Source organism: Metabacillus lacus (genome assembly GCF_009674805.1).
Lineage (GTDB): Bacteria > Bacillota > Bacilli > Bacillales > Bacillaceae > Metabacillus_C > Metabacillus_C lacus.
Genome location: NZ_WKKI01000005.1, coordinates 57,672 through 147,908, shown reverse-complemented (window position 1 = coordinate 147,908; position 90,237 = coordinate 57,672). Strand labels below are relative to the sequence as shown.

84 protein-coding genes, 1 pseudogene and 1 riboswitch (1 of these 86 cut by a window edge) are annotated in these 90,237 nt (G+C 41.6%); of the genes and pseudogenes, 61 read left to right on the top strand and 24 right to left on the bottom strand.

The window, feature by feature from the left end; translation table 11 throughout:
- Positions 1-295: 295 nt before the first annotated feature.
- Together GJU40_RS05280 and GJU40_RS05275 are read left to right on the top strand one after the other, a co-directional pair.
- A complete protein-coding gene (locus GJU40_RS05280) occupies positions 296-1,468 on the top strand; it encodes a hypothetical protein (protein WP_154306698.1) in 1,173 nt (390 codons plus the stop codon).
- 280 nt (positions 1,469-1,748) lie between these two features.
- Positions 1,749-2,351 carry a class D sortase gene (locus GJU40_RS05275; protein ID WP_154306697.1) on the top strand — a complete coding sequence of 201 codons (603 nt, stop codon included), beginning with the start codon at positions 1,749-1,751 and terminating at the stop codon, positions 2,349-2,351.
- A 27-nt stretch (positions 2,352-2,378) separates the two neighbouring features.
- On the opposite strand, the gene GJU40_RS05270 is transcribed toward GJU40_RS05275, so the two are convergent.
- Positions 2,379-3,284 (bottom strand): RluA family pseudouridine synthase, encoded by a 906-nt coding sequence (locus tag GJU40_RS05270; protein WP_154306696.1) that lies wholly within the window; start codon positions 3,282-3,284, stop codon positions 2,379-2,381.
- Positions 3,285-3,407: 123 nt separating this feature from the next.
- On the opposite strand from GJU40_RS05270, the gene GJU40_RS05265 reads away from it, so the two are divergent.
- Positions 3,408-3,809, top strand: coding sequence for a DUF5365 family protein (locus GJU40_RS05265; RefSeq protein ID WP_154306695.1), 402 nt, complete (start codon positions 3,408-3,410; stop codon positions 3,807-3,809).
- 100 nt (positions 3,810-3,909) lie between these two features.
- Here the strand turns inward: GJU40_RS05265 and GJU40_RS05260 are convergent, their stop codons facing one another.
- Together GJU40_RS05260 and GJU40_RS05255 are read right to left on the bottom strand one after the other, a co-directional pair.
- Entirely contained in the window at positions 3,910-4,377 is a 468-nt protein-coding gene (locus GJU40_RS05260; protein WP_154306694.1) for a thioredoxin family protein, read from the bottom strand.
- Between the two features lies 1 nt (position 4,378).
- On the bottom strand, positions 4,379-4,819 hold the full coding sequence (locus tag GJU40_RS05255) for a disulfide oxidoreductase (RefSeq protein WP_154306693.1): 441 nt from the start codon (positions 4,817-4,819) through the stop codon (positions 4,379-4,381).
- 202 nt (positions 4,820-5,021) lie between these two features.
- On the opposite strand from GJU40_RS05255, the gene GJU40_RS05250 reads away from it, so the two are divergent.
- The 8 genes from GJU40_RS05250 to GJU40_RS05215 all read left to right on the top strand — a co-directional run bounded on the left by GJU40_RS05250 (position 5,022) and on the right by GJU40_RS05215 (position 16,819).
- Positions 5,022-6,023, top strand: a complete 1,002-nt coding sequence (locus GJU40_RS05250) for a LacI family DNA-binding transcriptional regulator (RefSeq protein WP_154306692.1) — start codon at positions 5,022-5,024, stop codon at positions 6,021-6,023.
- A 14-nt stretch (positions 6,024-6,037) separates the two neighbouring features.
- On the top strand, positions 6,038-7,726 hold the full coding sequence (locus tag GJU40_RS05245) for a glycoside hydrolase family 13 protein (protein WP_154306691.1): 1,689 nt from the start codon (positions 6,038-6,040) through the stop codon (positions 7,724-7,726).
- Between the two features lie 733 nt (positions 7,727-8,459).
- A complete protein-coding gene (locus tag GJU40_RS05240) occupies positions 8,460-9,125 on the top strand; it encodes an HAD family hydrolase (protein WP_343031410.1) in 666 nt (221 codons plus the stop codon).
- Between the two features lie 57 nt (positions 9,126-9,182).
- Positions 9,183-10,721: a GNAT family N-acetyltransferase gene (locus GJU40_RS05235; RefSeq protein ID WP_343031409.1), complete on the top strand. Its 1,539-nt coding sequence runs from the start codon at positions 9,183-9,185 to the stop codon at positions 10,719-10,721.
- Between the two features lie 111 nt (positions 10,722-10,832).
- On the top strand, positions 10,833-11,411 hold the full coding sequence (locus GJU40_RS05230; RefSeq protein ID WP_154306690.1) for a glycerol-3-phosphate responsive antiterminator: 579 nt from the start codon (positions 10,833-10,835) through the stop codon (positions 11,409-11,411).
- Between the two features lie 153 nt (positions 11,412-11,564).
- Positions 11,565-13,055, top strand: coding sequence for a glycerol kinase GlpK (gene glpK, locus GJU40_RS05225; RefSeq protein WP_154306689.1), 1,491 nt, complete (start codon positions 11,565-11,567; stop codon positions 13,053-13,055).
- Between the two features lie 206 nt (positions 13,056-13,261).
- Positions 13,262-14,932, top strand: a complete 1,671-nt coding sequence (locus GJU40_RS05220; RefSeq protein WP_154306688.1) for a glycerol-3-phosphate dehydrogenase/oxidase — start codon at positions 13,262-13,264, stop codon at positions 14,930-14,932.
- Between the two features lie 150 nt (positions 14,933-15,082).
- A complete protein-coding gene (locus tag GJU40_RS05215) occupies positions 15,083-16,819 on the top strand; it encodes a phospho-sugar mutase (protein ID WP_154306687.1) in 1,737 nt (578 codons plus the stop codon).
- Positions 16,820-17,061: 242 nt separating this feature from the next.
- On the opposite strand, the gene GJU40_RS05210 is transcribed toward GJU40_RS05215, so the two are convergent.
- Both GJU40_RS05210 and GJU40_RS05205 read right to left on the bottom strand, forming a co-directional pair.
- Positions 17,062-17,301: a YhdB family protein gene (locus tag GJU40_RS05210; RefSeq protein ID WP_154306686.1), complete on the bottom strand. Its 240-nt coding sequence runs from the start codon at positions 17,299-17,301 to the stop codon at positions 17,062-17,064.
- 221 nt (positions 17,302-17,522) lie between these two features.
- A complete protein-coding gene (locus tag GJU40_RS05205) occupies positions 17,523-17,972 on the bottom strand; it encodes an RrF2 family transcriptional regulator (RefSeq protein ID WP_154306685.1) in 450 nt (149 codons plus the stop codon).
- A gap of 179 nt (positions 17,973-18,151) precedes the next feature.
- Between GJU40_RS05205 and GJU40_RS05200 the strand changes: the two genes are divergently transcribed.
- Both GJU40_RS05200 and GJU40_RS05195 read left to right on the top strand, forming a co-directional pair.
- Positions 18,152-19,564, top strand: a complete 1,413-nt coding sequence (locus GJU40_RS05200; protein WP_343031408.1) for a SpoVR family protein — start codon at positions 18,152-18,154, stop codon at positions 19,562-19,564.
- A 62-nt stretch (positions 19,565-19,626) separates the two neighbouring features.
- Entirely contained in the window at positions 19,627-20,280 is a 654-nt protein-coding gene (locus GJU40_RS05195) for a DUF6944 family repetitive protein (RefSeq protein ID WP_154306684.1), read from the top strand.
- Here GJU40_RS05195 and GJU40_RS05190 read toward each other — a convergent pair.
- Positions 20,255-20,890 (bottom strand): FMN-dependent NADH-azoreductase, encoded by a 636-nt coding sequence (locus tag GJU40_RS05190; RefSeq protein ID WP_154306683.1) that lies wholly within the window; start codon positions 20,888-20,890, stop codon positions 20,255-20,257. The genes GJU40_RS05195 and GJU40_RS05190 overlap by 26 nt on opposite strands.
- Positions 20,891-20,983: 93 nt before the next feature.
- Positions 20,984-21,706: a ZIP family metal transporter gene (locus tag GJU40_RS05185; RefSeq protein ID WP_154306682.1), complete on the bottom strand. Its 723-nt coding sequence runs from the start codon at positions 21,704-21,706 to the stop codon at positions 20,984-20,986.
- Positions 21,707-21,882: 176 nt separating this feature from the next.
- Between GJU40_RS05185 and GJU40_RS05180 the strand changes: the two genes are divergently transcribed.
- The 4 genes and pseudogenes from GJU40_RS05180 (at position 21,883) to GJU40_RS05170 (ending at position 26,484) form a co-directional block, all read left to right on the top strand.
- Positions 21,883-22,887, top strand: coding sequence for a LacI family DNA-binding transcriptional regulator (locus GJU40_RS05180; RefSeq protein ID WP_154306681.1), 1,005 nt, complete (start codon positions 21,883-21,885; stop codon positions 22,885-22,887).
- A gap of 18 nt (positions 22,888-22,905) precedes the next feature.
- The gene (locus GJU40_RS05175) at positions 22,906-25,134 is read left to right on the top strand and encodes an alpha-galactosidase (protein ID WP_154306680.1); all 2,229 of its coding nucleotides are present in this window, start codon (positions 22,906-22,908) and stop codon (positions 25,132-25,134) included.
- Between the two features lie 510 nt (positions 25,135-25,644).
- A pseudogene (locus GJU40_RS21485) lies at positions 25,645-25,841 on the top strand (hypothetical protein); the annotation flags it as partial.
- Between the two features lie 115 nt (positions 25,842-25,956).
- Positions 25,957-26,484, top strand: a complete 528-nt coding sequence (locus GJU40_RS05170) for a hypothetical protein (protein ID WP_154306679.1) — start codon at positions 25,957-25,959, stop codon at positions 26,482-26,484.
- A 410-nt stretch (positions 26,485-26,894) separates the two neighbouring features.
- Here the strand turns inward: GJU40_RS05170 and GJU40_RS05165 are convergent, their stop codons facing one another.
- Together GJU40_RS05165 and GJU40_RS05160 are read right to left on the bottom strand one after the other, a co-directional pair.
- Positions 26,895-27,647: an STAS domain-containing protein gene (locus GJU40_RS05165; protein ID WP_154306678.1), complete on the bottom strand. Its 753-nt coding sequence runs from the start codon at positions 27,645-27,647 to the stop codon at positions 26,895-26,897.
- A complete protein-coding gene (locus GJU40_RS05160; RefSeq protein WP_154306677.1) occupies positions 27,634-28,314 on the bottom strand; it encodes a cobalamin B12-binding domain-containing protein in 681 nt (226 codons plus the stop codon). Before GJU40_RS05160 ends, GJU40_RS05165 begins: the two co-directional genes overlap by 14 nt.
- Positions 28,315-28,534: 220 nt before the next feature.
- Between GJU40_RS05160 and GJU40_RS05155 the strand changes: the two genes are divergently transcribed.
- From GJU40_RS05155 to GJU40_RS05140, 4 genes are read left to right on the top strand one after another with little or no spacing between them, the layout of a single operon-like run.
- A complete protein-coding gene (locus tag GJU40_RS05155; protein ID WP_154306676.1) occupies positions 28,535-29,221 on the top strand; it encodes a cobalamin B12-binding domain-containing protein in 687 nt (228 codons plus the stop codon).
- Positions 29,199-30,320: an ATP-binding protein gene (locus GJU40_RS05150; protein ID WP_154306675.1), complete on the top strand. Its 1,122-nt coding sequence runs from the start codon at positions 29,199-29,201 to the stop codon at positions 30,318-30,320. The genes GJU40_RS05155 and GJU40_RS05150 overlap by 23 nt, the downstream gene beginning before the upstream one ends.
- Positions 30,321-30,330: 10 nt before the next feature.
- Positions 30,331-30,636, top strand: coding sequence for an antibiotic biosynthesis monooxygenase family protein (locus GJU40_RS05145; RefSeq protein ID WP_154306674.1), 306 nt, complete (start codon positions 30,331-30,333; stop codon positions 30,634-30,636).
- Complete coding sequence (locus GJU40_RS05140; RefSeq protein WP_154306673.1) at positions 30,633-30,992, top strand: globin family protein; 360 nt, start codon at positions 30,633-30,635, stop codon at positions 30,990-30,992. Before GJU40_RS05145 ends, GJU40_RS05140 begins: the two co-directional genes overlap by 4 nt.
- A 6-nt stretch (positions 30,993-30,998) precedes the next feature.
- Here the strand turns inward: GJU40_RS05140 and GJU40_RS05135 are convergent, their stop codons facing one another.
- The gene (locus GJU40_RS05135) at positions 30,999-31,850 is read right to left on the bottom strand and encodes a YihY/virulence factor BrkB family protein (protein ID WP_246188273.1); all 852 of its coding nucleotides are present in this window, start codon (positions 31,848-31,850) and stop codon (positions 30,999-31,001) included.
- A 108-nt stretch (positions 31,851-31,958) separates the two neighbouring features.
- Positions 31,959-33,500 carry an FAD-dependent oxidoreductase gene (locus GJU40_RS05130; RefSeq protein ID WP_246188272.1) on the bottom strand — a complete coding sequence of 514 codons (1,542 nt, stop codon included), beginning with the start codon at positions 33,498-33,500 and terminating at the stop codon, positions 31,959-31,961.
- Between the two features lie 214 nt (positions 33,501-33,714).
- Between GJU40_RS05130 and GJU40_RS05125 the strand changes: the two genes are divergently transcribed.
- The 6 genes from GJU40_RS05125 (at position 33,715) to GJU40_RS05095 (ending at position 39,124) form a co-directional block, all read left to right on the top strand.
- Positions 33,715-34,275, top strand: a complete 561-nt coding sequence (locus tag GJU40_RS05125) for a copper resistance protein CopC (RefSeq protein WP_154306672.1) — start codon at positions 33,715-33,717, stop codon at positions 34,273-34,275.
- Between the two features lies 1 nt (position 34,276).
- Positions 34,277-35,353, top strand: coding sequence for a copper resistance D family protein (locus GJU40_RS05120; protein ID WP_154306671.1), 1,077 nt, complete (start codon positions 34,277-34,279; stop codon positions 35,351-35,353).
- 220 nt (positions 35,354-35,573) lie between these two features.
- Complete coding sequence (uptA, locus tag GJU40_RS05115) at positions 35,574-36,155, top strand: undecaprenyl phosphate transporter UptA (RefSeq protein WP_154306670.1); 582 nt, start codon at positions 35,574-35,576, stop codon at positions 36,153-36,155.
- A gap of 609 nt (positions 36,156-36,764) precedes the next feature.
- Entirely contained in the window at positions 36,765-37,370 is a 606-nt protein-coding gene (locus tag GJU40_RS05105) for a hypothetical protein (protein WP_154306668.1), read from the top strand.
- Between the two features lie 449 nt (positions 37,371-37,819).
- Positions 37,820-38,104 (top strand): DUF3219 family protein, encoded by a 285-nt coding sequence (locus GJU40_RS05100; protein ID WP_154306667.1) that lies wholly within the window; start codon positions 37,820-37,822, stop codon positions 38,102-38,104.
- An 18-nt stretch (positions 38,105-38,122) separates the two neighbouring features.
- Entirely contained in the window at positions 38,123-39,124 is a 1,002-nt protein-coding gene (locus tag GJU40_RS05095; protein WP_154306666.1) for an LLM class flavin-dependent oxidoreductase, read from the top strand.
- 326 nt (positions 39,125-39,450) lie between these two features.
- On the opposite strand, the gene GJU40_RS05090 is transcribed toward GJU40_RS05095, so the two are convergent.
- Positions 39,451-40,527: a GntR family transcriptional regulator gene (locus GJU40_RS05090; protein ID WP_343031412.1), complete on the bottom strand. Its 1,077-nt coding sequence runs from the start codon at positions 40,525-40,527 to the stop codon at positions 39,451-39,453.
- A gap of 351 nt (positions 40,528-40,878) precedes the next feature.
- On the opposite strand from GJU40_RS05090, the gene GJU40_RS05085 reads away from it, so the two are divergent.
- The 22 genes from GJU40_RS05085 (at position 40,879) to GJU40_RS04990 (ending at position 64,632) form a co-directional block, all read left to right on the top strand.
- Complete coding sequence (locus GJU40_RS05085) at positions 40,879-42,501, top strand: xylulokinase (protein WP_343031407.1); 1,623 nt, start codon at positions 40,879-40,881, stop codon at positions 42,499-42,501.
- A 1-nt stretch (position 42,502) separates the two neighbouring features.
- Positions 42,503-43,195 carry an L-ribulose-5-phosphate 4-epimerase gene (locus GJU40_RS05080; protein WP_154306665.1) on the top strand — a complete coding sequence of 231 codons (693 nt, stop codon included), beginning with the start codon at positions 42,503-42,505 and terminating at the stop codon, positions 43,193-43,195.
- 39 nt (positions 43,196-43,234) lie between these two features.
- Positions 43,235-44,656, top strand: a complete 1,422-nt coding sequence (gene araA, locus GJU40_RS05075) for an L-arabinose isomerase (protein ID WP_154306664.1) — start codon at positions 43,235-43,237, stop codon at positions 44,654-44,656.
- A gap of 475 nt (positions 44,657-45,131) precedes the next feature.
- Positions 45,132-46,232: a GntR family transcriptional regulator gene (locus GJU40_RS05070; protein ID WP_154306708.1), complete on the top strand. Its 1,101-nt coding sequence runs from the start codon at positions 45,132-45,134 to the stop codon at positions 46,230-46,232.
- 726 nt (positions 46,233-46,958) lie between these two features.
- Entirely contained in the window at positions 46,959-48,311 is a 1,353-nt protein-coding gene (locus tag GJU40_RS05065; protein ID WP_154306663.1) for an ABC transporter substrate-binding protein, read from the top strand.
- A gap of 62 nt (positions 48,312-48,373) precedes the next feature.
- Positions 48,374-49,318, top strand: coding sequence for a carbohydrate ABC transporter permease (locus GJU40_RS05060; RefSeq protein WP_154306662.1), 945 nt, complete (start codon positions 48,374-48,376; stop codon positions 49,316-49,318).
- 1 nt (position 49,319) lies between these two features.
- Complete coding sequence (locus GJU40_RS05055) at positions 49,320-50,156, top strand: carbohydrate ABC transporter permease (RefSeq protein WP_154306661.1); 837 nt, start codon at positions 49,320-49,322, stop codon at positions 50,154-50,156.
- A gap of 33 nt (positions 50,157-50,189) precedes the next feature.
- Positions 50,190-50,819: a YesL family protein gene (locus tag GJU40_RS05050; RefSeq protein WP_154306660.1), complete on the top strand. Its 630-nt coding sequence runs from the start codon at positions 50,190-50,192 to the stop codon at positions 50,817-50,819.
- 3 nt (positions 50,820-50,822) lie between these two features.
- Entirely contained in the window at positions 50,823-52,343 is a 1,521-nt protein-coding gene (arfA, locus tag GJU40_RS05045) for an arabinosylfuranosidase ArfA (protein ID WP_154306707.1), read from the top strand.
- A 181-nt stretch (positions 52,344-52,524) separates the two neighbouring features.
- A complete protein-coding gene (locus GJU40_RS05040) occupies positions 52,525-52,896 on the top strand; it encodes an ArsR/SmtB family transcription factor (RefSeq protein ID WP_154306659.1) in 372 nt (123 codons plus the stop codon).
- Positions 52,886-55,009 carry a heavy metal translocating P-type ATPase gene (locus GJU40_RS05035; RefSeq protein ID WP_343031406.1) on the top strand — a complete coding sequence of 708 codons (2,124 nt, stop codon included), beginning with the start codon at positions 52,886-52,888 and terminating at the stop codon, positions 55,007-55,009. Before GJU40_RS05040 ends, GJU40_RS05035 begins: the two co-directional genes overlap by 11 nt.
- A gap of 120 nt (positions 55,010-55,129) precedes the next feature.
- Positions 55,130-55,372, top strand: a complete 243-nt coding sequence (locus GJU40_RS05030; RefSeq protein WP_154306657.1) for a hypothetical protein — start codon at positions 55,130-55,132, stop codon at positions 55,370-55,372.
- Between the two features lie 133 nt (positions 55,373-55,505).
- Positions 55,506-56,831 carry an FAD-dependent oxidoreductase gene (locus GJU40_RS05025; RefSeq protein WP_154306656.1) on the top strand — a complete coding sequence of 442 codons (1,326 nt, stop codon included), beginning with the start codon at positions 55,506-55,508 and terminating at the stop codon, positions 56,829-56,831.
- Positions 56,824-57,813: an SAM-dependent methyltransferase gene (locus tag GJU40_RS05020; protein ID WP_154306655.1), complete on the top strand. Its 990-nt coding sequence runs from the start codon at positions 56,824-56,826 to the stop codon at positions 57,811-57,813. The genes GJU40_RS05025 and GJU40_RS05020 overlap by 8 nt, the downstream gene beginning before the upstream one ends.
- Before the next feature lie 235 nt (positions 57,814-58,048).
- On the top strand, positions 58,049-58,156 hold the full coding sequence (locus tag GJU40_RS20685; protein ID WP_170289333.1) for a YhdX family protein: 108 nt from the start codon (positions 58,049-58,051) through the stop codon (positions 58,154-58,156).
- Between the two features lie 654 nt (positions 58,157-58,810).
- On the top strand, positions 58,811-59,905 hold the full coding sequence (locus GJU40_RS05015; protein WP_154306654.1) for a mechanosensitive ion channel family protein: 1,095 nt from the start codon (positions 58,811-58,813) through the stop codon (positions 59,903-59,905).
- 189 nt (positions 59,906-60,094) lie between these two features.
- Positions 60,095-61,333 (top strand): MFS transporter, encoded by a 1,239-nt coding sequence (locus GJU40_RS05010; RefSeq protein WP_154306653.1) that lies wholly within the window; start codon positions 60,095-60,097, stop codon positions 61,331-61,333.
- 27 nt (positions 61,334-61,360) lie between these two features.
- A complete protein-coding gene (locus GJU40_RS05005; RefSeq protein ID WP_154306652.1) occupies positions 61,361-62,107 on the top strand; it encodes an NAD-dependent protein deacylase in 747 nt (248 codons plus the stop codon).
- Positions 62,108-62,442: 335 nt separating this feature from the next.
- A complete protein-coding gene (locus GJU40_RS05000; protein WP_154306651.1) occupies positions 62,443-63,027 on the top strand; it encodes a histidine phosphatase family protein in 585 nt (194 codons plus the stop codon).
- 109 nt (positions 63,028-63,136) lie between these two features.
- Entirely contained in the window at positions 63,137-63,262 is a 126-nt protein-coding gene (locus tag GJU40_RS21190; RefSeq protein WP_281350664.1) for a hypothetical protein, read from the top strand.
- A 54-nt stretch (positions 63,263-63,316) separates the two neighbouring features.
- On the top strand, positions 63,317-63,958 hold the full coding sequence (locus GJU40_RS04995; RefSeq protein WP_246188271.1) for a DUF2268 domain-containing putative Zn-dependent protease: 642 nt from the start codon (positions 63,317-63,319) through the stop codon (positions 63,956-63,958).
- Positions 63,959-64,077: 119 nt separating this feature from the next.
- A complete protein-coding gene (locus GJU40_RS04990; RefSeq protein ID WP_154306650.1) occupies positions 64,078-64,632 on the top strand; it encodes a GNAT family N-acetyltransferase in 555 nt (184 codons plus the stop codon).
- Between the two features lie 207 nt (positions 64,633-64,839).
- Here the strand turns inward: GJU40_RS04990 and GJU40_RS04985 are convergent, their stop codons facing one another.
- The gene (locus tag GJU40_RS04985; RefSeq protein WP_154306649.1) at positions 64,840-65,886 is read right to left on the bottom strand and encodes a ribonucleotide-diphosphate reductase subunit beta; all 1,047 of its coding nucleotides are present in this window, start codon (positions 65,884-65,886) and stop codon (positions 64,840-64,842) included.
- A 14-nt stretch (positions 65,887-65,900) separates the two neighbouring features.
- The gene (locus GJU40_RS04980; RefSeq protein WP_425481198.1) at positions 65,901-68,153 is read right to left on the bottom strand and encodes a ribonucleoside-diphosphate reductase subunit alpha; all 2,253 of its coding nucleotides are present in this window, start codon (positions 68,151-68,153) and stop codon (positions 65,901-65,903) included.
- A gap of 129 nt (positions 68,154-68,282) precedes the next feature.
- Positions 68,283-68,457, bottom strand: a riboswitch (cobalamin riboswitch).
- A 267-nt stretch (positions 68,458-68,724) separates the two neighbouring features.
- On the opposite strand from GJU40_RS04980, the gene dat reads away from it, so the two are divergent.
- Complete coding sequence (gene dat, locus GJU40_RS04975) at positions 68,725-69,579, top strand: D-amino-acid transaminase (RefSeq protein WP_154306647.1); 855 nt, start codon at positions 68,725-68,727, stop codon at positions 69,577-69,579.
- A gap of 302 nt (positions 69,580-69,881) precedes the next feature.
- Entirely contained in the window at positions 69,882-70,031 is a 150-nt protein-coding gene (locus GJU40_RS20680) for a hypothetical protein (RefSeq protein WP_170289332.1), read from the top strand.
- Positions 70,032-70,392: 361 nt separating this feature from the next.
- Here the strand turns inward: GJU40_RS20680 and nhaC are convergent, their stop codons facing one another.
- From nhaC to GJU40_RS04960, 3 genes are all read right to left on the bottom strand, one after another.
- Positions 70,393-71,814: a Na+/H+ antiporter NhaC gene (gene nhaC, locus GJU40_RS04970; RefSeq protein ID WP_154306646.1), complete on the bottom strand. Its 1,422-nt coding sequence runs from the start codon at positions 71,812-71,814 to the stop codon at positions 70,393-70,395.
- A gap of 297 nt (positions 71,815-72,111) precedes the next feature.
- Entirely contained in the window at positions 72,112-73,416 is a 1,305-nt protein-coding gene (locus tag GJU40_RS04965; RefSeq protein ID WP_154306645.1) for a globin-coupled sensor protein, read from the bottom strand.
- A gap of 155 nt (positions 73,417-73,571) precedes the next feature.
- The gene (locus tag GJU40_RS04960; RefSeq protein ID WP_154306644.1) at positions 73,572-74,108 is read right to left on the bottom strand and encodes a universal stress protein; all 537 of its coding nucleotides are present in this window, start codon (positions 74,106-74,108) and stop codon (positions 73,572-73,574) included.
- 152 nt (positions 74,109-74,260) lie between these two features.
- Here GJU40_RS04960 and GJU40_RS04955 point away from each other — a divergent pair, with 152 nt between their 5' ends.
- Positions 74,261-76,660 (top strand): transglycosylase domain-containing protein, encoded by a 2,400-nt coding sequence (locus tag GJU40_RS04955; protein ID WP_154306643.1) that lies wholly within the window; start codon positions 74,261-74,263, stop codon positions 76,658-76,660.
- A gap of 355 nt (positions 76,661-77,015) precedes the next feature.
- On the opposite strand, the gene GJU40_RS04950 is transcribed toward GJU40_RS04955, so the two are convergent.
- On the bottom strand, positions 77,016-77,339 hold the full coding sequence (locus GJU40_RS04950; RefSeq protein WP_154306642.1) for a hypothetical protein: 324 nt from the start codon (positions 77,337-77,339) through the stop codon (positions 77,016-77,018).
- 243 nt (positions 77,340-77,582) lie between these two features.
- On the opposite strand from GJU40_RS04950, the gene GJU40_RS04945 reads away from it, so the two are divergent.
- From GJU40_RS04945 to GJU40_RS04915, 7 genes are all read left to right on the top strand, one after another.
- Positions 77,583-77,789 carry a hypothetical protein gene (locus GJU40_RS04945; RefSeq protein ID WP_154306641.1) on the top strand — a complete coding sequence of 69 codons (207 nt, stop codon included), beginning with the start codon at positions 77,583-77,585 and terminating at the stop codon, positions 77,787-77,789.
- Positions 77,770-78,096 (top strand): YbjQ family protein, encoded by a 327-nt coding sequence (locus tag GJU40_RS04940; protein ID WP_154306640.1) that lies wholly within the window; start codon positions 77,770-77,772, stop codon positions 78,094-78,096. The genes GJU40_RS04945 and GJU40_RS04940 overlap by 20 nt, the downstream gene beginning before the upstream one ends.
- A gap of 423 nt (positions 78,097-78,519) precedes the next feature.
- Positions 78,520-80,277, top strand: a complete 1,758-nt coding sequence (gene bmrC, locus GJU40_RS04935) for a multidrug ABC transporter ATP-binding protein BmrC (protein ID WP_154306639.1) — start codon at positions 78,520-78,522, stop codon at positions 80,275-80,277.
- Positions 80,274-82,301 carry an ABC transporter ATP-binding protein gene (locus tag GJU40_RS04930; RefSeq protein WP_154306638.1) on the top strand — a complete coding sequence of 676 codons (2,028 nt, stop codon included), beginning with the start codon at positions 80,274-80,276 and terminating at the stop codon, positions 82,299-82,301. The genes bmrC and GJU40_RS04930 overlap by 4 nt, the downstream gene beginning before the upstream one ends.
- Positions 82,302-83,189: 888 nt before the next feature.
- Positions 83,190-84,047 carry an amino acid ABC transporter substrate-binding protein gene (locus tag GJU40_RS04925; protein WP_154306637.1) on the top strand — a complete coding sequence of 286 codons (858 nt, stop codon included), beginning with the start codon at positions 83,190-83,192 and terminating at the stop codon, positions 84,045-84,047.
- Entirely contained in the window at positions 84,034-84,735 is a 702-nt protein-coding gene (locus tag GJU40_RS04920; protein WP_154306706.1) for an amino acid ABC transporter permease, read from the top strand. The genes GJU40_RS04925 and GJU40_RS04920 overlap by 14 nt, the downstream gene beginning before the upstream one ends.
- 15 nt (positions 84,736-84,750) lie before the next feature.
- Positions 84,751-85,488, top strand: coding sequence for an amino acid ABC transporter ATP-binding protein (locus tag GJU40_RS04915; protein WP_154306636.1), 738 nt, complete (start codon positions 84,751-84,753; stop codon positions 85,486-85,488).
- 254 nt (positions 85,489-85,742) lie between these two features.
- On the opposite strand, the gene GJU40_RS04910 is transcribed toward GJU40_RS04915, so the two are convergent.
- On the bottom strand, positions 85,743-85,919 hold the full coding sequence (locus tag GJU40_RS04910; protein WP_154306635.1) for a hypothetical protein: 177 nt from the start codon (positions 85,917-85,919) through the stop codon (positions 85,743-85,745).
- Between the two features lie 148 nt (positions 85,920-86,067).
- On the opposite strand from GJU40_RS04910, the gene GJU40_RS04905 reads away from it, so the two are divergent.
- The gene (locus tag GJU40_RS04905) at positions 86,068-86,301 is read left to right on the top strand and encodes a YozQ family protein (RefSeq protein WP_154306634.1); all 234 of its coding nucleotides are present in this window, start codon (positions 86,068-86,070) and stop codon (positions 86,299-86,301) included.
- 1 nt (position 86,302) lies between these two features.
- Here the strand turns inward: GJU40_RS04905 and GJU40_RS04900 are convergent, their stop codons facing one another.
- From GJU40_RS04900 to GJU40_RS04890, 3 genes are all read right to left on the bottom strand, one after another.
- The gene (locus tag GJU40_RS04900) at positions 86,303-87,487 is read right to left on the bottom strand and encodes a DHH family phosphoesterase (protein WP_154306705.1); all 1,185 of its coding nucleotides are present in this window, start codon (positions 87,485-87,487) and stop codon (positions 86,303-86,305) included.
- Positions 87,488-87,580: 93 nt separating this feature from the next.
- Positions 87,581-87,739 carry a hypothetical protein gene (locus GJU40_RS04895; protein ID WP_154306633.1) on the bottom strand — a complete coding sequence of 53 codons (159 nt, stop codon included), beginning with the start codon at positions 87,737-87,739 and terminating at the stop codon, positions 87,581-87,583.
- A gap of 244 nt (positions 87,740-87,983) precedes the next feature.
- On the bottom strand, positions 87,984-88,202 hold the full coding sequence (locus GJU40_RS04890) for an alpha/beta-type small acid-soluble spore protein (RefSeq protein WP_154306632.1): 219 nt from the start codon (positions 88,200-88,202) through the stop codon (positions 87,984-87,986).
- 254 nt (positions 88,203-88,456) lie between these two features.
- Between GJU40_RS04890 and GJU40_RS04885 the strand changes: the two genes are divergently transcribed.
- Positions 88,457-88,711 (top strand): hypothetical protein, encoded by a 255-nt coding sequence (locus tag GJU40_RS04885; protein WP_425481197.1) that lies wholly within the window; start codon positions 88,457-88,459, stop codon positions 88,709-88,711.
- Between the two features lie 54 nt (positions 88,712-88,765).
- Here GJU40_RS04885 and GJU40_RS04880 read toward each other — a convergent pair whose 3' ends face one another.
- Both GJU40_RS04880 and GJU40_RS04875 read right to left on the bottom strand, forming a co-directional pair.
- Positions 88,766-89,878 (bottom strand): ABC transporter ATP-binding protein, encoded by a 1,113-nt coding sequence (locus GJU40_RS04880; protein ID WP_154306631.1) that lies wholly within the window; start codon positions 89,876-89,878, stop codon positions 88,766-88,768.
- Between the two features lie 134 nt (positions 89,879-90,012).
- Positions 90,013-90,237: the end of a helix-turn-helix domain-containing protein gene (locus GJU40_RS04875; protein WP_170289331.1), read on the bottom strand. Its footprint extends 681 nt past the window's final position; the window shows 225 of its 906 coding nt (coding positions 682-906); its start codon lies off the right edge, out of view — the gene reads right to left on this strand; its stop codon occupies positions 90,013-90,015.

Here is a 90,237-nt window from a genome sequence, read left to right as displayed (position 1 = left end):
TAAGGCTTCTAACCGTCGGTGCAACGGGATAGCCTAATCCATAACTAGCGGTTACGCTGGTGTTCTTAGGAATCCCCCACTTCAAACAGCTCGCAAGAGCAGTTAAGTGGCGGGTAGTTCAAGTGGGTTTTAAGTTATATTTATCCAGAAACGTATTGAAATGAAAAATTTATTTGGATATATTTACAAATAGTTAACGTTAACTGAACTACTTAATGATTGTTATCAAGAATTTTAGGAGGGAAAATCACTTCCTGGAAAAATCTAAAACAACCTGAAATAGGCTGGAGAATATATGAAAAAAAGATACCTCATACTGGCATTAGTACTGATCATATTCATTGCATCAATATATGCCCTGCTATCAAGAAATACAGAAACCATACTTGTTGACGGAATTGAAAAATTTGAACCACTCAAGAATTCTAATCATTATCTCTTATATTATCCTGCTGATAAAAGAGTGTCTCAAGAAAATACGATTGTAAAAGAAGTCACCGCCGATGGGAAAGTTGTCCGAGAATATGAAATAAGAGATCAATATTTCAGAAGAATGAGCGCTCATCAAAAGCCAAATCATTCCAACAGCCTGTATATTTCTCTGTTCGGTGAAGCAACCATAGATAATTATTATTACACATATGACATTTCAAAGAAAAAATTTCAAAGAGTGAAGCTGGATTATTTTGATTATGAAGTGGGCGTTGATCATATTATGCATTATGGAGACAGTGTACTTTTGCAAACTCTCGTTTCCCATAAAACTGGAGAACAGAATGTGAATGCTGAAACCAATGAATTTAATGTATCAATATCAAACTTCTCAACTCAAAATAGCTTTGAAACAGAATATGGACATGCCCCAAAATGGGCACCCCTGCTACAATTTAACGGTAAAATCATTTATGGGACAAGCGGGCAGGTGGATGAAGAAGATATATATGTAAACTCAGGAATTGGTGTCATTGACCTGGAAAACCAGAAAGCGGAATATATGAATATAAATAAGAATGCTGATATGTATCCATTATATTCTACAGAAGAATATGCCTATGTACTTGGCGAGTCCGGGGAAGTTATTTCTTATAATACTGACTTTGATTACGAGGTACAAAAGCCGTTTCAGGGAATGAGTAAAGACGACATCTTTTTTAATGAAGAAAGTAGTCAATTACTTTTAAATTCAATAACAGCTTTGTATCAGGTGTATAGCCAAAAAAAGGGAAGTATCATTGGTCTTTTAACCTATGAGCCTGCTTTAACATTTCAACCTCTTCAGAAAGAATATCTGGATCCCGATAGCAGTTACAGATTCCTGTATCAGGATCAGGAAAATGGAGAAATATATATCATTTCTTCGTCAGAAAGAGAGGAGAAATTATTAGTTATTGATAATACCTCTTTTTCTTTAAAAGCAGACATACCTGTAACAAACAGTCACTTATTAGACTTTGTCGCGAAAAATTAAAACAAACGGTTAAAGGGGAAATCAGCACTGATTTCCTTTTTAATTTATGAAGAATATTCTATCCCCTACAAGCTCATTTTGCAGTTTTGCATAGTAGAACAAAAAGCTCCTGTTTGTTCTATTATCTAGTATTTTCCGCCAAACAAAACAGACCTGTTTGTTATACTATCTCGCGTTTTTTCCATGATAGTAGAACAAAACCCTGCGAAGAAAGTATCCGGCTGCCTCTTCCATTTTGTGTATAATGAGAGAATATACTTCTTTTAAGGATGTTGTACAAATGAAGAGATTATCCAGGTTTCTGATTATCTTAGGTGCTGCTTTGCTGGTGTATGGAGGCTGGAATATCTATTCAGCTCAGATTGGGGAAAATGAATCTTTACAGGCTGCCAAGGTAGCAATTGTTGAAAAAAAACACTTGGAGAGTGCGTCTGAATCTGAGGCCAAAGTGACTATTGAAGGGAAAAAACGGTTCAATCCGCCGGCCGGAGAGGCTGTTGGCATTCTGGCAATTGAAAGACTGGGAGCCAGGCTGCCAATTATAGAGGGTACGGATCCCGATGAGCTAGAGAGAGGAGTGGGGCATTTTACAGGAAGCTACTATCCGGATGAGAGTGGGCAGATTGTGCTATCAGGACATAGAGACACTGTTTTCAGAAGAGCAGGTGAATTAGAGAGAGGCGATGTGCTGGAACTGCTGCTGCCAACGGGCCAATTCATGTACAAGATTATTGAGACAAAAATCGTGGATGCAGATGACAGGTCGGTTCTTACCCTTCAAAATGAAAAGGAGGAGCTGATTCTGACGACCTGTTATCCCTTCAGGCTAGTCGGAAATGCTCCCCAGCGGTACATTATTTATGCCGAAAGGCTCCAGAAATGAACGGCATCAGCAGAGTGGTAGTTCTGCTTACAACTCGGCGTCTTTAAGAAAAAAGTGAAAGTCCAAAGGTACAGGAGCATATATGCTGATATGTTCTTTGGTGATTGGATGCAGCATCTCGACGCTGGCAGAATGAAGGGCCTGCCTTTCTATCAGTCTTTTTGAGCCGCCGTACAGTGTGTCGCCTATAATGGGATGGCCGAGCGCCGCCATATGGACCCTGATTTGATGAGTACGTCCTGTTTCCAATTGCAGTTGAAGTGCCGAGACATCGATTTCACTGTTATATTGCAGCACTTTGTAGTTCGTCACTGCTGATTGCCCTCCCTCAGAAACTCTTCTTCTGACAGGGTGATGGCGGTCTCTTCCAATTGGATAGGAAACTCTTCCCTTTCTATTGCTTAGTTTGCCGGTAACACCGGCTAGATACATCCGCTTGATTTCTTTTTTTTGCATCATCTGATCGAGCAGTACTTGAGAAAAGCTGTTTTTGGCAAACACAATGGCTCCTGAGGTATCTTTGTCCAGACGGTGTACATGTCTGACCTTTGTCTCCAGCCCGTTCATCTGGTAGTAAGCTGCAATCATATTAGCAAGAGTCCCAGTTTGGTTTTCCTCGTTGGGATGTGTGTCCAAACCAGCGGGCTTATTGGCGATCAGCAGGTGTTCGTCTTCAAAGAGAATCTCTGCCTCTCCATACTCTGGAAGAACGCCGTAATCTTCCTTTCGAAAAATATGAAGCAGCAGCCTGTCACCCTTTTGAATGGTTTTATTGTTGTCTGTCACAACGTCATTCAGCATCACGCCGCCTTTGTTTTGGAGCTCCTGTATAAAACGCTTGGAAACTCCGTAAGCTTCCATTATGTACTGATAAAGCCAGGATTCCTCCTGTATGTTAATGGGGATTTCCACCCATTCTCCTTTTTTACGCATAGTTCAGCCTCCTTTCAATAGTATAGGGGATGAAAGCAGTGAGATACAAGGAAACACTTACCTCTCCTTTCACGACAAGCTCTATGTTATGCTAGCCTCACAGAAGATAAAAGGGTGAGTGTGTTGAAAATTATAATAGCATCTACCGAAGAACAAGAACGGTACATAGAAGAGCTCGTGAACACAATGTATAACAAAGTGTTTCCAATGTATTTTTCTGAAGAGCTGATAGCAAAACTTGAGGAGCTAAGCGTCCTCAGGCCCAGCGGCTCTGACAGTTATCTCAACAGCACGCTGGATCAGGCGTTTAAAATCATGTCCAGCCTTCAGACATTAATATGTGTTCTGGAACACTCAAACAGTATAGAAGAAAATGAATATAAGAAGATGTTCGAAAAAAACAAGCAGACGCTTGAGGAATTCGGCTATTCTTTTCCTTTGAAAATGGAGCACTTCCTCGAAGAAGCCGTAAGCGAAGAAGAACTGCATCATTACGGAAAGCCTGCCAACAAGTGGTTGATTTGATAAGAAGCTGACAAAGAGGTGTTCAAGAGCAAGAACTTTAAATAGTGAAGAAAAAAAGACCGAAAAGGCCCTCTGGCTCTCTTCGGTCTTTTGCTATTTCCTATTCTTTATATGCTGTAAAAGCCTGCTGAAAAGCAGCTTCTTCCTGATAGCCTTCCAGCCTGTTTACCTCTTCACCGTCTTTAAAGAAGATAAGGGTGGGCGTTCCCGTAATCTTGTAATCTTCCCATCCTTGTTCAAATTCCAATACATTGTATTGCTGTATTTCAACTCCTGCTTCATCAGCAGCAGGCATTAATACGGGCGTGGTTTTTTTGCAGTGTTCACACAGCGGGCTGAAAAAGTACACTGCTGTATCAGCGCCATCTTGCAATTGCTCATTCAGTTGATCTGGAGTCACGATATTCTGGTAGTTCGGGTCGTTTAACTGATCTACAGTTGCAGGATTAAGCTTGTCTTTTTCATAAGGATTATCTTTTGATCTCTCTGCTTGCTGATAATTGTTAACAAAGGCAAGTCCTGCAAAAAGCAGAAGGACAATACCAGCAAAAATCATGATTTTTTTCAAATCAGTTCCCTTCTTTCTTTGTTGTTCTTATAATCAATACGCTCATGATAAAAACAATCGCAAATCCAGCAAGAGCAAGCAGGGGTATCGTAATGAAACCAAGCCAGTTCAGGTAGTCTCCCGTACACGGAACGATGCCGCAGGAAACTGAACGCTCTGCCAGGAAAGGCAGTTTTTGAATTCCATAATGGTACATGGAGATGAGCCCGCCAACAGCAGACAGGGCAAGTGAATAAACTGCCGCCTTCTCGTCCTTTTTAAAAATCGCTATGCCTAAAAGGATTACTAAGGGATACATGAATATCCTCTGATACCAGCATAAATCGCAGGGGATGTAGCCGAGCACTTCGGATAAATAGAGGCTGCCGATGGTAGAAATAAACGAAGCTGCCCAGGCAATAAACATATAGTTTTCTACTTTCTTCTGTTTGCTAGCTTTCATGAGGTCTCCTTTTAATAGATATGATGACTACATAGAAATTATATTATTACTGCGAAAATAAGTAAATGAAGAAGGGTGGGAGGGAGGAAAAAGAAAAATTGATCAGTGTGGAATGATTCCCTGCAGTTCTATTTGACAACGCTTACTTCTTCTCGATAAAATAGGAGGAAACGTAAACGTTTACGTAAAAGGATGGAAATCAATGAAGCCAACGATTAAAGATATTGCCGGCATGACAGGTGTGTCTGTTGCGACCGTTTCAAGAATATTGAATGATCAGCGAGGTTATTCTGAGGAAACCAAGGAGAGAGTCGAAAAGGCGATTAAGGAGCTGGGATACAAACCAAATGCAGTTGCCAGGAATCTCGTGAACAGGAAATCTCATACTATTGGTGTTCTAATCCCAAAACTCTCAACCAGCTTTTCCGCAAAGCTGCTGCAGGGAATTGAAGCTGCTGCCCATCAGCGCCAGTACAGCGTGTTGATATGCAATACAGATTCCAATGGGGAAAGAACCATGGATTATATTCAGCTTTTAAATGAAAAGCAGGTAGACGGGGTTATTTTTGCAAGCGAGCTTTTTACAAGGGAGTACTGCAGGGAGCTTCTGTCATCCGGAATTCCAGCGGTTGTTGTTTCTTCTGTTTCAGTACATCCTGAAGTTCCTTACATAAAAATCAATGATGAAGAGGCAGCGTATGCAGCAGCAGCTTATTTAATTGAAAAAGGCCATCAGAACATTGGCATGATTTCAGGAACAAAGCATGATCCTGTTGCTGGCATGCCCCGCCTGCGGGGATTTCAAAGGGCCTTAAAAGACTATCGCCTGCAATTTGAGAATTCTCAGCTGGTGTTTGGGGATTTCAGCTACAGCAGCGGGTACAGGGCAATAGAGCAGCTGCTTGAAAAAAATCCTTATATCACGGGAGTTTTTGCTGCGAGTGATGAAATGGCGCTCGGGGTCATTTCCTATTGCTATGAAAAGGGAATTCGGATTCCCGATCACTTATCAGTCGTCGGCTTTGATGATACAGAAATCGCCCAAATGAGTACCCCGCCTCTGACAACGGTGCATCAGCCGATTGAAAAAATGGGTTCAGCAGCGTTTGCAAAACTGGCAAGCTTGATGAACGGGGAAGAAGCAGAAAGCAGTTACCTGCCTTTTCAGATCATAGAAAGAGGATCTGCAAAGAGGCTGTCTTAGGAGGAGAATGTGCAATGAATAAGAAGTGGTGGAAAGAGTCAGTAGTATATCAAATTTACCCGCGCAGTTTTCAGGATTCTAATGGAGATGGAATCGGGGACATCAGAGGCATCATCTCGCGGCTGGACTATTTAAAGGAATTGGGCATAGATGTTGTCTGGCTGTCGCCGGTTTATGAGTCTCCCAACGATGACAATGGCTATGATATCAGTAATTACGAGGCCATTATGGATGAATTCGGAACAATGGAAGACTGGGAGGAAATGCTCCAGGAAATGCATAACCGCGGCATCAAGCTGATGATGGATCTTGTTGTAAATCATACATCGGACGAGCATGCCTGGTTTGTTGAGTCACGAAAATCAAAAGACAATCCTTATCGTGATTATTACGTGTGGAGACCCGCGAAGGACGGGAAAGAACCAAACAACTGGGAATCTGCATTCAGCGGCTCCACTTGGGAATATGATGAGGAGACGGAAGAATATTTCCTGCATATCTTTTCAAAAAAACAGCCTGATCTTAACTGGGAAAATCCCAAGGTCAGGAAAGAAGTCTATCAAATGATGAAGTTTTGGCTTGATAAAGGCATAGACGGCTTCAGAATGGACGTAATCAACTTTATTTCAAAAGTGGACGGCCTGCCGGATGCAGAGAATCCTGAGGGTAAAAGATATGTGTCGGGACATGATTATTTCATGAACGGCCCAAGAATTCATGAGTATCTTCAGGAAATGCATCAGGAGGTGCTTTCCCAATATGACATTATTACGGTGGGAGAAATGCCTGGTGTCACTCCTGATCAAGGAATTCTCTATACCGATGAAGACCGCAAAGAGTTGAACATGGTTTTTCAGTTCGAACACATGGACCTTGACACTCAGCCGGGACTCAACAAATGGCATCTCAAGCCGCTGTATTTGCCGGACTTAAAAGACACAATGACAAAATGGCAAAAGGGCATGGAAGGCAAAGGATGGAACAGTCTTTACTGGAACAACCATGACCAGCCCCGCATCGTTTCCAGATTTGGCGACGACGGCGAATACCGTGTGAGATCGGCCAAAATGCTGGCTGCATGCCTGCATATGATGCAGGGTACACCCTACATATACCAAGGTGAAGAAATCGGCATGACCAATGTCAGATTTAAAGATATTTCCGATTACAAAGACATTGAAACTTTGAACATGTACAATGAAAAAACAGCTGATGCTGAAGCAGAACCGGAGAAAATCATGCACTCCATCTATACAAAAGGCAGGGACAATGCAAGAACGCCTGTGCAATGGGACAACAGTGAGCATGCCGGCTTTACAACCGGCACCCCGTGGATTGCAGTCAATCCGAATTACACAAACATTAATGCCCAACAAGCGCTGCACGATCAGGATTCTGTATTTCACTTTTACAGGAAGCTGATTCAGCTCCGAAAAGAAAACGACATTATTGTTTACGGCACATACGACCTGCTGCTTAGGGACCATGAACAGATATTTGCTTACACCAGAACACTCGGTAACGAAACACTGCTTGTCATCACTAACTTTTCAAGTGAAACGCCTGTTTTCAAACTTCCTGAACAAATTGCTTACCGCAGCAAGGAAATACTAATTTCAAACTATAATGCGGACCCGGAAGAGAACATGGAATACTTCACAATGAAGCCGTGGGAAGCCAGGGTGTACAGATTATTTTCATAAAATGAAAAAATGCAGACAGCTCCTCATAGAGGGGGAGGTCTGCATTTTTTTGTTATAGGTAGTGTGATGGGCAGGGTATAAATAAGAGGGTGGTTTTGTTCTAGTTGGTGATCTTATAACAAAGTAGTGGGTCTTGAAATAGTATCTTCGCATTTCTGCAAGATACTATAACAAAGAGGGCGCTTTTGTTCTACTATCTTTGAGATACTATAACAAAGTAGGTGGTTTTGTTATAGTATCTTCGCATTTCCGCAAGATACTATAACAAAGATGGCGCTTTTGTTCTACTATGCGGAAAAACCTACAACAAACACCCACCCACCCTCAACCCAAAAATCCTCGCCCCGCCCCCAACAAAACAAATATAGGCAAAAAAACTGCCATTTACATATATAATTTTGTATGATAAAAGGGCAGTCAATTCGTTCTTGTGCTGAGCTTTTCTCTTTCGCAGGAGAGTTTGCCCCGACGGAATGCAGCAGTTGACGCAGGAGCTTTCATCAAGTCGAATATACTTTGTCAGCCTTTGCCTGCCCAGTTTGTTCCTCCGCCATGATCAGCTTGGGACTGGCACAGTGTGTAATAAAATTTTTATAGTTAGTGAAAGCCAAGTGTCTTAGAATAGATATTTACCCAGGGAGCTGTGGGGTACATAGAGTTTGTTAGCTGTTCTGATGACAAAGATCAGTTTTTCCACATGCAGAATTTCAAATAGAGAAAGTGAGGGTTTACTGTGATTGAAGCAGTGATTTTTGATTTTGACGGGTTGATTTTAGATACAGAGACACATGAATATGAGGCATTGCAGGAGATATTCAGGGAGCATGGTTCTGAGCTGCCGATGTCGGTATGGGGCAATGTGATTGGAACAGCTTCGGGTTTTAAACCGTTTGAATATCTTCAAGATGAGATTAAAAGGGAGCTGGATCATGAATTGCTTACGAAACGGCACAGAGAACTTGTTTCCGGCCGTTTGGAAAAAGAAATAGCAAGGCCGGGGGTGCTGGAATACTTAGAGGCAGCAAAGCAGCTTGGTTTGAAAATCGGTTTGGCCTCCAGCTCACATTATGCCTGGGTATCAGGCCATTTGAAAAACATCGGATTGTTTGATTATTTTGAATGCATCAAAACTGCCGATGATGTGGAGACGGTTAAACCCGATCCGGCTCTGTATATAGAAGCGGCAAAGTGTCTCGGGGTTGATCCGGCAAATTGTCTGGCATTTGAGGATTCAGTGAACGGATCTCTCGCAGCGAAGCGTGCAGGTATGAGCTGCGTCATTGTTCCCAACACAGTCACAAGAGAACTGGCATTTGAGGATTTTGACCATCGGCTTGAATCCATGGCTGAATTGGAGCTGGCTCTTTTAATTGAAGAGCTGCATACCAAAAGAAAATAAGAATAGAAATCATGAAAGCGGGTAATTGATAAGGTATTCGCAAAGGAGTGGAAGTTTGTGTCAGATATGCTTGATTTAAAGAAATTTGAAAAGAAAATGATTATCAGAACGATTGAGGAAAGTGACATAGATGATATTATTGCGCTGCAAAGGGTCTGCTTTCCCGGTATGGATCCTTGGAAGCGCGAGCACTTGGAAAGCCATTTGGAGCATTTTCCTGAAGGACAGTTTTGTGCAGAGCTGGAAGGGGAAATCATCGGGTCATGCTCAAGCCTGCTAGTGAATTTTGATGAATATGACGACCGCCACACATGGGATGATATTACAGACAATGGCTATATTACCAATCATAATCCGAATGGACTCAATCTGTATGGCATAGAGGTAATGGTTCATCCCGAGTACAGGAGAATGAAAATCGGCCACCGATTGTATGAAGCCCGAAAAGAACTGGCCCGTATTCTCAATGTAAAGAGCATCATTATCGGGGGGCGCATCCCGAATTATCATAAGCATGCACAGGAAATGTCGCCGAGGGAATATGTGGAGCAGGTGATCCATCACAAAATTTATGATCCTGTTCTCTCATTTCAGTGGCTGAATGGCTTTATTCCGATGCGTGTAAATCCTAATTATCTACCAGATGATAAGGCGTCGAATCAGTATGCGACATTAATGGAATGGAACAATGTGGATTATCAGCCTAATCCCCGCATGTATTATAAAACGGCGCTGCCGGTCAGAATTTGCGTTGTACAGTACATGATGAAGCAGATCAGTTCTTTTGAAGAATTTGCTACCCAGGTTGAATATTATACAGACGTTGCCTCTGATGCAGGGTCGGATTTTGCTGTGTTTCCGGAAATTTTCACAACTCAGCTGATGTCATTTTTGAATGAGAGATCACCGAGCCGTGCAGTTCAAAGAATTGCAGAGTTTACAGAGCAGTATATCAATCTGTTTACCGAACTTGCTGTGAAATATAATGTGAACATTATCGGCGGATCTCATTTCGTTGAAGAAGATGAGAAAATTTTTAACATTGCCTACCTCTTCAGAAGAGATGGCACGATTGAGAAGCAGTATAAAATTCATATCACACCGAATGAGCGAAAATGGTGGGGCATCAGCCGCGGCGATGAAGTGAAGGTGTTTGATACTGACTGCGGAAAAATTGCCATTCAAATCTGCTATGACATTGAATTCCCTGAGCTTGCCAGGATTGCTACAGAAAAGGGAGCTAAAATTATCTTTACACCTTTCTGTACAGAAGACAGGCAGGGATATTTGCGTGTACGCTACTGCGCCCAGGCCCGTGCGGTTGAGAATCAGGTTTACACGGTTATTGCCGGAACTGTCGGAAACCTTCCTGAAACGGAAAATATGGATATTCAGTATGCTCAGTCTGCTATTTTTGCACCATCTGATTTTGAATTCGCCAGAGATGGCATCGTTGGAGAGTGCAACGCAAATATAGAAATGGTCATTATCGGAGATGTAGACTTGGAAATCCTTAGAAGGCAGCGCCAATCAGGAACAGTCAGGCAGCTGAAGGACCGCCGGAAAGATCTTTATTCTATTTTGTATAAAAAATAAAAACCATCCTTGATGCCCATGACATTTGTTATGGGCTCTTTCTGCGGAAGATATTTTTTGATACACTTGGCTCTATAATAGTACTAACCATAACATTAGGAGTGTGGAATATTGAGTTTTCATCAGCAAAAAATTCTCCCGGCTATCCGAAATATGAAACAGTTTGATCATTTTTTAAGAAGCAGCTATACATACGGAGTCCTGCTTGAAACACAGCTTGCGCAGCTGCGCAGCCTGGTGAGGGAGGCAGGCAAACACGAAAAAAAGCTCTTGATTCACGTTGATTTGATACAGGGATTAAAGCATGATGAGTATGCTGCTGAGTATCTCTGTCAGGAAATCAGGCCTGCCGGGTTGATTTCAACAAGAAGCAACGTGATTATCAAGGCAAAGAAGAAAAAGCTGTATGCCATACAACGGATGTTTCTTTTGGATAACAGTGCGTTTGAAAAAAGCCTGGAGCTGATTGAACGGCATAAGCCGGATTATATTGAAGTGCTTCCGGGTATAGCACCGGGGCTCGTCAAATTGGTCAAAGAAAGAACGAATATCCCGGTTTTTGCAGGGGGATTCATCACGACTGCAACAGAAGTAAAGCAGGCTCTGGAGGCTGGCGCAGCAGCTGTAACAACATCGGATACCAAACTTTGGAAGGAGTTTGAGCAGCCTGATGCAACAGGTTCAGGTTGACAACGCTTTCCCCCATCCTTACTATAGAAGTAAGTTCATTTTGTGACGGAGACGGGAGATCCACAGCACTCAATGCCTGAGTTTCAGGCAGGGTTTGTTGTGGATTTTTATTTTAATCCGTTTCATCCGGTACAGCCAGGGAGGTTTACATCTATGGAAAGATTCATTTTAGCACTGGATCAGGGGACTACAAGCTCCAGAGCAATTTTGTTTAATAAAGAAGGTAAGATTGTTCACTCCGCTCAAAAGGAGTTCACGCAATATTTCCCGCAGCCTGGCTGGGTAGAGCATAATGCAAATGAAATCTGGGGCTCTATTCTGGCTGTTATTGCTGCCTGCTTGTCTGAATCCGGCATTTCTGCAAAACAAATTCAGGGAATTGGCATTACTAATCAGCGTGAAACAACTGTTGTATGGGAAAAGGAAACCGGCATGCCCATTTGCAACGCAGTTGTGTGGCAGTCAAGGCAGACTGCCGATATTTGCAATGAGTTAAGGGATGCAGGGCACGAAACGCTTTTTCGAGAAAAAACAGGTCTGTTAATTGACCCTTATTTTTCAGGGACAAAGATTAAGTGGATATTGGATTCTGTTGAGGGAGCAAGAGACAGAGCTGAAAAGGGCGAGCTTTTGTTTGGCACAATCGATACCTGGCTCATATATAAGCTATCCGGCGGAAAGGCGCATGTAACTGATTACTCAAATGCATCACGTACGCTCCTGTACAATATTCATGAATTAAAGTGGGATCCTGAGCTGCTAGGAATTCTGGATATTCCTGCTGCAATGCTTCCGGAAGTTAAACCCTCTTCCGAAGTGTACGCCCATACGGCAAGCTACCACTTCTTCGGAGAGGAAATTCCGATTGCAGGCGCTGCAGGTGATCAGCAGGCTGCCCTGTTTGGACAAGCTTGCTTTGAAGAAGGTTTGGCAAAGAATACGTATGGCACAGGCTGTTTTATGTTGATGAATACAGGAGAAAAGGCAATTCGGTCAGAGCATGGCCTGCTGACGACAATTGCCTGGGGTATTAATGGAAAAGTGGAGTATGCACTGGAAGGAAGTATTTTCGTTGCAGGATCTGCCATTCAATGGCTTCGTGACGGCCTGAGGCTGTTTGGGGATGCTGCAGAAAGCGAGAGCTATGCTGCACGCATTCAATCCTCAGAGGGTGTCTATGTTGTGCCTGCATTTGTAGGGCTGGGAACACCTTATTGGGACAGTGACGTCCGCGGGGCAGTTTTCGGGCTGACAAGAGGAACAGAAAAAGAACATTTAATCAGAGCTACACTGGAGTCGCTTGCCTATCAGACGAAGGATGTGCTGGGCGCAATGGAAGCTGATTCGAGCTTAAAGCTGAAAACACTCCGAGTGGACGGCGGTGCTGTTAAGAATAACTTTTTAATGAAATTTCAAAGCGACCTGCTTGGCGTGCCCGTAGAGCGTCCGGAAGTAAATGAAACAACTGCGCTGGGGGCTGCTTACCTGGCAGGCCTGGCAACAGGATACTGGGAAAATATCGAAGAAGTTTCAGAGCAATGGCACTTAGACAGAAAGTTCGAAGCGGACATGGATGAAAAGGAAGCAGAGAACTTGTACAGCGGCTGGAAAAAAGCGGTGAAAGCGGCTATCGCTTTTAAATAACCGAAATTCATGATATAATATAATCAAGTTAATATACTGGTTTGAGAAAATGGAGAGACCACAGCACTACAGTATGGAGTAGATATCCTGCTATAGTTTGTTGTGGTCTCTTTTTGTCTATATAAAAAAGAAAAGGGCAGCACTTGACGCCGCTGGCGGCTTGCGTTTTTCTTGCTTAACCGGACATTACAGGGAGGGAAACAAGAATGGCTAACAATAAATTTTCCAGCTTAAACAGAGAACAAACTCTTAAAGATATGGCGAATGAAACCTTTGATGTACTTGTAATTGGAGGAGGCATTACCGGGGCGGGCATAGCGCTTGATGCCGCATCCAGAGGAATGAAGGTCGGCGTTGTTGAAATGCAGGATTTTGCAGCGGGGACTTCAAGCAGATCAACAAAGCTGGTTCATGGCGGATTGCGCTATCTAAAGCAATTCGAAGTAAAAATGGTTGCCGAAGTAGGAAAGGAAAGAGCGGTAGTGTATGAAAACGGACCGCATGTGACAACACCTGAGTGGATGCTGCTGCCGATGCATAAGGGCGGCACTTTTGGTAAGTTTTCCACTTCAATCGGCTTGCAGGTCTACGATCTTCTTGCTAATGTAAAGCGCAATGAAAGAAGAAAAATGCTCTCTGCAGAAGAAACATTGAAAAGAGAGCCGCTGGTAAAAAAAGACGGGCTGGTTGGCGGAGGCTATTATGTGGAATATCGGACGGATGATGCCCGTCTAACGATTGAGGTCATGAAAAAAGCAGTTGAGCATGGCGCTGTTCCCGTCAATTATGCCAAAGCGGATGGCTTTGTTTACGATGCAGGAGGAAAGGTAACCGGAGTGAAAGTGCTGGACCTCATCAACAATGGAACCTACGAGATTTCTGCAAACAAAGTGATCAATGCAACAGGGCCGTGGGTGGACGGTTTGAGGGAAAAGGACTCCAGCAAAAAAGGCAAGCACCTTCAGCTGACAAAAGGAATTCACCTTGTGTTTGATCAGTCGAAATTTCCATTAAGGCAGGCAATCTATTTTGATACGCCTGACAAGAGAATGGTATTTGCCATACCGCGCGAAGGAAAAACCTATGTAGGAACGACTGATACAGTCTATAAACAGGATCAGGCAAATCCAAGAATGACTGAAAGCGACCGTGAGTATGTGGTGAATGCGATACAATATATGTTTCCAGATTTGAATATCACCGAGAATGATGTTGAATCAAGCTGGGCAGGCCTGCGTCCCTTGATTCACGAAGAAGGGAAAGGACCTTCTGAAATATCCCGTAAGGACGAAATCTGGGAGTCTCAATCAGGGCTGATTACCATTGCTGGAGGAAAGCTGACCGGCTACCGTAAAATGGCTGAGCAGATTGTAAACCTGATTGCAAGAAAACTAAAAGAGGAAACCGGAAAAGATACAGGACCCTGCATCACAAAGAATATGCCGATTTCCGGTGGAGATGTAGGAGGTTCTGCTGGATTTGGATCCTTTGTAGAGAAAAAGGTTGAGCAAGGTATAAAGCAAGGGCTTTCCCGCGAGGATGCAGCATTTTTGGCAAGCAGGTACGGATCTAATGCAGACTTGCTTTTCCAGCGTGCAGCCGACCTAAAGCAGGAAAGTGAAAAGCATGGGCTTCCGATAGCTGTGCTTGCAGAACTGGATTATAGCATGACGGAAGAAATGACATCTACAGCAGCAGACTTTTTTATTAGAAGAACCGGAGCAGTCTACTTTAATATAGACTGGGCAAGAAAATGGAAAAAACCTGCTGTGAATTATATGGCATCAAAGCTGAATTGGAGTGAGAGTTTTAAGCAAGAACAGCTGGAAAGGTTAGAACTGTCTATTAAAGAAGCAGCCGAGCCCATTTCTTCATGATACTGGTGCATGGATTATAAGAAAAACAGCTGAATGATAAAATGGGGTTTTGCTCTTATAGGCAAAACCCTATTCTCTTGGTAAAATAAGAAGGAAATTCTACATAAAAATAGAAAAGATTACACATAGTCACAATTTAGGAGGGAAAGCATGGTCTGGGAACAAAATTATGAGCGCTGGAAAAAGAAAACAGATTTACATACAGAACTACTGGAGCAGCTGGCTGCTGCAGAAGTGAATGATAAGCTGCTTGAGGACTCTTTTTATAAAAACCTTGAGTTTGGCACCGGTGGAATGAGGGGTGAGATCGGTCCTGGAACAAACCGCATGAACATCTATACTGTCCGCAAAGCATCTGAAGGGCTTGCACTATACATTGAAGGATTTGGAGAGGAAGCAAAGAAAAGGGGTGTGGCCATTGCCTATGATTCACGCCATAAATCTCCCGAATTTGCAATGGAAGCTGCTAAAACGCTTGCTTCTCACGGCATCCAGACATATGTATTTGAAGAATTAAGGCCGACACCTGAGCTGTCTTTTGCAGTGCGCAGACTGAATGCCTTTTCGGGCATCGTTGTAACGGCCAGTCATAATCCGCCTGAATACAACGGATATAAAGTATATGGAGAAGATGGGGGACAGCTGCCGCCTGCTGCTGCAGATGAAGTCATTGCAAAGGTGAATGGCATTCCTGATGAACTTCTGGTAGAGGTGAGAGACGAGGAAGAGCTGAAGGCCCAAGGGCTGATCAAAATGATCGGGGAAGAAATTGATCAGGAATATACGGAAAAGCTGGTAAGCATTTCAGTTAACCCTGACCTGGCCGCTGAGTCTGATTTGAAAATTGTCTTTACGCCGCTGCATGGAACGGCAAACAAACCTGTTCGAAAAGGCCTGAAAGCACTGGGCTTTAAAAACGTGACTGTTGTGGCTGAACAGGAGCTTCCTGATCCGGATTTTTCAACAGTCGCTTCACCGAATCCTGAAGAGCACGCTGCGTTCGAGCTTGCCATCAGGGAAGGTAAAAAAATTGACGCTGATCTCTTGATTGCTACAGATCCTGACGCTGACCGGCTAGGTATTGCTGTGAAGGATGAGCAGGGTGAATATGTTGTGCTGACAGGCAACCAGACCGGCGCACTTCTGCTCCAATATCTTCTTTCAGAAAAGAAAAGCAAAGGCATTCTTCCGGAAAACGGAGTGGTTCTTAAGACAATTGTTACTTCTGAAATCGGACGTGCCATTGCTTCTGCTTATCATCTTGAAACCATTGATACACTGACTGGTTTTAAATTTATTGGTGAGAAAATCAAGGAATATGAGCAAACAGGGCAATACTCGTTTCAATTCGGATATGAAGAAAGCTATGGCTATTTGATTGGTGACTTTGCTAGGGATAAGGACGCTGTGCAAGCCGCACTTTTATCTGCCGAAGTTGCAGCATATTACAAAAAGCAGGGGAAAACGCTGTATCAAGGCCTGCTGGAGGTTTTTGAAACATACGGCTATTATAAAGAAGGCTTGAAATCGCTCACATTAAAAGGAAAAGAAGGAGCAGAGCAAATTGAGGAAATTTTGTCTCAGTTCCGAAGCACTCCTCCTAAGGAAATCGCTGGACAAGCTGTTACTGTGATTGAGGATTACCGTGAAAGCGAAAGAACAATCGTTGCAGAAGGCAAAAATGAAAGCATTGACCTGCCAAAGTCCAATGTTTTGAAATACTACCTTGAGGACGGCTCATGGTTCTGCCTGAGACCTTCGGGAACTGAGCCGAAAGTGAAGTTTTACTTTGCAATCCAAGGATCATCCCTTGAAGAAAGCAAGGCAAAGCTTGAGCACCTAACGGCAGCGGTTATGGAAGAAGTAAATGCAATTATCATGACGTAAGAGGGACAGGGGGACACTGTCCCTCTTTGCTGTTAATATCTGCTTTCACCTGAAAGCTGAATCCCAGCTTAGAAAAAACAGCAATAAAAATTCTGATTTCTGGAATATTAGTACTAAGTACAGCACTTCATAAAATACAGCTGCTCTTTACCAGCTATTCTGCCCCTGCAAAGAGAAATAATGAAGATATCTATGTAACAAAGGCCAAAGTGGCCCCGTTTTTAACCGAGTCAGCATGTTTATCAAGTGAAACTTTCCAGTTCCTGTCCTGATGAATCAGCCGCGTGATCAATGTATCTTAAAAGGGAATACAGGCTGTTTTCAATAATTGTATAATCATGTTCGAAGTTATATGCATGCAGAAACTGCTCAATTTTTTTGGATAAAAAATCATCTTTTGTACGCACCATCAAAATCAGAAGGTTATCCCACTGTGAACGATGCGTATAATATAAAGCTTTATCATAATCAACATTGTCCATTGCACTTCCTCCTTTAAGGAGCTATCTTTATTTTGGTCATCTGCGTGCTTTTTTTTTCTGTGCAAAACTTGGACATCCTGTATTAGCAGCGGTGGTATCTTCTGCCCTGTATAAGAAAGGACACGTACTGCATTATATGAAGAGGGCATTTTTTGATGCAAAATAAAAACACAGAGAGAAGGGTGCTCTCTGTGCTTGTGCAGAAGCAGCCTGACATACTGCTACAGCTGCGGCCTGTTAACTTGAAAAAGCATTTGGAGGGTTTCTTTGTTTTTTACAAGATCCTTCAGGGTGTATTGATCAAGAACATTCAGATAGGCAGCCAGTGCCTGATGAAAAACATGCTTTAGTCCGCAAGCAGGTGTGACAATGCAGGAGTTCCGCTCAGCATCAAAGCACTCAACCAGGTTAAAGTCATCCTCTGTCTTTCTGACAACTGCTCCAATGTTAATATCCGAAGGGGCTTTTTTTAAACGTATTCCGCCATTTCTGCCTCTGATTGTCTCGATTAACTCCATTTTCCCCAAATCATATGTAACTTTCATTAAGTGATTTTTTGAAATATTGTAGGCGTCGGCAATTTCCTTAATGTTAGCCAGCTGACTTTGCTCTTTTAGTGCCAGATATAACAGCACACGAAGAGAATAATCTGTATAATTCGTTAATCTCATTAGACATAACCTCACTATAATCCAATTTTACCATAGTAAACCCGGGATAAAATGTTCATTTTGGAAAATGTGTCAGTATATTCATTTTTGGGCGTGCAGCACTTGCTCATCCCTTTAAATTTTCATCTTTTCAGGTTTGTTCTCATACATTGAGATAAGGGAAAAGAGGAGGGAGTTCAGTGAAAGAAAGCGATCAAAAAGCACTGGAATATGCCATTTCGGAAATTACTGAAATAGCTGAAGGATTCGGGCTCGATTTTTACCCGATGAGATATGAAATCTGTCCTGCTGATATTATCTACACGTTTGGAGCTTATGGGATGCCGACCAGATTTTCACATTGGAGCTTTGGAAAGCAGTTTCACAAGATGAAGCTGCAGTATGACCTCGGTCTCAGCAAAATTTATGAGCTGGTCATCAACTCAGATCCCTGCTATGCATTCCTGCTTGATTCCAACTCACTTGTGCAAAACAAACTGATTGTTGCTCATGTACTTGCTCATTGTGATTTTTTCAAAAACAACAGCCGTTTTCAGAATACAAAGCGCGATATGGTAGAGAGCATGGCTGCAACCGCGCAGCGTGTAAAAGAATATGAAGTACTGCACGGCAGGCAGGAAGTTGAATCATTTTTGGACGCAATCCTTGCTGTTCAAGAACATATTGATCCCTCTTTAGTAAGGCCAAAGCTGTCATGGAGCGTAGAAGATGAAGAAGATGAGAAAAAGCTGACCAAAAAGGCAACTCCTTATGATGATTTGTGGGGAATAGACGAGAAAAAGCCAGAAGCTTCTTCTGCAAAAAAGAAGAAAAAATTTCCTCCTGCACCTGAAAAGGATATTCTGCTTTTCATAGAAGAACACAGCAGAGAGCTTGAAGACTGGCAAAGAGACATCCTCACTATGATGAGGGAAGAAATGCTCTATTTCTGGCCACAACTGGAAACAAAGATCATGAACGAAGGCTGGGCTTCTTACTGGCATCAGCGAATCATGAGAGAGCTGGACCTGACAACAGAGGAGTCAATTGAATATGCAAAGCTGAATTCCGGCGTTGTTCAGCCTTCTAAAACCGGCATTAACCCCTATTATCTGGGTCTGAAAATATTTGAAGATATTGAGGAAAGATATGATAACCCGACTGATGAAATGAAGGAATTCGGTACAACTGCTGGAAGCGGGAGAGAGAAGATGTTTGAGGTCAGGGAAGTAGAGTCAGATATTTCTTTTATCAGAAATTACTTAACAAAAGATCTTGTCCTTCGGGAAGATATGTATCTTTTCCAAAAGCAGGGCAGGGATTATAAGGTTGTTGACAAAGAATGGGAAAATGTTCGCGATCAGCTGATCAATATGAGAGTGAACGGAGGCTTTCCTTATATCACGGTGACCGATGGGGACTATTCTAAGAATTATGAATTATATTTAAAACACTGGTATGAAGGAATAGAGCTGGATTTGAGATATCTGGAAAAAGTGCTGCCTTATTTGTATCAGCTTTGGGGCAGAGCGGTCCATATGGAAAGTGTACTGGAAGGAAAAGAAGTTCTTTTCAGCTACGACGGAAAGGGCGTTCACAGGAGATATTTATAGCGCAGGAGCTTCCCACTTTGAATAGTCTATCTTAAGGATTGTTTAGGTCAGTTGGTGCTAACATGAACAAAATCATTCTTGAATATTATGATTTAATCGGCAACGTGATTGAAGCAACTGGAGCTACAACAGCTGCAGTTGGCTATACCAGACAGGCTTTTATAAATAATGAATTGCAAAATGGAAGTTTAATCATAGCAGGCAATACGCTGCAGGGAATTGGAAATACCATTTTGGCTGAAGTTGAAACAGAAGATTTCTATTCCAAGCTTGGAAGCTCCATACAGGCTGGAGGAGCGTTTACAGGCGCAGCAGGAGAAGGAATCTCGTTGTTTCTGAATGAGGAAGAGGAAGGAATTAGAATAGGCATTCTTGGAAATTCACTGCAGGCACTGGGGTCAGGGGTCACTGCCCTTGGCAGAATCAGCAACCTGAAAAAAACGATCGGAAACGAAATTCAAGGGTTGGGGAATATCATTGAAGCAATAGGCGGACTCATTGATGTAAGGACAGACACTGCTGCTGCTGGGCTGATATTTTATATTCCAGGTGCATGGCTGCAGTCAATAGGAACGATTTTTCAGACAGCAGGTGCTTATGAGGACTTTATAAAGCTTTTGGAGAAAGAAGCGAGAAAACAAAAAAAATCCCTGCCTTCAGTAAGTGCTGAGAGGCATGGGATTCATTTTTTTAGAAATTATGTGCCAGATCCTTAGCGCGGGCAATGCCGTTTTTCTTAATTTCTTCCGCTTTTTCAGGCTGTGCTGCATGGCCTTCAATAAACAATCCCTCCAATGAAGGAACACCGAAGAAGTTCATCATCACTTGCAGGTAACGGTGGCCCATTTCCATCTCGGCAGCAGGACCTTCAGAATAGATGCCGCCGCGAGCCTGAATATGCAGCGCTTTTTTATCCGTTAACAAACCGACAGCTCCGCTTTCAGTATATTTGAATGCTTTCCCTGCAACAGCAACTGAATCAAGATAAGCTTTCATCACTGGAGGAAAAGAAAAATTCCACAATGGAGTTACAAAAACAAATTTGTCTGCTTCAGCAAATTGGTCAGAAAGAGCACCTAAGCGGGAAACTTTATTCTGTTCCTCTTGAGAAAGCTCCTCAAATGCAGTGCCGCTTCTAAGCTTCCCCCAGCCGCTGAATACATCAGCATCAATCTGAGGAATATGCTCCTTGTAAAGATCGATGTGAATAACTTCGTCTTCTTTGTTAAGCTGTTTGTACTCCTTGATAAAAGCAGTTCCAGCAGCGATGCTGAAAGAGTTGGACTCATCATGAGGATGAGCGGTAATGTATAAAATCTTTGCCATGTTGTCAAAATTCCCTTCTGTACTAATGCTTCGAAATAAAGTATCTTTATTTCGAACCAAATTATATAAACAATCAGAGAAAAAAGCAACTAATCAGCTTCTTAATAGAAATAATAAGATGGAATAGAGCACAATTCCCAGAGCGAAAGCCCAGAAGTTCCGGTCTTTTCCTTCAGGAAGCTCTTCTTTTAGCAAATTAAGAACGATGCTTCCAGAGAGAAATCCAAACAGTATACCGATTACCTCTTCATTCAGCGATGAAAAGTTACCGTAAAGCCAGCCGGAAAAAACGGAAATGGAGAGAATCCAGCGTCCAACCTTGTCATACTGGCGCGTGCTGATGTCGTGAAGACCATGGTTGACCGAAATAAAATGAACACCGACAGCTATCATGTACAATAGCATATCCATAAATTCTTCCTTGTTCCCTTTCATCAGCAAATATCCGATCAAAAAGTTATATATAGTAAAGGAAATAAGATGTATCCAAAAGATACTATTTTTGCTCAACCGCTTGCTTCTATCTTTTAAATGCCAGACCTTTCTTTCCAAGCCATAAAAAAATACAAGGCCGACCATTGCGAAATAATAGGTCGTATTTTCAATAAACCCAAAAGCCGGTTCTGCAATTTCCTGATACTCATTTAACTTGGGCAGCAGGTGAATGAATATATATGATACAGACACGCCGCTTGCGATGGACAAAAGAATGCTCAATGTTTTCCGTTCCATTATTTTGAGGTATTTGGAAAGAATATGTACCCCCATTAAAATCAGCAAAAATCCTATATTCAATCCATAATCCCACTTTTCCATCTGATCACCCCTCACAACACCTCTTCTTAATCTGCCTTGTAGAAGGAAAAATTATGAATGAAAATGAATTCCGTTTTATTTACTAAATATTTACCTAAAACATTCTTATTGAAAGCTTGAAACCTAAGTGGTATTATAACTTTTAGATTAATAAATATTTACTAAAAGGTGATGTAATGGCAACGGTAAAGGATATAGCACAATTGGCTGGCGTGTCTCCTGCAACTGTCTCACGGGTATTAAATGGAGATCCTTCACTCTCGGTAACAGACGAAACGAGAGAAAAAATTCTAAAGGCAGCGGACAAGCTGCAATATAAAAAAGTGAAAAAAACGCTACCCGGGACTTCTGCATTGAAAGTAGGAATTGTTTTGGGACACTCGAAAGAGGAAGAGCTGGAAGATCCTTATTTTTTATCAATTCGAAAAGGAATTGAAGCTGAGTGCAGAAAACAGGGGATTGTATCAACACAGATTATCAGAATTCACCCAGAGTCTGAGCTGGAGTTGTCTAATGAACTTCATGGCGTCATTGCAGTAGGGAGAATCAGCCACAAAGAAATGGCAAGAATCAGCAAAAAGCCAGTGCATATTGTATTTGCCAGCCATTCAGCCGGAGAAGGCTTTGATGCGGTAGAGGCAGATTTTCATGGAGCTGTGCAACAAGCCCTGCAGCATCTCATGAGCAGAGGGCTCCGTTCTATTGGCTACATTGGAGGTACTGAAAGAGAGCTCTCCTCAGGACGCAAGATTGCGATTGAAGATAAACGGCTCACCTCCTACATCTCTTTCATGAAGGAAAAAGACCTGTATGAATCCAAACATGTTCATCTGGGAGAATACAGTCTTCAGGAAGGTTACCGCTTGATGAAAGAGGCTTCTGAGAAAGGCTCTTTGCCCCAAGCTTTTTTTATCGGCTCCGATTCAATGGCGATCGGTGCGCTCAGAGCATTGAGGGAGCTTGAAATCAATGTCCCTGAGGATGTTTGTATTGTTGGGTTTAATGATATTGAGATGGCCAGCTATATTGACCCGCCTTTAACAACGATCAACGTACATACAGAAGGAATAGGAAGTGTGGCAGTGAAAATGCTGCTTGACAGAATCAACGGGAGAGAGTTTCCATACAAGGCAGTACTGCCGGCGCAGCTTGTGATCAGAAAAAGCTGCGGCAGTAACTAATGAAATGGGGGAAACACAATGGCAATTTACTATAACAAGCTAACAAGAGAATTTCATTTACAGTCAAAAGGTGTCAGCTATATCTTTACAATTATGAAAAATGAACAGCTTGGCCACCTGTATTTTGGTAAAGAAATCCGGCACAGAGAGTCTTTTACACATATGTTCCGGACTCAGCAGAAAGCAGCAACTTCCTGTGTGTATGAAGGAGACGGGGAATTCTCTCTTGATTACCTGAAGCAGGAATATCCATCCTACGGAACAACCGATTACAGAGAGCCTGCCTTTCAGATTTCTCAGGAAAATGGAAGCAGAATAACGGATTTCCGATATAAAAGCCACAGCATTACTTCTGGAAAACCTCGACTGAAGGGACTTCCGGCCACTTATACAGAAGGAGCAGAAGAAGCGGAAACCCTTGAAATCATCCTCTATGATTCAGTCATTAGGGCAGAATTGATTCTTTCATATACAGTTTTCCGCGACCATCCTGCTATAGCGAGAAATGCACGCTTTACGAATTGCAGCAGCAGTTCTCTAAAGCTCACACGGGCGCTGAGCATGTCAGTCGATTTATTTGATGCAGATTTTGAGATGCTGCAGCTGTCAGGATCATGGTCAAGAGAGCGCCACTTATACACCAGCCCGCTGCGTCCCGGCATTCAAAGCATCACCAGCACAAGGGGCACAAGCAGCAGCCAGCAAAATCCGTTTCTTGCCCTGAAAAGACCGGCAGCAACGGAACATGAAGGAGAAGTATACGGCTTCAGCCTGGTGTACAGCGGGAATTTCCTTGCCCAGACAGAGGTGGATCACTATCAGGTGCCAAGGGTGAGCTTAGGGATCAACCCCTTTGATTTTTCATGGCTTCTTGAGGAGGGAGAGACCTTTCAAACTCCTGAAGCTGTGATGGTCTATTCCGACCAAGGACTGAATGGTATGAGCTCGGCATATCACCGCCTGTATCAGCAGAGGCTGGCCAGAGGTCATTGGAGAGATAAAGAAAGACCTGTGTTAATCAACAACTGGGAAGGTACCTACTTCGATTTTTATGAAGAAAAGATTGTCGAGATGGCAGTGGAAGCTAAAAAACTCGGTATAGAGCTGTTTGTCCTGGATGACGGCTGGTTCGGAAAACGGGATGATGATCATACATCATTAGGAGACTGGTTTGCAGACAAACGAAAGCTTCCAAATGGCGTGAAGGGACTGGCGGAAAAGGTTACTGAACTAGGACTGCAATTCGGACTTTGGTTTGAGCCTGAAATGGTATCCAAAATCAGCGACCTGTACGAAAAGCATCCTGACTGGATTATCCACGTTCCGGAAAGAGCAAGATCACACGGCCGAAATCAATATGTGCTGGATTACTCCAGAAGTGACGTTGTCAATTTTATTTATGAAAAAATGGCAGCTATCCTGAAAGATGCTCCAATCTCTTATGTCAAATGGGATATGAATAGATATATGACCGAAATTGGATCTGAGAAGCTGCCTGCTGAAAGGCAAAGTGAAGTAGCGCACAGATATATATTGGGAGTTTATGATTTATATGAAAGGCTGACCACGGCGTTCCCTGATGTGCTCTTTGAATCTTGTGCAAGCGGAGGAAGCAGATTCGATCCCGGAATGCTCTATTACGCACCGCAGGCATGGACAAGCGATAATACAGACGCAGTGGAAAGGTTGAAAATTCAATACGGATCCAGTATGGTGTACCCGCTCAGCAGCATCGGCGCCCATGTATCAGCGGTGCCCAACCATCAGGTGAAAAGATGGACAAGCCTCCAAAACAGAGGAGACGCAGCCATATTTGGTGTCTTCGGCTATGAACTGGACGTCACTGAAATGACTGAACAGGAAAAGGAAGAAGTGCGAAATCAAATCAGTTACTATAAGGAAAACCGCAGTCTGCTCCAATACGGCACATTTTACCGCCTGAAAAGCCCATTCCAAGGAGATTACAACGAAACAGCCTGGATGGTAGTATCAAACGACCAAAAGGAAGCGCTGGCAGGATTCTATCAAGTCCTTGCCAGGCCAAACCCCGGCTTCAAAAAACTTCAGCTGAAAGGCCTGCATGCTGATCTCCAATATACGATCAGCGGAAGAGAAGGAACCTTCTATGGCGATGAGCTGATGCACTATGGCATCTTCCTGCAAAACGAAAACTCAGGTGCCGACCCTCACTATCAAGGAAAGCAGGGGGATTTCCGCTCTGCGATTTTTAAGCTGAAAGCAAAATAATAATGAAAAGGCCCTGCCGCTTGCTGCGGCGGGTTTTTTTAGGGGGAGTGTGCTGGGTTTATGTGCTCCTGTATGGGGGGAGGCGGGATCTTATGATGATTGAAGGCTGTTTGTTATAGCATTTGCGGGATAGTAGGACAAAGAGGGGTGGGTTTGTGCTGCTGTATGGCAGGACATGTGGAACCTTATGATGAATGAAGGTGGGTTTGTTATAGTATTTGCGGGATAGTAGGACAAAGAGGGGGTTTTTGTTCTAGCTTCTGCGAGATAGTAGAACAAAGAGAGGTGTTTTGTTATAGCATCTGGAAGATAGTAGAACAAACAGAGTGTTTTTGTTCTACTATCTGGCGAAAAAGGCGAGATAGTAGAACAAAGAGAGGTGTTTTGTTATAGCGTCTAGAAGATAGTAGAACAAAGAGAGTGTTTTTGTTCTACTATCTGGTGAAAAAGGCGAGATAGTATAACAAAGAGGGTCAGTTTGTCTATCTTCTGGAAGAAACCATGCCTAAGAATATTTTCATCCAGCGAATCCGCAGGAGGTTATCTATTCCAGTAAGACGACAGCTCGTGGCGGTGGAAAAATTACTTTAATTCTAATTTCAATTTCAAGTTCGCTCAAATGGCACTCCTCAGTATACTCCGGACTTATTACAATTTTTTTTAGCTTAAAAGCCAAAAGGCCCGGCAGTACACCTGCTCAACGATGAGACATTTCAAAAAAGCAGTTTTATGTATGCAATAAGTCGAGTAATCTGCTCCTTAATAATGTATTTAACAAGGTAATTAGAAAATTATGTTAAAATATGTTAATGGGGGATGCATATGAAAAGATTAAATAGAAACAGGTATTTATGTTTTATCTTATTAATTCTAACAGTAGCTCTAACGGCTTGTACTTCTAGCCCTGATTTCGAGGCTTATGAAGGAAATTCTTTGAGAATTGCAGTGGTCGGAGAACCGCCAAAAGTCAAAGAGGAACAAGTAAGATTTACGGAGTTTTCATTCGATGAAATGGCTAGTGATGAACTGATGTCTTATGATGCAGTCTTTATTGAGGAGGATCATCTTGCAGAGGCTTCTGAAAGCCAATATGCAGATGTTTATTCCAATTCAACAATTCCATTCTTTTTTATTTCTGCTAAAAATTTTATTCCTTTTGCTGTGAAGGAAATAAAGTACGATGAGAATTGGAGTTGGTCTGCTGGCGATGGCGATGTTTATGCGGTTGGCGCTCTTAATTCGCAAAAATTAAGTTGGAAATACGGTTTGTATAATGGAAAGAAAACTACGGATAACATCAAAGATGTATATTCAAGAATTTTCAAGACAACTGATGAACTAAATGAATAATGTAAAAAGAGCATAACGAATATGCTCTTTTTTCCTGCGCTAATTAAGTGGCTAATATGCAACTAATTAACTATCTTTTTCACTAAGATTTTCAACTATTCGCTTATCTTATTAAAAAGAATGTATTTTTTCTAAAATCGTATAGTTAGTATGCGAAATGCTTTTTCATAAATGCTATGTGTACCTGACTTCTAAGAATGCAGCATATTTCCATATTTTACAATAGTGAACTTGACATGCTAGAGTAACCATGCGTTCTGGTGAGGGAAGCTGCCCAGGACGTACTCACCAGCCATTCAACAGCACCCTCATCCAATCAAAAAAATCACGGCTTGCGCCCGGTATTTTTATACCGAACACATGCCGTGATTATAACTTTTCTCACCATAACCCGCAGCCACAGCGTACAGTCAGGTGTGAAGGAGTTTTCGAATGGCTTCTTTCAGATTAGGCAGGCTGTATATATCCTCGCTGTCTTTGATAGCGCGGTGCAGTACAGGCACCTGCTTAGGGTGAACGCCAATCATGTAGGTTGTGGTACCCATAGCTTTAAATTGAAGGATTAGATCGTTTAAGGAAGAAATTCCTTCTTCAGTTAAGTCACCGATACCATGAAAATCCAGCAGGGCTTTTTCATGTTTTCCTTCGTGCAGCGAGGAGAGAAGTCTGCTTACATTTTTTTCGACGAAATCACCTGTCAGGTTGCCGTAAAGCGGGATCAGTACGACTTTCGACGATAAAGGAATGAAAGGGCTGGAAAGTTCCAGCACCCTGTTAAGTGATACTTGTAATTCTTCTTTTTTGATCAGCAGTTCAAAATCCGTGTCAGCAATGCGCTGGCGGTTCGATTCAATTTGCTGATAAAGTTCATCTATCCGGTAGTCCTTTTCACTGCAGATCAGGTGAGCCTCGTCACCTTCCCAGTTGAATGATATTTCAAAAAGGGAAAATGGGGAGGATGCCGTTTTCAGGACAAGTTCCGTTTTATTTCTTTCTATAGAGAGCAGGACCTTTTTTGCTTTGTTCAGGCTGTCTTCGTCCACCAGTTCCAGAAAGGAGGCGGCTGGAGCGAAGACTGTTCTGGCAATTCTTGAAGATGACAGGATACCAAAATCTCTGTTTATTTTGAAATAGGGTACTGGTAAATGTTCAATCATTGACATCCATCTTCACTCCGTGTCCAAACTCAGCTGCAATCCACGAATCCAAATCTGAAAGGCTGCTCAATAGCTTTGTGTTTTCGCTGCAATATTTTCTAAAATCATATTTTGGCAAAAGTCTTCCTCCGACAACGATTGCCGGTTTGTGCGGAAGGGCTTCCAGCTCCCTGACATAGCTGCTCAGCTTTTCTGCATGATACAAAAGCGTGAATGAAAGAAGAATGACTTCCGGCTTAGCCTCTTCTGCTGTTTGAATGGCATCTTCCAAAGGAAGGTTTGCCCCGTGAAGCTGTGTTTCCCAGCCTCTTTCCTCAAAGACGAGCGAAGCCATTTTCAGGCCGAGATAATGCTGTTCATCCTGCAGACAGAAAAACATGGCGTTTCTTTTTATTTTTTCATCATTATTTACAAAGTAACTTCTTTTCTTTAAGAGATATGCATATCTGGATAAAAGATAATCGCACGTCGTGGTCGCCAGGTGTTCGTCCGCTACAGATATGTCATCTGTTTCCCATAACTCTCCAATATACTGCATCGCTCTTGTAAACAGTTCCTCATAAAGCTGTAGGCTTGTCTTGCCGTCCTGATACTCCGTGAGGACCAGCTTCCATGCCTCTTCAGTATCGCCGGCCAGCAAAAGGGAAGCCAGAGTCTTTACCTGCTGATTCAAACGTATTCACCTCTACTTTAAAAATGAAGCTGACAATAGTGTACCATATTCATGTTTCAATTTGTCAAAAAGGCAATTTTGTCAAATAAGAATGTGTTAAAGGTTTATGAATTCCCATGCATGTGTTACTCTTAAGGAAAGAGCCAAAATAAATCCCTGAAGGTATCCTAATCATCACGCTATTAAAACGGTGAAAGCCGTTTAGAAGGTTGGAGATAAAATGAACATAGATGTTGTTCAGGAGTTAAGTAAGTTACTGATAAACGGCCGGATTAGTGATTCATGGGAATTGGTGAACGAGCATATGACAGAAGAATCATCAAGTATGGATGTTTATCAATTGTTAACGGACACGATGTACTATATTGGACAGCTCTGGGAAGAGAATCGTGTGACCGTGGCACAAGAGCATATTGCATCTAATGTCTGCAAAACCATTATTACGAATTACTTCTTTGAGAAAACCAGCAAAGAAAATAACTATCAGTCCCTCTATTCCAAGAATTCAAGGGACAGAGCAATGTTTTTTTGTGTGTCCGGCGAGGAACATGATCTCGGCATCAACATGGTCGCAAACTTGTTTAAGGAATATGGATGGGATGCCAAGTTTTTGGGATCAAATCTTCCTTTAGAGGATGCAGTAAATTTTGCTGAGAAGTGGAAGCCTTCAGTGATAGGAATTTCAGTTAATATTGTATATCATCTGCCGCAATTGATTAAATATATAGAAGTCTTACAAGAGCTGCATCATGTCCCGACAATCCTGGTAGGCGGAAAACTAGCCAGTACGTATGATCTTGAGTTTTATTGTCCCGAAGATACTGTTATCTTTTCCGATCTGATGCAATTAAAAATCTGGATTCAAGATATGAGGACTGAGCGCCATGGAAATGTTGTCAATATCTAATAAGTATGAAAAAATCCCCTTTCCATATTTTTTGGTGGACAAAAAACTTGATATCATTGCAGTGTCCAAAAATACCCTGCAGGATTTTGATGAAGTGAAGAACTTTCTGGACATTGTCAGCATCGGCAGCAAAAAAAAGGCTGCAAAGTTTATTCTGGAAACGCCATCTATTACAAAGATAGAATTAAACTTAAAAACAAAAACAAATCCTCTTAGTCTCTTTGATGTGCACATTCAATATGACAGTAAAGAATATATTCATATTTTTTGTGTAAACAAAGAGGAAGTGTCAGATCACATTAAGGAAGCTCTGAAAAATTTTGAGCAGGATTTGATTAATGAAAATATTTTTCTTATGGAAAAAAGAGAAGAGCTTGAAATATCGCTGAATGAAATGAAAGAGCTGATTATCAAACAGGATCATCTGCTCACAGTTGAAAAGGTGGCAGAAAGCATCTCGCATGAAATTCGCAAGCCGCTGACGAGTGTTAGAGGGCTGCTGCAGATGCTCAAACCGCATTTAGTCGAGATGGATGCACCGGTTCATTATACAAATCTCGCGCTGGAAGAGCTGGATAGAGCAAATGATATTATTTATGAATTCTTAAATACATCAAAGCCCAAATTCAGCAGCAGGGAAGAAGTGCTTGTTTCCAAGGTGCTTAAGGATTCTGTCATGATCTGCCAAAGTGACTCTATTCTGGCAAACTGTTCTATTGAATATTTACAAAATGTTTCTGACCAAATTGTCAGCATTGATATAAAACAGATTAAACAAGTGCTGTTAAACATCATTAAAAATGCCATTGAAGCTATTCAGGAATCAGGCAAACCGGAACTAGGGTCAATTGTCATTTCTTCTGAAGAAAAGAATGGCAGCATTGTTATTTCGATTGCCGATAATGGAATCGGCATGAGCGATCATACGAAAGAAAAGCTGTTCAGTGTATTTTTTACGACCAAAAACAGGGGAACAGGCATCGGGCTTGCTGTTTGCAATGAAATTGTTTCAAGCCATCAGGGTACGATTGAATTTTCCAGTACCCAAGGATTAGGATCGACATTCTATATCAAACTGCCTGTCGTCCAAAACATGTAAGGAGTTTATTATGTATATTGTTCATTCAACATTTGCGGTTCCGGAAGAAAAAGCGGATGAAGTGATTTCCATCTACCAGAACAGATCAAGGCTGGTTGACCGGGCAGAAGGATTTGTGAAATTCCTGCTGCTTCAGAATGATAAGCGCAAAGGCGAGATTACAGTCCACATGGAGTGGAAAGAAAAAAAGCATTATCTTTCATGGGTACAGAGTGAGGAATTTAAGAAAATCCATGAGCTTGAAAAGAAATATCCTGATCAGGAGCTTGCTGCGATTGTTCCGACAATTAGAAAGTTTGAGGTTGTGGCAGAATGATAGAAACATTACATTACAGCATCGTTGAGAAAGTGACGAATCAGATTTATCAGGATTATCCTGAGCTTCAGGAGAAGTATGGTGACAGAGGCAGAGAAAAGTGCAAGGAAGACAATGTACATCATATGAAGCATCTGGAAACCAGCTTCGCTATGCAAAATAAAGAATTTTTTATCGATTACTCTATTTGGCTGAACGGCATTCTGAACAGACATGGAATGGATAGCAGTCATCTGGCTTACAACTATACCATACTGCAAAAATATATTGGGGAAGAATTTACTGAAGAGAAAGCAAAATTCTTTGTTGAATGCCTCAGCAGGGCAAATGAAGTGATTACAGGTGAAAATCCCTAGAGGCTGTCAGGCCTTTAGGGATTTTTCATTTTCCTGCGGAAGGCAGGCATCTCCTGTCCGTCTGCAGTAGCGGATCGCGTTAATTTCACCGCCAATCAGGATGATTAAGCCTGTTATATAGAGCCATAGCATCAGAACAATGATGGCACCAATGCTGCCGTATGTCGCCTGATAGTTTCCGAATTCCGACACATAAAATGAGAATGCCAAAGAGGCAATTTGCCATAAAACTGTAGCAGTTACCGCACCAACCCAGACATCTTTCCATTTTAAATCTGTATTAGGTGCTAGCCTGTACAGTATAGCCAGTGCCAGCGACATGCTGAAGATTGAAATGATCCAGCGTGAAGCATTCAGGAGAATTCTATTAAGTTCAGATACCGGAATAACCGTCTCAATTCCTCTGAGGATCACTTCTCCGAAAATTGGAAGAACAAGCGCCACAATCATGGCTCCTACAAGACCAATTGTAATAATAATAGCCATAAGTCTTACTTTCCAGAAGGGCCTGTCTTCCTCAACCATATGCGCTTTGTTTAAAGACCTGATTGCGGCATTTGTCGCATTGGAAGCTGACCAAATCGTGGCGAGAATCCCGAAGGACAGCAAGCCTCCATTTGGACTGGAAAGAAGTCCGCGTATCTGCTCCTCAAGCAGCTGTCCGGTTTCTCCCGGTGCAAATTCTCTGATAAACCCAATCACGCCATCAGCTTCTATATCAAGCAGCGGCAGCAAGGTCAGGAGAAACAGCAGCAAGGGAAACAGGGACAATAGAAAGTAATAAGCGAGAACAGCAGCTAAATCTGTTAAATCAGACTGTTTCACACGCTGCCAAAGTTCTTTTAAATAAGATTTCAATGAGTTTTCCCCCTTAGCCATTTGTCTAGTAACCATTCCCCTGTTTTTTGTCAGGTCAAACGCATGAAAATAGAAAAGCTCCTGCGCTCAGGAGCTCTTTATTTTTCCTTAATTCTCATTCACTTTTTTTAAAGGTTTGACTGCAGGCCCTTCCAGGACTTCTCCTGCGTAGTCAAACCTGGATCCGTGGCAAGGGCAGTCCCATGATCTTTCTCCATTGTTCCATTCCACTTCGCAGCCCATGTGGGTGCAGGTTGTATCGACTAAATGGACTTGTCCGGCACTATCCCGGTAAGCGCCTGCTCTTTTTCCGTTTACTTTCACAACGGCCCCTTCATCAAGGTTGAGCTCTTCCAGCTTCTTGTCAGCGCCTTCCACTTTGCCTTTTACAAGCTCAACAGCAACATTTGTATTTTCTTTTATAAACTCTTTTACACCAGGATCTGCTTTGAAGCGGGAAGGTGTAAATAAATCTGCATATCTGTTTTCCCTGCCAACGATCAAATCTGTCAGCAGAAGGGCGGCTGCCGTTCCGTTTGACATGCCCCATTTGCGGAACCCTGTTGCGACATAAATATTCTGGGAGTTGGCAGTGATTTTTCCGATATAAGGAACCTGGTCTAATGTAAATAAATCCTGAGTGGACCAGCGATTAGGAAATTCCTGAATCCCAAAATGCTCATCGGAAAAGCTTTGAAGAGCTTCATAATGTTTTAACGTATTTTCGCTTTGTCCTGTTTTATGTCCTTCTCCGCCAATAATCAGAACTTTTTCGCCGGCTTCATTTTGAGTATAGCGAACAGATCGGGAAGGCTGTTCAGCATTGATGTACATTCCTGCCTCCAGGTCTTTTTCTGCCTTTACTGCTACAGAATAGGATCTCTCGGCATGCAGTCTTGAAAAGTAAAACCCTTTGCCATCATAGAATGGATAATGAGTCGCTACAATCACAGCATCCGCCTCAACACTATGGCCGCTCCGGGTTATGACCTTGCTCACATCACCTTCCTGAATATCCTCCGCGGTTGTATGTTCATAAAAACTGACGCCTTCATCCTTCAGCTTTTCAACGAGATGGACGAGATACTTTAAAGGATGAAATTGAGCCTGATGCTTCATGGTGAGGGCTGCTTTCATCGGAAGATCCAGCAGCATCTCGCTATCATATGTGCTGTCAATGTTCAGCTTTTGATAGGCTTGATATTCTTTTTGAAGCTGTTCTAAGTATGGTTCTTCATTGGTAAAGATAACGGCATCCTGGTCGCTGAAATCACAATGGATGTTTTCCGACTTCACCAGATTTCTGATAAATTCCAGAGCCTCCTGATTGGCATCGTAATACAATTTAGTATTTTCCAAACCAAAATGGCTGATCAGCTCGTCATAAATGATGCCGTGCTGTGCGGTAATTTTTGCTGTAGTATGTGCAGTAGTCCCGTTCAAGATTTCATTCGCTTCAAGAACTGTTACTTTTTTACCTTCTTTTGCAAGAAGATAGGCTGCAGTAATTCCTGTTATTCCTGCACCTATGACAGCTACATCTGTTTTTATATCGTTGTTTAAGCTTGGAAATGACGGAAAGTCAATGCCCTCCCGCCAATATGGCTCAGGATGTTGCGGCATACCATGAAGCTGATTTTTGTTGTCCATTTACAATCCTCCCAGGATATCGTTATTTGGTAATTTTTCCATTAGTTGCATGAAACATACATCTACTTCATTACCTTTAACCTCTTTACATAATTTGAAACTTGCGAATCTTCTGGGTGTAAGTGTAAAAAAAATGTCGAATTCAGAGAGGCAGTCTGCAAACAATTCATGTTACCATTGAAGATGAACACTTATCCAGAAAGGGTGTATAAATGTGAAACGCTTAGTATTCTTTATTTTGGCCGCCGTGCTTCTTTTGCCCGGACAGGCATTCGCTCATACTCATTTAAAAGACGCTTCTCCTCAGGATGGCGAAACAATTATTGAGCCAATCTCAGAAGTGGAATTAATTTTCGATACAAATATCGAAAACCTTAGTACAATGACCCTGAATTTGGGAGAAGAAGAGATAGAGCTGGATCAGCGTATTGAAAACGAGGTGCTTGCAGGAACAGCATCTGCTCCCTTGGAAAACGGGAATTATACATTGAGCTGGGATATTATTGGTGCAGACGGCCACCAAATGCAGGACAGCATATCATTTACTGTAGATGCAGAACAGCCGGAAGCTGCTGTGGAAGAGACAGCCCCTGAAGAACAGCTCCCTGCTGCGGAAGATGAAGAGGTTGTTCAGGAAGACGAAGAAGAAGCTATGTCAGGGGGAACGGCCTCTGAGGAAGCAGAAGGGGGTTCTGTCAGCTGGATTGTGATCATGGTCATCGGGATTGTGGTACTATTGAGTGCAGGACTATTGTTGTCAAAGAAAGGAAAATAGAATGACTGTACTGCTTCCTTTATCAGACTGGCTGACTTATTTGCTCTTTTCACTGTTGGCCGGCTATGTATTTTTAGCTTATATTCCCGAGGAGAAGAAGCCTGCTGTTGTCGTTCCAAGACAGCTGATGCTGACGGCTCCGCTGGGAATTGCACTTCTATCATTCATGCCGGTGTTGAATTTGATTATAACGTTCGGAGGCAGCATAGGATATGTGCAAAGTATGTACTCCGTTATCTTTGAATTTCAGGCAGGCAGAGCTTGGATGATGATTGCCTGGCTTTCTATTTTTGTATGGCTTACCGTTTTTCTTAAGGCACCAAAGGCAGTCAAGACCATTGGCTTGCTGCTTTTAGTGTTTGCCATTGGATATGCCAGCCATGCAGCTTCGCTGGCAGTACTGACCGGCATGCTGAGCCATGCCGTTCACTATTTGACTGTAGGAATATGGACAGGAATATTACTGCTTGCAGGCTGGTTCAGCTTCAACAGCAGCAATTGGCATGCTTTTCTGAAATGGTTTCATCCGTTTGCCCTCGGTGTGATGGCGCTGATTATTGGGAGCGGAGTTGCGGTCATGCTGTTTGTTCTGGATTTTAACACCTACATTAATTCCTGGGTGCTTCCGTATGGGCAGCTGCTGCTTTTAAAGCATGTGAGTATTCTTCCTTTGCTGGCCTTTGCGTTTATCAACGGTTACTTGGCAAGAAAAGCGCTGAAAGACAAAAGCTTTAACCCGCTGCCTTGGGTAAAGGCAGAAACGTTTATGATCAGCATTGTATTTTTTATTACCGGCATTATGAGCACAAAAGCTCCTCCGCATAATGTGGATGTTACGGCAAGAACTGAAGGGATTTCCAGCTGGTATCAATTCTTCCACCCGGGAATGACAGAACCGCCTGTAAACCTTGCTGTTACCGCGAATATTCAGGGCATCCTGCTGCTTTTTTGCGGATTGATTCTGTTGATGCTGATACTCCTTAGCTTCAGGAAAAATGTTCACCCCGCTGCAGCAGTCTTTTTCGCCTTACTTTTCATCATTAGCACATACGCAGGCACGATGCTGAGCGTAATGTAGAGAACCGCTATTATGCGGTTCTCTTTTAGTTTACATTCTGGAATAGCACACTGCCTTTTCTGTCATACAGCTGCTTGTCCGGCATAACATTGTAATAGAGCGAAAAAGGAAGCCGAAAAAGGAAAAGGGTGAAACATTAGCTGTAGAAGGCCGGAAGCACTGGCTGCCCTCCTTTTGAGAGCCTGAATAAGCAGAGTTAAATCCAGATGGAGGATGCTGCATGAACGAATGGGTTTCTTTTCTATTCTCACTATTGCAAGATATGGGATATGCGGGTATTGCACTGGGTCTCATGGTAGAAGTCATTCCAAGCGAGATTGTCCTCGGATATGGCGGGTATCTAATACTGCTTGGGGAAATCAGCTTTTGGGGTGCATGTGCTGCAGGGGTAGCAGGAGGAACGCTGGCACAGCTCTTTCTCTACTGGATGGGCTATTACGGGGGAAGGCCTTTCCTCGAGAGGTTCGGGAAATATTTGCTGATCTCAGACCATCACCTGGACTTATCCGAAAAGTGGTTTGAAACCTATGGCTCCGGCGTCATATTTTCAGCAAGATTTATTCCTGTCGTGCGCCATGCCATATCTATTCCTGCAGGCATCAGCAAAATGCCCCTTTGGAAATTTACAATCTATACTACGGCAGCCGTCATCCCTTGGACAATCTTCTTTTTATACCTGGGTATGAAGCTTGGCAGCAACTGGGGAACCATGAAGGAAGCAGCTGCCCCGTATATCATACCTTTGGTCTGTATCAGCGTCCTGGTCATCATTCTGTATTTATTAGTTAAAAAGAAAAAATGAATGATCTTCTGTTGTTGAAAATTGGATATTGTTAGTTAACAGACCTGAGGTAATTACTCGGGTTTTTTTATTTGCTGGGGCAAGCTCATGCTATCATAGTTTGTAACAAAAGACCAATTTGAAAAAAACTTACTGAACTCTGGTTGGAAAAGGTCTAAGGTCAAGTTTGATTCCTCCCCTTAAACTAACCCTCAAAAAGATGGTCACCGCTAGGAATCCGGTTAAGCCCTTTTGGGGCAGTAATATAAGGGAAGAAATTCCGGTTGTATTCAATTTGACCCCTTTTTTGGAGAAAATAAGGGTAGAGATTCCGATTAAGCTGCTTAAAATCATCCATATTGAGGCTTTTTAGTGATTTAGCCGGAAATCCTCCGTCTAATCTGGCCTAATTTTGATGTATTTTTTGAATAAGAGAAAATCTTCCGTTTATTTTACCCAAGGGAAACACACCCCTAACTATGGTTCAAAAGATGGAAAGGCAATAATCTTAACAAAGAATGGTCAGCGGTATGTACTTCGTGAAAAAGCTGACTCATATAATGGTTGGACTGCTGATTATAGCCCAAACAGTAGCTCAACTACTTTAAAAATAAGACTAGGGGTTAGATAATGGAAAATAAATTTATTGATAGTATTGATGAATTTCAAAGTATTAATAATATATTAGATAAAATTTTTGTTTCACACTCTGCTTTACCTAATCAAGTATTTCATAAAGATTTTAAAGATTACTTGTTTGAGGAATTTGATTATAGTATGACAGAATATTTTTGGTTTAAAATAACAGAGTTGGCAAAAACTACAAACAATGATTTTATAATAATGGCTGTACTAAATCCTAGTCCTCTCAACTATTATTTTAAAGAGTTCGGTTATTTTAATTGCGCTAAGTTAAAAGTTGATATCAGTTCAATTCAATACATGGATATGCTAAATTATAGTCCAGAGGATAGCCCAGCAGACTCAATATTTATAAACTCTTATACAGTAGTATGGGCTTCTCCTTCCATGAAATGGGGAATATGGGCGGAAAGGGATAAAGGAGTTTGTGTTGTAGCATTCAACGAAAAAATGCTTAAGAACTCTTTAATATCAATATTTAATGAATGGAGACTAATTGATAGTACAGTTACTGATTGGATTGGCTTGAACTACAATAATTTTACAATCCCATTAGAAGTTAAAGATAAACTATTTATGAATTATAACAAGTAAAAATATTTATTTTGAATTATTATTTTTTAGTGCCTTAGGAGACTCTTTCTCTTAAGGCTTTTTACTTGGGGTGGAGTGCCGAATGAAAAGCACATCCCAATGATAATTCACATAACTAATGCTCTATGTGTATAAAGTATTACTAAATTATTCAGACGTACAAAACTTTGAAAAGTATGCCCTAATTTAATAAACTTCTACCGCAATTCCATCTCCAATATCATCAGTTACGTCCACGTTTAAAGTAAAATACCTAGCCTTCGCTTTCCCCCTGTCTAATAAAATATTTTCTAATTTACTGGCACCTTTATAAAAGAAAAGCAGATTTGTGGTGAATTTCTTTTAAAAGCTGTAATATCAGTAATTATTTCAGATCATGATTGTTGGTCATACAGGATGGGGAATATTATCATGTAACAACAGATTTGAATGAATAAGGAGAAGATTGTATGGTACATGAAATATTGTTAAATGGTACGTCAATAAGCGTGCACCGGTTTGCAGAAAGAAAAGTGGATTCCTTAAAAGAGATTTCAATTGGTTTTGAGGTTACGCATGAGAGATATCATGAGATAACGACATTACTTTACAAAGGAACCTTCGATGTAACAGTACCTGAGAAGCAGATCTCGTTTAGGGGAGCGATTAGGGAATATTCTACTTCTGTTACTAATTTATATGAGAAGGGGCAAGTTGGAGATTTTTCCTTAACATTGCTTGAGGTGAAGAAATAAGAAAGCAGGGTAGTTTATATGAAATTAAGTATTTTGGATCAATCCCCATTGTCCTCAAATCAAACAGCTAGAGAGGCATTGCAGGAGTCACTCTTATTAGCTCAGGCTGGAGAAAATTTAGGATACTCGCGCTATTGGATTGCTGAACATCATGATTTACCAGGACTTGCATGTTCAGCACCAGAAGTGATGTTAAGTTATATCGGAGCTCATACAAGTAAGATACGGATTGGTTCGGGAGCTGTGTTACTGCCTTTCTATAAACCATATAAAGTGGCAGAAGTGTTTAATATGCTGGCTACATTGTTTCCTGATCGAATAGACATTGGGATTGGGCGTGCGCCAGGAGGTTCAGCTGAAGCAACCAATGCGTTATCTGATAACTTTTTGCAGCAAGTGTGGAATATGCCGGTTTTAGTGAAGAATTTACTTCGCTTTTTAGAAGATGATTTTCCTGAGGACCACCACTACGCAAAAGTTACTGCATCTCCACTTCCGGACGTTGCACCGGTACCTTTTATACTCGGAACAAGCAAGAAAAGTGCAGTGTTTGCAGGGGAAAATGGATTGGCCTATGCATTCGGAATGTTTATGAGTGACAATGATGGAGGGGCGATTATTCAAGCATACAGGGAATCCTTTACACCGAGAAAACGGGGGGATGTTCCAAAGGTGATTTTGACTGTCTCAGCGGTATGTGCGGAAACAACTGAAGGGGCAGAAGAACTGGCATTCAGTTCTCTTATTTGGTCTCTGCTAAGTGAAAAAGGAGAAGGTGGTCTTGGTGTCCCTTCTATTCAAGAAGCAAAGCAATATGTGTTAAATCAGCAAGAAAAAATGACAATACATAAAAAGAAGGAAAATATGATTATCGGTAACCCCCAAGTGGTTCAACAAAAATTGACGAAGCTGCAATCCCTATATAACGCAGATGAAATAATGATTGTCACGATCACACACTCACCAAAAGACCGGATACAATCCTATCAGTTGATTGCAGAAGAAATGTTTTTTAGCTAGGTATGTTGGAAACCTGAATTTCTCCAGTCTACACCCTCATTATTCCGGTTAGAGTGCATCACTGGTGATTGACTGAAATGAAGAGATTTTTATCTCCAATGAATGAGACTATTCTATTGTACAAATAGTAGATTGCTGGGTTGTGCATTCTGAACTTAGAGAAAAAGCTTCAAGCTATAGCACTAAATTATAACAAACTGAGGTAATCCTCTTCCCGGTTATTCTCATAAAATGTTTGTCCCTCATACGTAGTACCCAATATGAAAAGCCTTAAGGGAATATTCCTTTAAGGCTTTTTGCATAGTCTTCTTTTGCAATCTTACTAATTATTTAACAGTTTCCCCTGGTATAAGTTCCGGCTGATAGTAGTTTTCGTTAGGTAAATCCTTTTTGCCTTGCAGCTTTCTGATGACCCACTCGGCAGCATCGTGTCCCATTGCTTCCTGAGGGTGTGTTAACGTTGTTAATTTAATATTGGCGTTTTGAGCAACATAGGAATTGTCCTGCCCAATAATCGATAAGTCATCCGGTACAGAAATATTAAGTTGTTTGCATACATTGACAAGTTCCAACCCCACTTGATCGTTATAGCAAACAATCGCAGTTAGTTCATGGTGATGGTTGTTCAGGAATTCTTTCAAATTAGAGTTCAAGTCCTGCTTCGTCTCGGTGTCATAAAAAAGCACATGCTCGGGCTGAAAATGCATTTTGGATTCCCCGAGTGCCTTGATATATCCCTTCATTCTGTACTTTCCTTGGAGATCATCCATTTTGGATATCAAGCCGATTGAAGTATGCCCCTTTGCAATGAGTTCCTTTGTTGCGATATAGCTGGACTCTACGTCATTGAGACAAAAATAAGGTACGTCCAGTTCCTGATAATAGGCATTAATCATGACAAATGGGACATCTTGTTCTTTAAATGATAAGTAGTATGCGATATTTGGATTGTAAAGATTGCTTTTTGTGGGTTCTACAATTAAACCGTCAACCCCGAATGAGAGCATCATCTCCAAGGCTTTCTTTTCCTGAGCAACATCATTATTCGTACTCGCTAAAAGCAGAGAGTAATTATCTTCGTTTAATCTTCTTTCAATTCCACGAATAATGGAAGGGAAAATATAATCGGATATGTACGTGGTAATGACTCCGATTGTTTTTTGATGATTTTTTCCGCCGGCTTTTTGCTGATACTGGTTGCTCACATACGTACCGGATCCTTTTTCGCTTCTGAGAAATCCCTCGTTAGATAGTTCCAGCAGAGCTTTTCTTACAGTATGACGGCTTACTTGATAGGTTTCCTGCAGGCAGAATTCAGTAGGAATCTGTTCTCCTATACTGTAATCTCCGGAAAGAATTTTACTTTTTATATCATCAATAAGAAGCTGATACTTTGGTTTCACTATATTCACTACTTTCAAAGTTGTTCGTATCCTAAATGTTTTGAAAACGATATTTGTATGCACATACTTTACCATAACACGAAAAGATTGAAAAGATAGCGTTTGAAACCTATATAACATAGTTTTAAAAGCTGGAAGAATGGCAGGGTTATTCACTAAGTAGAAATAGGCGCTAGCACTTGTAAGTATATCTTTATTGTTTGTTGACAAATGTACGTACAAAAAATATAATTAAGATTGTTAATTTTCAATTTTATGAGAGTAAGCTCCTACTATTGTAAACGCTATCAATAAAGAAGGTTGTCAGCAAGGCAACTAAACTGAAAGAAAGCTGTCGGGGAGGAGATTGACGTGGACAGGAAACTTGAAGATGTAAGAAATGTGATTAGCAGGGGAGAAACTTCACTTGGAATAGAACTGGGGTCCACCCGCATTAAAGCGGTTTTAATAGACTCTGATTTCAAAACGATCAGCTCAGGAAGTTTTGAATGGGAAAATCAGATGCAAGATGGATTTTGGACGTACAACTCAGCAGATATCATTAGGGGTCTTGGCGCAGCTTACAGCGAGATGAGACAAAAGGTTGAACAACAATACGAAATCACAATCAGCTCTATTGGCTCTATTGGCTTTTCCGCTATGATGCACGGATATATGGCTTTTGATCATGCAGGTGAATTGCTTGTTCCCTTTCGGACCTGGCGCAATGCAACCACCAGTGCTGCAGCAAAGGAATTAACTGATTTATTTCAATTCAATATTCCAGAGCGCTGGAGTATTGCCCATCTTTACCAAGCTGTTTTAAATGAAGAAACACATATATCGCGTATCGATTACATGACTACTTTGGCGGGATACATACACTGGCTGCTAACAGGAAAAAAGGTTATTGGCATCGGAGACGCATCAGGTATGTTTCCGATAAATGAAGTTACAAAGAATTATGATGAAAACATGCTGCAAACCTTTGACAAAGTCATTGGCGCAAAAGGCTGCACCTTGAATATGAAAAACATTCTTCCTACAGTCCTTCTTTCCGGAGAGAGTGCCGGTGAACTAACTGAAGCTGGTGCTAAAATTCTGGATATATCGATGAATTTGCAGCCGGGTATTCCCCTTTGTCCTCCAGAGGGTGATGCGGGAACTGGAATGGTTGCTACAAATAGTGTTAGGAAACGCACCGGAAACGTCTCAGTGGGTACATCGGTTTTTGCCATGATTGTCCTGGAAAAAGACATTTCGCAAGTATATCCGGAAATTGATCTTGTCACAACACCAAGCGGCAGTCCTGTCGGAATGGTTCATGCAAATAACTGTTCAAGTGATTTGAACGCATGGATGGCTTTGTTTCGTGAAGTGACTGAGGCAGTTGGGCAGAAAGCCGACAATGATACACTATACAGTTTGATGTTACTTAAGGCTCTTGAAGCTGACCCGGATGGCGGCGGCCTGCTCAGTTACGGCTATTTTTCAGGAGAAAATATTACAGGGATGGAAGAGGGACGCCCTTTATTTGTTCGCTCGCCTGAAAGTCATTTCAATTTAGCGAACTTCATGCGTACACACCTTTTTACTGCATTTGGGGCACTGAGGATTGGAATGGAGATTCTGACAAGTAAAGAACATCTAGCTATTGATACCATCCTGGCACACGGCGGCTTATTCAAGACCCCTGTTGTTGGCCAGAAATTGATTGCGGCTGCCCTGGATACACCAGTTTCTGTCATGGAAACAGCAGATGAAGGCGGGGCTTGGGGCATGGCTGTCCTTGCTTCCTATTTAATAAATCGTCAAGAGCAGGAAAGCCTCGAGGAATTTCTCGACAGTAACGTTTTTGCAGAGGCTGACATACAGGCAATGGAGCCGGATCCGGTAGATGTGAGAGGATTCCAAGCATTTATGGAACGATATAAAGCCGGTCTGCTAATTGAGAGAGCTGCTGTAGATCACTTGATTGTAAACAGGAGGGGTTAGGATGCTGGAACAGTTAAAAGAAGAGGTGTATCAGGCTAACTTGGAGCTGCCCAAACATGGCCTGGTAAAATTCACCTGGGGAAATGCAAGCGCCATTGACCGGGAAAGAAACCTGATTGTCATCAAACCAAGCGGTGTTGATTATGCGACGATGAAGCCGAGCGATATGGTGGTGGTTGACTTAGAAGGTAATGTGGTAGAGGGGAACTTGAATCCCTCTTCGGATACAAGAACTCATGCAGTACTATATAAGCATTACCATGAAATTGGCGGTATTGTGCACACTCATTCCACATGGGCTACAATATGGGCTCAAGCAGGACTGGATCTTCCTGCGATGGGAACCACTCATGCAGATAATTTTTATGGATCGGTACCATGTGCCCGCTTTTTGACACAAGCAGAGATTGACCGGGACTACGAAGCGGAAACCGGCCATGTCATCATTGAAACATTTCAGCAGCGCAATTTGAATGTCCTGGAAGTGCCCGGTGTTTTACTGAAGGGGCACGGTCCATTTACTTGGGGTAAAAGTGCTGAAGCTGCTGTTATAAACAGTGTTGTACTGGATGAAGTGGCCAAATTAAATCTTTTTACCCGTGAGTTAAACTCTTATGCGGAGAAATTGCCGCAGGGTATCTTGGATAAACACTATTTACGGAAGCATGGAAAAAATGCTTACTACGGGCAATAGACACGATCAACTACAATCTAAAAAAAGAGGGTTTTGACCATGAAAAAAGCAGAAAAAGAGTTTTGGTTTGTTGTAGGTTCGCAGCATCTTTATGGAGATGAAGCACTGGCAGAGGTGAAAAAAAATGCTGGAGTCATCACGGATGCACTAAATGAAAGCGGAGTATTGCCTTATCCAATACATTTGCAGGATCTGGCAGTTAGTGCAGACAAGATTACGAAGGTGATGAAAGAAGTGAACTATCGTGACGAGGTGGCCGGTGTGATCACCTGGATGCATACCTTCTCACCTGCTAAAATGTGGATTCGCGGGACCAAACTATTGCAAAAACCGCTGCTTCACTTAGCGACTCAATTCAATGAGCATATTCCTTGGGAAACGATTGATATGGATTTTATGAATTTGAATCAGGCAGCACATGGTGATCGGGAGTATGGATTTATAAATGCCCGCTTAAAAAAGAACAATAAAATTGTAGTGGGCTACTGGGAACGTCCGGAAGTGCAGCAGCAAATTGCGGACTGGATGGATGTTGCAGCTGCTTATCATGAGAGTTTTCATATTAAAGTAGCGCGCTTTGGCGATAATATGCGGAACGTGGGAGTGACAGAAGGAGATAAAGTTGAAGCTCAAATACAGTTCGGCTGGACTGTTGATTATTTTGGCATCGGAGATCTTGTTTCATATGTGGATGCTGTTCAGGAAGAAGAAATCTCTGCCCTTTTAGAAGAATATGAAAATCTCTATGATTTTGATTATGGTACTTACAGCAAGGAGGCGTGGCTTTCGAGTGTAAGAGTGCAGGCAAGTTATGAAGTTGCCATTAAACGTTTCCTTGATGATGGCGGCTACACTGCCTTTACAACTAACTTTGAAGATTTACATGGCATGAAACAGCTTCCGGGTCTTGCCGTGCAGCGCCTGATGGAACAAGGTTATGGCTTTGCTGGAGAAGGAGATTGGAAGACTGCGGCGCTCGATCGTCTGCTGAAGGTGATGAGCCATAACAAATCAACCGGTTTTATGGAAGATTACACATATGAATTAGGTTCCGGGCAGGAATCAGTCCTTCAATCGCATATGCTGGAGGTAGATCCATCTTTAGCAGGCAGCAAGCCTAGATTGGTTGTTTCCCCCTTAAACATTGGAGACCGGGAAGATCCTGCACGCTTGGTGTTTGACGGAAAACCAGGAGATGGTGTCGCCGTATCAATGGCTGACTTTGGTACACATTATAAACTATTAATTAATGAAATCTCTGCTTTTGAACCGACCGTTCCTGCTCCAAATCTTCCTGTGGCCAGAGTGCTTTGGAAAATCAAGCCGAACTTTCAGGAGGGAGTCAAAGCCTGGATTGAAAATGGAGGAGGGCATCATACAGTTGTCTCGCTGACTTTAACTGCAGAGCAGATTATCACATATGCCAAGCTTGTTGATTTAGACTATGTAGTAATTAAATAACATCCTCTTCAATAAAGCTGACCCTGCAGTGCAAAAGAGTATTGAATGCAATTCAATGCTTCTTTTGCTTTCAGTACATGTTCATGCCCCGGACTCCTTTCTGCAAGGCTATTTTGGAAAGGGCTGTAAGTCCATTACCAATACTGCATAACCGTCCAATAGGCGGGACTTTATTCGTACCTTATCCTCTTCTTTCAATTCCCTAAAGTTCTACACATCATTATTTTAAAATCATTTATTTTCAGGTTTTTTTGCGAAAGCATGTTATAGAAATTCCGTTTACAGGGAATGAGGAAACGTAGCAGTCGATTTCGCTTTTGTAAATCTAATAAAATTTAATCTGGGGAAAACGGTGTCATTTTAGCTTCGTTATATTATGATGGTTTAAAATGGTTTAAGATAGTATTTCTTTGCAAATCATTATATCTATGTTGTACGGATGGAGTGTTAAAGTGTGAATGAAACGAAATACGGTATGGTGAAGAACTGGATTAAATCCAAGATTCTTGATAACACGTTTCTGCCAAAACAAAAAATACATTCTGAAAGTGAACTGATGGGACTGTTCAATGTCAGCAGGCATACTGTTCGTCTTGCTCTGGGGGAGTTAGTAAGTGACGGATGGCTGTACAAAGAACAAGGGGCCGGAACGTATGTATCAGATAGAACAGAACATAACAGCGAAGCTTCAAATGGTGTTAGCAATAAGAGCATAGCAATTATTGTGACATATATTTCTGATTATATTTTTCCTTCGATTATCCGCGGAGCAGAGAGCATATTAAGTCAAGAAGGATATCAGGTGAGTCTGTACAGTACAAATAACGATCATGCTGCCGAAAGAAAAATTTTAGAAACGATTATTGCGCAGAAATTTGATGGGGTCATTGTTGAGGCAACAAAAAGCGCTATATCCAACCCTAATCTTAACTATTATTTAAGTTTGGAATCCCTGAAGATTCCCTATGTGATGATTAATGCAGCCTACGATGAGTTAGAGCCGGTCAGTGTGGTTCTGGATGACGAAAAGGGTGGTTATATCCAAGCGGAACATTTAATTAACTTAGGCCACAGCAATATGCTCGGTTTTTTCAAGAGTGACGATTTACAAGGGCTAAAAAGGATGAAAGGATATTTAAAAGCGCAAAGAGAGCATGGCATCCCCATTCATCCTGATCATATTATTACGTACACAACAGATGAAAAGCTTAGCAAACCTATCGAAATGCTTGAAAATATTCTGAAACAGTCAGAGGAAATTCCAACTGGCATTGTTTGTTATAATGATGAACTGGCTATGAAGCTGCTGGATGTTCTTCGACAAAAAAATGTCCGTGTGCCTCATGATATGTCCATCATTGGTTTTGACGATTCATTCTTTGCTGACATTTCAGAAGTGAAATTAACTACAGTCAGACACCCTAAAAGTGAACTGGGCGAAATGGCTGCCAAAAAAGTGATAGAACTGATTCATCATCATCAGTCTCAAATTATGGTGGATGCTCGTGAAAATTCTTTTCTGTTTGAGCCGGAAATTGTTCATAGAAATTCAACCAAGGAAACAGATTACAGCTAATATCTTTTTTGTTCATAAAGTCCATAAGAATGTGTAAATTGTTCTTTTTGAAAGGGTGGTAAAACACCTTGAAAGCCCCTATTTATATATAACCGGAGGAATTCCGTCTATTCATAGAAAACGGCGAAAATGACCTGAAATAAACGGAGGTATTCCGCCTATGCACCAAAAAAACTGCTAAATGGATGATTTTCAGCAGCTTAAGCGGAATTCATTCCCTTATTTCCCCTATAAAATGGCCTATTCTAAATGTAACCGGAATTCTTCCGCTTATTCTTTCTGTTTAGTTATGCCGTCTTGTGAATGTAGAATTCATGAACAATTGTTCAGTAGCTGAAAACAGTGTTGCCAAGAGTGAATAAAAGAACTATTCCTTTTTACACAATTATAAGGACTTAAACTTTTTTGCCGGCTGCAGAAGAAGCTTTGTTCCGATAAAGCAGAGCTTGAAAAGCAGGAATCAGAAGCGATTAAATCAGCATTTCATATCTTGTACGTACAACTAAAGATGTTTTTTTAATTTGAAGAATGGTTTGTCCTTAATAAACCGTTTCCATGTTGACATGTACGTATATCTTAATTATAATATCATTAAGAAATGAATGCGTTTTCAATACAATATCTGAAAATTGCGTTTATACTCACTGGCCAAGGAGTGATTTCTGGAGATATAACTCAGAAACTTAGTTTGTTCAACGAACGAATAAATAAGGGGTGGAAAAGGGAATGAATAAAAAATTATTTTCTAATGCAGGAATCCTGATGTTATGTTTGGTGTTTTTTCTGGCGGCATGCAGCGGCGGGGGCGGCGGCACACAGCCTGCTAATTCTGATGATGTAAAAACTGCTGGTGAGGATATTGAAAATGCAACAGAATTATCGTTCTGGACATTTGCGGGGACACATGCTGATTTTTATGCGAATGCAGCTGACAGATGGAACGACCAGAATCCAGATAAACCTATTAAATTAACTGTTGAAAACTATCCTTTTGATCAAATGCATAACAACTTGTTAATGGCATTGCAATCAGGATCCGGAGCACCGGATTTAGCCGACATAGAGCTGGCTAAATTTCCAAACTTCCTTAAAGGAAATGTTCAATTAGAACCGCTGAACGATTTGATAGAGTCTGAGTTGGATAGTTTTGTACCTGAAAGACTGAACGTATATCAGAAGGATGGTAATTATTACGGAGCTCCAACACATATCGGCGCATCAGTTGTTTACTATAATACGGAAATCATGGACCAGGCAGGCGTTGATATCGACGCAATTGAGACTTGGGACGATTATGTAGATGCAGGCTTGAAAGTGGTTGAAGAGACTGGAAAGCCTATGACAACCATTGCAACAAACTGGTATGGAATCTGGCCATATGTTGCCCAAAGAGGATCTGACTTCTTCGATCAAAATGGAGAACTGACTTTAGATAACGAAAAAAATATTGACACTTTACAGTTTATTGACGACATGGTCAATAAACACAAGATTGCCAGCATTACTCCTGGCGGACAGTATCATTCTGAAGAATTTTACGGCTTTATGAATGGCGGCGGCCAGGCTTCACTTGTGATCCCAATGTTCTATATGAAAGACTTTACAACTTATATGCCTGACCTTAAAGGTAAAGTTCAAATCAGACCTATGCCGAAATGGTCAGATTCAGATTTCGAATCAGCGACAATGGGCGGAACAGGTACGGTTGTTACAAGCCAATCTGAGCACATTGATTTAGCAAAAGAATTTTTATACTTTGCAAAGCTGTCCAAAGAAGGCAACATCGCACTATGGACAGAACTCGGTTTTGATCCTCCTCGCTGGGATGTGTGGGAAGATGAAAAAATGAGAGCTGACAACGTATATTACGACTATTTCCATGATGATATTTTCGATATTCTGCTGGATGTAAAAGATAATGTAGCAGGTATTCAACTATCTGAATATTTACCTGATGTACTAACAGAAATAGATTCTAATATTATGCACAGCGTACTAAGAGAACAAAACGCCACACCAGAAGAAGCACTGAAACGGTCATCTGATACGATCAGGCAGAAAATGGGAAGTGGAAACTAAATCATTACTTATGGACAGGGGAAATCCTGTCCATAAGAATTTTTAATGTTAGAAGGGATAAAATGGCAGAATTAAATACACAAAGAGCAGATTCAGCAGTAGTACCCAAAAAAGGAAATAGCATTTTGAGGTTTTTAAACTCAAAAAAGATCGTGCCATATATTTTTGTTTTTCCTTTCCTAGTTTCTTTTACAGTTCTTACACTCTATCCTGCAATACAAGCAATCATGATGAGTTTTCAGAGAATACTACCCGGCCAGGTAGAATTTATCGGGCTTCAAAATTATCAAAGAATATTCAATCAGGCTTTTTACAAAGCGTTAAGCAATACAACGATCTACATGGTACTGACGGTTTTAATATTAATAACTGTTCCTATCATACTGGCAATTCTGCTAGATTCTAAATTAGTCAGATTCAAAACTTTCTTTCGTTCTGCATTATTTATCCCGGCATTAACGTCTATTGTAGTTGCTGGTGTCATTTTCAGATTGGTTTTTTCAGAATCAGACCTTGCAATTGCGAACCAGGTGGTTGGCTTTTTTGGTATCGATCCTATCAGCTGGCAGTTTAATGCCTGGTCGGGAATGTTGATTATGGTTATGCTGTCTTCCTGGAGATGGATGGGTGTAAACGTATTGTACTTTTTGGCAGGATTGCAGAACGTTCCTAAAGAGTTGTATGAATCAGCTGAAATAGATGGGGCGAATATGTTTCAAAAATTTATACACGTTACACTTCCATTTTTAAAACCTATCATTATTTTTGTGACAACAATCAGTATTATTGGCGGTTTCAGGGTGTTTGAAGAGAGTTATGTGATTTGGCAGGGCAATTCACCGGGAAATATCGGATTGACTCTTGTAGGATTATTATATCAACAGGGTATTCAGCAGAATGATATGGGCTTTGGAGCTGCAATCGGTGTTGTGCTGCTCATCATTATCTTTATAGTAAGTATGATTTATTTACTATTGACTGGTGCTTTTAAAAGAGGTGACGAATAGGATGAAGAAACATAGTACTCTAGCTAAATGGATATTTAATATCGCTTTTGTGGTGATAGCGTTCATTGCGTTATTTCCTTTATTAAGCCTCGTTTTCTCTTCATTTCTCCCATCATCAGAATTGATGAGGAAAGGGATCACTTTTTCAGTCAATTGGAGTGAACTGTCAATCAGAAACTATACGTATATCTTTACGCAGGCTCCTTCTTACTGGGCATGGTATGGAAATAGCTTAATTATTTCCGGGTTAACGATCGTTTTATCTTTATTTTTCTCTTCCATGATTGGTTATGCACTGGCAGTATACAAATTTAAAGGGAGAAATTTCATTTTCCTGCTGGTTCTTGTCATCATCATGATTCCATTTGAAGTCCTGATGCTCCCGCTGTATCAATTAATGATCAATCTGCGTCTGATTAACACATACACGGGAATCATGCTTCCATTGATTATTGCACCAACAACTGTATTTTTCTTCAGGCAATATGCAATGGGACTTCCTACAGAATTAATGGATTCTGCCAGAATTGATGGGTGTACAGAATATGGGATTTATTTTAAAATCATGGCTCCTCTGATGCTGCCTTCTTTCTCAGCCATGGCTATTTTACAAGGCTTAAACAGCTGGAATAACTTCCTGTGGCCGCTGCTTGTTGTCCGGTCCAATGATTTATTCACGTTGCCAATCGGGCTCGCAACTTTATTAACGCCATATGGAAATAACTATGATATTTTGATAGCCGGGGCAGTGATGACTGTTGTCCCAATTATCATTCTCTTTGTGTTCTTCCAGCGCTATTTTGTTGCAGGGTTAACTTCCGGAAGTGTAAAGGGATAATCTATTATGTGATTGAAAGAAAGGTGTTAGAGGATGAACAGCCAATACATTGTGAATTCACTGGATAAGATCTTTATATGGATAACACGTTTAGTAGCCATCAACGTACTATGGGTTTTTTATACAATGATTGGCCTGATAGCGGGAGGAATATTCCCGGCTACGCTGACGGTTCTCAAAATATTCAGGATGTGGATCATGGGGGATCCACACGTTCCTATTTGGAGTACGTTTCAGCAGGAATACTGGAAAGTGTTTTGGACATCCAACATGATGGGCTGGATGATGACGATAGCAGGGGGCGTGCTTTACTTCAATTACACTGTGATGAAAAGCATGGGCAGTCTGAATATCGTCACGTATGCTGCTTTTTATCTGTTAATCTTATTTTATCTCAATGTATTGATTTGGTCTTTCCCTCAGTTAGCACATTATAACGGCAGTATCAAGCTTGTTTTCAAAAATGCCATTATTTTTGGCTTTGGCAAGTTTCACTATACCGTTGCTATCATGGTGTATATGTTTGCTGTTTTGTATGTTTCGTTAAACTACCCAGGCATTCTTCCCTTTTTCACAATAAGTGTGCTGGCATTTGGCTGGATATGGATATCAATGAATTTGTTTCAAAAGGTAGATCTGAAAATAATGAGCGCAGAAAGGTGAGTGATGACTTTGAAAACGTCCAAAGCAAAAATGATTATTGATCAATCCTTTAAGATTTCTGAAATAAACCCGAGGATTTACGGGTCATTTATAGAACAGCTGGGCCGGGCGGTATACGGCGGAATATATGAGCCTGGCCATGCTTCTGCCGATGAAAATAATTTCAGGCAGGATGTGATACAACTTGTGAAGGAATTGCAAGTGCCAATTATTCGTTATCCTGGGGGCAATATGGTCTCAGCGTACAACTGGGAGGACGGGGTCGGACCAAAGGAATCAAGGCCAAAGCGGCTGGATCTTGCTTGGAATTCACTTGAAACCAATGAGGTAGGGACGAATGAATTTGTTTCCTGGGCAAAAAAGGTAAATGCTGAAGTGATGATGGCTGTTAATTTAGGCACACGCGGAATTGACGCTGCACGCAGCTTATTGGAATACTGCAATCATCCAGGCGGTACATATTGGAGCGACTTGAGAAGAGAACATGGCTTTCGAGATCCTCATAATATAAAGGTATGGTGTTTAGGAAATGAAATGGACGGACCTTGGCAGATTGGAATGAAGACAGCGTACGAATATGGCAGGCTTGCTGCTGAAACCGGCAAGGCAATGAAACTGGTTGATCCTTCCATTGAGTTAGTCAGCTGCGGAAGTTCAGGCTCCGGTATGCCGACATTCCCTGAATGGGAAGCGGAAACATTGGAACATACATATGAAGTTGCTGATTATATTTCTCTTCATCAGTATTATGGAAACAGAGATAATGATACGGCAAACTATTTGGCCAACACACTGGATATGGATAATTTTATCAAGACGGTCATTGCGACCTGCGATTATATGAAGGCAAAAAAGCGCAGTAAGAAAACAATCAACCTGAGCTTTGATGAATGGAATGTGTGGTTTCACTCTAACGATCAGGACAAGACCATCGAGCCTTGGTCTGTAGCACCGCCTTTATTAGAGGATATTTATACATTTGAAGATGCGCTTCTTGTAGGCAGCATGCTGAATACACTGCTGAAACATTCAGATCGTGTAAAAATGGCCTGTATGGCCCAGTTAGTAAATGTGATTGCCCCTATTATGACGGAAACAGGCGGCGGAATCTGGAAGCAAACGATATTCTATCCATACTACTATACTTCTGTATATGGCCGCGGAACGGCCTTGCATTCTATCGTGGATTCACCTAAATATGACAGCAAAGATTTTACTGATGTCCCATATTTGGATCAGGCAGTTGTCTTTAATGAAGAAAATGAAGAATTGGTTATTTTTGCAGTAAATCGCAGCACGGAGGAACAATTAATAGTGGACATTGATATCCGGTCATTTGAGGGATATCAATTAGTGGAACAAGTTGTGCTCGCACATGAAGATCCAAAAGCGGTTAACACGATTGAGAAGGAAAGGGTTAAGCCGCGGAATGTGAATGACTCTTCCATACAAAACGGTACTTTAACAGCGGTATTGTCTAAATTGTCATGGAATATGATTCGTCTTAAAAAAGCATCAGAGTAATGTTATTTTGACAGCTTAAAACTCGGTGCAGAACGTGCCGGTTTTAAGAAGGAGATGATAATTAACCTTTTAATCCGCTCTTAGCGGATTTTTTTATTTTCCCTTAAAAAGATTGACATTCAAATAACCGTTTGAATATACTTTAATCAAATGATCTTTTGAATGAGAGAAGGGTACAGAGATGAGAAATCATGAGGTTTGCGAAGTGCAATGTGTGGATGGAGAGGCAGTGGGACGTGTAAAACAATCACTGACAAAACATAATACCAGTAATGTGGCGAATATATTTAAAGCTTTATCAGATGAAACAAGAGTAAAGATTGCTTATTCTTTATATTCCGAAGGGGAGCTTTGTGTGTGTGATGTGGCAAATATAGCAGGCAGTTCCATTGCGTCGGCTTCCCATCATCTCAGGCTTCTGAACAAGCTTGGCCTTGCCAAATCAGAGAAGCGAGGAAAGCTTGTGTATTATTCGCTGGATGATCATCATGTTGAGCAATTAATCTCTCTTGCATTCGACCATCAGCTGGAGGTGGAAAACCGTGAGCGCTGAATCTGAAAAAAATACGTACCGAGTTCAGGGCTTCAGCTGTGCAAACTGTGCCGCAACTTTTGAGAAAAACGTTAATCAGCTCTCGAGTGTGGAGGAGGCGAATGTGAATTTTGGAGCGGCAAAACTCACTGTCTACGGATCTGCGACCATTCAGGAGCTGGAAAAGGCAGGAGCTTTTGAAAATTTAAAGCTTCGCCCTGAGCATGAGAAGGCTGCTGAGAAGGAAGAGCACTTTTTGAAAAGGCATTGGGGTGTTCTGATTTCAAGCTTTCTGTTGATCATTGGCTGGATATTGGTTTTTCCGAGCGGGGAAGACAGCTTGCCGGCAATTTCACTTTTTGCAGCATCCATTGTGATTGGGGGTCACCGCCTGTTCCGTGCAGGGCTTGCAAATTTGTTCAGGCTTCAGTTCGATATGAAAACCTTGATGACGATCGCGATTATTGGAGCGGCACTGATTGGTGAGTGGGGAGAAGGGGCAACGGTCGTTATTTTATTCGCTATCAGCGAAGCCCTGGAAGCTTATTCTATGGACAGAGCCCGTAAATCGATTTCTTCTCTCATGGATATTGCGCCAAAGGAAGCTTTTATTAGAAGAGGGCATCATGAAGTGAGTGTTCCTGTTGATGACATTGAGGTAGGGGACATCATGATTGTGAAGCCGGGGCAAAAAATTGCTATGGATGGGATTGTCGTTAAGGGCGGTTCCTCCGTCAACCAGGCTGCCATCACTGGTGAATCTGTTCCAGTCTATAAATCAGAAGGAAGCGATGTATTTGCAGGCACCCTGAACGAAGAGGGGCTATTGGAAATTAAGGTAACTAAAAAAGTGAATGACACAACCATTGCTAAGATCATTCACCTGGTTGAGGAAGCTCAATCGGAAAGAGCGCCTTCACAAGCATTTGTTGATACTTTTGCCAAATATTATACTCCGCTGATTATTTTGGTTGCTGCTCTGGTTGCTGTCATTCCGCCCTTGTTCTTCGCAGCAGACTGGTCAGCATGGATTTATCAGGGGCTGGCTGTCCTTGTCGTCGGCTGTCCTTGTGCCCTTGTAATTTCGACTCCTGTAGCGATTGTCACGGCCATCGGACATGCGGCAAGGAAAGGTATCTTGATAAAGGGCGGAATTTATCTCGAAGAAGCGGCCCGGATTTCTGCGGTTGCTTTTGATAAAACTGGGACATTAACGCACGGAAAGCCCAAGGTCACCTCTTTTCAACCGGCAGAAAGCGGCGTTTCACCTGAGGAAGTCATTGTGATTATGGCGGCTCTGGAAAAGCAGTCGCAGCATCCTTTGGGAACAGCGATTGTCCGCTGGGCTGAAGAGCAGAAGCTGGGCTTTGAAGAAGTGGAAGTGACTGAATTTCTTTCTGTTACCGGAAAGGGTATAAAGGGAAAAATCAATGAAGTTCACTATATGATAGGAAAACCTGAATTTATCGAACAAGAGCTGTCACAGCCGCTTTCATTGGAGATGAAAAACAGAATTCAAGAAGAACAGCAGCAAGGCAGAACGGTCATGCTTGCAGCGGATGTAAACAGGGTGCTTGGACTGGTTTCTGTCGCGGACACGGTCAGGGAGTCCAGCAGGAAAGCGATCAGCAGCATTCATCAGCTTGGTGTAAAGGAAACCCTTATGCTGACAGGAGACAATCCTGAAACAGCAAGGGCCATCGGACATGAAACAGGGGTTTCCAGAGTGTTTGCAGAACTGATGCCGCAGGATAAGCTGCAAAAAATAAAAGAACTCAGAGACACTTACGGCACTGTCGCAATGGTGGGAGACGGCGTGAACGATGCACCTGCTCTGGCGGCCGCTTCTGTTGGGGTGGCCATGGGCGGAGCAGGAACTGACACTGCATTGGAGACAGCGGATATTGCTCTGATGGGGGATGATCCCGCCAAGCTGTCGTTCACCATTAAGCTCAGCCGAAAAGCGCTTAGCATTATTAAACAGAATATTACCTTCTCCCTCCTGATTAAAGTGCTGGCCCTTCTCCTTGTCATTCCAGGCTGGCTCACGCTCTGGATTGCCATTTTCGCAGATATGGGAGCAACTCTGCTTGTGACATTGAACGGACTGCGTTTGTTGAAGGTGAAGGAATAGCTTGAGTTTTTTATCAGAGGGATGGGACGATGTACCCGTCCCTCTGTCCCTTTCCAATATTTGTTTTTAATTCCTGAAGCAAGGGTAAAGTTAGAGTAAATCTAATCAGGGGTGAGAGACATGCTGAGTAATTTCGGAGAAACAAATGTAGCTTCTTATTTGAAGACGATGGCCAGGGAGCATTGCGAGCAGCTGAAGTCACAGGGAGATCTTGATGATATGAAGAGAGCAAGAATTGAAGGAAAGATTCTTGCATACAACGAGATGCTCACAAGGTTCGAAATGGGTGCAGAGCAGTGTGAAGAAGTGGCAGAGCGGGTTGTCAACAATCAGGAAGAAGTACTGCATGTAGATCGTGATTAAGGATGTTTACCTCAGGTAACATCCTTTTTTTGCACTTTCAGCTAGACGGAATGCAATCTTTTCCATCAGAAGAGCATTGAGAGCGTTTCATTTTTGTAAGAAGGTGGAATGAAATGGCTAAGGCGGTGGTAGTTTGAAAACGAAGGTCATGATTGCAGGCGGCGGGGTTGGCGGCCTTATGGCTGCCCTGAAGCTGGCTAAGTGCGGATATGATGTAACAGTGGCAGAGCAGACAAAAAACAGTGCCCATCTTTATAAAGGGGAACTGCTTCAGCCGAAAAGCATACAGCTGTTTGAGCAGGCCGGAGTTCAGGAGCAAGTGATCTCAACGGGGCACCCCATAAATGAAATAGAAATCATAGAAATGAAGCGAAAGAACGATCAGTATCATCAGCTTGGCAAAGCTGTTATGGACTATAACATCATCAACAGCAGATACAATTACGCATTGATGATTCCTCATGAAATCCTGAAAAATATTCTCCTTGAGGAAGCGGAAAAGTATCAGGGCTTCAATCTGATCCGGCCGGCTCGTTTTACAGGCTTCCGTAATGGAAAAGCACTTGTTAAAACCAGTGAACAAGAGCTGGAAATAGAGGCGGATGTGTATATCGGCGCAGAGGGAAGAAAATCAAAAGTGAGAGAAGCGATGAACGTTCCCGTGAAGGAACAAACTTATGACCATCATTTTCTTACTGTCTCTTTTCCAAGGCCGCCTTCCCTTACAGAAGGCAGGATGATCTCCACAGCTCATACTTTCTTAGGATTGTTTCCGCTCCCTGATAACAAAGTGAGAACAGTGTATCTTATATCATCCGGAGAATACAAAGAAATGAAAGAAAAAGGAATTCAATATTTTCATGAAAGATATCTGGAGCTTTGTCCGGATCTCGATGGATATGTAACTCAGATAAAAAGCTGGAAAGAAATTCAGCTGATGATACCTGTTCATTTTCATGCTGAACATTATGTGAAAGGCAACAAAGCCATCATAGGAGATGCAGCTCACAGTGTTCACCCGATGGCGGGGGAGGGAATGAATCTGGCTATCCAGGATGGAGACGCGCTTGGAGAACTGCTGTGCTGGATTTTTGAAAACGGCTACGAGCCTGAAAAATATTTGGATTGGTATGAAGAAGTCAGACGGCCAAGGGTGGAGCACATCCTGAATATCAGCCATCTTTCTTCCATACCGTATTCCAAGCCCTTTAAGTATTTTACGAGAATTCGAAACAAGGGTATCAAGCAAATGACAAAGGACCCTAAGCTGCACACAAAGCAAATGCTGAACATCTCGGGGCTAGGCATTTGGAAAGAAACGTTTTTGGACAGGATGATCCAGGTTGGCATGCTGCCGGCCAGAACCTATCAGAACATCCAGCTCATGCATGAGCGTTATATGTTTTCAAGCGAAAACGATTATCCTTGGAGAACAAAGGGAGGGAACAGCCATGCTTAAGGAATATGTAAGGGTTTTTAAAGCCAGGGGCTGGATGAAAAGAAACATGCCGTTTTTGTACACTTGGCATGCTTATATAGGGTACGAGCTTGATCTTTACGAAACCTTCAGAAAGCCGAAAACCATTCATGAGGTGGCTGTCCAAAAGTCACTGAAAGAAGACCTGCTGGAAAGATGGATAGATGTAGGCGTATCTATTAAATATATGAAAAGAGCCTCCAAAAACCGGTTTCGGACATCCCGGAGCTTTATGCTGCCTTCCAGCAAGCGAAATCCGAGATCCACAGGCGTCATTCTGAAAGAGATGATGGAACTTCATATTCCTACTCTATTAAACTATCCGCATCTGATGCAATCACAGGAGAAACAAACCTTTGATCATGAAGAACATGGAATGACAGTGGCTCAAACGTCCTCTTTGCTAGAACAGCTCGCCTTTCCAAAGATAGCGGCCATGATCAGAAAGCAGGGAGCAGAAAATGTTCTTGATGTAGGGTGCGGGCATGGAGGGTATATTCGCAGGCTGGCGGAAGCAAATCCCGGCCTAAAGCTAACAGGAATTGAACTCAATGAAGAGGTGGCCCAGGAAGCGGAGCGTCGATGCCAGAATTGCGGGCACATTGATATCCGCTGTGAAAACGCTCTAAGCTGGTCAACTGGGGAGAAATATGATTACATCATGGTAAACAATATGCTTCATTATCTCTCGCCTGAAGACAGGGGCAAGCTGTTTCAGCAGCTGGGCAGCTGGCTGACAGGGAAAGGAACCATCTCTGTCATTACACCTATTCAGCACTCCAGGCACGGCAAGCAGTTCTCTAGTGTGTTTAACAGCTTCTTCACTGCATTTGATAATTTATATCCGGTTCCTGAAGAAAAAGACATGCAAAACATTGCAGCAGAAGCAGGTCTTGCTATTAACAGCTTCAGGCCTGTGATTAAAGAAGGCGGCTGGTATATTCTTACCATGCAAAAAATCTGATGTATTTTCCGGATCTGAGCTCGCCGCGCGGCGGGCTTTTTCTGTTGCAGGCCTTGTTATTATTTCGACATATTGGAGCCTTCCATCCTGCGAGAACTGGGGATCTTGTCCATTATTCCTGGAAAGTAACTGTCGAAGGTCGTCACTACATACATAAAAAACCAGAAAATTAGGCCAATTTGTTTATTTACAAAATATTCAGATTTATTATGATATAAGAAAGGAGGCGAGATACATGGGCAAAGGAAGAATCAGAGTTGAGGAAGCAATTAAAGTACAAAGCAATGAGGAAATCTACAAGGCGGTTCTTATTGACAAAGATGTCAGGAAAAACGAAAAGTAAGTCTGCCGCGCCCAGCATCATAGCCTAAAGGAAACAGAAAACGAACTGTCATCAATCTGCTGATATCTCATCAGCAGTTTTTTTGTGTTTGGGCTTCTGCCAGGCACTCTGCCTGTACGATCGTAACCTTATAAATGAAACTAGTTTAGAAATACACCCGTCTAATGATAAAAGGAGTGAAGGTTGGGGATAAAAATGCCGTAGGAATAGTGGATGGTCTTTTTGAGGTGGGGAGGACCTTGTGATAGCCACTATACATAGATAAACGGAGGAATTCCGCCTATTCAGAAAAAACAGGGTAAATGGGCTCCAATAAACGGAGGATTTCCGTCTATAGAAAAGAAAAGCCTGAAAATGGGTGGATTTCAGCAGCTTAAGCGGAATTCATTCCCTTATTTTCTCTGAAAAACGGCCTATTTAAAAATTAACCGGAATTCTTCCGTTTATTTTTTTGAAGGATGGGGAGCCGACTTGTGAAATCTAAACGCACTAAACCCAAACTCTTCAGGACAATTTCAGAGGAATTATGCCAAAGCTCAGCAGAAAAAAGGCCTTCCGTACGAAAACTATAAGATGACTCTTCAGCTTGATTGAAGAATAAAATAAAAGTAGTATAATAATGTGTTATTGATAGTAAAAGGAGAGAAAAATTACATGTTTGAAAGGTATATATACTTGGATACCTTCTATTCTGTTGGCTTGGGTCTTGGTATCTTCCTATTATTTCTGGTGCTGCGAAAGCTGTTCACGAAGTATGTCTTCAGGCTGATTTTAAGAATTTCCAATAAAACGCCCACAATGTTTTTTACGAATACGCTGCTTGCGTATGAAAAGCCGCTGCGCTGGTTTTTTGTTATTACCGGGATGTATCTGGCCTACAGGACGTCATCTACTTTTGAAAATCAGAGTTTGTTTATTCAATCGCTTTACAAGTCTTCTATCGTGATTTTAATTGCATCAGGCTTGTATAACCTGACTTCGTCATCCTCCATACTCTTAAAAAGGGTAAATGATCGTTTTCAGCTTGAAATGGATGATATTCTTGTGCCGTTTCTGTCAAAGATGCTGCGCTTTGTCATCATTGCCATTACGTTCAGCATTATTGCACAGGAGTTTGAATATGATGTAAATGGATTTATTGCAGGACTTGGACTTGGTGGACTTGCATTTGCTCTCGCTGCAAAAGACACAATCGGTAACTTTTTCGGAGGGGTTATCATTATTACTGAAAAACCGTTTACGATTGGCGACTGGGTAAAAACGCCAAGTGTTGAAGGCATTGTGGAGGATATCACGTTTAGAAGCACGAAAATCAGAACGTTTCAGCAGGCAATTGTCACTGTCCCAAATTCAACTCTTTCAAATGAACCCATCATGAACTGGTCTAAAATGGGGAAAAGACAAATTACCTTCTCTGTCGGAGTCACTTATTCAACTTCCCGTGTTCAGCTCGAGAGAAGTGTAGACAGAATACGTGAGATGCTTCTGCGTCATGAAGATATTCATGATGAAGTGATTATGGTGAACTTTGATAAATTTGCAGACAGCAGCCTGGATATCTTTTTTAACTTTTTCACGAAAACGACAGTTTATGCTGAGTATTTGCGCGTAAAGCAGGACGTCAATTATCAGATTATGTCCATTTTGGAAGAAGAAGATGTTGCCTTTGCCTTTCCGAGTCAAACTCTTTATATCGAAGGTGCAGGAAAGCATGAGCTTATGCAGGAAAAACCAAAGGTTGAGGTTTAATAAAACAAATTGGAAGCATACCCCGGAAGTTAGAAGCATCTTCTATCTCTCCGGGGTATTTGTGTTGAATCACTTGTTCTTAATTGAGAAGGTAAGCTAATGGAACTGTTTTTCTTTAATCCCCTTGCCATAGAAAAAGCGGCATATTACAATCCTAAAAGTATTCTAGAAAAAAGGGGATTTAAGTACTTGAAATTGGAAAAAAATGAAAAAATGAGCATCTATAGTGGGATGGCTTCGACAATTTCTGTCACAGCTGTTTCTGCCTATATCCCATTATTTGCGATAGGAGTCCTAGGTGCTTCAAACCAGCAAGTAGGGCTGATTACTGCGCTGCCGTCGATTATTGGCATGATTGCTCTTATCCCGGGTGCTATCTGGCTGAACCGCTCTGCCAGCAAAAAAAACTTTACTGTTATTTCTACTTTAGCCGCGCGTTTTTTATTTATGCTGATCATGTTTGTTCCCTTCCTTGCCCCTGGCTATGCTGCTTGGGCGCTTCTGGCATTAATAGGATTATTAAATTTTCCGGGGACTTTGTCCTTGCTTTCCTGGCAGTCAATGATTGGAGATTTGGTGCCTGAGGAAAGGAGAGGACATTTCTTCAGCCTGCGTAACCGTCTTAACGCCGTAATGGCGCTTCTTATCACATTTGCCACTGGTTTCTTCCTTACTTACTATAATCAGAAATCTGCTTTTCCCTATCAGGTATTATTTATTGTGGGCTTTCTTTTTGCCTTAATAGAAGTTTACTATTTAATGAAACATAAAGAACCTCCCAAAACTATGGACGTGAAAGCAGCAAAAACAGCAGAGAGAGGTTTTTCCTTAGCGATCTTCCGATATAAGCCGTATGTGGCTTTTATTATTTGCGGCTTGTTATTTAACTTCGGAGCCCAAATGGCCTGGTCGCTTTTCAGCATTTTTCATATTCGGGAAGCGAACGCCACAGCTCTATGGTTGAGTCTTTTTACAGTAACGAATCAGCTGGCTCAAATTATCAGCATGAAATGGTGGGCAGGAGCTGCAGAAAAATGGGGCAACACAATGGTGCTGTTCGTGGCAGCTGCGGGAATGGCAACCGCTCCAATTCTGACAGTCATGTCTACCAATCTATTGTATCTGACAGGAATCAATTTATGGATCGGTCTGTTTGTTTCAGGAACCAATCTGCTTTTATTTAATCAGCTGTTAAAGGCTTCTCCAGAAAAAGACAGAACAACTTATATAGCAAATTATAATTTTCTGCTTGCCATTGTTGGCTTTATTGCTCCCCAGCTTGGTGTATTTCTGTTAAACCAGGTTGGAATGAATGCAGCAATGGGTATTATATCTATAGTCCGATTTATGGCAGGGCTGTCGTTTCTGGTTGTTGCACTGCGGATTGACCGCGGTTTAAGCATAAAACCGGCAGTCAGATCGTCATAGTCTATATGAATAGAAGAGGTGGCCAGCATGCTGAAAGAAAAAAGCATTGAAGAATTAATACTGAACGCCCGGAAAATTTCAGTTTTAACCGGTGCAGGGATCAGCACAGATTCAGGCATTGCTGATTTCAGGTCTACAGCGGGAATTTGGACTGAGGATCTATCAAGAATGGATGTAATCAGCCGTCCCTTTTTTGAATCTCAGCCGGAGACGTTCTGGCAGCATTATAAGGATATTTTTCAGACCAAACTTTCTTCTGATTATCAGCCCAACAGAGGACATGCCTTCCTGAAAGAGCTCGAGGATCAGGGGAAAGATATTCATATTTTCACGCAAAATGTTGATGGCCTTCATACGAAAGCCGGCAGTTCAAACGTGTATGAATTGCATGGAACTGTTCAGACGGCAACCTGTCCGGAATGTGAAAAGAAATATTCACTGGAATTTGTGAATCGTTTTGAGGTGCCAGCCTGTGAGGGGGAAAAGAGCGAAGGGGTGCCATGTGAGGCAGTATTAAAGCCTGATGTTGTTCTGTTTGGCGATGTGGTGCATCATTTTTCAGAGATGTACACGCATGTCAATGAATCAGATTTGTTTCTGGTCATGGGCACTTCGCTTGAAGTCTATCCTGTGAATCAGGTTGTAAAAGATTTTCAATTCAGGACAGATATGATCAAGGTGCTGGTGAACAAAGAGCCTACCAAGATGGACTATCTTTTTGATTATACATTTCACTCGCCAATTGGAGAATTGGTGGAAAAACTGAAAAGTTGATGAATGATTTGTTGTAAAAGAAGCCAGCTGCATTTGTGTAAAGGGTTCCGTTTGGTGCTTTATCAATAAATGACATAAGAAATGACGTGTGAAGTGGCACACGTCATTTTCTTTGTTTATTAAGGTTTTTAACCTATTGCACCGTTTTTGACAAAGTAAATGACATTATATTTTATAAAGTACAATATCTGTTGTACCATCAAAATATATAATGTCAAAATAGTTGGCAATTTTCAACGTCATTTGTCCCTGCGGGAATATTTGTTCCTATTCCACTAACGGGACAGGTTAGTTTAATTAGATATAAAGAGAAGGTTATTGGAGGTATATATATTATGAGTACTTTTGTTTATATGGTGAGACACGGTGAATCGCCAAAAGAAGGAAATGAAAAAGCCAAGGGGTTAACCAAAAAAGGTTATTTAGATGCTAAACGAGTGGCTGGCATTTTGAAAGATAAAGAAATTGATGTAGTTGTTTCAAGTCCATACATACGCTCAATTTTAACTGTAGAACAGATTGCTCAACAAAATGGGGAGGAAGTTTTGGTTTTTGAAGATTTAAAAGAGAGGATATTCTCTTCTGGAAACAATCGAGTATCAGATGAAGAACTGGTCCCACTTTTGAAAAAGTCATTTTCTGAACCAAGTTTCTCTTTAGAAGGAGGAGAATCAAATGCTGATTGTCAAAAAAGAGCTATAAAGGTCTTAAGAGAACTATTAGAAACTTATAGAGATAAAAAACTAGTGATAGGTACTCACGGGGCTGTTATGACATTAATGATGAGTTATTTCGATAGCATTTATGACTTGGATTTTTTATATGGCACATCAAAACCTGATATTTATAGAATGGAATTCAATGAACAGAAATTAGTGAATGTACAAAGGCTTTGGAGTGTAAATATTGTCGTTAATTAATAAAATCTATTTTTATTATTCAACTAACGGGGAGCGTTTCTTCAAAAGGAAAATCATTCATATGAGAAAAGATCTATAGTAATGATCTTTAAAGAAAGGGGTACAAATCATGCTTAAGATCAAACAAATTACACCTGCGGAACTCTTTTCAAATCGCAATCATCTTGATGATTATTTAAAGGAAGAATTCGGTGGTTTGGTATCCGAGAAAACCTGGATAACTGATTGGGAATAACTGGTTCAACGATTTCAATTAAATAAATTTAAAGAACTAAATGAAACCGAAATAATGAGCCTAATATGGGATACAGATGAAATAAAAGCGATAATAGAAGAAACATTTCTAACCGTTTCTGGTTATTTAACTTTTAACAAAATGCGTATTACAGTTGTACCTGCCTTGCCTAATCCATTCTTCAAAGAGTTTCCACAGTCGATGTGGACCAATGCCTTTACAAATGGTACTGGCAACATAATCAGTGCAATTCCACCTCAACCAGACATCGACTTTTTTCAATATTTACTCGCTCACGAATGCCATCACGCAAGCCCAGAAAATCCAATATATAACTTATCCTTAAATACATTTACACTTGAAGAATGGTATAAGATGGAGGGGACAGCAGAGTATTTTAGCCTATCACTATATAAAGATAAGAGATGGTGGAAGGACAACCTTTCATATGAGGAAGAATTAAGATATTGGAATGAATGCAAGAATCACTTTAAATCGGTAGACGATATAATAAAGAGTCCTTTATGCTTTGGGAATCGTAAGAAAGGAATTCCAGTTTTTGCTGGATATCTATTCGGTTTGAAACTTGTTTCGAATTATGTGTCATCTAAACAAACGAAGAATATAAGAGAGCTTTTTAAGGTTGAACCTGCTGAGTATATCGAATGTTATGAGAGAAACTTCTTAGTTAACTAACGGGAGCATTCCTTCAATAAGGAGTGCTTTTTTCTTTGTCCAACAAAAGGAAATTAATGTTAAACTAAAGGGGCAGGTTAGTGGTTTTAATAACCAATGAAGTACTGGGAGTGTAAATAATGTTTTTTAATATTGTGGATGAGGATATTACATTAAAATTATTAACCAATAAAAATGCTGGTCAACTATTCAATATTATAGATAAAAATCGTGAGTTTTTAAAAGAATGGCTGCCATGGATTGACAGTAAAAAAACTGTTGAAGATATTCAAAGTTCAATTGACAAATGGGGAAATAAATACATATCCAATACTGCAATTAATGCTGGAATCTTCTTTAAAGGAGAACTAGTAGGAATGGTGGCTTTTCCAGAAATAGATTGGCAGGGAAAGAAAACAAGTTTTGGGTATTGGTTATCACCTGGTTTTGAAGGGAAGGGCATAGTAATAAGATGTGTAGAAAATTTAACAGATTATGCCTTTAATACATTAAATTTAAATCGAATTGAAATAAGCTGTGCAGAAGATAATTTAAGAAGTAGGGCATTACCCGAAAAACTTGGTTTCATAAAGGAAGGAATTTTACGTGATAATTACTACTTGAATGGTTATTTACATAATTTGATTGTTTACAGTTTATTAAAAAGTGATTGGGAAAAAGCCAAGTATAGTTAGTGCGTGAACAATTACACTTGAACTAACGGGTAGCTTTAGTTAAAGAAGGACCGGCATTTATAACAAAGAAAACTCGCCAACTTTAGGGCGAGTTTTGCTTTTTTATATGCTACTTGAAGCGTCAAAAGGCTTGTCATTTTGGTGCTAATTTTTAGAAAAGCACCTCAAAATTGAACCCTTTAGCATTTGTGCAGCTGGCTTTCCTTATTAAAGATCATCAAAACCGTTATCAACATGATTCACTTTTGTGTACTGCCTTGATTTTTGCTCAAAAAAATCAGACTTCCCTGAATCAACATCTTCATATGCTTTGATCCATTTGAACGGATTGCTTCTGTTCTGTTCAAAAGGACGGTCAAACCCAAGCTGATTGCATCGGACGTTCGCATAAAATTTAATATAATCCTCGAGATCTTCCTGGTGAATGCCGTCAATTTTGTTCCCGATGATTTCCCTGCCCCACTGTATCTCCAGCTCGGCAGCCTTTTTAAAAGTTTCCTTTACAAAACCGGCCAGCTCCGGTGTATTATACTGGGGGTTTTCTGCGAGAATTTCTTTAAAAATTTTCACAAATAAATCAACGTGAAGCTGCTCATCTCTGTTAATATAATTGATCATTGTGCTCGTTGACACCATTTTTTGATTGCGGGCAAGATTGTAAAAGAAAGCAAATCCTGAGTAAAAGAACAATCCTTCTAAAATAACATCATACACAATGGACTTTAACAGATTGTCGGGGGATGGATTTTCCGCAAAATCTATATAACCGTTCGTGACAAATTTATTTCGTTCTAGAAGGGTGGGTTCTTGTCTCCAATATTCAAACACTTCGTCCTGCGTGTTCTTCGGCACGAGGCTTGAAAGTACATAAGAATAGGAGTGATTATGGATTACTTCCTGCTGGGCAAGGATGATCATCAGAGCATTGATGCTGGAATCTGTTATATAATCTGCGACTTTGCCTGCATAATCGGTCTGAACACTGTCCAGCAGGGCAAGCAGTCCAATAATTTTCAAAAAGGCGTCCTTTTCGTCCTGAGAAAGCTCCGAAAACTGTTTTACATCCTGTGACATGTTGATTTCAAATGGTGTCCAAAAATTGGCGAGCATTCTCTTGTATTTGGTGAAAGCCCAGGGATGAGCAATGTCATCCCAATTCAAGATGTTAGAGCTGCTTCCATTAATAATGCCGGTCGATCTGTTTGGTGCGTTTGGATCAATGAGAAGCCGGGCTGTTAACTGCTGTTCTGACATTCTTTTTCGCTCCTTTAGCTGGCGCAGGAATCGCATTCTTCAAGTGAAGAAGAAGTTGACCTTACGTAATAGGTAGTTTTTAAATCATTTTTCCAAGCCTCTATATGCAGTTGAAGGAGCTCCTTGGCTTTAATAGAGTTCATCACATAAAAGTTAAAGGAAATGGATTGGTCTATATAGCGCTGCCGTGCCGCGTTCTGGCGGATGCTCCACTGCTGATCGATGAAATAGGCAGATTTGTAGTACCATGTTGTATCACTGTTTAAGTCCGGGGCAGTGACCGGGATTTTATAATCTTTCTTTTCCTCGGAATACACCTTTTGAAAGATTGGATCAATGCTGGCCGTGCTGCCTGCAATAATGGAGGTTGAAGCATTCGGCGCGACAGCCATTAAATAGCCGTTCCGGATGCCGTGCTTCATCACATCCCTGCTGAGGCCTTCCCAGTCAACTCTGGAAGAATCATAGCTGCGTTTGCTGAAGTAGGTTCCTGCAGCCCAGTCTGAGCCTTCAAAGCCGGGGTAGGCACCTTTTTCTTTGCTGAGCTCCATGCTTGAAAAAATCGTATAGAAGGCAATCTTTTCATACAGCTCGTCTGCAAAGCTGACCGCTTCCTCGCTTTCCCATTTGATCTGCTTTAAAGCCAGCAAATGATGATAGCCAAAGGTGCCAAGTCCGACCGCACGATATTTGCGGTTTGTCATCTTTGCCTGGAGAACTGGTATATCATTTAAATCGATAACATTATCAAGCATTCTGACCTGTATGCTGATCAGTCTTTCCAGCACATCATCACTTACTGCCTTAGCAAGATTAATAGACGAGAGGTTGCACACCACAAAATCTCCGGGTGTTTTGACAGTAATGATTTTTCCATCCTCTGTGTACTGCTCATCCACTGTAGTGGGGCTTTGATTTTGTGTAATTTCCGTACAAAGATTGCTGCAGTATATCATTCCCAGGTGGCTGTTGGGATTTTTCCTGTTCACTTCATCTCTGTAAAACATATAAGGAGTACCTGCCTCAAGCTGGCTGATCATGATTCTTTTCATGATGTCAATTGCAGGAACACTCTCTCTGCTCAGCTCCTCGTTATGAACACACTCCATGTAACGCTTGCGGAAGGAGCCGTTCCCTTTTTCCTCGTCATAATAATCTTCAAGGCTGTAGCCCATCTTTGTCCGAACTTCATGAGGGTCAAATAAGTGCCAGTCCTCTCTGCGTTCAACGGCTTCCATAAAAATGTCGGGAATGGAGACACCTGTAAAAAGATCGTGCGTACGCAGGCGCTCGTCTCCATTGTTAAGCTTGGAATCCAGGAAGGAAAAGATATCTTTGTGCCACACATCAAGGTAGACAGCGACAGCACCTTTCCGCTGCCCCAGCTGATCAACGCTCACCGCTGTGTTGTTCAGCTGTTTCATCCAAGGAAGCACTCCGGAAGAAACGCCTTTGTAGCCTCTGATGTCGCTTCCCCTGCTGCGGATTTTTCCCAAATAAACGCCAATGCCTCCACCGCTTTTTGAGAGATTTGCAATGTCTGTGTTACTGTCAAAAATACCTTGAAGGCTGTCATCAATCGTGTCGATGAAGCAGCTTGACAGCTGTCCCACAGATTTGCCGGCATTGGAGAGAGTCGGCGTTGCAACCGTCATATAGAGGCTGGAAAGTGCCCAGTATGCCTCTTCAACGAGTTTGAGCCTGTGGTCCGGAAGCTCCTTTGCCATCAGGGTCATACTAATAATCATAAAACGCTCCTGCGGAAGCTCATACACTTGTTTATCGTAATTGCGGGCCAAATATCTGTCAGCTAGTGTTCTCAGCCCAACGTATGTAAATAATTTATCTCTTTGAGGCTGTATGATTGTTTCAAGATAAGAAATCTCTTCTCTTGTATAGGCTTCAAGCAGGTTTGTGCTGTAAATGCCGATTTCAGCCAAATTGCTGATCAATTCATAAAAAGATCCATATTTATGCTCTGCAGGATAGTTCCTGGCCGCTGCAGCATCCTTGTATAAATAGTGGAGATAGATGCGTGAGCAAAAGAACGTCCACTGCGGTTCATATTCTGAAATATTGGAAAGCCCCTCGAGAATCAGCAGGTTTGCCAGCTGCTTATCATTTTCATAATCTTTTTGCTGAAGAGCGTTTTGAATTCTTTCCGTATACTCTTCAATTTGCACTGCTTCCAGTCCCTCAGCGGCATCAGCTATAATAGAAAGCACTTCTGTTAATCGGTTATTGTCCAGCACTGAGCTGTTATTCATGTTCAACATCCCTTTCCGTAAATTAAAAAAATCCACTCCTTATTGAGCGGATCAAACGATAGTCGAAAAGGTCAAAAACACGCCTTTTATCCCCATCGTTTCATCTCCTCAACCCCCGAAGAATTCGAAACATCTTTTAAAACAAAGGCAGGTCTCCTGACTTGTGTCTTCCTACTATGAGTCCTTCCCGTACAGTTCGTACAGTGGTTTATCTCAGTTCGATACACTTACAGTTGCGGGGACAGTTCTGGTCTTTCACCAAATTCCCTATTAAGCTGAAAGCACCTTTGTTATGATGGTTATTACAATATATAGTATTTATTTTTATGTATAAAAACAAGATGTTGTGTTTTTCTATAAATCTATCATATAAGACAGCTACCCGTAATTCAACAAAAAATAACCAATTGTCGAATTTTATCGCATTATCAAAGAAAATGCTAAATGTTTTTCCGTTCTCTTTTTGCGTTTACCAGCAGCTGACAGCATTTCTCTCCTGCATGCAGCAAAAGTTATGCTAAGATGGGATATACATGTATATAGATACTAAAAGAGGGGAGAGCTGACGGCATTGATTATTTTACAAAATGGAGTATTTAAGGAACGTGAAGAAGCGTATTTGGATTTGGATGACAGAGGCTGTCAATTTGGTGACGGTGTTTATGAGGTTGTTGGAGTTTATGAAGGTGCTTTTTTTACCCTTGATGAACATTTGGAGCGTCTTGAACGAAGTTCACGTGAAATTCGATTAGTGCTTCCTTTATCCATTGAAGAGCTAAAACAGTCACTGTCAGAACTGGCGGAAAAAAACGGGCTGGAAAACGGTTCAGTATACATACAGGTTACAAGGGGAGCGTGTGCCCGCAATCATGCTTTTCCTGACAGCTCTGTTCGTGCTGAGTGGCTGGCTTATCCAATGAACCCGAGAAAGCCTTCGCTGGAACAGCTTCATGGTGTTGGTCTGAAGACATCTGAAGATATGAGATGGCTTCGCTGCGATATCAAAAGCTTGAACCTGCTTGGCAACGTGATGGCTAAACAGGAGGCACTCGAAAATGGCTGTTATGAAGCCCTTCTTCACAGAAACGGCATGATTACAGAGGGGGCATCCACCAACTTTTATGTCATTAAAGATGGAGCGGTATACACACACCCGGCAAATAACCTCATATTAAACGGCATTACAAGAATGAAAATAAAGGAAATTTGTAACAATGAAAACATTCCTTTCTATGAACAGCCCTTTCAGCTAGGAAATCTGAAAGAAGCCGATGAAGCGTTTATTACATCTACAACAATTGAAATAGTACCGGTTAAGCTGGTGGATCATCAAATTATCGGCAGCGGTGTTCCCGGAAGCTTGACAAGAAAGCTGCAGGAGCTTTTTAAACAGGAAATACAGAAAGAGAAAAGCGTGCACAAATAGATAAAAGCAGGCGAAGGATAACGGGTTGAGTTGAGAGATGCAACCGTCATAGTTCCTAACAATAATAGCAAGCATTAGAAAAAGCAATGGAATATTCCATCGCTTTTTTTTTATCTCTAGGTAAAATATCACATCTATCCCTCTTGTTTGTAAGTGATTTTCAATATAACTGACATTTCACCAGCATCGTTTCTAGAAAAAAATAGTGCTTGAGTATGATGATTCAACTGCTCCTATTCCTTGTTTTTTTTGAATAAAAATAAGTTTCAAGAACAACATATGATTAAAAGGTGGTGGTATTGTTGAATCGTAATAATAATCTGTTAGGTGTAGGAATTATTGCAATCCTTTTAACAACTATATATACTGCAATTTTAACTTCACTACTTATGAAAACTAAAGAGCGGGTTGATTTTATTTATTATAAGGAACGTACAAATAAAGACGCATAGACCTGGCGATGACACTATCGCCTTTTTCCATTTTGCAATAGTTAAGCCAGCATTTCTTTGTTATGCGTTTCAAGTATAAAGTGAGGTATACTGCTTTTTTGTAATCTCTGTAACCAATTTACCTTAAATTTTACATGTATTTTCAAAAATAAGTCCGCACTAAACGAACCACCTCAAGTAAATCATCGCCTACTATCAGATTGTTTAGTTCGTACCTTACCCCTCATGCTGATTATATTTAAACCTTGATGTTATTAATTAGTTGTATAACACCGTTCAAAGAAAATTCAGCCCGTTTTCCCGAAAAGTTCTCCCCAATTTCCCTATACAAAGAGGGGAGAAAATCTCTTTTGCTATTTTACTACTGCTGATTTCGCTGAAAGTCGCCGGCGGGCTGAGAAGCTGAACGACGTTTGTCTGGCAGAAAGCCAAACAAGATAGAAAATAGGGGTGCCGTGTATAGAAAGATTGCATAGGGCAGATAGTCTATTACGCTGACCCCGAGTGATTGTGAAAAAAAGGCCCCGCTGACTCCCCATGGAATCAGGGGATTCATGAGAGTTCCTGCATCTTCAAGGCTTCTGGACAGAAACTTTTTGTCTACGGAAAGTTTGTCATATACAGGCAGCAGCGATTGTCCCGGAATCAGGATGGATAGATATTGTTCACCTGTTACAAGGTTAACTCCAAAAGCGGAAGCTACGGTGGCAAGCACCAGCTTTCCTTTTGTTTGTATGCCTAGAATCAATCCATTCATCAGAGAGCGAATCACTCCGAGCTGTTCCATCAAGCCCCCCAGTCCAAAAGCGATTAAAATTAAAGAAATTGACCACATCATAGATTGCAGGCCGCCACGGTTGAGAATGGACGCTGCCTGCTCTGTTTGTACGTCAAATGCTGTCCCGTTTTGCAAAACTGTTAAAAATTCTGCAAGACTTGTGTCAGGCTGAAGCAGCCAGCCTGTAATCCCTGCAGTTACGATTCCTGCCAAAAGAGAAGGGATAACAGGTTTTCTTAAGACTGCCAGAACAATGACTGCAAGCGGTGAAAGCAATGTGAGCAGGCTGATATTGACTGTTTCCTGAATCGCATTTGAAATGATTGCAAGATTCTCTGTGCTGGCATTTGATAAGTCAAAGGAGCTTCCTGCATAGAAAAAAACTGCGAAAGACAAAAGATAGCTCGGAATGGTTGTTTTTGACATATGTTTAATATGGCTGAAAATATCAACACCGGCCACTCCTGATGCAAAATTAGTTGTATCTGACATTGGTGACATTTTGTCCCCAAAGCAAGCTCCGCAAATCACTGCTCCCGCTGCCCATTCAAGCGGTACCCCGGAAGCTGCAGCTACACCCATCAGTGCAATGCCGACAGTGCTGATTGTAGTGAAAGCACTTCCTATAAGAGAAGAAATCAACGTACAGCCGATCAGGGCAGTAATCAAAAGATAAGATGGATGAATTATTTCAAGAGAATACACAATGACAGTGGGAATAGTTCCGCTATATAGCCAGGCTGCGATCAGCATTCCAATGACAGCCAGGAGTATAAAAGGCTGTACGCCCTTTGAAATTCCTGAAACAATGCCCTGCTCAATATTCTTCCAGCTGTATTTTTTAAAGAGTCCGGCAATTCCAAGCCCTGCCAGACAGATCAGGAGAGGAAGGTGCGGCTCTGTTTTTAAGTAAAACAAGCTCCCGAAAATAATGATGATAAATCCAATCAGTATGATGACAGATTCTAAAAATGAAAAGCCTGTTTTAGATTGTTGTAGATTCATAGTCTCAGATGTCTCCTTTATCACTTAAACGCTTTTTTGCTTTTATGTGTAAAAGTATATAGCAGAAGAGAAGGGTTAGTCAAGGTACATAAAGCTATAAGGTTCAGTAGCGTAGAAAGAAACTGAATTGCGGAGAGTACCCTAGTTGTTAAATTCTGTTGATGATTGATAGGACTAAACAATGCGGCAAGGGGGCTTGAAGGATGGACAACAAAGAACCTCCAATCACCATGATTATTTAGCGTAGCTAAAAAAGAAGAGAGCAAGCGGCTCCCTTTGATATTAGCCGCTGCTCTCTTATATGGAATTTGACAATTCTTTTAACTGATCTGATGTATCGGCGATTTCACTCATGGCATTTGAAATGTTTCCCATTGATTCTGTAAATCGTGATAAGTCACCCTGAAGCGTGTGACTCTGCCCAGTGTTCACACTCATTAAGTCAGTAATGGAATGAAAAAATGAGTGAATTCCGCTCATTTGGTCGGCACTTACAGTTGTCAGTTTGTTTACTTCTGAGATGGAGACGGACATCTGCTGAGTTTGTTTATGAATATCATCAATTAATGCGGATACGCCCTGTACGGAATGCTTTGTTTCTTCAGCAAGTTTTCTGACTTCGCTTGCCACTACCGAGAAGCCCTTGCCGTATTCCCCGGCCCTTGCCGATTCAATGGCTGCATTTAATGCCAGCAGGTTTGTTTGTTCTGCAATAGATGTAACAATGGAAACCACGTCTGTTATTTTTCCGGAAGTTTGCTGAAGCTGCTTCATTTTTTGTGAAATCTCACCGGATCTATCTTTGATCAACAGCATAGCTTGTGATTGATCATCAATATCCCTTTTTCCATTGGCTGCCTGGTTCTCGGCTGATGCAGCTGTTTCCCGCTGAGAATAAGAATATTGAGCAATCTCTTTCGTCTGTGCATAAATTTCCTGAAGGGCAGCGTTGGTTTGTTCTGAAATGGCCGCCAGTGTATTCGCAGTTTCATTCACCCTGCTGATGACCATTTTCTTCTGCTCTTCTGCTTTCATTTCAATCGCTTTATATTCAGCATCATAAGCCTCCAGCACAATTTGCTGTTCAAGGTTCATCATTTTGCTGATTGCTCCTGTTGCTTCCAGCACAGTGCCTGTGTCTTCAATATGCTCTGAAAGGGCAGCATGCAAAGACGCCTGCAGCTGATGAAATGCGCACATATACCACTTTGCCTCAAGGCCGATTCTTACATGAATGACAGCAATTCTTCGGATGCGCTCGATATCCTGATCAGTTAACGTACCTTGAAACATTTTTAAAATATGATTGCTTAAAGTCTGTTTCAGTCTGTCAACTGAGCTGTGAGAATTGATTACAGACAGCAGATTCCTTTCAGAAACAATGACAGAATAAAATGCAGCCACTATTGCATCAAGGTTTTTCTCAATGATTGGCTGAATACTATTTAAAATAGCAAGGTCCTTTGTCGTGACAGACAGCATATTCAGCTGCACAAGCAGATTTTTGTCCGTTACACTCAATACAATATCGGCTGTCACTTCAGTACTTGAAATATTCGATCCTGCCATTTTCGTTTTTTGGTTTCTTTTGAAAATCCCCATTTTATAAGCTCCTTAGGAAATGATAACTATACCTCTTGTATCGGCGCCTGCAGGAACAATGTTTATAGAGGGATAGCTTTCACTAAAACTCAGTGGGGAATGCGGTTATCTGACTCCACAGAAAAGGCTGTTGAAATTATTCAACAGCCTTTTCACTATTTTGCTATTAATACAGGAATGTTTGAGCGGTGTGAAACTTTTTCACTGACACTTCCGAAGATCATTCGCTTTAAACCGCTGATATCACGGCTTCCCATAATGATCAAATCTGCGTTTACTTCATTAGCATAGGAAGGCAGAACATCGGAAGGATCACCCTCAATAATTTTGATATCTCCTGCACAATTGTTTTCTTCCAGAATCATTCTTGCCTCACTGACAACCTCACTGGAACTGTCATCATGAACAAGAGGCCTGCTTGGATTGTTGCCGTTGTTTTCTTGCGGGTATATGTTTGAACCTACATCCACACTGGAGCGGATGGGATAACTTTGCAGGTTGTCAGCGAGATAGCCGTTTGGCGGAAGCGGGCTGATAGGTTCCTCCATGGGATTGGCGGCAGAATCTTTATGAACATGCACCACCGATAAATGAGCTTCAAGCTGTTTGCTTAAGTCTATTCCAAGCTTTAGCGCCTGCTTGCTGTCAACATTTCCATCATAGGCAACCATAAGGTGTTTGACGGGATTCATGGTTATTCATCCTTTCCATTCTATTTGTATATATATTACCCGCTGGCTGAACTTTCAATCTATAAAACTTAAAGAAGAAGAAGGGTTAAAAAAGGCTGCTGGAGGGTAAATACAAAAGGTTAATCATAAATTTTATTTGTTTGGAGGTAGCCATGAACAGAAGCGAAAGGAAAGCAAGGAATAAGAAAAGATTTCCTTGGAAGCTGCTATCAACTTTATTTATATTCATTTTATTGGTGACAGGCTTGCTTTTCATGATGCAGGAGAGAATGATAGCTTCACAGGATATTACTGAATTGGAGCAGGACGTCTATCAGCCTACTGTCATTTATGGCAAGGAAGGCGAGGTTGCCAGCAAAATTGCTACCCGTGCTGCGGAATGGGTGGATATTAAAGATGTGCCACAGCACTTTATCGATGCCCTTGTGGCAACAGAAGATCAAAACTTTTATAAGCATGAAGGAATTGACTTTTCAGGGATTGCCCGGGCTGCTGTACGGAATGTCCAGGCTGGAAATGTTGTTGAAGGAGGCAGCACACTGACGCAGCAGCTTGCGAAAAATGCCCTCCTCACACAGGATCAAACGTTTCAAAGGAAAATTGATGAATATTTTATTGCCCAGAAAATAGAAAGAGAATATTCGAAAGAAGATATTCTTGAGCTGTATTTGAACAGAATTTACTATGGTGAAGGTGCCTGGGGCCTAAAAAGAGCTGCAGAGGTCTACTTTGGGAAAGAGCCGAAGGATTTAAGCCTTAGCGATTCGGCAGTTCTTACAGGACTGATTAAAGCACCTTCCTACTATTCTCCCGCAAAGGATCTTGAAAGGTCGCTGAGCAGAAGAAATACAGTGCTTGGCCTTATGGAGAGTCAAGGGTTTATTTCCAGCAGAGAGTCTGATGAGGCGAAAAATGAGGAAATAAAAGTGGAAGGCAAGCAGCTCGATCCTTATAAAGGAAGATTTCCTCATTATGTAGATCATATCTTTGATGAAGCCATGTCAAGGTACGGGCTGAGCCAGAATGAAATCTTGGCTGGCGGCTATCAAATATATACAGAGCTTGACCAGGACATTCAAAGTTCTCTGGAAGAAGTGTTCAAGCAGGATGAGCTTTTTCCTGAAGGAACGGAAGAACAGATTGTTCAAAGCGGAGCAGTGCTGCTTGATCCAGCAACAGGCGGTTTGAGAGCGCTGATTGGCGGAAGAGGAGAACACAGCTTCAGGCAGTTCAATCACGCAACACAGCTGAAAAGGCAGCCGGGATCCACAATGAAGCCAATAGCTGCTTATACTCCTGCACTGGAACAAGGTTTTGATATTTATTCAGAGCTGGAAGATGAGCCTCTTGATATCAACGGGTATCAGCCTAAAAATTTCGACAGGTCCTATCGCGGGAAAGTAACCATGTATGATGCGCTCATTCATTCCTACAATATTCCAGCAGTGTGGACATTAAATGAAATAGGCGTGGGAGCGGGAGTGAACGCTGTGGAACGATTCGGTATTCCGCTGACTGATAACGACAAAAATTTAAGCATAAGCCTTGGGGGACTGGACACTGGTGTTGCGCCCATTCATATGGCTGAGGCATTCTCTGTTTTTCCAAATGAAGGAAAAAGACAGAAAGCTCATGCCATCATTAGAATTGTTGACAGTGATGGGCAGCTTGTAGGTGAGTGGAATGAAGAAGAGACGCAAGTGACCAGTAAAGAAGTTGCTGAAAAAATCACCTTCATGCTGAAGGGAGTTACTGAAGAAGGAACAGGAAAAGCAGCAAGGCTGGGTGACCGTGATCTTGCTTTAAAAACAGGTTCAACCCAAATGCCTTCTGAAACCATTAATGGAACTAAAGATCAATGGGTCGTAGGGTACACGCCTAACCTGGTGGGCGCCCTTTGGCTTGGATATGACAAGACCGACGAAAACCATTATTTGAAAACAACAAGCGGTCAGGCCGCGGCTCCGGTATTCGGGGCAATCATGAAAAATGCCGTAGAGCATGTTGAAAAGGTAAATTTTGATCTTCCTGATTTTGAAAAAGAAAAGCGGAACAGCAAACCTAAAAAGCAGAAAAAGAAAGTGGACGAACAGCAGAAAAATGAAAAGAATGAGGAACAAAAGAGAAAAGAAGAAGAGAAGCGAAAGCAGGAAGAAGCGAAACAGCAAGAAGAGGCAAAAAAGAGGGAAGAAGAAGCGAAGCGTGATGAAGAAAAGCGCCTAGAGGAAGAAAAAAATCAGGAAGAAGAGCAAAAACGTCTGGAAGAGGAAGAAAGAAAGCAGCAGGAAGAAGAACAAAAACGTAAAGAAGAAGAAGAGAAGCGTAAACAGGAAGAAGAAGCAAAACGCAAAGAGGAAGAGCAGAAACGGATAGAGGAAGAAGCTAAGCGCAAGGAAGAAGAGGAGCGTAAGAAAAAAGAAGAAGAGGAACGAAAAAAGAAAGAAGAAGAAGAACGGAAAAAGAAGGAAGAAGAAAAACCGGCTGACCCGGAAGCAACACAGCAGTCCATTCCGGACGATACAGGGGATACGGAACAAAAACCCCAACAATAACAATTTGAAAAAGCGTGAGTTTCCTTCAGGAGCTCACGCTTTTTCAAATTGTTAATGCCAGAGAATAATGCATAATAATAGAAAAAGCAGTTTTGACCCAGCCTCATCTGTTTACGATACAAAAAGGGCAGAAAAAAAAGCTGCACTCTCTATCTGAGTCTGAGGCAGCGACAGCACCTGCGTATTTAGCGCACAACACAAAAAGCCGGCATAGCGCCAGCACAGGGGTTAGCAATTACAGCATGCTGATAATCCAGCCGATGACCACAATTGCGCCTACTACCATAAGTATTGTTCTTAGCATGGTTATGTCTCCTTTTTCTTCTTTTTTTTAGTGTTTGTTCATTCCCGGAATTTATACTTTTACCTTAACTGCCTGCTGCAGTGAGAATGCTTTGTACTGTTTTCTTTCTTTAAGTGAGCAAACTGCTTCCATTTTCTCTAGAACATCATCAGTCTGTTCGCCGTCTATAAGAGCTTTTAGTTCATAGTTATGACCTAAAGTAAGCAGGAAGGCAATCAAAGAAGGCAGCTTGGAAGCATCAACTACGTTCTTTTTTCCTGTAATAAAGTAAATTTTACCCTTGTAATTTTGTGCTAGTTCATTTAGTTGAATGATTTGTTCCATCCGTAAGCGCTTTTGAATTTGAAAAGTGCTTGTCAGCATTTTGTTGTTCATTACTAATTCCTCCGTATTTTTTATAAGTTCGTTTATGTTGTTAATAGACTTTACCTCCTATATTCCTCTTCAAAACAATAGTATTTAAAAACAGGCTTATAGTATTAAACGAAAGGAACTAAAAGGAAATGATTTCATATTAACTAGGTATGATGAACTAGGAGTTAGGGTTTTATATTTTCATAATTGATAATATTGTATATACTGAAAGAAGAGATACTATAGCGCAAAGGTGGACCTCATATGCTTGAAAAAGTAAAACTGCCGCTCTTTTTAGCAGCTGCTTCAGCCCAAGTGCTTGGAATTATTTTTTTGTTCATTTATATTCCACTGAGCATTGCTTTCTTTATTGCTTATGGTGTATTACTGTTCGCTCTGCTGGTTGTTTTTATTAAGCAGCGGATGCAGGAAAAAAAGGAGGATGATAATAATGATTATCGTGACTACTGATTTTGTACCAGGAAAAGAAATTAGGGAGCTTAAGGGGTTTGTAAAAGGAAGCACAGTACAGTCCAAAAATATTGGGAGAGATATTATGGCGGGGTTAAAAACAATCGTCGGCGGAGAGATCCGCGAGTACACGGATATGATGAATGAGGCAAGGCAAAAGGCCATCGGCAGAATGGTTGAAGATGCTGAAGCAAAAGGTGCAAACGCAATTGTGCAAGTCAGGCTTGAGACCTCTGCGGTTATGCAGAATGCCTCTGAAATCATTGCCTATGGAACGGCTGTGACTGTTGAGCAGGAGAATTCCTGAAAGTGGGAATTTTCACTATTTTCCAAATTTCCAATTGACAGCAGATTGGAAAAAATGTTAACCTTTACAGGAATCTAAACGAAGACAGAAGGAGGCGAGTGTGATGAAGAAGAGAAGAAACGTTGTAGCAAGAGCAAACTTCAAAACATACGTAACGCCTCCTTTTTCCAAATAAAATACTCTTCTGAATGCAGAAGGCTCTTTTATTAGGCATAGGTAGCTTACGTTATCTATGCCTATTGCTGTTAATTAGGCATATCGCTATAGCGGTGTGCCTTTTTATATTCCAGCAGGCTGATCAGCCTGACAAAAATGAAGGAGGAACAACATTATGTGGAATACAGAAGGCAAACAAGCAAACAGGCTCCAGGAGCTTGAAAGCGGCTAGTAACGAGAAATAAACACATAGAGGAGAAAATGCTTATGTTATCAGTATTAGGAAAGCTTCGCTGGTTTTTTGAGGAAAACTGGCTGCGTTACACAATTGCTGTGGTGCTGCTGCTGCTGGTCAATATTCTGGAAATTATTCCGCCCAAATTGCTTGGTATGACGATTGACCAAATTCAGACCGGCACATTTACACCAGAGGTTCTGCTGCAGTACATCGCTCTGTTTATCGGGCTTGGTATTCTTACTTATACTTTGACTTACTACTGGATGTACAATTTGTTTGGCGGAGCCCATTTGATTGAAAAAATTCTAAGAACCAAATTTATGGGTCATCTTTTGAAAATGACACCGACCTTTTATGAGAAAAACAGAACCGGGGATTTAATGGCAAGGGCAACAAACGACTTAAAGGCTATTTCCCTGACAGCCGGATTTGGCATTCTCACCTTGGTGGATTCCAGTATGTTTATGCTGACAATCCTCCTGACAATGGGTATTCTGATCAGCTGGAAGCTGACTTTTGCAGCTGTTTTACCGCTGCCTATTATGGCAATTGCCATGAGCATTTACGGAAAAAAGATACACAAGCGTTTTACCGAAGCACAGGATTCTTTCGGAGACTTAAATGATCAGGTTCTGGAATCTGTCGCAGGTGTGAGGGTAATCCGGGCTTATGTCCAGGAGCGGGCGGATATTGAAAGGTTCAGAAATACTGCAACAGATGTTTATAATAAAAACATCAGCGTTGCCAAGATTGATGCTTTATTTGAACCAACGATGAAGCTGCTTGTGGGACTCAGCTATTTAATCGGCCTGGGTTACGGGGCCTTTCTGGTCTTTCAAAATGAAATTACTCTTGGGGAACTTGTTTCCTTTAATGTGTATCTCGGAATGATGATCTGGCCGATGTTTGCAATCGGAGAGCTGATAAATATCATGCAAAGGGGTAATGCCTCTCTTGATCGCGTGAACGAGACACTTTCCCACACCCCGGATGTTCAGGATCATCCTAATCCGCATAGCAGTTTAGAGGCGGATACCATTGAGTTTCGCTCTGTCAGCTTCACCTATCCTTCTTCAAAAGTTGAAAATTTAAAGAACGTCAGCTTTGGGGTGAAGAGAGGAGAAACAGTCGGCTTGGTCGGCAAAACAGGAAGCGGAAAAACAACAATTGTTAAACAGCTGGCACGCCAATATCCTATTGGTACTGGAGAAATCACGATTTCAGGTACACCCATTGAACATATTCCTTTAGAGACGCTGCAAAGCTGGATCGGTTATGTGCCGCAGGATCATATTCTTTTTTCCAGAACAGTCAGGGAAAATATTCTCTTTGGCAAAAAAGACGGCAGCGATGATGAGCTGCAGAGAGCCATTGATCTCGCATTTTTCAGGAAAGATCTTGAAAATCTTCCCGATGGTCTTGAAACGCTGGTTGGTGAAAAAGGTGTTGCTCTTTCTGGGGGACAAAAGCAGCGGATTTCGATTGCGAGGGCATTGCTGATTGATCCTGAAATTCTTATTCTGGATGATTCATTATCTGCTGTGGATGCAAAAACAGAAACAGCTATTATTGAAAACATACGAAGAGAGCGTTCAAATAAAACGACCTTTATTACAACACACCGACTATCAGCAGTGGAACATGCTGACTGGATTCTGGTACTGGATGACGGAGCAGTCATTGAAGAGGGAACACATGAAACGTTAATTGCCTCTGATGGATGGTATAAAGAGCAGTATGACCGTCAGCAGATAGAGGCAAAACAAGAAGGCGGTGATTCCGCATGACAACGGGAAAACGACTTTTGCAATATGCGATGATTTACAAAAAAACATTAATCGCCGCCCTGTTGATGCTGACAATCGCAGTGGCTGCTGAACTTACCGGCCCATTTATTGCTAAAAAGATGATTGATGACCACATACTTGGCATTGAAAGAAGCTGGCATGAAACAACAGCGGGCAGTGACTCAGTTTCTTACAATGGAACGTTCTTCAAGAGAAGCGACAGATTTCAAGAGGGAGAGAAGATGGGAGCGGAATCACGTATCCTTCAAGTAGGCCGCGAGTATTACTTCATTTCCCAGCCAATTGAATTTGATGGAGAGCGGAGCATCAGCGGAAATGAGCTCCTTATCAGCAGAAATAATAATGAAGCAGCTTACCCGGCCCAGAAGCTGGATAGAAGTGAATTGTTTTCATTTTATGAACCTGAGATCAGCGGTTTGAGAAATCTGGTCTTCCTGTATTTTGGTCTATTAGTCTTTGCATCTTTTTTTCATTACGGCCAGCGATATTTTCTGCAGGTCACTTCGAATAAGATTATTCAGAAAATGAGGATGGATGTGTTTCAGCATATTCAAACACTGCCGATCTCCTATTTTGATAATCTGCCGGCAGGAAAGGTTGTTGCCAGAATCACAAATGACACCGAGGCGATCAGGGAACTTTATGTCGCCGTGCTCGCTACCTTCTTTACAAGCGCTATCTATATTACAGGTATTTACACAGCGCTGTTTTTACTGGAGCCGAAACTGGCCCTGATCTGCATGATTATTCTGCCGATACTGGCAGTCTGGATGATCGTTTACCGCAAATTTGCGTCCGGCTATAACCATAAAATTCGTTCACTCATCAGCGATATCAATGCGATGATCAATGAGTCGATTCAAGGCATGACAATCATTCAGGCATTTCGCAGGCAAAAGGAAACCACACGCGAATTTGAAGAATTGAATCACCAGCATTTTACTTATCAAAATAAACTGTTGAGCCTTAATTCGCTCATGTCCCACAATCTTGTCGGCTTTATCAGAAATGTGGCTTTCGTGGCCCTGATCTGGTACTTTGGCGGTGCATCCTTTACAGCCGGCACGGCTGTATCCATGGGTGTTCTCTATGCCTTTGTTGACTACCTGAACCGCCTGTTCCAGCCAATTTCCGGGATTGTCAACCAAATGGCCCAGCTTGAGCAGGCAAGGGTAGCTTCTGAAAGGGTATTTACGCTTTTGAACGAAAGAGGCACCGAGGTAGTCGAGGAAATTGTACCGCGGTATAAGGGGAATGTGGAGTTTAGGGATGTTTCTTTTGCTTATAAAGAACCTGATTATGTATTGAAAAATATCTCTTTTCAGGCTGCACAGGGTGAGACTCTCGCCTTGGTCGGGCATACGGGCTCCGGCAAAAGTTCCATCATGAATTTACTGTTCAGATTTTATGATATTCAAAGGGGAAGCATTACCATTGATGGAAGAGACATCTACAGCCTTTCAAGACAGGAGATCCGTCAGCACATGGGAATCGTACTGCAGGATCCGTATCTGTTTACGGGAACTGTAGCAACCAATGTCAGCCTGCAAAGTCCGTTCATCTCCAGGGAAGACATAGAAAAGGCATTAAAGGATGTAGGGGCTGAAAAGCTATTGCAGCATCTTCCTAAGGGATTTGATGAACCTGTCATTGAAAAAGGAAGCACCCTGTCCTCAGGACAAAGGCAGCTGATCTCTTTTGCGAGGGCGCTGGCATTCAACCCTGCCATTCTCATACTTGACGAAGCCACCGCAAACATTGATACAGAAACAGAATCCATTATCCAGGAAGCTCTCGAAGTACTAAAAAAGGGCAGAACCACATTTATCATTGCCCACCGCTTATCCACCATTAAAAATGCAGATCAAATCCTCGTCCTCGATAAAGGAGAAATTGCTGAAAGAGGCAACCATGAGCAACTCATGAAGCTGAAGGGCAGATACTATCAAATGTATCAGCTGCAGCAAGGAAAGCAGCAGCAAAAAGCGGCTTCAGGATTGTAAAAGTGAAAACCAGGCTGATAAGGCGGCCTGGTTTTTTTGATGGCCGGGATACGAAGGGGATTGCGAAAGCGTGTAACTTGTTGTGGTGTTTCGTTAAAGTATGTTGGGAAAAAGTTTGAAGATCGTATAACAAAGCACCCTGTTTTGTTCTACTATGTTGGAGATACTATAACAAAGAGCGTGCTTTTGTTATAGTATGTTGGAAAAAGTCGAAGATCGTATAACAAAGCACCCTGTTTTGTTCTACTAAGTTGAAGATACTATAACAAAGAGCTTACTTTTGTTATAGTATGTTGGAAAAAGTCGAGGATCGTATAACAAAGCACCCTGTTTTGTTCTACTATGTTGAGGATACTATAACAAAGCACCCTGTTTTGTTCTACTATCTTGAAGATACTATAACAAATCCCCCGGTTTTGTTCTATTATGGCGAAGATACCATAACAAACCGCTCTCCCTGCTTAAAGTATCTCGGTAAAAAGTAGATAATCCTATAACACCCCCCTTATTTCTGTCCTAACATCTCAAAATCACTAAATCACTACCACCACCTCCCAAATACCAACTCAGCAAACTTAAGCTTGTCAGCCATGGACAAGCTTTTCCGCCTGTTCAAAATGTTCCAGCAACATTCCAAGTGAAGGTATTAAGCCGCCACGCATACCTGATCTCCAGTATTCATCCATCGTTCTGTGCTTCTTCATTCAAGATGAGAATTCACCCTGCAAACTGATTCTTCTGTAATTCAGTTGAAGTTGACTGAAAAGACTTCGTCAGGGAAAAATTAAAGGGAGAGCAGCAGTTTCATTTTATTGACAATAAAGAGACAGTTGCTATATGATTCAATACGTAATTATGAATTCCGATAGGAATACAGGAGGTTTTAAGATGAAAAAGTACTTACTCATTGCTCTTACCGCTTTTTTCATGTTTGCTTTGGCAGCATGCGGCACGAATAACAATGGTGCTGAGCAGGAGAATCAGCAGGAGAATACTGCAGAAGAGAATGCTTCGGAAGAGAATACTGCAGGAAATAATGATGAGGCATTATACAATCAGGTGAAAAATGACGGGGTGCTGCGTGTCGGCACAGAAGGGACATACCCTCCATTTACATTTCATGATGAGAGCGGCAAGCTGACAGGGTTTGATGTGGAGATTGCAAAAGAGGTTGCAAAGCGTTTAGGCGTTGAGGCTGAGTTTTCTGAAACTCAGTGGGATGCTATGTTTGCAGGATTGGATTCCAAGCGTTTTGATATGATTGCCAATCAGGTTGGTATTCGTGAAGATCGTATTGAAAAATATGATTTTTCAGATGCTTACATCAGCTCTGCTGCTGTGCTGGTGACCAACAAAGACAACACTGAAATTCAAAATTTTGAAGATATTGACGGCAAGCAGTCTGCACAGTCACTAACAAGCAACTACGGAACTATGGCAGAGGAGCTTGGTGCAGAACTGGTTGGAGTTGAAGGGTTTAATCAGGCAATTGAATTGCTTGTTCAGGGCCGCGTTGATACGACAATCAATGATAAATTGTCTGTGCTGGATTACTTAAATCAAAAGCCGAATGCTCCGATCCAAATTGTTGCTGAAAGTGAAGATGCTTCTGAATCTGGACTTATGTTCCGTAAGGGAAGCGGAAAATTAGTGGAAGAGGTAAATAAGGCACTAGCGGAAATGAAAGAAGATGGAACGTACGCATCTATTTCTGAAAAGTGGTTTGGCGAAGATGTATCTGAATAATTTGATGATGGACCCGGAGCGTTTTGACCGGCTTGTCCAGATTGCACAAAGTTCCCTTCTCCCTATGGTGAAGGGAGCTTTGTATAATACCATCCCTCTGACACTGATTTCCTTTGTCTTGGGACTGGCGCTGGCTGTTCTGACAGCACTTGCCCGAATTTCAAAAATGTCTTTTCTTCAGTGGATCGCGAGAATTTATGTTTCCATCATTCGAGGTACTCCTTTGCTTGTTCAGCTGTTTATTATATTTTACGGGCTGCCCACCCTTAATATCAGTATTGATCCTTTTCCTGCCGCAGTGATAGGTTTTTCGTTGAATGTGGGCGCCTACGCATCGGAAGTGATACGGGCAGCCATCCTTTCTATTCCAAAGGGGCAGTGGGAAGCTGGTTATTCTGTGGGTATGAATTATGTTCAGGCGCTTCGGAGAATTATCCTTCCTCAGGCCGCCCGTGTTTCTGTACCGCCATTATCCAATACATTTATCAGCCTTGTGAAAGATACATCGCTGGCTTCGCTTATTCTGGTAACAGAAATGTTCAGGGTCGCCCAGCAAGTTGCTGCACGGACTTATGAGTTCCTGCTCCTATATACTGAAGCCGCACTGTTATACTGGGTCATCTGTTTTCTGCTTTCTCTGATTCAGCAGCGGCTGGAAGGAAAATTTGACAGGTATGTCTCAAGGTAAAAGGGAGTTTCATATATGATATCAATTCAGGGCTTGCATAAGAATTTTGGAGAACTGGAAGTTCTCAAAGGGATAGATCTGCAAATTGAGCAGGGAAAAGTGGTAGTTGTGATCGGGCCTTCCGGCTCTGGAAAAACAACTTTTCTCAGATGCTTGAACGCTTTAGAGCTGCCTTCAGAGGGAAGAATTTCCCTGGATTCAACTGCAATTGATCTTTCCGAAAAAGTATCCGGAAAGCAAATCAGTGAATTTCGCCGTCTCACCGGGATGGTGTTTCAAAGCTACAACTTGTTTCCGCATAAAACTGCATTAGACAATGTAACAGAAGGTCCGATTGTTGTGAAAGGCGTGGGGAAGGAAGAAGCACAGCGAAAGGCAAAAGTTCTTCTGCAAAAAGTGGGACTTGGGGAAAAAGTGAACGAATATCCTTTTCAGTTATCAGGCGGTCAGCAGCAGCGTGTTGGAATAGCAAGAGCTCTTGCCATGGAACCAAAGGTGATGCTGTTTGATGAGCCAACCTCAGCCCTTGATCCTGAATTGGTCGGCGAAGTGTTAAAAGTGATGAAGGATTTGGCTGCCGAAGGAATGACAATGGTGGTTGTGACCCATGAAATGCGCTTTGCACGGGAAGCTGCCGATGAGGTTATTTTTATGGACAATGGTGCTATTGTGGAAAAAGGGAAACCTGAGGATATTTTTAAAAATCCGAAAGAAGAAAGAACCAGGCGGTTTCTCCGTCTGATTGGGGAATAAGCCTGTTTTTAAGCCGCAGTGTAGAAACTGCGGCTTTTTGAATGAAATGAGAGCCTCACTAGTTGATTACCTTTTTGAAAAGAGACTGAAAAACGAGGGGGTCATATAGGTACTGATCCTTCAAGATGGACCCCCCTACAAACAAGATCAAGTGCAGCTCCGCAGTAGTAAGCATCTTCTCCCAGCTCCTTAGCACCTTCTTACGATTATATATGGGAACTTGTAAGGCTTTGCTACTAACAGAGCTGCATTCTTTATTTCAAGTTAAGGGTTCTTCCTTCAGCTCCAGGAGAATCTTCCGGCTCGCTCTGATTATTTTCAGGGTTATGATTGAGTGCCTCTCCAGTTTGCGAACCATATTTTCCGCTAACATACTTTGCCTTATGTTCTTCCTGTACTTTTTTAAATTTATCAAAATCTTGATTAACCATGATAAGCCCTCCATTCACAGTGTATTCGTCGGTAGTTTTCCCCTGGAATATCAAAAGTATGATGAAAATTGGGGGCTGAAATGAGTGGCCGGCGAATAAAACGGGTATATCATTTATGTACAGCAATTACTGAAAGGATGGGGTAAGCATGGAGAAAAAGCAGAATCAGCCTGATACAACAAAGCTTGCAGACCGATATTTTGAAACAGATGATTATCAAAGGGATGATGAGCTTTCTGCAGGTCTTGCCAAAACACATGAGCAGGTAACAGATGATTATTATGAAGGTACAATAGAAGGTAAGATGGAAAGAGATAACGGAGAAACAATCGATATCCCCCGTGAAGGATTTGAAGGGGTTACTAAAAAAGACACTGAGTAATTCAGTGTCTTTTTCCATGCAAAAATTCATGAAGCAGATAGTCTACGAATTGTTCATCCTTTGCAAGCCACGCTCTGTGTTCCCGTTTTAGACTTCTTTCTGCATCGGAGAAGGATTGAAACTCCTTGAAGTCATGGTGATTTTTCAAGACCTTCCATTGATTCTCCTGCACCTCGTATATAAAGTAGGAATGACCTGTCTCATCTACATAGAGCACTCCTTTAGAAGTTTCCTTCAAATTATATGAATTGTGCTGCGGATCTTCTTTGATTGCCTGCAAATGAAAGGTTTTTTCGACAAAGTACTGATAGGCCTCAGCTGTAAGGGAGCTTCCAGATGCTTTGGCATGTCCGCCGCCGCCAAATTGTCCTGCAACTTCAGACACATCTACGGAATCATGAATGGTCCTGAATCCCATTCTTCTGCCGCCGATATTTAGTATTGCTATGTAATCCAGGTGAGGGTGCACTTTCCCAAGTTCGTTTCCGAGCTCCGAATGGTAGGACTCTGCATAGACAACTCCGGCAACATGTCCGCCAATTTGGGTCTGTACAATTTCACGTTTTTTGCGGCGGAGATACCGCTCTATCTTTTTCTCTTCCATTTCTAATATTTTTTCCTCAAAGTCATCAAAGAAAAAGGATTCTTCTGAAGATAATCTGCTGACCATCTTTTCTTCAAATTCATCAATGGAGATTAAATAGAATAAGTCGTTCAGCCGTTTGGCTGCTCTATTTTCATTCTTCTCCCATTCCCAAGTGTCATACTGCCTGACCAGCTCAACAAATTCTTTTATGGCTGAAGAAGGCTGAAGAAGTTCTTCCTCTGTTAAATAATCATAAAAAAGGGAGGTAGCAGAAGTGAGTCTCTCGTCAGGGTATTTTACTGTGACATTTCCCCAGGAATGCTCGTTAAGATGGAGGGACGTTTTGTGGTGATCAATGAGATTGACACTGCCTCCTTCTTCAGTAAACAGATTAAGTCTGCTTTCATTCTCTTCATTTACAGATAAGTCTGTAATAAACAGCTGTTCTTCTTTGTCTCCATGCTCAAGAAACCACTCTACTTCCCGGTTTAAGCCTGATATAGAGTTATAACGGATGGTAACATCATCTTTAAAAGCGCATTTAGCTAAGATGCCGCAGCCGACACCGTCCAAATCATTGTGGGTAAGCAATCTGTACAACATGTTCACTCCTTTTTTGTTAGTTATGGAGTCTCAGGTCTTATTCTATCCTTTTTCCAATAAAAAAACAGCTGTCTCGGCAGCTGTTTTTTACTAAGATTGTATTTCGGCTTTTGAAAGAAGATCCTGCGGAACCAGTAAAAGCTCAAGAGAAGACTGATCAGCCGGCAGAAGTTCACATTCTCCATTTCGATATACATACACAATCCGATACATTTTTTTATTATAATAAACGAAATCTCCATTATTCATTGTTACTCATCCTTTTTGATTCTTTCATGGTTCTCTACCTATACCCGCTTTTTCATAGATGTAATCATTTTTGTGAAATTCACGGTACTTAGTTGGGAGTTTTTCTCCCTGCATAGGCTGATATCGGAAGAGGAGAGGCGGATCCTTAGCATGAATGAGATGTGTTTTCGTTAAAGCTTACACTATGACAGACATAAAAAGGAGATACTCTCGAGGAGTATCTCCCGGCAATATTATAAAATTGTTATCTTTGGTTATAGCCGCTCATAGATTGCTGAGCAAGAGATACCAGACGTTTCGTGATTTCTCCGCCAACAGATCCGTTAGCGCGTGCAGTAGTTTCAGCACCAAGGTTTACACCGAATTCAGAAGCGATTTCATACTTCATTTGTTCGATAGCTTGAGCTGCACCAGGTACTAATAATTGGTTTGAAGAATTGCTTCCAGTTGAGTTCTGAGCCATGTTTTGTCAACTCCTCATAATGAATTTTTTTTGGTTGGGCTAGCTGGAATTGAACCAGCAGCTAGGTCGGAATGACCTATTGCCAAGCCTGGCGTAACCCAGTGATGTAAGGTGCTGCTTGGTTGTTACTAGTATTATGCTTAAAAACAAAACATCTATTCCAGCTGAAAATTGGTAATTTTTTCTGGTTGGAAGAAGGGTGTGTACATATTCTAAGGGGATGTGAGAATGATAAAAGCGATGATACAGGAGGAGTGAGTGATAGTATGACAGTCTGCCCTCTTTGCAACGGTTTTTCTGAGGAAATCAGCCAATGTCCCAACTGCAGTTCCATGATGGAAGATAAGGGCCGTTTTACGGATTATTTTGATGATTACAGTGCTTATATGGATATTGATGTGATGAAGCTATTTGATGGAATGCCGAATTCCCTGGAAAAACATCAGTGCCTGCATCTTTTGTATTGTTCCCGCTGCGGTCATGAACATATACTTGCCGCCCATGATTAAATACCGAAAAAACGGCACTCCCAAATGCGCGGGAAGTGCCGTTTTTTTATTGTTTTATTTTTCGAGTGATGGGCGGACTCTTTCCTCAGTATCTTTATCAAAGAAGTGCACCTTGTTCATGTCGAGTGCCAAAGGAAGGATCTGGCCAGGGTTTACGTCAGTGCGGGAGTCAACACGAGCAATAAATTCTTGTCCGTCAACCTGGGAGTAAAGCATTGTTTCTGCACCCATCAGTTCGGCAACATCAATTTTTGCATCAAGCTTGGATCCTTGAGAAGACTCAATGAATACTGGCTCATCATGTACATCTTCCGGACGGATTCCCATGATGATGTCTTTATTTACATAGCCTTGCTCTCTAAGGAATTTCATTTTGCCTTCAGGTACTTGAACAGCAAATTTACCGATTTGGAATTTTCCGTCTGTCAATTTTCCAGTCAGGAAGTTCATTGCAGGAGAACCGATAAAGCCGCCTACAAATACGTTTTCAGGTCTTTCATATACTTCTTTAGGAGAACCAACCTGCTGGATAAGGCCATCTTTCATAACAACCAGGCGGGTTGCCATTGTCATGGCTTCTGTTTGGTCATGCGTTACATAGATGGTCGTTGTGCCAAGGCGGTGATGAAGTTTTGAAATTTCAGCACGCATTGATACACGCAGCTTTGCATCAAGGTTGGAGAGCGGCTCATCCATAAGGAATACTTTTGCATCACGTACAATAGCACGCCCCAAAGCAACACGCTGACGCTGACCTCCGGAAAGAGCTTTTGGTTTACGGTCTAAATATTGTTCAAGACCAAGTATACGTGCAGCTTCTTTCACGCGTTTTTCAATTTCCTCTTTAGAAAATTTACGAAGTTTAAGGCCGAATGCCATATTATCATACACGTTCATGTGCGGGTAAAGTGCGTAGTTCTGGAACACCATCGCGATGTCACGATCTTTTGGCGCCACATCGTTCATACGCTTTCCATCTATGGAGAATTCACCTTTTGAAATTTCTTCAAGACCGGCAATCATACGAAGAGTTGTAGATTTACCGCAGCCTGAAGGACCAACGAAAACGATGAATTCTTTATCTTGGATATGAAGGTTGAAATCGCTTACAGCTGTAACATTTTTATCGTAAATTTTAAAAATATGATCGAGTACTAATTCTGCCATGTTGAGTTCCCCCTAATATATGCTTGCTTTCTTGACTTAAGTGTAAAGGAACTGGGCAGATACTGTAAATGTACAAGATGCACAAAAAAATGTAAGGGCTTTCGTGCACCGTGTACACTTTGCACTGTTTCACCTTAATTCTCCGGATTATGGCCGGGAATATAATGAATGAACAGATAGGCAATGACTGATTGTGGATAGTGCTTTAAATCAATGCCGGTTTTTTCAATAAATTTTTCTATACGGTATTGCAGGCTGTTTCGATGCATATAAAGCTTTTTTGCAGCCATGGAAACATTCAGATTGCTTTCGAGATACACTTTAATGGATGTGATCAGCTCCTGATCGTTCAAGCTTTC

Coding starts and splice junctions, on each gene's coding strand:
- GJU40_RS05280 (WP_154306698.1), top strand. CDS start 296: ATGAAAAAAAGATACCTCATACTGGCATTAGTACTGATCATATTCATT.
- GJU40_RS05275 (WP_154306697.1), top strand. CDS start 1,749: ATGAAGAGATTATCCAGGTTTCTGATTATCTTAGGTGCTGCTTTGCTG.
- GJU40_RS05270 (WP_154306696.1), bottom strand. CDS start 3,284: ATGCGTAAAAAAGGAGAATGGGTGGAAATCCCCATTAACATACAGGAG.
- GJU40_RS05255 (WP_154306693.1), bottom strand. CDS start 4,819: ATGAAAGCTAGCAAACAGAAGAAAGTAGAAAACTATATGTTTATTGCC.
- GJU40_RS05250 (WP_154306692.1), top strand. CDS start 5,022: ATGAAGCCAACGATTAAAGATATTGCCGGCATGACAGGTGTGTCTGTT.
- GJU40_RS05245 (WP_154306691.1), top strand. CDS start 6,038: ATGAATAAGAAGTGGTGGAAAGAGTCAGTAGTATATCAAATTTACCCG.
- glpK (WP_154306689.1), top strand. CDS start 11,565: ATGGAAAGATTCATTTTAGCACTGGATCAGGGGACTACAAGCTCCAGA.
- GJU40_RS05220 (WP_154306688.1), top strand. CDS start 13,262: ATGGCTAACAATAAATTTTCCAGCTTAAACAGAGAACAAACTCTTAAA.
- GJU40_RS05215 (WP_154306687.1), top strand. CDS start 15,083: ATGGTCTGGGAACAAAATTATGAGCGCTGGAAAAAGAAAACAGATTTA.
- GJU40_RS05210 (WP_154306686.1), bottom strand. CDS start 17,301: ATGGACAATGTTGATTATGATAAAGCTTTATATTATACGCATCGTTCA.
- GJU40_RS05205 (WP_154306685.1), bottom strand. CDS start 17,972: ATGAGATTAACGAATTATACAGATTATTCTCTTCGTGTGCTGTTATAT.
- GJU40_RS05195 (WP_154306684.1), top strand. CDS start 19,627: ATGAACAAAATCATTCTTGAATATTATGATTTAATCGGCAACGTGATT.
- GJU40_RS05190 (WP_154306683.1), bottom strand. CDS start 20,890: ATGGCAAAGATTTTATACATTACCGCTCATCCTCATGATGAGTCCAAC.
- GJU40_RS05185 (WP_154306682.1), bottom strand. CDS start 21,706: ATGGAAAAGTGGGATTATGGATTGAATATAGGATTTTTGCTGATTTTA.
- GJU40_RS05180 (WP_154306681.1), top strand. CDS start 21,883: ATGGCAACGGTAAAGGATATAGCACAATTGGCTGGCGTGTCTCCTGCA.
- GJU40_RS05175 (WP_154306680.1), top strand. CDS start 22,906: ATGGCAATTTACTATAACAAGCTAACAAGAGAATTTCATTTACAGTCA.
- GJU40_RS05170 (WP_154306679.1), top strand. CDS start 25,957: ATGAAAAGATTAAATAGAAACAGGTATTTATGTTTTATCTTATTAATT.
- GJU40_RS05165 (WP_154306678.1), bottom strand. CDS start 27,647: ATGTCAATGATTGAACATTTACCAGTACCCTATTTCAAAATAAACAGA.
- GJU40_RS05155 (WP_154306676.1), top strand. CDS start 28,535: ATGAACATAGATGTTGTTCAGGAGTTAAGTAAGTTACTGATAAACGGC.
- GJU40_RS05150 (WP_154306675.1), top strand. CDS start 29,199: ATGGAAATGTTGTCAATATCTAATAAGTATGAAAAAATCCCCTTTCCA.
- GJU40_RS05145 (WP_154306674.1), top strand. CDS start 30,331: ATGTATATTGTTCATTCAACATTTGCGGTTCCGGAAGAAAAAGCGGAT.
- GJU40_RS05140 (WP_154306673.1), top strand. CDS start 30,633: ATGATAGAAACATTACATTACAGCATCGTTGAGAAAGTGACGAATCAG.
- GJU40_RS05130 (WP_246188272.1), bottom strand. CDS start 33,500: ATGGACAACAAAAATCAGCTTCATGGTATGCCGCAACATCCTGAGCCA.
- GJU40_RS05120 (WP_154306671.1), top strand. CDS start 34,277: ATGACTGTACTGCTTCCTTTATCAGACTGGCTGACTTATTTGCTCTTT.
- uptA (WP_154306670.1), top strand. CDS start 35,574: ATGAACGAATGGGTTTCTTTTCTATTCTCACTATTGCAAGATATGGGA.
- GJU40_RS05105 (WP_154306668.1), top strand. CDS start 36,765: ATGGAAAATAAATTTATTGATAGTATTGATGAATTTCAAAGTATTAAT.
- GJU40_RS05100 (WP_154306667.1), top strand. CDS start 37,820: ATGGTACATGAAATATTGTTAAATGGTACGTCAATAAGCGTGCACCGG.
- GJU40_RS05095 (WP_154306666.1), top strand. CDS start 38,123: ATGAAATTAAGTATTTTGGATCAATCCCCATTGTCCTCAAATCAAACA.
- GJU40_RS05080 (WP_154306665.1), top strand. CDS start 42,503: ATGCTGGAACAGTTAAAAGAAGAGGTGTATCAGGCTAACTTGGAGCTG.
- araA (WP_154306664.1), top strand. CDS start 43,235: ATGAAAAAAGCAGAAAAAGAGTTTTGGTTTGTTGTAGGTTCGCAGCAT.
- GJU40_RS05070 (WP_154306708.1), top strand. CDS start 45,132: ATGGTGAAGAACTGGATTAAATCCAAGATTCTTGATAACACGTTTCTG.
- GJU40_RS05065 (WP_154306663.1), top strand. CDS start 46,959: ATGAATAAAAAATTATTTTCTAATGCAGGAATCCTGATGTTATGTTTG.
- GJU40_RS05060 (WP_154306662.1), top strand. CDS start 48,374: ATGGCAGAATTAAATACACAAAGAGCAGATTCAGCAGTAGTACCCAAA.
- GJU40_RS05055 (WP_154306661.1), top strand. CDS start 49,320: ATGAAGAAACATAGTACTCTAGCTAAATGGATATTTAATATCGCTTTT.
- GJU40_RS05050 (WP_154306660.1), top strand. CDS start 50,190: ATGAACAGCCAATACATTGTGAATTCACTGGATAAGATCTTTATATGG.
- arfA (WP_154306707.1), top strand. CDS start 50,823: ATGACTTTGAAAACGTCCAAAGCAAAAATGATTATTGATCAATCCTTT.
- GJU40_RS05040 (WP_154306659.1), top strand. CDS start 52,525: ATGAGAAATCATGAGGTTTGCGAAGTGCAATGTGTGGATGGAGAGGCA.
- GJU40_RS05030 (WP_154306657.1), top strand. CDS start 55,130: ATGCTGAGTAATTTCGGAGAAACAAATGTAGCTTCTTATTTGAAGACG.
- GJU40_RS05020 (WP_154306655.1), top strand. CDS start 56,824: ATGCTTAAGGAATATGTAAGGGTTTTTAAAGCCAGGGGCTGGATGAAA.
- GJU40_RS20685 (WP_170289333.1), top strand. CDS start 58,049: ATGGGCAAAGGAAGAATCAGAGTTGAGGAAGCAATTAAAGTACAAAGC.
- GJU40_RS05015 (WP_154306654.1), top strand. CDS start 58,811: ATGTTTGAAAGGTATATATACTTGGATACCTTCTATTCTGTTGGCTTG.
- GJU40_RS05005 (WP_154306652.1), top strand. CDS start 61,361: ATGCTGAAAGAAAAAAGCATTGAAGAATTAATACTGAACGCCCGGAAA.
- GJU40_RS05000 (WP_154306651.1), top strand. CDS start 62,443: ATGAGTACTTTTGTTTATATGGTGAGACACGGTGAATCGCCAAAAGAA.
- GJU40_RS21190 (WP_281350664.1), top strand. CDS start 63,137: ATGCTTAAGATCAAACAAATTACACCTGCGGAACTCTTTTCAAATCGC.
- GJU40_RS04995 (WP_246188271.1), top strand. CDS start 63,317: ATGAGCCTAATATGGGATACAGATGAAATAAAAGCGATAATAGAAGAA.
- GJU40_RS04990 (WP_154306650.1), top strand. CDS start 64,078: ATGTTTTTTAATATTGTGGATGAGGATATTACATTAAAATTATTAACC.
- GJU40_RS04985 (WP_154306649.1), bottom strand. CDS start 65,886: ATGTCAGAACAGCAGTTAACAGCCCGGCTTCTCATTGATCCAAACGCA.
- GJU40_RS04980 (WP_425481198.1), bottom strand. CDS start 68,153: ATGAATAACAGCTCAGTGCTGGACAATAACCGATTAACAGAAGTGCTT.
- nhaC (WP_154306646.1), bottom strand. CDS start 71,814: ATGAATCTACAACAATCTAAAACAGGCTTTTCATTTTTAGAATCTGTC.
- GJU40_RS04965 (WP_154306645.1), bottom strand. CDS start 73,416: ATGGGGATTTTCAAAAGAAACCAAAAAACGAAAATGGCAGGATCGAAT.
- GJU40_RS04960 (WP_154306644.1), bottom strand. CDS start 74,108: ATGAATCCCGTCAAACACCTTATGGTTGCCTATGATGGAAATGTTGAC.
- GJU40_RS04955 (WP_154306643.1), top strand. CDS start 74,261: ATGAACAGAAGCGAAAGGAAAGCAAGGAATAAGAAAAGATTTCCTTGG.
- GJU40_RS04950 (WP_154306642.1), bottom strand. CDS start 77,339: ATGAACAACAAAATGCTGACAAGCACTTTTCAAATTCAAAAGCGCTTA.
- GJU40_RS04945 (WP_154306641.1), top strand. CDS start 77,583: ATGCTTGAAAAAGTAAAACTGCCGCTCTTTTTAGCAGCTGCTTCAGCC.
- GJU40_RS04940 (WP_154306640.1), top strand. CDS start 77,770: ATGATTATCGTGACTACTGATTTTGTACCAGGAAAAGAAATTAGGGAG.
- bmrC (WP_154306639.1), top strand. CDS start 78,520: ATGTTATCAGTATTAGGAAAGCTTCGCTGGTTTTTTGAGGAAAACTGG.
- GJU40_RS04930 (WP_154306638.1), top strand. CDS start 80,274: ATGACAACGGGAAAACGACTTTTGCAATATGCGATGATTTACAAAAAA.
- GJU40_RS04925 (WP_154306637.1), top strand. CDS start 83,190: ATGAAAAAGTACTTACTCATTGCTCTTACCGCTTTTTTCATGTTTGCT.
- GJU40_RS04920 (WP_154306706.1), top strand. CDS start 84,034: ATGTATCTGAATAATTTGATGATGGACCCGGAGCGTTTTGACCGGCTT.
- GJU40_RS04915 (WP_154306636.1), top strand. CDS start 84,751: ATGATATCAATTCAGGGCTTGCATAAGAATTTTGGAGAACTGGAAGTT.
- GJU40_RS04910 (WP_154306635.1), bottom strand. CDS start 85,919: ATGGTTAATCAAGATTTTGATAAATTTAAAAAAGTACAGGAAGAACAT.
- GJU40_RS04905 (WP_154306634.1), top strand. CDS start 86,068: ATGGAGAAAAAGCAGAATCAGCCTGATACAACAAAGCTTGCAGACCGA.
- GJU40_RS04895 (WP_154306633.1), bottom strand. CDS start 87,739: ATGAATAATGGAGATTTCGTTTATTATAATAAAAAAATGTATCGGATT.
- GJU40_RS04890 (WP_154306632.1), bottom strand. CDS start 88,202: ATGGCTCAGAACTCAACTGGAAGCAATTCTTCAAACCAATTATTAGTA.
- GJU40_RS04880 (WP_154306631.1), bottom strand. CDS start 89,878: ATGGCAGAATTAGTACTCGATCATATTTTTAAAATTTACGATAAAAAT.